The organism is Caballeronia sp. GACF4 (genome assembly GCF_023631025.1).
GTDB lineage: Bacteria > Pseudomonadota > Gammaproteobacteria > Burkholderiales > Burkholderiaceae > Caballeronia.
On record NZ_JALQDW010000005.1, the window covers coordinates 227,569 to 342,911 of the forward strand.

A 115,343-nucleotide genomic window follows, 5' to 3' on the forward strand; every position below is an offset into this window, starting at 1 on the left:
GCGTGCGGGTATCGACGAGCGTGAGCGTCTGGAACGGCGCGGGCAGCTTGAAATGCAGGCCCGGGCCGTCGAGTTTCGGTTCGCCGTCACCGTGGGAAGCCACGACAGCAGCATGCCGTTCGTCGACCGTGAAGATCATCGATGAACCGATGAACAGCACGATCACGACAGCGACCACAAGCGCAATGATTCGATTCATGTTCTCGCGCTCCTTATTGCAGGTCGTCTTGACGATTGCGCGAGCGGAAAGCATCGCGGGAGCGCAACGGGTCGCTTGCACCGCTTGCGGCACTGGCCGCGCTGGCCGCACTGGCTGCAGTCGTCGCGCTGGCCGCGCCGTTGTTGATCGCTCCGTTGGCCGGCGCGCTCACCACGGCCGGCGACGACGCCACGCCCGGCGCACGCGCCTGTGCGCCATCGCCAGCGGGCGCGCTTGCGGCTGCGGCGGCACTGGCGGCATCGGCTTCTTTCACCTGCTGACGATTCGCCTCGACGAGCTTGTCCAGCGGCAGGTACACCACGTTATTGCCTGCCTTGCTGTCCACGAAGACCTTCGTGGTACGCGAATAGATTTGCTGCATCGTGTCCAGGTACATGCGTTGACGAATGACCGCGGGCGCTTTCGAGTATTGCTCGTAGACCTGCTTGAAGCGCTCGGCGTCGCCCTGTGCTTCGGTCACCTGGCGATTGCCGTAGGCCGTGGCTTCGTCGACGAGACGCGCCGCGTCGGCTTTCGCACGCGGCAGCAGCTGATCGGCATAGGCTTGCGCGATGTCGCGAGCGCGCTCGTTGTCCTGACGCACGCGCGATGCTTCCTCGAATGCCGCCTGCACTTGCGTCGGCACCTGCACGCTTTGCACGGTCACGCCCGTCACCTGCAAACCGGTGCGGTAGAGATCGAGCGAGCGCTGGATGGATTCGGTCAGACGCGCGCGCAACGCCTCGCGATCCTTGTAGAGCATGTCGTCCGTGCTGATAGACCCGGCGATCTCGCGGACTGCCGCCTGCGACGCCTGCGTGACGCTCTGGTCGGGATCGAGATTGCGGAACAGGAAGTCGGTCGGCGACTTGATCTGATATTGCACGGCGAAGCGCACGTCGACGATATCGGCGTCGTTCGTCAGAACCGAGGCATCGCGCACGTTGCCTTGCGCGAGCGCGGTGCCGCGACCCACTTCGACCGAGCGGACCTGCGAGATGTCGACTATATCGTGCGACTGAAACGGATACGGCAGGCGCCAGTGAATGCCTTGCGCCACCGTTTGCCGATATTTGCCGAACTGCGATACCACGCCGACGTGACCGTCCTGTACGACAAACACGCCGCTGCCGAGATAGATGGCGATCAGCACGCCAATGACGATGCCAAGCCCGATGCGCGTGCCGCGGCCGTTCTCGCGCGGCGCGCCGCCGTTGGGCTTGCGTCCGAACAGACCGGCTATGCGGCGGTTGAAGTCGCGCCACATCTCGTCGAGATCGGGCGGGCCTTCGTCCTTGCCGTTCGGGCGCTTGCCGTCTTGCGGACGCTTCGAGTCGTTCTTCACGCCGTTGCCTTCGCCCCGCCCCCAGCGCGGATCGTTGATCGAAAAGGCGGCATGCATGCGCTGCCTGTTAGTCCGCTCGTTGTAGTCGTTCACTCGGTGATTCACCATTAGACAGCCGGGGGTAGACATCCAGACAGATAAGCCCGGGCGATGCAATCCGGAGTTCCGCGAGCCGATCAGTGACCGTGCTCGGAAACCTTGTGGTCACGTTGTTCGGTCAGCCGGTGGTCTTCCGGCTGCGCGTTCGTGTCGTGTGTTTCGTTTGACCCGGACAGCGGGGATTGCGTTGCATCGGACTCGAGTTGCGGCGCTTCGATTTCAGCGAGCACGCTTGGTAAAGCCTCTTCGCTTTCGTCCGTTTCCGCAGCAGCGATTTCGGCGATGGCAGCGCGCAGCGCATCGAGCCCCTGGCCCGAGCGTGCACTCAAAAAGACGCGCGAAATATTACCATACTCGTCCCTTTCAACCGCTTCGCCACGGGCCGCCAGCTCAGGCACCGCGTCGATCTTGTTGAAGACGAGAACCTGCCGGATGGAATCCGCGCCGATGCCGCGCAATACCTCGTTCACCTGATCGATTTGATCGAGGCGCACGGCGCTCGATGCATCGACCACATGCAGCAGCAAGTCTGCGTGGATGGTTTCCTCGAGCGTGGCGCGAAAGGCCGCGACGAGCTGGTGAGGCAATTCGCGGATGAACCCGACCGTGTCCGATACCACCACGTGCCCCGCTTCCTCGCCGAGATAGACGCGACGCGAGGTTGTGTCGAGCGTGGCGAAAAGCTGGTCGGCGGCGTAGGCCTGCGCCTTCGTGAGCGCATTGAACAGCGTGGACTTGCCGGCGTTGGTATAGCCGACGAGGGAGACCGACATCGTGCGATTACGCGTGCGCTGACGACGCTGCGTACCATGCTGACGGCGCAACTTCTCGAGCCGGGTCTTGAGCGCCTTGATACGCTCACCGATCAGCCGGCGGTCCGTTTCGAGCTGCGTTTCGCCCGGACCGCGCAGGCCAATACCGCCCTTTTGCCGTTCCAGGTGAGTCCACGCGCGAATGAGCCGTGTCGACAGATACTGCAGCTGTGCGAGTTCGACCTGCAATTTGCCTTCGTGGCTGCGGGCGCGCTGCGCAAAAATGTCGAGGATGAGGCTCGTGCGGTCCACCACGCGGCGGTCGAGCGCGAGTTCGAGATTGCGCTGCTGCGCGGGCGCGAGTGCGTGATTGAAGATGACGAGTTCGACGTCGTTCGCTTCGCAAGAAAGGCGCAGTTCTTCAACCTTGCCGCTGCCAATAAACATCTTAGCGTCCGGAGCCGAACGGCGGCCGGTTAGCGTGACGGCGGGATGGGCGCCTGCACTTTGTGCGAGCAGGCTGAGTTCTTCCAGACTGGCTTCGAAATCGATCTTGCCGAAGTCGATGCCGACGAGCGCTGCATTGATCAAATTGATATTTTTCGGTTTTTGAAGCGACCGGCGAATTGTTTGATGTTCGCTTTTTTTAAAACAGCGCCGGTCGCGACGAGGTTTAGGACGATTCAGCGTCCGGGTGGAAATTCACCGGACGGGCCGGCACGACGGTGGAAATGGCGTGCTTGTAGACCATCTGTGTGACCGTATTTCGGAGCAACACGACATACTGGTCGAACGATTCGATGTTTCCTTGAAGCTTGATGCCGTTGACCAAATAGATCGACACCGGCACGTGCTCTTTACGCAGCGCGTTCAAAAACGGGTCTTGTAACAATTGCCCTTTGTTGCTCATAGCAAACTCCGTGTTTTTTTGCAGGTTGGATTTATTGTCGGCGAAGAAAAAGAGATCCGCCGACAATCGCTACACTATAGCTGATTTTCGTTTCCGCACCAGCCTGGCCAAATGGCCGACCGGCCTGAAACGCTTGACTCACGCGGCTTTCAGCCTTTGTCCGCGTAAGGGTTATGGCTTGACCGGAACTCTATGCGCAGTGGCGTCCCGACCAATCCAAAAGTTTCTCGGAAGCGCCCTTCCAGATAGCGTTTATAAGTCTCGGTAATGGCGTCGAGCGCATTGCCGTGCACCACGATGATCGGCGGATTTTGTCCACCCTGGTGGGCATAACGCAGCTTCGGACGAACCGGACCGCGACGGCGCGGCTGCTGAAACTCCACCGCGTCGATGAGCGCGCGCGTGAGCTTCGGTGTCGGCAACTTGGCCATGGCGGCGGCGTAGGCTTCATCGACAGACTTCATCAATGGGCTGATGCCGCTCTTCTCCAGCGCCGAGACGTAGTGAAATTTAGCAAAGTCCAAAAACTTGAGCTTGCGGGTGAGATCCGCCTTCGTGCGCTCGCGCACATGCGAGTCCAGACCGTCCCACTTGTTCACGCCGACCACGAGCGCGCGGCCCTGTTCGACCACGAAGCCCGCGATGTGCGCGTCCTGATCCGAGATGTCCTGCTGGGCATCGAGCAAAAGAATCACGACGTTGGCATCGGAAATGGACTGCAAGGTCTTCACCACCGAAAACTTCTCGATGGCCTCGAACACCTTGCCGCGACGACGCAAGCCCGCCGTGTCGATAAGCGTGTATTTGCGGCCTTGTCGCTCGAAATCAATATAAATCGAATCGCGCGTGGTGCCGGGCATGTCGAACGCGATCACGCGCTCCTCGCCGAGCAATGCGTTCACGAGCGTCGACTTGCCAACGTTCGGACGTCCGACGATGGCAATCTTCACGCCGTGCTGCGCCTTCTCTTCTTCGCTCTCCTCGGGCTGACCGGCATAAGCGATGTCGAGCGCGTCGTTGATCATCTCGGTGACGCCGTCGCCGTGCGCAGCCGAGATCGCGCGCGGATCGCCGAGACCGAGTTCGTAGAAGTCGGACGCGACGGCCGAATACTTCATGCCCTCGGCCTTGTTCACGACGAGAAAAAGCGGTCGGCCGGTCTTGCGCAGATAGTCGGCAATCGCCTTGTCTTGCGGCGCGAGCCCGTTGCGTCCATCGACGATGAACACGACGATGTCTGCCTCTTCCACCGCCTGACGCGTTTGCCGCGCCATTGCGTGCAGGATGCCGTCTTTCGCGACCGGCTCGAAGCCGCCCGTATCCACGACGAGATACGGCCGCTCGCCGCCCACACGGCCTTCGCCGTAGTGGCGGTCGCGGGTGAGGCCGGGCAGATCGGCGACGAGTGCATCGCGCGAACGCGTCAGCCGGTTGAATAAGGTGGATTTCCCCACATTGGGGCGCCCGACGAGGGCAATCACGGGTTTCATCAGATGTTGTTCAAGGTTGAACGCAAGACGGCACACGAGGCGTGCGAACGAGACCTCTCGTTCCGCTCATGCCGCGCCACGGCTGCGCTTGTCGAAAATTAGCATGGATTCGGCTTGCGGCACGCGCGACGCGTCACGGCGTCAGTGTGTCAAGCCTGCGGCGCTGGGACGCCGCTGCGCCTCGTCAGAGGCAGTTTTGGCGCGCCGCCTTCGCGCGACGCGCTTTGATTCTTGCAGCCCACCGCGCTTTTTGCGTTCCGCTGGCAGGCTCTCGGGAGTGCGCGCGATTGCCGCGCCTCCTGCTTTCTCTTGCGGCCCGGTTCTGGCCGGACCTGCCGCGCGATGGGCTTCGAGCGCGCAATACCGCTCAATACCGCTCGATCTAACGATCACGCGCGTGTTAGTTGCTGGGACGAAAGCCGTAGATGCCGCCGTCGTGCGTCAGGACCACGAGCGTGTTGCCGGCGAGCACGGGCGGCGCGGTGATCGCGCTGCCGTCGGTCTTGGCGCGGCCGACGAGTTCGCCGTTATCCGCGCTCAGGAAGTGGACGTAACCTTCGAAGTCGCCAACAACGACCGCGCGACCGAGAATATACGGCACGCTGACCTGGCGGTTCTTCAGCTTGTCCGTCTTCCAGAGCTGCGAGCCGTCCGAGGTGCGGAATGCATTTACGACCGACCAGTCGTCGCCTGCTGCGACCAAGTCCGAATCCTGTGCAAGACCGCTGTCGGACGAGAAGCTCTTTTCCCAGTCCGGACGGCCGGAATTTGCATTGAAGCAGCCGATGCGGCCCTGGAACGTCACCGCGCAGCTCTGCGCGCCGACGAGTCCCGGCGCGCCGGTTACGTCGTTGATGCGCTCGACTTCGGTCACGCCCTTCGGATATGAAACAGGCGTTTGCCAGAAGGCATCGCCCGTTTGCAGGTTGATTGCCGCGAACGTGCCGCCCGGGAATCCAGCAAGCACGGCCTGATTGCCGGCGAAGGTCATGCCCGCCGCGACGCGCAGATTCAGCGGCACCGCGCGCAATTGGAAGACCCACTTTTGTTCGCCGGTCTGCGCGTTGAAGGCCACGACCTTGCCGTCGATGGTACGCACGATCACGAGATCATTGCCGACGAGCGGCGGAGAGATCAGTTCGCCCGGCGCGACTGCCGTCCACAACTGCTTGCCGTCCGGTCCGAGCACGTAGACCGAACCCTTCAGACCGCCGACCGCAGTCAGATTGCCGTCGCTGCCGACGCCCGCCGACAGATCGTCCTTGAGCTTGATGCGCCAGACATCCTGACCCGTTTTCGCGTCGATCTTCACGACCGAGCCGTTCTCGCCTGCGGCAAAAATTGCGTCGCCCACGGCAACCGGCGCGAACAGATAGCGGCCTGCCTTGCCGACGCTCGCCTTCCACGCCTGGGAGACGTTGAGCACCGGCTTGAACTCGACGAGCGGTGTCGGCACGCGGCGTTCATCCTTGGTGGATGAGCAAGCCGCGAGCAAGGCGGTCATCGCGCAGGCAAACGGCACGGCGTAGCGTTTCAAAAAAGTCATCGGTGGACGCAACATGAATTATCGGATTCGGTTGATCGGCGCCCGGCCGCGCCTTCGCCTTCAAGGCATTGCGCGGCTGGGCGGCCTGATTGTTATATGGCTCGGTCGATTGCGGCGCCGCGCGCTCTTCAGCCGCCGAGCGCGTCGAGCTTGAACTGGACCAGTTGCCGCGCGGAGGTATCGTTCGCGGGCAGCGCGCCGAGCGCCAGCTTGTAGGATGCGCGGGCGTCGTCGCGCTTGCCTTGCGCCGCAAGCAGATCGCCGCGACGGTCCGCGATCACACCCTTGTAGGCGTCGAGCGGCGCATCCGCGAGCAGCTTCAGACCCGCGTCGTAATTTTTCTCGTCGAGGAGCACCAGCGCGAGGCGCAGCTTCGCGACTTGCTTGTACTCGTCGTCCTTCGCGTGATCGATGGCCCATTGCAGTTGCGCTTTCGTGCCGGCGGTATCGCCCGCCGTGTATAGCGACTTGGCCGCGGTGAGCGCGCTCATCTGAGCGTAGGCCGTGCTGCCGAACTTGTCTTCCATGTCCGTCGCAATACGGCTCACCATTTTCTGATCATTGCCGGTGACGGCCTGCTGAAGCTGGTCGTACAGCACGGAAGCTTCGGCCGCCTGATGACGCTGCCAGTAATTCCAGCCGTTGTATCCGGCTGCGATTACAAGCGCCACGAGGATGATCCACGTCGTGGAATTACCCCACTTGGCCCACCAGGCTTTCAAACTTTCCAGTGATTCTTCTTCGTCGTGATAGCTCATCGTCCAGCTATTCCTTCCTGCGTTTCATTGCACTTCGAGTGCCGTGCGCGATGCCGGACAGTTCACTCATCCAGCGCGATGCCCACGGCCATTGCCCGCGTGTCGGGCCGCCTAGTCTTCGGCGGATGCCACCATCGCATTGATTAGGTATTCGGTCAAGTCTTCCGCCGGAACGTTGACCTGCTCGTTCTTTTGCGCGTCCGACGTTTCGGCGCCCGCGCGGCGCAGCGGCTTTACGCCGATCGTGCCCTGCGCGAGTTCGTCTTCGCCCAGCACGACGGCAAAAGCCGCGCCGCTCGCATCGGCTTTCTTCATCTGTGACTTGAAGCTGGCAGGCGCGCCGTCCGGGCTGCAATGCAGGATCACGTCGAGGCCCGTGTCGCGCAGACGCTCCGCCACGATGAACGCCTGCTCGGCGGCAGCTTCTCCCTGATGCACTACGTAGACGTCCGTACCTTCCGCTTCCGGCACGAGATTCTCTTCCTTCAGCAACTCGAGGATACGCTCGACGCCCATCGCCCAGCCACACGCGGCCGTGGGCTTGCCGCCAAGTTGCTCGATGAGCGGGTCGTACCGGCCGCCGCCCGCCACAGTGCCTTGCGCGCCGAGCTTGTCGGTCACCCACTCGAATACGGTGAGGTTGTAATAGTCGAGACCGCGCACGAGACGCGGATTGATCTTGAACGGAATGTTGTTGGCCTTCAGCAGCCTTTGCACGCCCTCGAAATGCTTGCGCGATTCTTCGCCCAGGAAGTCGGTGAGCTTTGGCGCGTTCTGCGCAATTTCCTGCAGCGCGGGATTCTTCGTGTCGAGCACGCGCAGCGGGTTGGTGTAGAGACGTCGTTTGGCTTCTTCGTCGAGCGCGTCGACGTGCTGCTCCAGATACGCGATCAGTTCCTTGCGGTGCGCCGCGCGCTCGTCAGGCTGGCCAAGTGAATTCAGTTCCAGGCGAATGCCGGTCAACCCAAGGTCGTCCCACAGGCGCTGACACATCATGATGATTTCGGCGTCCGTGTCCGGTCCCGCGAAACCGAGTGCTTCCACGCCGACCTGATGGAACTGGCGATACCGCCCGCGCTGCGGACGTTCGTGACGGAACATCGGGCCGATGTACCACAGGCGCTTCGGACCGTCGTAAAGCAGGTTGTGTTCGATGCTCGCGCGCACCACCGCCGCCGTGTTTTCGGGCCGCATGGTGAGATGTTCGCCGTTGAGCGAATCGGTGAAGCTGTACATCTCTTTTTCGACGATATCCGTCACTTCGCCGATCCCGCGCGTGAACAACTGCGTATGCTCGATGATCGGCGTGCGGATGTTCTGATAGCCGTATGCGCGCAGCATCGACTTCACCGTGGATTCGAAGAAGTCCCACAACGCGGCGTCCTGCGGGAGGATGTCGTTCATGCCCTTGACGCCGGTCAGCTTGCCGAGCCGTTTCTTCTGTTCAGTCATCTGTCTTTAAAGTGTTGCCGCGGACGTTTCTTCGCGCTTGCCGGTTTCTTGCCCGTAGGTGCGCTCGACGTAGTCGCTGACGATTTGCTGGAATTCCTCGGCGATACGCTCGCCACGCAAGGTCTTCACCTTCACGCCGTCGATAAACACGGGCGCGGCGGGATTTTCGCCCGAACCCGGCAAACTAATGCCGATGTTCGCGTGTTTCGATTCGCCAGGCCCGTTGACGATGCAGCCCATCACCGCGACGTGCATCTTCTCGACGCCGGGAAACTGGTCGCGCCACACGGGCATGGAGTTGCGCAAATAGCTTTGGATCTGCGACGCGAGTTCCTGGAACAGCGTGCTGGTCGTGCGCCCGCAGCCGGGACATGCAATGACCATGGGCGTAAAGGAACGCAGGCCCATGGTCTGGAGGATTTCCTGGCCGACGACCACTTCGCCCGTGCGCGCGCCGCCTGGCTCGGGCGTCAGCGAAATACGGATGGTGTCGCCGATGCCTTCCTGCAGCAGCAACGACAGCGCCGCCGTCGAAGCGACGATGCCCTTCGAGCCCATGCCCGCCTCGGTCAGGCCGAGATGCAGCGCGAAGCTGCAACGTTTAGCGAGTTCGCGATAAACGGCGACCAGATCCTGCACGCCGCTCACCTTGCACGACAGGATGATCTTGTCGCGACCGAGGCCGAGTTCGACCGCGCGTTCCGCCGAGCCGACCGCCGACTGGATCAGCGCTTCATACATCACACTTTGCAGTTCCCACGGCGCCGAGCGCGCGGCGTTTTCGTCCATCATGCGCGCGAGCAGGTCCTGGTCGAGACTGCCCCAGTTCACGCCGATGCGCACCGGTTTGTCGTACTTGATCGCGGCTTCGATCATCTGCGCGAATTGCGTGTCGCGCTTTGCGCCCTGTCCGACGTTGCCGGGATTGATGCGGTACTTCGACAGCGCTTCGGCGCACGCCGGATGATCGCGCAGCAGCAGATGCCCGTTGTAATGGAAGTCGCCGACGAGCGGCACGGACACGCCCATGCGGTCGAGTTGATCGCGGATGTGCGGCACTTCCGCCGCCGCTTCCGGCGTATTCACCGTGATGCGCACGAGTTCGGAACCCGCCTGCGCCAGTTCCTTGATCTGGATGGCGGTTCCGATGGCGTCGGCGGTGTCGGTGTTGGTCATCGACTGCACGCGCACCGGTGAGTCGCCGCCGATGGTGACGAGCTGACCGCCCCAGCGCACGTCCACCGCATGCGATGCACGACGCTTCGACGAGCCGCCGAACACCGGTTCGGTCGAACAGATCTTGCTGCTAATCAGGGATTGAGCTTCGGATTGCATCGAAAAACCCTTTGGCCACCAGGCGCCGCGTGCAAGCGGCGCGACGGTGCGAATATGGAACCTTGAACGGGCATCACGGAAAAAGCCGGAATGCCCATGACTTGCACGCGCGCTGAACCTCCGACTCCGACACCGCTACGCGCCGCCCGTTCAGGGCAGCGTGAAGCGCGCGACGTTGCCGCGTGCGGAAACGTATTTCTTGGCGTCGACCGGCTGATCGTCAAACGAGATGGAATCGACGCTCTTCGCGTTGCCGACGGTCACCTTGAACGGCGCTTCGCCCTGCACGCGTTGCGTGCTTCCCGCGTGGACGAGACCGGAGAAAACCTCCTTGCCGTCCTTGCCGCGCACGCTGAACCAGCTATCTTCCTTCACTTTCAATTCGACTGCGCTCGCGCCCGTGCCGGCGACGACCGGCGCGGATGCGGCGGCGCCAGCGGCCGGCGCCTGCTTGGCTGCGGCCGACGCGCTTGCGCCCTGCAACGCCGCAATGGTCGACGACGAGGCCGGCAACGCGTTCGTGCCGAGCGGACGTGGCATCGGCTGTTCGCCGGGCGCGGCGGCCACTTCGGGCAGCGAGGCGGCTTCGCCGGTGTTCGCCGCGGCGGCTTCATCAGGCGTGGAGACGACGGAAGCGGACACCGTGTCGCCCGGCGCGGCCGTGCCAGCGCCCGTGCTCGACTTGAGGCGCGCGAGCCACGCCGACGAATCGCCGCCGGTATGCCACATCACGAGCGCGGCCAACACCACGACGACCGCCGCGATGCCCCAGAGCCACGAGCGCTTCTTGCCCGACGAACCACCTAGCGGCACCGACACGCGCTGTCGCGGCAGCCCCGCACCCGCCGAAGCAGGCACTTTCAGATTTTGCCCGACCGCCGCGCCCTCGCGACGAAACGCCTGCGTGAAAGGCGCGGGATCGGTACCAAGAACCTTGGCGTAGCTACGCACGATACCCGCTGCGAACGTGCGATCGGGCAGTTGACTGATGTCGCCCGCTTCGAGCGCGAGCAGCTTGCTCGGCGAGACCTTGAGACGCGCTGAAATGTCGTCGATCGACCATGACTTCGCGTGACGAAGCTGCGCGAGCCGCGCGCCGACGGCGGCAATCGAATCCAGAGGCCCCGTCTGACTCGCGTTCGATGCCGCCCCGCCAGTGCCCGCCTGACTGTCATGCTCATTGACAGGAAGACCCCCGGTATGACTGCCAAAAGGCGTCGGGTGCTGCGGCTCACTCATCCCAATTTCCTCGCATCGATTCTTTTATATAGCGCGGCTAAGCCGGCGGATTGCATCAAAACGTGAACGATACAGCCCCGGCAATGTTGCAGACCGCTTTATAACAAAATGTTCGGCTTTGCGCGCCGGCCTGGCGCGACTTCCGTCTTTTCGGACTTGTTTTTCTTCGCTGTACGGCGGCAATGCGTCAGACCGCGCGCACCTCGATCACCTTGCCTGGCGCGCGACCCATGCGTTCCACGAGGCGCGTGCGATCCTTCACCTCGCCCGCAAGCTGCCCGCAAGCTGCGTCGATGTCGTCGCCGCGCGTCTTGCGCACGGTGGTGACAATGCCCGCGTCCATCAGAACCTGCGCGAAGCGCTTGATCTGCTCGTTCTTCGAGCGAGTCAGACCTGATTCCGGGAACGGATTGAACGGAATGAGGTTGAATTTGCACGGCACGTCGCGCGTGACGGCCAGCAGTTCGCGCGCATGGGCTTCGGTGTCGTTGACGCCGTCGAGCATGCAGTATTCGAACGTGATGAAATCGCGCGGCGCAACCTTCAGATAGCGCTGGCACGCAGCCATCAATTCACGCAGCGGATACTTCTTGTTGAGCGGCACCAGCATGTCGCGCAGCGGATCGTTCGGCGCGTGTAGCGACACGGCAAGCGCCACTGGCAGATCCGCGGCGAGGCGGTCCATCATGGGCACGACGCCGGAAGTGGATAGCGTCACGCGACGGCGCGACAGGCCATAGGCGTTGTCGTCGAGCATTAGACGCATGGCGGGCACGACGGCGTCGTAATTCAGCATGGGCTCGCCCATGCCCATCATCACGACATTGGTGATGACGCGCTCGCCCTTTCCCGGGCCGCCGACTTCGCGCCCGAGCGACTTGCGCAGCGCGAATTCGGCCATGCGCAACTGGCCGATGATCTCGCCAGTGGTCAGATTGCGGGAAAATCCCTGCTTGCCTGTGGAACAGAACCGGCAGTTCACCGCGCAGCCTGCCTGCGAGGACACGCACAACGTGCCGCGCGTTTCCTCGGGAATGAACACGGTTTCGACCGCGTTGCCGTTGCCTACGTCGATCAGCCACTTGCGCGTGCCGTCGGTGGAAACGTGATCGCGAGAGATTTCGGGCATCGCCAAACTGGCGAGACCCTTGAGTTTTTCGCGCAGCGATTTCGCGAGGTCCGTCATGCCGTCGAAGTCGTCGACGCCATATTGGTGGATCCAGCGCTGCAATTGCTTGGCGCGAAACGGCTTTTCGCCCAGGCTGCCGCAATAAGCGACGAGCCCGGCGGCGTCGAGATCGAGAAGATTGACGGTGCTGCTGTTCGTCATGTCGAGTCCTGCCATTTCAGATTGCGAAGCTCGGGAGCTTTTGCCCGAGACCGTTCGCGCCAATTCCTGCATGTTCCAGCTTTTCAAGCGATGCCGGCGCGACAGCCGCATGATCCGGCGCACTGCCTCGAGGCACGGACCGATGCGGCAACCAACGCGCGACTTAGCGCGAGTAGACGTTCACTTGCGGGAAGAAGAACGCGATTTCCTGCGCTGCCGTTTCCGGAGCGTCGGAACCGTGCACGGCGTTTGCATCGATGCTGTCCGCGAAATCAGCGCGGATCGTGCCCTTGTCTGCCTTCTTCGGATCGGTCGCGCCCATCAGGTCGCGGTTCTTGATGATCGCGCCTTCGCCTTCCAGCACTTGAATCTGCACCGGACCGGAGATCATGAATTCCACGAGGTCCTTGAAGAACGGGCGTGCAGCGTGCACTGCGTAGAACTTTTCCGCGTCCGCGCGCGACAGATGCACCATGCGCGAAGCAATGATCTTGAGTCCAGCACTCTCGAAACGGCTGTAGATTTGGCCGATAACATTCTTTGCCACTGCGTCCGGCTTGATAATCGACAGGGTGCGCTCGATTGCCATGAAAAACTCCAAAAAATTAACGGTTTACGGATTAAAAGGAATGGACAATTGTAGCATGAAGCAGGGTATGATTGCGATTGAAACCTTACGGCGCCGTAAGGGTCGAACCGTCATACGCCAGCGTGCCTTGAGCGTGTATCGCGCCGAGAAACGTCGGCGCCATTGATTTCGGACCGTGCGGCAGTCATATTGGAGTCGAGCCGCGCTTTGCAACCGCCTCGCGACATCAGGCACTGCACGAAACCGGAATGGCGCGGGCAACGGCCTCATAATCGCTTAAGTATTCCTACCGTATCATTCGTATATGACGGATGTAGCGCGGGTCGACGACAGACAATTTGAAGCAAGGAGAAACCATGAACGAATCACCCTACAGTTTTGGACGCAACGGCAGCGTCACTTCGGTCGAGGTGCGCAACCGCGTGCTACGCAACACTTACTGGCTGCTGGCGCTTTCCATGGTGCCGACGGTGCTCGGCGCGTGGGTCGGCGTAGCGACGGGCTTTTCCCTCTTCGCGGCCACCAGCCCGGCAATGAGCTTCATCGCGTTCATGGCGATTGCGTTCGGCTTCATGTTCGCCATCGAGAAAACGAAGAACAGCAGCATGGGCGTGGTCGTCCTGCTCGGCTTCACGTTCTTCATGGGCCTGATGCTCTCGCGTCTTTTGAGCTTCATCCTCGGTTTCTCGAATGGGCCGCAGCTCATCATGATGGCCTTTGGCGGCACGGGCGTGATTTTCGCGGCCATGGCGACCATCGCCACGGTCAGCAAGCGTGACTTTTCGGGCCTCGGCAAGTGGCTGTTCATGGGCGTGATGGTCATTCTGCTGGCTGCAGTCGCGAACATTTTCCTGCAACTGCCGGCGCTCATGCTGACGATCTCCGTGCTCGCCATCGTCATCTTCTCGGCTTACATGCTGTTCGACGTGCAGCGCGTTGTGAATGGCGGCGAGACGAACTACATCAGCGCGACGCTCGCCATCTACCTCGATCTGTACAACGTCTTCACGAATTTGCTGGCACTGCTCGGCATCTTCGGCGGCAACCGGAACTGATCGAACCGGTGCTTCAAACGAAAAACCGGCCTTCGGGCCGGTTTTTTTTGCCTTCTTAAATAAAAGCGCTTCAGTCGCGTTCGAACAATGCAATGGATTCGACATGCGACGTATGCGGGAACATGTTGACGACGCCCGCGCCCTTCATCCGATACCCCGCCTCGTGGACGAGCAGGCCGGCGTCGCGCGCGAGCGTCGCCGGGTTGCACGACACATAAACGATGCGCTTCGGCAGCGAACCCTCGCCGCTTTGAGCGATGTCCGCAAGCGCCTTCGCCACTGCGAGCGCGCCCTCGCGCGGCGGATCGATCAGATATTTGTCGAAGTGCCCGAGCGCGCGCAGATCGTCGGCAGTCACTTCGAACAAATTGCGGCAGGCAAACGACGTATGGCCGTCCACGCCATTGGCCTGCGCGTTTTCCAGCGCGCGCGCGGTCAGCCCTTCGCTTCCTTCGATACCCACCACTTCGCGCGACACGCGCGCAAGCGGCAGCGTGAAGTTGCCGATGCCGCAAAACAGATCGAGCACACGATCGTTCGGTTCCGGCGCGAGCAGGCTCAACGCGCGCGCCACGAGCACGCGGTTGATCTGATGGTTCACCTGCGTGAAATCAGTCGGCTTGAATGGCATGCGGATGTGAAACTCCGGCAGCGTATAAGCCAGTTCGCTCTCGAGCGGATAAAACGGATAAACCGTGTCGGGACCTTTCGGCTGCAGCCAGAATTGCACGCCGGCGTGTTCGTCCGCGAAGGCGCGCAAAAGCGCTTCGTCGGCGTCGTTGAGCGGTTCGAGAATGCGCAACACCAGCGCCGTCACGTCCGCGCCAACCGCAAGCTCGATCTGCGGCATGCGGTCACGAATGGACAAACCGGCTACCAGATGCCGCAGTGGCACGAGCATGGCGGAAACGTGCGGCGGCAGCACCTCGCAGCTCGTCATGTCGGCGACGTAGCTGCTCTTGCGTTCATGAAAGCCGACGAGCACGCCGCCCTTTTTCTCGACGTGCCGCACCGTCAGGCGCGCGCGATAGCGATAACCCCACGACGGCCCGTGAATCGGCCGGAACATGGTTTCCGCGCGCAGTTTCGACAAATGCTGGAGATTGTCCTCGAGCACCCGCTGCTTCACGGCAATCTGCGCGCGCACGTCGAGATGCTGCATGGAACAACCGCCGCACGTGCCGAAGAACTGACACTTCGGCTTCGTGCGGATGACCGCCTCGCGCAACACGTTCACCACTTGCGCCTGCTCGAAACTCGGCTTCTTGCGATAGCTCGAATAGCTCACTCGTTCGCCGGGCAGCGCGCCTTCGACGAAGATCACCTTGCCCGGCTCGCCGTTCTCGTTGACCGTGCGGCCGACGCCGCGCGCGTCCATGTCGAGTGACTCGATTTCGATTTCGGGCGCGACGAATGACGGATCGGGCGTAACGGTTTTGGCCGGCGCGGCGCGGCGGCGATGCGAATTTTTTCGAGCGGCTTCAGACACCTGCGTACTTCCTGACTGACGTGTTGGCAAAGGCGAGATTGTAGACGAACGTCACGGCCTCGCACTCACCGGCCGAATGCGGTGAGATATTCGGCCCAATGCGGCGACGCTTCCAGCGCGAGCGCGTTCTTCACGAAGTTGATCTCGTCCGCGTACTCGTCCGGCGTGAGTCCGCCACGCATCATCTGAAAGCGGCAATACATAAGGTAAGTGTTGACGACATCCGTTTCGCAATAGTTGCGGATCTCGTCGATCTGACCATCGCAATAGGCGTCCCACACCTTGCCGCCGTCCATGCCCAGCTTGCCTGGGAAGCCGCACAGTTTGGCGAGTGCATCGAGCGGCGCGTTGGCGCGCGCCTGATACATCGCGAGCACGTCCATCAGGTCGAGATGCCGCATGTGATAGCGGCTGATGTAGTTGTTGAACCTGAACTCGCGATCGTCCTGGCCCAAGTCCCAGTAACGCGGCGCCGCGATGCCATGCACGAGCGCACGGTAATGGAGCACGGGCAGATCGAAACCGCCGCCGTTCCACGAGACGAGTTGCGGCGTGTATTTTTCGATCACGCGATAAAACGACTGGATCAGCGATGCCTCGCCATCCGTCTTCGTGCCGAGCGAGCGCACGCGAAAACCGCTGTCGTCGCGAAAGACGCAGGAGATCGCGGCAATGCGTTGCAAATGATGCGGCAAGAAGTCGTTGCCTACGCGCTCGCGGCGCGCGGCGAACGCGCGTTCGGCGACTTCGCGCGCGGACAGATCGTCGGGTAAGTCTTCGAGACGGCGAATGCCGTCGACATCGGGAATGGTCTCGATGTCGAATACGAGAATCGGTGTCATTGAATTCTGGAAACGCGGCGCTCTTTCGAACGCCGCTTTGGAGCGTTAAAGCACGGCGTCCTTGCGCACGCCGTTCGAGGCGAAGAAGCGTTTGAGCCGCACGAGCGCCTCTTGCTGGATTTGCCGTACGCGTTCGCGCGTGAGGCCCATTTCATCGGCCAGTTCTTCGAGCGTGGCGGGCTCGATATGGTTCAGCCCGAAACGCCGTTCGATCACATGCCGATGTTTATCCGACAGACGCGAAAGCCAGAGCCGCGTGAGCGTTTCCAGTTCGCGGTGCTGAACTTCGGCATCCGGCGACTGGCTTTGATCGTCCGAAAGGAGATCGAGCAGGCTGCTGCCGGGGTCGAGGTCGAGCGGGGCATCGAGCGAAGCCGTGTGTTCGTTGAGCGCGAGGATATCGGTGACTTCCTCCGGCGTCTTGCCGGTGAGATACGCAATATCCTCGATGCTCGCGTCGCGGCGCTCGGGCGCGACGGGATCGGTGGAATTCGCCGAGTTCTTTTCCAGATGACGCTTCGCGCGCAACACTTGATTCAGTTCGCGAATCACATGCACCGGAAGGCGCACCGTGCGCGCCTGATTCATGATTGCGCGCTCGATGCTCTGGCGAATCCACCACGTGGCGTAAGTCGAAAAACGAAAACCGCGCGTGGGATCGAATTTCTCGATTGCGTGCATGAGACCGAGGTTGCCTTCCTCGATCAGATCGAGCAAAGGCACGCCGCGATTGAGATAACCCTTAGCGATACTCACCACCAGCCGCAAATTGCGCTCGATCATGACCTGGCGCGCCTCGAACTCGCCCGCCTTGGCAAGACGCGAATAACGCTGCTCTTCCTCGACGGTGAGCAGCGGTTTCACGCTGATGCGATTGAGGTAATGCTGAATGGTGTCGGCCGTCAGTTCGGCCTGCAAAAGAGAGCGAAAGTCGTCGGGTTCGGGCGCGGAATCGTTTGCGCCTTCTCCCGACTCGTCGCCACCCTTTTTACGGTTTTCGCCTTCTTCGTCGGAATCGATATCGACGTCGATGTTTTCGGCATCGTCGTCTCGGGTCGAAGCACCGTCTTCCACCGACACTTGCAACGGTCGGCTGATGGTCTCAGTCTCGGCTTGCGGCTGGCGGCGCTTCGTTTTTTGCATGATGGCTCGCTTTATTGCGGCGGCAAATACTTCAGTGGGTCAACAGGTTTTCCCTGCCGGCGAACTTCGAAATGCAACATCACACGGTCTGAATCGCTGTTGCCCATTTCGGCGATTTTTTGACCTTTGGTCACCGCGTCTCCTTCTTTTACCATCAAAGCGCGGTTGTGTGCGTACGCAGTGAGAAAAGTCGCGTCGTGCTTGATGATGATGAGATTCCCGTAGCCGCGCAAGCCATTTCCGGAGTAGACGACCCTGCCATCCGCCGATGCATTGACCGCATCTCCCGGTGCACCGCCAATGTTCAAACCTTTGTTCTTCGCGTCGTCGAATGTGCCGAGAATCGGACCACGCGCCGGCCAGATGAAAGCCGGTTGAGCCGTTGCCGCGCTGTCCACGCCCGGCGCCGGCGTGGTGCCCGCGAGCGCACCGGATGCAGCTCCCGGCGCCGCACCCATGCCCGACGACGGACCGTAGTACGGCGGCTGCGTCGTTGCACCCGACTGCGGCGTGCCATAGACGCCCGCGCCGCCGTTAAGCGGTTGCGTAGCCACCGCGCCACCCGCGATCGGTGCGGTCGACACGCCCGGCGTCGCCGCTGCCAGATTCGCACCCGGAGGCGCCACACGCACCAGTTGACCGACTTCGATCTGGTTCGGGTTCGTCAGGTTATTCCACGTTGCGATGTCGTGATAATTCTGACCGTTTTCCAATGCGATCCGATATAGGGTGTCGCCCGGTTTCACGCGAATATAGCCAGGCGGCGGCGGCTGGTTGGCAAGCGCGGCGGCATCCGTGGCGATAGGCGCGCCCGTTCTGTCGACCACCGGCGCTGAATCCATCCGCGACGCACAGGCCGCCAGCATGGACAGCGCAAGGACGCACACACCGCGCTGCGCCGCCGTCAGGCGAACGTCCGCACGCGTTTCTCGCAAAGCACGCAAGATACTCATCGGTTTCAAATCACTCCGGATTTTAAAGGTACAAAAAAAACGCGATCGAGCTGCGACTCCCGCCATTGCGTGGCCGACACGCGCGTGACGAGCGTGAGCACCTGCGACTGCGCGGCCTGCGAGCCCACCGGCGCGACGAGCCTGCCGCCTATCGCCAGTTGTTCGAGCAAGGCCTGCGGCACGTCGAGTCCCGCGCACGCGATCACGATGGCATCGAACGGCGCCGCGGCAGCCAGTCCGAGCCGCCCGTCGCCGTAATGCAGCCGGATATTCGGCACACGCAGCGGCCGAAGATTGAGCTTGGCGCGTTCGGACAACGGCCGCACGCGCTCGATCGAATAAACCTCGGTCGCGACCTGCGACAGCACCGCTGCCTGATAGCCGCAACCGGTGCCGATTTCCAGCACCTTGTCCAACGTGCGCCCTGCCGCGACCAGTTCGATCATGCGCGCGACGACCGACGGCTTGGAGATGGTCTGATGGTGACCGATCGGCAGCGCGGCATCTTCGTAAGCCTGCGCGGCGAGGCCGGGGTCGACGAACATATGGCGCGGCACGACCGACATGGCGTTCAGCACGCGCGGGTCGGTCACGCCGTTCGTGCGCAGGCGTTCGACCATGCGCTCGCGCACCCGTTCCGAGGTGAGCGTCTGCGTGCTGGCGAATGCCACGTTGGGCGCGCCCTTTTTCGTGGCCGTCGATGCCGCGTTCAGATCGCGTCCGGCGGGACGCTGCGCGGTGCGCAATGCACTCGTTCGGGGATGCGGCGCCTGGGCCGGACTGCGATTCGCGCCCGGAACCGGTTTCGCAGTTCCACTTGCCGGTTTGGTAGCGGCCTTGGCGACGGAATTGACGACAGGCTGAGCCACCGAGCGCACCGGAAAAACCGTGGTCGCGGACTTGGCGGATGCCGCCGCGCTCGCCGGATTCTTGAGCGCTGAAGCCGCGCCGCGCACACTGCCCGGCTTCGCGGCAGCGGCTTTCGTGGTCGATACCGCCACTGACTTGGCGCGCGCGTCCTGCGTGCGGCCGGCCGGCTTGCGCGGCTCGCGCACGAGGTCCGCGAGCGCCAGCGGGAAGCGCTTGGCGCGCTCGTCGCTCATGAGCGACGGCTCCCGGCTTGCGCCCATTCGCGGGTCTCGGCCATGAGTTTCGTGTGAGTCAGGTCGAGCTGCAGCGGCGTGATCGAAACGAAGCCGTTCGCGACTGCGTGAAAGTCGGTGCCTTCGCTGGCGTCGAGCGCGTCGCCCGACGGGCCGATCCAGTAGATCGGGTTGCCGCGCGGGTCGGTCTGGCGAATCACCGGCTGCGACGGATGCCGCTTGCCCAGACGCGTGACCTTCCACTCGCGCAGTTGGTCGTACGGCAGGCTCGGAATATTGACGTTCAGAAGCGGATGACCCGGCATGGGGTGATCCAGAAAATGCGCGACGATTTCGGCGGCCACGCGCGCCGCATCTTCTAGATGCAGCCAGTCACGCCCGACGAGCGAAAACGCGATAGCCGGAATGCCGAACATGAAGCCTTCGGTGGCGGCCGCGACCGTGCCGGAATAGAGCGTGTCCTCGCCGACATTCTGGCCGTTGTTGATCCCTGACACGACGAGATCGGGCCGCGCTTCGAGCATGCCGGTGAGCGCGATATGCACCGAGTCGGTTGGCGTGCCGTTCACGAAGTTGAAACCGTTAGCCGACTGATGCACGCTCAATGGCCGCGACAACGTGAGCGAGTTGGACGAGCCGCTGCAGTTCTGCTCCGGCGCCATCACCGTTACTTCGCCGAGCGGCTGCAAGGCGTCGTGCAGCGCGTTGATGCCGCGCGCCAGGTAGCCGTCGTCGTTGCTGAGTAGGATTCGCATCCGGCGATTGTAACCGAGGAAACATGACGCGCCCACGCTTTGCGGGGTCGCGCACAGACAGCCGTCTGCCCTACACTTGGCGCCAGGCCATCAAGGAGGACACATGCGCGCCGTTCGATGCAACCAACACGGATTACCCGATACGCTCACCGTCGAAACGCTGCCGGATTTGCACCCCGAAGCCGGGGAAATCGTCATCGATGTGAAGGCCGCGAGCGTGAATTTTCCCGATGTACTGATCATCCAGAACAAGTACCAGTTCAAACCGCCGCTGCCATTTACGCCGGGTGCGGAACTCGCGGGAATCGTGCGTGAGGTGGGTGCGGGCGTCACGCGCGTGAAACCTGGCATGCGCGTCGCGGCTTACACCGCGCAAGGGGCATTCGCGCAACAGGCGCGTGCTCGGGAAACGGATTGCGTCGTGCTGCCCGACGACGTCGACCTCGCGCTCGCCGCGGCCTTCACGCTTGCCTACGGCACGTCCTATCACGCGCTCGTGGATCGCGGCGCGCTCAAGTCGGGCGAGACGCTCCTCGTGCTTGGTGCGGCGGGCGGCGTGGGCGTCGCGGCAATTCAGATCGGCAAGATTCTCGGCGCGCGCGTGATCGCGGCGGCATCGAGCGCGGAAAAGCTCGCGTTCTGTCGCGAGCAAGGCGCGGATGAAATCATCGACTATCGAAACGAAGACTTGCGCGAGCGCGTCAAGGCGCTCACCCATGGCCAAGGTCCCGATGTCATATTCGATCCGGTGGGCGGCGCCTATGCCGAACCGGCGTTTCGCAGCATCGGCTGGCGCGGGCGTTATCTCGTGGTCGGCTTCGCCAACGGCGAGATCCCGAAGCTGCCGCTCAATCTCGCGTTGTTGAAGGGCGCGAGCATCGTCGGCGTGTTCTGGGGCGATCACATGCGCCGCGAACACGCGATCGCCGATACCGAATTTGCCACCATGGTCGACTGGATCAAGGCCGGCAAGTTGCTGCCGGTGGTGACCAAACGCTATCCGCTCGATGCAACCGCGCAAGCCCTCGACGACATGATGAACCGGCGCGTGACGGGGAAGATCGTGATCGAGCCTTGAGGCGCTTCGAAGGTTGGTCGTGGGCCACGGTGCATGCGCGACGCCCTGCCCCATGCGCAAGCCGGCGCCGGTGTCGCGGCCATCTTCGGGCCGCCGCGAGAGTTCGCGTTTTTTACGCGTAACGACTTCCTCAGATCACGTTCGCCGCACGCAACCGCGCGATGTCGTCCTCGGCATACCCAAGCAACCGAAGCACTTCATCCGTATGTTCGCCGAGTTGCGGCCCGAGCCAGCGCGTCTCGCCAGGCGTCTCGGACAGCTTCGGCGTCACGTTCGGCAGCGTGATCTCGCGGCCGTCCTGCCACGGAAAACGCTGCAGCATTTGACGCGCGATGTACTGCGGATCGGTGAACATGTCGGCCACGCTGTAGATACGGCCGGCGGGCACATCGGCGGCGTTGAGGACGGCGAGTGCCTCGTCGATACTGCGCGTCGACAACCACGCGGCGATGGCATCGTCGATTTCCTGCGTGCGCGGCACGCGGCCATCGTTCGAAGCGAGCGCGGGATCGTCGGCGAGATCGGCGCGGTCGATTGCCGTCATCAACCGCTTGAAAATGGGATCGCTATTGCCGCCAATGACGATGCTGCCGTCGCGGCACGGATAGGTATTCGACGGCACGATGCCCGGCAGCGACGCGCCGGTGCGCTCGCGCACCATGCCATAGACGCCGTACTCGGGCACCACGCTTTCCATCATGTTGAAGACGGCTTCGTAGAGCGCGACATCGACCACCTGCCCTTTGCCGCCATTCACCTGCCGATGATGCAGCGCCATCAACGCGCCGATCACGCCGTGCAGCGCGGCAATGGAGTCGCCAATGGAAATGCCGATGCGCGGCGGCGGTAACTCGGGATAGCCCGTGATATGACGCAAGCCGCCCATCGATTCGGCGATCGCGCCAAAGCCCGGTCTGTCGCGATACGGCCCGGTCTGGCCGTATCCCGAGAGCCGCACCATCACGAGACCGGGGTTTTCGGCAGAAAGCACCTCATAGCCGAGCCCAAGTTTTTCGAGCAAGCCCGGCCGAAAATTTTCGACGACGATATCCGCTTCTTTCGCCAGCCGCCGCACGATCTCCTTGCCCTCTTCGGCCTTCAGATTGATCGTCACGGACTTCTTGTTGCGCGCCTGTACCGCCCACCAGAGCGACGTTCCGCCCACTTCAGGGTAAAGCTTGCGCCACTTGCGCAGCGGATCGCCGCCCTTCGGATCTTCGATCTTGATGACATCCGCGCCGAATTCGCCCATGAAGCGCGCCGCGAACGGTCCCGCGATGAGCGTGCCGAGTTCCAGCACCTTGACGCCGGCAAGCGGGCCCGTCGATGCGGTCATGTCGTTCGTCTCCGCCAATTTTTAAAGTGGGATGTCGAGTGGCTTGAAGCGCGGCGCGCCGTCGGCGAGCGTCTCGTTGAACATCGCGGCGGGCCGGACCCATAAACCGCGATCATGCGGCCAGAGATGCTCGTAGACGATCATGGCTTCCTCGGTTTCCGAGTGCCGCGCGACGCCGATCACGCGATACAGCCCGCCCTTGTAATGTCGATGCGTCGCGAGCGCGAGTGCTTCGGTTTCTGTCATCGATGCAGTCCTTGATCTTTTCTCACACCGAGCGGCGGTCGAGCATCGCGCGGGCGATGGTGCCGGCATCGACGTATTCGAGTTCGCCGCCCACCGGTACGCCGCGCGCGAGCCGCGTGACCTTCAGCCCTTTCGACTTGAGCGTCTGTGCCAGATAGTGCGCGGTCGCCTCGCCTTCATTCGTGAAGTTGGTGGCAAGCACCACTTCATTCACGGTGCCGTCGAGCGCGCGGTTGATGAGCCGCTCGAAGTGGATTTCCTTCGGCCCGATGCCGTCGAGCGGACTCAGCCGGCCCATCAACACGAAGTAGAGCCCGCGATACGTGAGCGTCTGCTCCAGCATGATCTGATCGGCCGGCGTCTCGACGACGCATAGAAGCGCGGAATCGCGTTCTTCGTCGCTGCATACTTCGCAGATGTCGGCTTCGGTGAAGGTATTGCACTTCTCGCAGTGCTTCAGATGCCCGGTCGCGAACAGCAGCGCGTTGCCGAGTTTGTCGGCGCCCGCGCGGTCGTGCTGCATCAGGTGATACGCCATGCGCTGCGCCGACTTCGGGCCGACGCCGGGCAACGCACGCAGCGCTTCGACGAGCGCCGACAAGGCGGATGGTTGTTTCATGTGTCCTCAGGGGCGGGCCGAAAGCGCGGCAAACGCCGCGTGCGCCTTCGGCCACGCGCTTAAAACGGCAGCTTGAAGCCGGGCGGCATGGGCATGCCGGCCGTCATGCCGCCCATCTTTTCCTGCGTGGTGGCTTCGGCCTTGCGCACGGCGTCGTTGAACGCGGCGGCAACCAGGTCTTCGAGCATGTCCTTGTCGTCGGCGAGCAGGCTCGGGTCGATCTGCACGCGGCGCACGTCGTTCTTGCAGGTCATCGTCACCTTGACGAGACCGGCGCCGGACTGGCCCTCGACCTCAATCAGCGCGAGCTGATCCTGCATCTTCTTCATGTTTTCCTGCATTTGCTGAGCTTGCTTCATCAGCCCGGCGAGTTGGTTCTTCATCATGATTCGGCTCCTTGAAACGGATAGTGCGTATGACGGGCAGACGCTCAGGCGAAAATGCCCGTGCGCCCGGTTGATTCGTTCGCGGCGCGGCTTCTGACGGCGCGCCTCGCGGGATGGCTTATCTTACAGAAGACGCGCCCGAAGGATTCGCGCCCGTTGCGGCAACCGGCTTGATCGATCCCTGCACGATGCTCGCGCCGAAATCGCGAATGAGCGATTGCACGAACGGGTCTTGCCTGATTTCCTGCTCGGCTTGCTGCTGGCGTTTAGCGCGTTCGGCGGCGTCGAGCGCGGCGGCGGTGCGGCGTGCGGGCGCAACCGACACATTGACCTCGAGCGCGCGGCCGAGTTTCTCCGTGAGCGCGGTCTTGAGCTTGGCGACTTGCGCGGCGTCCGCGTATTGCGGCACGGGAACGACGAGTGTGAGCGAACTGGCGTCGCAGGCGGTCAGTTCGCTGTTGAACGCGAGCTGGTATGCGATGCCCTTGAGCGGCAGATCGACCGCGAGCGTCGCCCATTCTCCCGCGATGCCGATAGGGTCGAGCGGCACGGCGGGCGGCAGCGGCGTGGCGTCGATCTTCGGCGCGGGCTTCGCCGCGGGCGCGGGTTCGCTGCCGAAGCGCATGTCGTCCGGTGCGCTATCGAACGCGGGCATATAGCCGTCGTCGGGAGCGGCGGAGAAGTATTCATCCTCCGATCCGGGCGGCGGGTAGTCGTCGGGCGGCATGTCTTCCCAAGGAGGGATGACCTTGGGGCTTGCTTTCGCGTTGGCGTCATTGCCGGCGCGAGCGGTATTGTCGACGCTGGCGTTCGTGTTGGTGTTGGCGCTACCGTTGCCCTTGCTGTCGACGCGAACGTTGCCGCCCACGCCGGCGCTGCGCCCGCGAACGCCATTGTCGAAGCCGACGTTGCTCCCGCCAATGGCATCAGCACCCGCGTTGTCTGCCGCAGGCGTCGCCTGTACGTCAGAGCCCGCGCTGGCGCGCGGCGCGACGCGGCGCGGCGTCGGCACGGGAACCGAGGGCTTCGGCACGGCAGGTTTCGTTGCAGCAGGAGCGCCCGCTGGCGCTGCCGCCGCGCCTCTTCCACCGCGATCCGATGAAAGTCGCATGCCCGCACTACGCAATACTTCGAGCGCGTCCCTCGCGCCACCTGCGGCGCTGCGCGGCGCGACTGATCCGGCAGACGGCGACGCGGTTTCGGGCGCGCCATTATTAGAAGCCTCGTCTACAGCTTGCCGAGCCGCGGCAGAAAGCGGCGCCGATGCGACTGGCACTTCGTCAAACACAACGTCTCGTGCATTCCCGACAGCAGACGGCGTATTGGCCTGAACGATCTCTGCTGTGCCTTGCGCGAGCGGCGATTCGGCGGCCTCGGCTATAGAAGGCGAATCGGCAGAGTCGGCCTTCCGCACATCTGAAGATGCGGCGCTCGGCGTGGCCGAATCGAAGTCTTTCCGCGCCACCGGTGCATCGCTTGAAGATGCGATGGTGTTCAGAGGCGCGGCCGAATCGGCAGCGGCCGCGGCAATATCCCGCGCGCCTGGAGGCGTGGCGCTATCTGCAACAGGAGCGGGATTGGCAGTGGCCGTCTGCGCGTCTGAAGATGTGGCGCTGTTCGACACTAAAGCTGAATGACCGACGTCCGCTCTCGATGCGCTTGACAAGCCAGCCGTGTTTGCAAGCGCAGTCGAATCGCCAGAGGTCGCGTTCTTCGCGCCCGAAGGAGCGGCACTTCCTCCGGCGTCCCGCAAGTCCGCGGAACCGGCGTAAGCCGCACGCGATGCCGCATCCGCCATCGCCGATTCTCGTGCATCGGACGCGCCGACTGGCTTCGCGACTGATTCAGCCGATTCGACACTGCGCTTCGCTTCAGCGCCCGCAAGCTCGTCGGATGCGTCACGTGGCCCGACTTTCGCCGAGGTCGCAGACCGTGCGCCATGCATGTCCAAATCGGAAGCAGCCGCTTCACCTGACTCAGCCAACTTCTCAAAAGAACGGTCGCTAATCTGGTGCCGCGCGCCCGCTCGATCCGCCAGAACGCCATCCCGAGCCACCGGTGCCGGCGCCACGGCCCGCTCCGCCATAGCTCCCGCGAGCGCCGCATTGCGCGCGCCCTTCACGCTTTGCGGCGCGCTCACCACGAGCCCGCCACCGCCACCTCCGCCCGGACCGCCAGCGGGTTCGAACGCGAGCATGCGCAGAAGCGTCATGGTGAAGCCCGCGTATTCATCAGGCGCGAGCCCCAGTTCGCTGCGTCCGACGGTCGCGATCTGGTAGAACAACTGAACCTGTTCGGCCGACAAGCCCTCGGCGAATCGACGAATATCTCCCGCCTCCGGCCACTCGTCCAGCACCGATGCCGGCGCGAACTGCGCCCACGCAATCCGATGCAGCAAGCTCGCCAGATCCTGCAACGCGGTCGAGAACGATAGACTGCGCAAAGCCATTTCATCGGCGATGGCGAGCACGCCCGCGCCATCGCTTGCGGCGAGGGCATCGAGCAAACGGATCAGATAGCTTTGATCCAGCGCGCCGAGCATGCCGCGCACGGCTTCCTCGGTCACCTGATTGGCCGAATAGGCGATAGCCTGATCGGTCAGCGAAAGCGCGTCGCGCATGCTGCCGTCCGCCGCGCGCGACAACAACCGCAGCGCCTGCACTTCGAAAGCAATGCTCTCTTGCTGGAGGATGTTCTCCAGATGCGACACGATATGCCCCGCAGGCATCTGCTTCAGATTGAACTGGAGGCAGCGCGACAGCACGGTGACCGGAATCTTCTGCGGATCGGTCGTGGCGAGAATGAACTTCACATGCGGAGGCGGCTCTTCCAACGTCTTCAACATGGCGTTGAACGCGTGGTTCGTGAGCATGTGCACTTCGTCGATCATGTAGACCTTGAAGCGCGCGTCGACCGGTGCATAGACCGCGCGCTCGAGCAGCGCCGCCATTTCGTCGACACCGCGATTGCTCGCCGCATCCATTTCGACGTAATCGACGAAACGGCCTTCGTCGATTTCCCGGCAAGCGCGGCACACGCCGCACGGCCTCGAGGTCACGCCGGTTTCACAGTTGAGCGCTTTTGCGAAGATGCGCGAAAGCGTGGTCTTGCCGACGCCGCGCGTACCCGTGAAAAGATACGCGTGATGCAGGCGGCCACCGTCGAGCGCGTGCGTGAGCGCACGAACGACGTGCTCCTGGCCGACGAGCGACTCGAACGATTTCGGCCGCCATTTGCGTGCGAGAACTTGATAGGTCATGCGCGAAATTGTATCAGCAACGACTAGCGGCAAACGCCGCCGAAAGCGGCTGTCCGGCGCATCCGGAGCATGCGTGAAGAAGCGGATTCAAGTCGCGTAGATGCGAGCGAATCGACTAAAAACCAGAGGAGAGTGAAGCAGGAAACCGCGGAGATTGAAGCCGGAAAAACGCAAATAAAGCGGAAGGTGACGAGCCCGACCCTCGGCACTGGTGGAAAGCGGCTGTGGCTGCTTCGTTCCCGACCTGACCAGGTTGACCGCGCCACCATGCGAGGAGGCCCGTCACGTCGAATCATATCACGCCGATAGCCGCGCCCGATAGACCTCGCGAGCACGCCGCCGACGCCATGCGGCTCCGCTCTTGCATTGCCCGAATGCGCCTCCAGTTGAGTAATGAAGGGCTGCGCGACGGCGCCTATCGGCATCGGCGACAGATAGCAAATTAAGCTAAGATGAGCGTTGAATCACGTGCGGCGCATGCTTCATCGTCCATGCGGCCAGTCCGCAAGGCTCGTCAGACGTGGTAAGCCGGCTTCGTCTCGCCCAAGCGGCGACGAAAATCTTTTACTGTTTTGGTGTATCGTGGCGAGCATTCAAACGCGGGCCTCGAATCAATAGAGGTATTCAGACAATGAGCGAATCAATCAAGCACATCAGCGACGCATCTTTCGAACAAGACGTCGTCAAGTCGGACAAACCTGTTCTGCTCGATTTCTGGGCCGAGTGGTGCGGTCCGTGCAAGATGATTGCCCCGATCCTCGATGAAGTCGCAAAGGATTACGGCGATCGCCTGCAAATCGCGAAGATCAACGTCGACGAGCATCAATCGACGCCGGTAAAGTTCGGCGTGCGCGGTATTCCCACGCTGATCCTGTTCAAGAACGGCGCAGTGGCCGCGCAGAAGGTCGGCGCGCTGTCGAAGTCGCAGTTGACCGCGTTCCTGGACAGCAACCTGTAATAGCTCGACCGGTTCGGAGCCAGCGTCGTCGGCCTTTGAACCGCGCTTGAACCACGGCGCCGATGTTGTCCACCGACAACATCGGCGCCAAAGCCCCGCCCCCGGCCAAGCTAAGGCTCGCGTCGCGTGTGCTATGCTAGAATTACAAGAGTTCAAGAAGTACTAAGTCCTAGAGCGGTTCCGCTCACCTCTTCTCCCAAATCTTTCTGTCGTACCTCTTCTCCCTGGCGGGAAATCCGTATGCATTTATCCGAGCTCAAGTCTCAGCACGTGTCTGCACTGATCGAGATGGCCAATGGCCTCGAGATCGAAAATGCGAACCGCCTGCGCAAGCAGGAACTCATGTTCGCCATACTTAAAAAGCGCGCCAAGGGTGGCGACACGATTTTCGGCGACGGCACGCTCGAAGTGCTGCCCGACGGCTTCGGCTTCTTGCGTTCACCCGAGACTTCGTATCTCGCGAGTACGGACGACATCTATATCAGCCCGTCGCAGATTCGCCGCTTCAATCTGCACACCGGCGACACCATCGAAGGCGAAGTGCGCACGCCGAAAGACGGCGAGCGCTATTTCGCGCTGGTGAAGGTCGACAAAGTCAACGGGCAGCCGCCCGAGGCCTCGAAACATAAGATCATGTTCGAGAACCTCACGCCGCTGCATCCGAATAAGCCGTTGCCGCTCGAGCGCGAAATGCGCGGCGAGGAAAACGTCACCGGCCGGATCATCGACATGATCTCGCCTATCGGCAAGGGCCAGCGCGGTCTGCTCGTGGCGTCGCCGAAGTCGGGCAAGACGGTGATGCTTCAGCACATCGCGCATGCCATCAAGTCGAACCACCCGGATATCGTGCTGTTCGTGCTGCTCATCGACGAGCGTCCGGAAGAAGTCACGGAAATGCAGCGTTCGGTCAAGGGCGAAGTAATCGCTTCCACCTTCGACGAACCTGCCGCGCGCCACGTCCAAGTCGCGGAAATGGTGATCGAAAAGGCCAAGCGCCTGGTCGAAATGAAGCACGATGTCGTGATTCTGCTCGACTCCATCACGCGTCTCGCGCGCGCCTACAACACGGTCGTGCCGGCCTCTGGCAAGGTGCTGACGGGCGGTGTCGACGCCAACGCGCTGCAGCGTCCGAAGCGCTTCTTCGGCGCCGCGCGCAATATCGAGGAAGGCGGGTCGCTCACGATCATCGGCACCGCGCTGATCGAAACCGGCAGCCGCATGGACGACGTGATCTACGAAGAGTTCAAGGGCACCGGCAACATGGAAGTGCACCTGGAACGGCGTCTCGCGGAAAAGCGCGTGTATCCGTCGATCAATCTGAACAAGTCGGGCACGCGCCGCGAGGAACTGCTGATCAAGCCGGACCTGCTGCAAAAGGTTTGGGTGCTGCGCAAGTTCATTCACGACATGGACGAAGTCGAAGCCATGGAATTCCTGCTCGACAAGATCCGTCAGACGAAGAGCAATTCCGAGTTCTTCGACTTGATGCGGCGTGGTGGCAGCTGATTTGCCATTCGCTTATGCGTCGAGAAAAAACCGCCTGCCTTTGGTCAGGCGGTTTTTTTATGTCGTCGCTGTCGGCTGATATCGATTCGCGTTTGCCGGCCACTCTATCCGCGTGGCGACAGCTCCAGCCGATCCCGCAAGCAGCGCATTCTGCCCACGATCGTCCCCCATCCGTACAATCCGGTCTATCGCGCTTCCAACGCCTCGATCGATGACCAATCCCTTCACCCGCTGGTTCGGCGCGCAACGCCGCGAGCGCACGCTGCGCAAATACGCGATCGACGAAAGCCTGTGGCGGCGCACCCTCGATGCCTATCCGTGCTTTGGCCACCTGAATCCGGCCGACCTCGAACGTCTGCGCGAGACCGCGAGTCTCTTCATCGCGCAAAAAGAATTCTCGACCGCGCACGATCTCGAACTGACCGACGCCATGATCGTCTCCATCGCCGCGCAAGCCTGTCTGCCCGTCCTCAACCTCAGTCTCGACCTTTATCGCGGCTGGGTCGGCGTGATTGTCTATCCGGGCGAGTTCGTCATCAAAAAGACGGTGGAAGATCAGGACGGCGTCGTGCACGAAGTGGAACACGATGCCAGCGGCGAAGCATGGGAAGGCGGCCCGGTCGTGCTCTCGTGGGAAGATGCCCAGATGGCCGATGGCGCCGACGCCTACAACGTGGTGATCCACGAATTCGCCCACAAGATCGACATGGTGAACGGCGAGGCCGATGGTCATCCGCCGCTCTATCGACGCTGGCACGCGCCGCTCGACTCGACCGCATGGGCCGATGTCTTCGATAACGCCTATGACCAATTCTGCGCCCGCGTCGACGCGGTGCCGCAGCGCCGTTTCGGCCGCTTCGAGCGCGAATCGCTGATCGATCCCTACGCGACGGATCATCCATCCGAGTTTTTCGCGGTCTGCAGCGAGGCGCTGTTCGTTACGCCGAAACCCTTCGAAGCGGAGTATCCCGAGTTGTATCGCCTGCTTGCGCGCTATTACCGGCAGGACCCGGCGGGCGTCGGCGCCCTCTTCTAAAGCTTCCCAAAAAGATGTCAAGGGTCTGATTTTCTGGCATAATCGCCGTTTTTCGACCCTAGGCAAGTGACTCGCACGAGCGCCTTGAACTCAAGACGCAACGGGTTGGCTACCGCCAGATACCAGGAAAGACCATGAAAGAAGGCATTCACCCGAATTATCGCGAAGTTCTGTTCGTCGACATGTCGAACGACTTCCGTTTCGTGACCCGCTCGACCATCCAGACGCGCGAAACCGCCGAATTCAACGGCAAGTCGTACCCGCTCGCGAAGATCGAAGTGTCGTCGGAATCGCATCCGTTCTACACCGGTCAGCAAAAGATCATGGACACGGCAGGCCGCGTCGAGAAGTTCAACAACAAGTTCGCTCGCTTCTCCACCAAGAAGTAAGACGGACCACCGCTTCAGCAAGAAGGGCAGCTCTGGCTGCCCTTTTTTGTCTCTGCCGTTTCCATGATGCTGCACGGCAAAACGGTAAGGGTTGTTGCACGGCGTTACCGCGAGCCCGTCGACACTGACGCACTCCGAGGCGCGCGTCTACAATGCCGGATGCTCTGGCCCCCGCCGCGCTTGCACGCACCTGGCAACCTACCCGCACGCACCAACGCACGGCGCACTGCCCGTTTCTCTCGATAAGCCCTCACGCATGCGATCTGTCGTTCGTCTGACCGCCTCCGCCACCAGCGCCCTGCCGCGCTGGCTACTGCTCGCCATCTGTATCGTCTACGCGTCGTTCGGGCTGTTCGGCCGCGACCCGTGGAAGAACGAGGACGCGGCGGGCTTCGGCGTGATGTGGACGATGGCCAACGGCGACGCGCGCGACTGGCTGCTGCCCAATCTCGTCGGCAAGGCGCTCACGGGCGACGGCCCGCTGATGTACTGGCTCGGGGCATCGTCGATCCGGATCCTGAGTCCGTGGGTCGATGCCAGCAACGCCTCGCGCGTGGTCACGGGCCTGCTCTTCACCATCGCGTGCGCGTTCGTCTGGTACACGGCCTATCTGCTTGGCCGGCGCGACGAAGCCCAGCCATTCAAATACGCGTTCGGCGGCGAACCCGAGCCGCGCGACTACGGCCGCACGCTCGCCGACGGCGCCCTGCTGATTCTCCTCGCCTGCTTCGGGCTCGCCGAGCGCGGTCACGAAACCACGCCGCAGCTCGCGCAGTTCGCCGGCACCGCGATGCTCATTTACGGCCTCGTTCGCAGCATCGACAAGCCGATTCACGGTGCGCTCGTGTGGGGCGCGGCAATCGGCGTGGTCGGCTTATCGAGCTCGCCCGTGCTGGTGTTCGCGCTTTTGCTATGCACGCTTGCAATGACCATCATCGTGCGTCAGGTGCGCGCCGCGCCGCTGCTGATCTACGGCCTGCCCGTCGCCGTTGTGCTGATCGCCGCGTGGGTGCTGCCGACGCTGCATTTCTTCCCCGACGATGGCGAATGGTGGCTGCGTCAATGGTGGCGCAACAGCTTCGATACCTTCTCCGGGCCGCCGTCGCTCGTGTTCGGCTACGCGATGAAGAACCTGCCGCTCTTCACCTGGCCCGCCTGGCCGCTTGCAATCTGGGCCTTCGTGAGCTGGGGCGGCATGCGCCGCTCGCCGCACGTCGCCGTGCCCTTGTCCGTGATCGGACCGCTGCTCGTGCTCGTTGTGCTGCAGGCGCGCGAAACCAATCGCCTCTTCTTGCTGCTGCTGCCGCCGCTGTCCGTGCTCGCGACTTTCGCGCTGCCGACCTTGAAACGCGGCGCGATCAACGCGATCGACTGGTTCGCCATGCTCAGTTTCACGATCATCGGCACGCTCGTCTGGCTCGTGTGGACGGCCGGCATGTTCGGCTTTCCCGCGCCCATGGCCCGCAATCTCGCGCGCCTCGCGCCCGGTTTTCATCCCGAATTCAAGCTCATTTCGTTCGTCTGCGCGGTCGCGGTGACGGCGTGCTGGTTCCTGCTCGCGCGTTGGCGGCTTGCACGCCATCCGAAGGTGCTGTGGCGCAGCGTCGTGCTATCGAGCGCGGGCACCACGCTGATGTGGGTTTTGCTCATGACGTTATGGCTGCCGGTCGTCAACTACAGCCGGACGTATCGCGATGTCGCGGAGCAGATCGCCGATCATCTTCCGCCCGACTACAACTGCATCTCGCCCGCGCGTCTCGGCGACGCGCAGATCGCCACCTTCGCGTACTTCGGCGGTATGCACTTCGCGTTCGACGAAGATTGCGACGTGGTGCTGCGTCAGGATCGCGCGGATTACGGCGATCCGCCGTCCATCTCGGCGTTCGAATGGAAGCTCGTCTGGGAAGGCCGGCGCGTGGCCGACCGCGACGAGCGCTTCCGCCTCTACGTGCGCATTGCGCGCCCCACGCCGCCGGTCAAGAAGCCGCTGCGTCCGAAAAGCCTGCGCCGGGTGCAATAACGCATGGGCGCCGCCGTGTCTTCCAAAGCCGCCACGGGCATGCTGAGCGATGTCCGCAAGATCGGCGCGCTTGCCTGGCCCGTGCTGATCGGCCAGCTTGCGGTGATCGCGTTCGGCGTGATCGATACCGCGATGGTCGGCCGCTTCTCCGCCACCGATCTCGCGGCGCTCGGGCTCGGTTCGTCCGTCTATATCTCGGTGTATATCGGCTTGACGGGCATTCTCGTCGCGCTCCAGCCGATTGCCGGACAACTCTTCGGCGCGGGCCGCGAGGCGGAAATCGGCGAGGAAACGCGGCAGGCGCTGTGGCTCGCTTCGGTACTCATGGTGATCGGCTTCGTGCTGCTCTACTTTCCCGAACCGCTGCTGAGTCTCGCGAAAGCGCCGCCCGCGCTACATGACCGCACGGTGGACTACTTGCGCATTCTCTCGTTCGGGCTGCCCGCGAGTCTCGTGTTTCGCGTGTATAGCTCGCTGGCGAACGCGGTCGGCAAACCGCGGCTCGTGATGTTTCTGCAAGTCGGCGGGCTCGTGCTCAAGTTTCCGCTCAATACCTGGTTCATCTTCGGCGGTTTCGGCGTGCCCGCGCTCGGCGGTCCCGGCTGCGCGCTTGCGAGCACGCTCATCAATTGGGCGCTCGCCATCGTCGGAATCACGGTGCTGCTGCGCGTGGAATTCTTCCGGCCGTTCGGCATCTTCGCGCGCTTTTGCTGGCCCGTGTGGAAGCGGCAGATGGCGCTGCTGCGTCTCGGCATTCCGATGGGGCTTTCGTATCTCATCGAAGTGACGTCGTACACGTTCATGGCGCTCTTCATCTCGCGCTTCGGCACGACCACGCTCGCGGGACATCAGATCGCGGGCAACCTCGGCGCGGTGCTCTACATGACGCCGCTTGCCATCGGGATCGCGTCGTCGACGCTGGTGTCGCAGGCGCTCGGCGCAAAGCGTCTGGACGACGCGGCCTCGATCTCGCGGCACGGCATCGGCATGGCGTGCGTGCTGGCGCTGGTGTACGGCGTGATCCTGCTTGCCGCGCGGCCGCAGATCATCGCCGCCTACACGCCCGACGCCCACGTAATCGCCGCCGCGATGCCGCTCGTCTTCATCATCTTCTTCTATCACCTCTGCGACGCGCTGCAGATCACCACGGCGTTCATCCTGCGGGCGTACAAGGTCACGCTCGTGCCGACCGTCATCTACGCAATCGCGCTGTGGGGCATCGGCCTCGGCGGCGGCTATCTGCTCGGCTTCGATGTCGGCGGCATGGTGCCCGAGTGGCTGCAAGGCGCGCGCGGCTTCTGGATAGCCAATACGGTGAGTCTCGGCGTGGCGGGCATCGGCCTCTTTCTGTACTGGCGGCGCGTGAGTACGCGGCATCGCAACGTGGCGACGAGCTGAGAATCGCCGAAATGCGTCAACGCAACCGATTCGTCGCAAGAATCGCGTAGGGCTCCAGTAAAATCGCGCGGACAAGAATTACTCGGAACGAGTGGATGAGCCGCGTCATGAAAAAACAAAAATGGATTCTGGCCGCAACCACCCTCATTGCCGCTTTCGGCATGAGCGTCGCGATGTATCGGGCCGATGCCGCGCGCGTCGTGACCGTGTCGCCACAAGGCAAGGTCGCGCAAGTGCGTCAGGTCGTCGTGAAGTTCGACGAAGCCATGATCGCGTTCGGCAGTCCGAGCGCCGCCGCGCCCGGCAAGCTCGCCTGTAGCGGCGCGCCCGCCGCGGCCACCGCCGGCGGCGCGCGCTGGATCGACGAAAAAACCTGGGCCTACGATTTCAACGCGGACTTGCCGCCAGGAGTGCGCTGCGGCATCGACCTCAACAGCAGCCTTAAATCCAGCGCGGGCAACGCGCTGTCCGGTCCCAGCCACTTCGCGTTTCAGACGGGCGGGCCATTCGTTACGCGCGTCGAGCCGAGTTACGGCGATATCGAGGAAGACCAGACCTTCGTGCTGCGCTTGAACGGCCCGGCCACGCAAGCGTCGGTGCTCGATCACGTCTGGTGCGAATCGAGCGCACTCGGCAACCGCATTCCCGTAAGGACGGCCGACGACGCCACGCGCGGCGCGCTTCTCAAACACTTCGGACTCGCTAAGGAAAGCGACCGCGTGCTCACGCTCGCATGCGGGCAAACGTTGCCGTCCGGCTCGAAAATGCAGTTCGTCTACGGCGCGGGCGTCACCGGGCCGAGCGGCATGCCCAACGATGTCGAGAAGCGCTTCGACTACAAGGTGCGCGATCCGTTTTCCGCGAGCTTCACGTGCGAACGGGAGAACGCGAACGCGCCCTGCACGCCGCTGCGCCCGCTCAGGCTCATGTTCACCGCGCCGATCAGCCGCGCCGACGCCCAGAAGTTCGCGTTGCGTGGTCCCAAAGGCACGGTCGCGCCGCACTTCGATGACGACAGCAAGGACGCGGAAGTCGAAGCAGTCGAATTCGCCGCGCCGCTGCCGGAGCGCACCGATCTCACCATCGAGGCGCCCGCCAATCTCAAGGACGTGAGCGGCCGCACGCTCGCCAACGCCGACTTCTTCCCGCTCAAGACCGCGACCGCGCCCATGCCGCCGCTCGCGAAGTTCTCGTCGGGCACGTTCGGCATCATCGAGCGCTTTGCAGAGCCGGACATGCCCGCCATGTTGCCGGTCACGCTGCGCCATGTGGAAGCCGACCTGCACGTGCAAGGGCTCGACTCGGGCACCTCGCAGATCACCAAGCTCAGACTCGACGCCGACACCGACATCCGCCAATGGATGCGCAACGTCGATTTGTTCGACGGCATCGGCATGTCGCGCTCGTCGATCGAAGCGCGCATGCCCTCGCTTTTGAAGAACGGTATCGCGCCCGTCATCGTGCCGGAATCGGACGGCACCGTGAGCCGCGATCCGACCATCGACATTCGCTCGCTTTCGCTCTTGAGAAAGCGCGCGGGCGTCGAAACGCTCACGCTGCCCGCCGCCGATCCCAAGGCGCTGCGTCCCTTCGAAGTCGTCGGCATTCCGCTCGCGAAGCCGGGCTTCTATGTCGTCGAACTGGCGTCGCCGGCGCTCGGCGCGTCGTTGATGGGTCAGAACAAGTCGATGTTCGTGCGCACGTCGGTGCTCGTCACGAACCTCGGCGTGCACTTCAAGCAAGGGCGCGAGAACAGTCTCGTCTGGGTGACGACGCTCGACAAGGGCAAGCCCGTCGCCAATGCGGACGTACGCGTGACCGACTGCAACGGCGATCAAGTCGCCACCGGCAAGACCGATGCGCAAGGCCTCGCGACCATCGACAAACCGCTCGCGGCCATCCGCGAATGCAACGAGAACAGCTTGTCGTACGGCGGCTTCTTCGTCTCGGCGCGCGTTACCGATCCGGTCACCGGACCCGACATGGCCTTCGTGACCTCGGACTGGAATCGCGGCATCGAATCGTGGCGCTTCAACGTGCCGACCGACATGAGCACGAGCCGCACGGTACGCGCGCACACCATTTTCGATCGCACCTTGCTGCGCGCGGGCGAAACGGTGTCGATGAAGCACCTGATGCGCGTCGAAACGCTCAAGGGTTTCGGCTTCCCGCCGAAGTATCCGACGCGCGTGACGATTCGTCATATCGGCAGCGGACAGACGTGGCACATGCCGCTCGCGTGGAGCGCCGATCACAGCGCCGACTCGAGCTTTGCCATTCCCGCCGCGGCCAAACTCGGCGAATACAGCGTGACGCTCGATAACGGCGCGGCCAGCGACACCAACGACGCGAGCGACGACGACGGCGAAGGCAGCAATGTCACGCAGTCGTACGAGACAGGCAGCTTCCGTGTCGAGGAATTCCGTCTGCCGGTGTTCAAGGGCACGGTCTCGGCGGGCGACAGCAAATCGGCCGGTCTGATCGCCGCGCAAGAAGCGCCGGTCGATGTCCACCTCGAATATGTGCAAGGCGGCCCGGCATCGAACCAGCGGGTGCAAGTGTCGGCGCTCGTGCGCGACACGTCGCCGCCCTTCGCTTCAGACTACGATGCATTCAGCTTCTCGCCGTATCGCAAACCCGTGGACGATGGCGCGAGCGCGCCCGCCGAGGACGAGGACAGCGAGCAGCAAACGGAGACCACGACGAAACTCGTCGCCGACAAGCTGCGCGTCACGCTCGATCGCAATGGCGACGGCAAGCTGATCGTGAAGCCGCTGCCCGCCGTCGATTCGCCCAAGCGTCTCGCGCTCGAAGCGAGCTTCGCCGACCCGAACGGCGAGATCCAGACCATCAGCGGCAGCGCCACGCTCTGGCCCGCCGCGGTCGCCGTGGGCGTGAAGGCCGCGCATTGGGCGTCGGTCGGCGGTTCGGTGCCGGTGCAAGCGCTTGCGCTCGATCTGCAGGGCAAGCCGCGCGCGGGCGTATCGGTCGAAATCAAGGGCATGGCGCGCGTGACGTCGAGTTCGCGCAAGCGCATGGTCGGCGGCTTCTACGCCTACGACAACCATTCCGAAACGAACGACCTGGGCACGCTTTGCAGCGGCAAGAGCGACGATCACGGCATCGTCTCGTGCGATGCCAAGCTCAAGACCGCCGGCAATATCGATCTGATCGCCGTCGCGAAAGACGGCGATGGCCGCACGGCCAACGCGAGCACGTCGGTCTGGGTCACGCGCGAAGACGAACTCTGGTTCGGCGGCGAGAACACGGACCGTATCGACGTGCTTCCGGAAAAGAACAGCTACGAGCCCGGCGAGACCGCGCGCTTCCAGGTGCGCATGCCCTTCCGCTCGGCCACTGCGCTCGTCGCGGTGGAGCGTGAAGGCATCATCGAAACCCATGTGGTCGAACTGAACGGCAAGGACCCGACCGTCGAACTGAAGGTCGAGCAAGCGTGGGGGCCGAACGTCTACGTGTCGGTGCTCGCGTTGCGCGGACGTATCCATGAAGTGCCGTGGTATTCGTTCTTCACGTGGGGCTGGAAAGCGCCGGTCGAATGGGCGCACGCGTTCTGGTATGAAGGCCGTCAATATCAGGCGCCGACGCCGCTCGTCGATCTCTCGAAGCCCGCGTTTCGTTACGGGCTGGCATCGATCAAGGTGGGCACGGCATCGCACAAACTGGCGGTGAGCGTCACGCCGGACGCGAAGTCGTACACGGTGCGCGCCAAGGCGCATGTAAAGGTCAAGGTCGCGCTGCCTGACGGCAAGCCCGCGCCCGCAGGCACGCAGATCGCGGTCGCGGCCGTCGATGAAGCCCTGCTCGAACTCATGCCCAACCAAAGCTGGAACGTGCTCGACGCGATGTTGCAGCAGCGCGCCTACGGCGTGGAAACATCGACCGCGCAGATGGAGATCATCGGGCGGCGGCACTTCGGGCGCAAGGCGGTGCCAGCGGGCGGCGGCGGCGGACATAGCGCCACGCGCGAACTCTTCGATACGCTCCTGCTATGGAATCCGCGCGTTACGCTCGATGCGAACGGAGAAGCATCCGTCGATGTGCCCTTGAACGACGCGCTCACGCGCTTTCGCATCGTCGCCATCGCGGCGGTGGGCGCGGGACGCTTCGGCACGGGCAGCGCATCGATTCAAAGCACGCAGGACTTGCAACTCCTCTCCGGGTTGCCGCCGCTCGTTCGTGTGGGCGACGCATTCCATGCGCAGTTCACGCTGCGCAACACGACGCGGCGCACCATGCGCGTCGTCGTCACGCCGCACGCCGGTTCGCTCGCGCTCGATGCACGCACGGTGGAACTCGCGCCGGAATCGTCGCGGGAAGTTGCTTGGGACGTGACCACGCCCGACGTGCTCGGCATGAACGCATCGGCGAGTCTCGCCTGGGACGTGAGCGCGGTAGAGCAAGGCAGCGCTTCGGCCACGAAGCCCGCGAGCGATGCCGTCAAGCTGCAGCAGCGCGTCGTCGCGGTCATTCCGGTCACGACGCAGCAAGCGACCATCGCGCAGGTGGACGGCACGTTCAGCGTGCCCGTCGCGCCGCCCGCCGATGCCAGCACGTCGAGCAACGGCGCCGTGCGCGGCGGTATCGCGGTGTCCTTGCAGCCGAAGCTCGCGGACGGCTTGCCCGGCGTGCGACGCTGGTTCGAACGCTATCCGTATAACTGCCTCGAACAGCAGACTTCGCGCGCGCTCGGCCTCATGGACGCAGCGCAATGGCAAGCCGTGCAGACGCGCATGCCGTCGTATCTGGATCGCGACGGTCTCGCGAACTACTTCCCGCCCTACGACGACGAACGTCCGACCGGCAGCCCGACGCTCAGCGCGTACTTGCTCGCGGTATCGGACGAAGCGTCGAAGCTCGACCGCCGTTTTGCAATGCCCGCGGAATTGCGCGATCAGCTCGCCGCCGGTCTCGCGAATTTCGTCGACGGCAAGCTCGAACGCAAGTTCTGGGCGCCGCGCAACGACCTCGACTTCGAAAAGCTCGCCGCCATCGAAGCGCTTTCGCGCTACGGTCTCGCCCAGCCGCGCATGCTCGGTTCGATCACCGTCGCGCCGGATCAATGGCCGACCTCGGCCGTGCTCGACTACTACGCGATACTTTCGCGCGTGGACGGTATAGCCGATCGCGAAGCGAAGCGCGCGCAGGCCGAGCAGATCATCCGTGCGCGGCTCACGTATCAGGGCACGCGTCTCACGTTCTCGACCGAACGCGACGACGATCTCTGGTGGCTCATGACTGGCAGCGAAACCAACGCCGCGCGCACCGCACTCATCTTCGCAAACGCGCCCGCGTGGAAGGACGAGATGCCGCGCCTCGTGGCCGGCCTCCTCGCGCTGCAGAAAAACGGCGCATGGCAGACCACGACCGCCAATCTGTGGGGCTCGCTCGCAGTGGGACGCTTCTCGCAAATTTTCGAAAGCACGCCGGTCACGGGACGCACGAACATTGCGCTGGGCGCGGCGACGCAGAGCGTGGACTGGAGCGCTGCCGCGCCTGCATCGGCGTCGTCGTCGGCGACCCCGATCACCAAGAGTGTCAACACGCGCAGCAGCTTGCTGCCGTGGTCAACCGGCTCGCTCACGTTGACGCAAAACGGCACGGGCAAACCTTGGGCAACCATCGAAAGCCTTGCGGCCGTCGCGTTGAAGGCGCCGTTCGCGGCGGGCTATCGCATCGTGAAGACGGTGACGCCGGTCGATCCCGCCGTGAAGGGCGTGCTCTCGCGCGGCGACATCGTGCGCGTGCATCTCGACATCGACGCGCAAAGCGACATGACCTGGGTCGTCGTCAACGATCCGATTCCCGCTGGCGCGACCATTCTCGGCTCCGGTCTCGGACGCGACTCGGAAGCGGCGACTTCCGGCGAGAAGCCGGATCGCGGTTCGTGGCCTGCCTTCGTGGAACGCGGTTTCGAAGGGTATCGCGCGTATTACGACTATCTGCCGAAGGGCAAGCTGCAAGTCGAATACACGATGCGGCTGAATAACGCCGGTTCGTTCGGCCTGCCGCCGACGCGTGTGGAAGCGCTCTACGCACCGTCATCGTTCGGCGCATTGCCAAACGCGACGGTCGTCGTGAAGCCGCTTGCCGCCAGCGCGAAGTGACGCCGTGAAGCGCGCCCTGTGCTTTCTGATCGGCTGCGTCGTGGCAACGGCGGCGTGCGCGTCGCCGAGCTTCGACGAGGTGCGCGCGAACTGGCGCAGTTCCGACTGGGTGCTGTTGTCGCGCGATGGCGAACCGCTGCAACGCACGCGTGTCGATACGCACGCGCGGCGCGGCGACTGGGTTGCGCTTGCGGATGTCTCGCCCGCGTTGCGTGAGGCCATCGTGGTTTCGGAAGACAAGCGCTTCTACGACCACGCGGGCGTCGACTGGCGCGGCGCGGCGGCGGCGGCATGGGCGAATCTTTGGAACACGCGCACGCGTGGCGCATCGACGGTGACGATGCAGCTCACCGGACTCATCGACGACGATAACGGCAAGCCGAACGGCCGCCGCAATATCGGCGAAAAGGCGCAGCAGACAGTAGGCGCGCTATGGCTCGAACGGAGCTGGCGCAAGGACCAGATTCTCGAGGCGTATCTGAATCTCGTGCCGTTTCGCGGTGAGATCGTGGGTTTATCGGCGTTGTTGCAGACGCTTTTCAACAAGGCGCCGTCCGGGCTCGATGAACGCGAGGCCGCACTCGCCGCCGCGCTCGTGCGCGCGCCGAATGCGCGTTATGACAAGGTCGCGTCGCGCGCCTGCGTCATCTTGCGCGACATGCAGGCTTTGCATACGAGCGACAAGACGCACGCGAACGACCCGTGCGTCAACCTGGACAGCTATGTGCAACTGACGCTCACACGCACCGCGTCGGCGCCGGGCTTCGCACAAGGCGACGACGCGCTCGCGCCGCATTTCGCGCGGCGCGTTGCAAGCGAAACGCATCCCAAGGCGGGCGATCGCGTGCGCTCGACGCTCGATGCGCATGTGCAGCGCTTCGCGCGCGACACGCTCGCGCGCACGCTTGCCGAACTCAACGCGCGGGCTCATCCGCGCAATGTGCACGACGCGGCGGCGGTGGTGATCGACAACGCATCCGGCGATGTGCTCGCTTGGGTCGGTTCGGCGGGCGGCTTGTCGAACGCGCCCGAAGTCGATGCGGTGCTCGCCGCGCGGCAGGCCGGCTCGACGCTCAAGCCGTTTCTGTATGCGCAGGCCATCGACGAAAAACGCCTGACCGCGGCCACGCTGCTCGACGACGCGCCGCTCGATCTCGCCACCGGCGGCGGCCTCTATATTCCACAAAACTACGATCACGACTTCAAGGGCTGGGTGAGCGTGCGTACGGCGCTCGGGTCGTCGCTCAACGTACCGGCAGTGCGCGCGCTCGTGCTCGTCACGCCGCATCGCTTTGCAAAGACGCTGGTCGCGCTCGGTCTGCCGCTTACGCAAGCGGGCGATTATTACGGCTTCAGCCTCGCGCTCGGCAGCGCGGATGTCACGCTGGCCACGCTTACCAATGCGTATCGCGCGCTGGCCAACGGCGGTGTCGCACGGCCGTCGTTCGATCTCGCGGGCCACGCTGCCGCGCCTGCGGGAAAGCGCGTGTTCAGCCCGGAGGCGAGTTTCATCGTCACGGACATGCTCGCCGACAACAACGCGCGCACGCGCACCTTCGGTTTCGACAGCGTGCTCGCCACGCGCACTTTCAGCGCGGTCAAGACCGGCACCAGCAAGGACATGCGCGATAACTGGGCCGTCGGTTTCACTTCGCGATACACCGTCGGCGTGTGGGTCGGCAATGCCGATGGCGCGCCTATGTGGGACGTCTCCGGCGTCACCGGCGCGGCGCCCGCGTGGAATGCGCTCGTCGGCTATCTGCATCGGCGAGCCGCCAGCCACGCGCCGACTGCGCCGTCGGGCGTGATCGAAACGCAGGTCGCGTATCAGAACGATATCGAACCGAAGCGCGGGGAATGGTTCGTGCGCGGCACGCAGATGAGCGCTATCGGCATCACGGCGAACGCGGCGGGCTCAAGCGGAGCGAGCGGCAAAGGGGACAGCCAGGCGGCGCGCATTGGAGCGCCGACCAATGGCACCATCTTCGCGCTCGATCCCGACATTCCGCCCGCGCGCCAGCGCGTGTGGTTCGAACGCTCGGGCAATGGCGCGCTCGCGTGGCGCCTCGACGGCAAGCCGTTCGGCCGCGATGCGCGCGTCGCCTGGCTGCCATGGCCGGGACATCACGTCCTCGAACTCGTCGATGCGCGCGGCAACGCGGTCGATTCAATCGCCTTCGAAGTGCGCGGCGCGTTTCTCAAGACTGCTCAAAGGCCGTCGCGGTGAGGCCGAAGCATGCCTTGCAGCATGCAAAATATTGATGCGTCATCCAATCTGCATTGCGCGACGTTAAAGATTGTGCGCTCGTGTGGTGCGTGCGGCGGGGTCGTGCACAATGCGAGCCGTCATCGTTCGGGACTTGTTTTTGCCCTATGCTTAACGGCAAAGTCGTTATTCTGTCGTAAGCCCGGACGCATCGATTCATCATTCTTTTCCATTGCCTGGAGTGCCGTCATGCTGAAAAAGCTGCTGATGCTGTGCTTTGCGTTGATGCTGTCCGTCGGAACCGCGTTTGCCGCGGTCGATGTCAATACGGCCGATCAAGCCGCGCTCGATTCCGTGAAGGGCTTGGGCCCGGTGAAGTCGAAAGCGATCGTCGACGAGCGCGCGAAGAACGGCCCGTTCAAGGACGCCGACGATCTAGCGACGCGCGTGAAGGGTCTTGGAACAAAGTCCGTGGCCAAGCTCGAGGAGAACGGCCTGACCATCGGCGGATCGTCGCAGCCGCCCACGGGCAAGACCACGAAGCCCGCCGTGAGCAGCACGCAAGGCGCCGCGCCGTCCAACTCGACGGTCAAATCGTCGACAGCCGCCACGGCGGCGACCTCGCCCGCGGCCACCACCGCGCAAACGCCAGCCGCCACGCCGCAAGCGCCGGCTACCGCCACATCTGCTTCGGCTACGAAAAAGAGTTCGCGCAAGTCCAAGGCCGCAAGCGCGGCGGCGGCTGCAAGCGCGGCGCCGGCAGCGACGACGGCACCCGCCGCCGCAAGCGATGCGAAGCCTTCGAAGCGCAAGAGCAAGAGCAAGAAAGACAAGGCCGCGAGCGCCGCGGCTGCCAGTCAATAAAAGTTAGAAAAGATCGAGGCGAGCAGGCGACGGCCAACCGCATCATGCCGTCGCCCTTCAACCTCAAGTACTTCGTCTCAAAGCTCGCGTTTCGCTCTTTTCGCACGATGCAAGCGCGTCACGCGAGCCACCCCACCCCGCAACTTCTCGTAGTGAGACTGCCATGAGCCTAATCGATATCCTCGCCTCCACCCTCGGCAACTCGTCGCAACAAGGCGGCCAACCCGGTCAATCCGGCCAGGCTGCGCTGATCACGGCGGCGCTCGAATTCGTCAACAACCAGCCGGGCGGTATCGCGGGGCTGATCCAGCGCTTTCATCAGGCGGGCGCGGGCGACATCGTGTCGTCATGGATCGGCACGGGCGAAAACAAGCCCATCAGCCCGGACACGCTGAACAACGCGCTCGGCTCGGACAACGTCGGTGCGCTCGCGCAGAAAGCCGGCGTGTCGAGCGATCAGTTGTCGGGCATGCTCGCGGCGGTGCTTCCGCATATCGTCGACCGCGCGACGCCGAACGGCGAAGTGCCCGCCAATGGCCAGATGGATCTGTCGAGTGTGCTCGGATCGCTAGGCGGCCTGGCGGGTCTCTTCGGCAAGAACGAAGCGCCGAAACAAGGCTGAGTCTGATTCATCGCGTTTGTGTTGGACCCCGCGGGCGGTCGCCTTGCGGGGTTTTTGTTTTGCGGGCCGCGGCGTTGGCGTCATCGATCGTTTCCGCTGCCGCCAAACAAAAAGGGCGATGGATCACCCATCGCCCTTTAGAAATCGCCGCCGAAGAACAAGCAGCGATCAACCGCCTTTAATGCACTACGCGGTCGAACACGAACTTCCCGTCCTTGATATCGACCGGAATGACGTCCTTCGGTCCGAACCTGCCAGCCAGAATCAGCTTGGCGACCGGATTCTCGATCTCCTGCTGAATCGCGCGCTTCAACGGCCGCGCGCCGAACACCGGGTCGTAGCCGACCTTGCCGATCTGTTCGAGCGCCGCATCCGACACGTCGAACTGCATGTCGAGCTTGGCCAGGCGGTCGTGCAGACGCTGCAACTGAATCTTCGCGATCGATTCGATATTCGCGCGATCCAGCGAGTGGAACACCACCACGTCGTCGATCCGGTTCAGGAATTCCGGCCGGAAATGCAGCTTCACCTCTTCCCAGACGGCGTCCTTCACCGCTTCGTGCGGTTCGCCGACCATGCTCTGGATGACATGCGAACCGAGGTTCGACGTCATCACGATCACCGTGTTCTTGAAGTCGACGGTGCGGCCTTGTCCATCGGTCATGCGGCCATCGTCGAGCACTTGCAGGAGCACGTTGAAGACGTCCGGATGCGCCTTCTCGATTTCATCGAGCAGGATCACGCTGTACGGCTTTCTACGCACGGCTTCGGTGAGATAACCGCCTTCTTCATAGCCGACGTATCCCGGCGGCGCACCGATCAGACGCGCGACGCTGTGTTTCTCCATGAACTCGCTCATGTCGATACGAATGAGATGATCTTCCGAATCGAACAGGAACGCGGCCAGCGCCTTGCACAGTTCCGTCTTGCCGACGCCCGTCGGCCCCAGGAACAGGAACGAGCCATACGGACGGTTCGGATCGGACAGACCCGCGCGCGAACGGCGAATCGCGTCGGCCACCGCGCCGATGGCTTCGTCCTGACCGACCACACGCTCGTGCAGCTTGCCCTCGATCTGCAACAACTTCTCGCGCTCGCCCTGCATCATGCGCGAGACCGGAATGCCCGTGGAACGCGACACCACTTCCGCGATTTCCTCGGCGCCCACTTGCGTGCGCAAAAGACGCGGACGCGTCGGGTTGTTCTGCTCCTGCGACTCGGCCTGCGTCACTTGCTTGAGACGCGCTTCGAGTTCGGGCAGCTTGCCGTATTGCAGTTCGGCCACTTTCTCGAGCTTGCCTTCGCGCTGCAAACGCGCGATGTCCGCACGCGCCTTTTCGATCTCTTCCTTGAGCTGCGCGCTGCCCTGCACGGCGGCCTTTTCGGCGGTCCAGATTTCTTCGAGATCCGAATATTCGCGATTGAGCCGGTCGATTTCTTCCTCGATGAGTTGCAGACGCTTCTGCGATGCCTCGTCCTTCTCCTTCTTCACGGCCTCGCGTTCGATCTTCAACTGGATGAGACGGCGGTCGAGCTTGTCCATCTCTTCGGGCTTCGAATCGATTTCCATCTTGATGCGCGACGCCGCTTCGTCGATCAGATCGATCGCCTTGTCCGGCAGAAAGCGGTCCGTGATATAGCGATGCGACAACTCCGCCGCCGCGACGATAGCCGGGTCCGTGATCTCCACGCCGTGATGCAACTCGTACTTTTCCTGCAAGCCGCGCAGGATCGCGATGGTCGCTTCCACCGAAGGTTCGTCGACCAGCACTTTCTGGAAACGCCGCTCGAGCGCCGCGTCCTTCTCGATGTATTTGCGATATTCGTCGAGCGTGGTCGCGCCGATGCAATGCAATTCGCCGCGCGAAAGCGCCGGCTTCAGCATGTTGCCCGCGTCCATTGCGCCTTCGGCCTTGCCCGCGCCGACCATCGTATGAATCTCGTCGATGAAGACGATGGTCATGCCTTCGTCCTTGGCGATATCGCTCAGCACGGCCTTCAGCCGCTCCTCGAACTCGCCGCGATACTTCGCGCCCGCGAGCAGCGCCGCCATGTCGAGCGACAGCACGCGCTTGCCCTTGAGCGTTTCGGGCACTTCGCCGTTGACGATACGCTGCGCCAGTCCTTCGACGATAGCCGTCTTGCCGACGCCCGGTTCGCCGATCAGCACCGGATTATTCTTGGTGCGGCGTTGCAGAATCTGGATCGAGCGGCGGATTTCGTCATCGCGGCCGATCACCGGATCGAGCTTGCCTGCGCGGGCGCGCTCGGTCAGGTCGACGGTGTACTTCTTGAGCGCCTCGCGCTGACTTTCGGCGTCCTGGCTATCGACCTGCGCGCCGCCGCGAACCGCGTTGATCGCGGCTTCGAGCGCCTTGCGCGTAAGACCATGCTGGCGGGCTACGCGGCCCACTTCGCCTTTGTCGTCCGCGACCGCGAGCAGGTACATTTCGCTCGCGATGTAGGTGTCGTTGAGTTTCTGCGCTTCCTTATCGGCGTTGTTGAGCAGGCCCGCGAGATCGCGGCTGACCTGGACGTTGCCGTCCGTGCCTTGCACTTGCGGCACACGATTCATTGCGTCGTTGAGCGCGTTTTGCAGTGCCTGAACCTGCACGCCCGCGTGCGACATGAGCGAGCGCGCGGAACCGTCCTGCTGCGCGATCAGCGCGGCAAGCAAGTGAACTGGCTCGATGTACTGGTTGTCGTGACCGACCGCCAGACTTTGCGCGTCTGACAGCGCTTCCTGAAATTTGGTGGTGAGTTTGTCGATTCTCATTATTGAAAGCTCCAATTCGAATACGACCAAAATGAGGCGCTTTTGGCCGGTTTCAAGCCTCGCTTAGCCGTTTGCGCGCACCTTTTCGCTTGATTTCGAGAAAGCCCGCGCGAGCGTCGGCGCATGAGAATGACCTGTCCGTCCGGTTTTCGTTCACCGTCCGGCCGCGTGCAAAGACTGAACCGCGCGTCAGGCAGACGAGCTTTGCATGCGCTCGACCGATACCGGAATCACGCTCACGATGCCAAGCAACTGCGAGAGCTCATCCGCCGGACGCGCGAGTTCGCCGACCGTATGCTTGTCGAGTTCCGCAAGGAAGGCATCGCGCGCCGTCGCGAAGACGCCGCGCAACAAGCAGGCCGACTGAATCACGCATTGCCGGTGTGCCTTGTCACGCGAAAAACAACCGACGATGTCGAAGTCGCTTTCCATTGTGCGCACGATCTCGCCGATCGTCAGATAAGGCGTGCGCTCGCCAAGCCGCAGTCCGCCATGACGCCCTCGCACCGTTTCCACCCAGCCGAGTTCGCCCAATTGCTGGACTATTTTCATCAGATGATTTCGCGAGATGCCATACGCCTTGGATATCTCGCCGATGGTCGAAAGGCGGGACGGGCGCACGGCAAGGTAAAGCAGGACGCGCAGGGTGTAGTCGGTGTAGTCGGTCAGTCGCATGATGTCACGATGATTTTGTGCGCGGAACACGCGCATCGAGAACAACGGAGCCAGAGGCACGCGGGCAAACGAAGAGCAGACGGCGAAAGCGGCGCGACGCGGGATGCGCGGAAAAACACCGCGCGTGCGCCAGCGACAATGACCTCAACGCGCACATAAGGTCTAACATCCTGACGCGGCCCGCCACGAAAAATTGAACGACCGGTCGGATTATCGCTGTTCAAGACGCGACATTTTGCGACAAAACAGCGCCTATCGTCAGCATAATGTGCTGACGCTTGCGTGTAAGCATCCGCATAACATTTATTTGCCATGACCCTTCACGAATCATCTGCCCGCCCGGCTCGCTTTGCGGAACCGGACGAAGCCAACATCCGCACGCTCGTGGAGACGTTTTATCGCCGTGTCGATGACGATTCCCTGCTCGGCCCGATCTTTTCGCGCGAACTGACGGGCCGCTGGGACGAGCATCTCGCCAAAATGACGACCTTCTGGTCGAGCCTCGTGTTGGGAACGAAGCAGTATCGCGGGAATGTGCAAGAGGCGCATCGGCCGCTCGAAGGTATCGCGCCCGAGCATTTCGCACGCTGGCTTACGTTTTTTCTCGACACCGTGGACGCGCGTTACGAGCCGGCCGCCGCCGTGCAGTTCATGGAACCGGCGCTGCGGATCGCGCACAGTTTGCAATTGAGCAAGTTCGGCTGGGATTACAAGATTCCCGACGCGCAGCAGGAACTTCTCGCGGCGCTCAAACGGCAGCGCACCGGCGGCCGGGAAGAGCCGCGTTTCGCAAAGCGGCCATCGGCGGAAGCGTTTCCAGCGAGATTCGTGGGACGTTCGGCGGATACGAAGTGACGCTCGCGGCGTTCTTCCTCGCCGATCACGCTTGTCTTGCCGCCCAAGGTTTTTGGCTTTTACCCGTTTGCGAGCGCTCTTAGCGCGATTTCGCGTGCCGCTTTTGTCTCGCCAGTCACGCGGTAAGCGGTTTGACTTATCCGCGGATCGTCGCCTTTTCCTATGACCATCGCCGCGCTTTAGCTTTTCGGCTTTTGCCAGCGAGCCAGCGCCGTATCATCCGATTCGCGCGCATCGACCCAGCGCTCGCCCGCGTCGGTTTTTTCCTTCTTCCAGAACGGCGCCCGCGTTTTCAAGTAGTCCATGACGAAGGCGCACGATTCGAACGCCTCGCCGCGATGCATCGCCGTGGTTGCGACCAGCACGATCTGATCGAGCGGCTTCAGTTTTCCCACGCGATGCACGATCAGCACGTCCGACCCAGGCCAGCGCGCACGCGCCGACTCGGCAATCTCGTGCAGCGATTTCTCCGTCATGCCGGGATAGTGCTCGAGCTCCATCGTCTCGACCGCGCTGCCTTCGTTCAAGTCGCGCACCGTGCCGACGAAGCACGCCACCGCGCCCACTTTCGGATTGCCCGCTCGCAGCGCGGCGACTTCCGCGCCGAGATCGAAATCCGCCTCCTGTACGCGCACGATCGTCATGTCAACCGCCCGTGACCGGCGGGAAAAACGCCACTTCGCAGCCATCCGTGATGCGCTGCGACGGGTCCGTCATGACGTGATTGCAGGCCATGCGCAACGCACGGCCTTCGGCGAGCGTTTCGGCCCACGCGCCGCCGCGCATGCGCAGCCAGGCGCGTACATCGCCGACATTCACGACGGTGTCCGGCACGCTGACCGTCTCGTTCGCGACACCCAGCGCTTCGCGCACGCTGGCAAAAAATCTCAGTTCGATATGCATTTGATGGCCTTCTACCGCATCAACTCTGAAAAGGGAATGAAGCGCACCGTCTCCCCCGCGCGGATGGCGTGATCCGGCGGATTGTCGATGAGGCCGTCGCCCCACACGGTCGAAGTCAGCACGGCGCTGCTTTGATTGGGAAAGAGATCGAGGCCGCCTGCGTCGTTCACGCGCGCGCGCAGGAACTCGTTGCGGCGGTCGCCCTTCTTCTGGCTGAAGTCGGCACGCATCGAGTAGACGCGCGGCGCGACGTCGCTCGCGCCTGCCAGCCGCAGCAGGAACGGCCGCACGAACAGCAAGAAGGTGCAAAAGCTTGACACCGGATTTCCCGGTAGGCCAATAAAATACGCTTCGCCGAGCGCGGCATCCGAACGTCGCACGTTGCCGAACGCGAGCGGCTTGCCGGGCTTCATCGCGATCTGCCACATGGCGATGCGTCCTTCGGCTTCCACCGCCGGTTTCACGTGATCTTCCTCGCCGACCGATACCCCGCCGCACGTCAGAATCAGATCGTGTTCCCCGGCCGCGTGGCGCAGGGTTTCGCGCGTTGCGTCGAGACGATCCGGCACGATCCCGAGGTCGGTCACGTCGCAACCGAGTTTCGCAAGCAGCGAGCGCAGCACGAAGCGATTCGAGTTGTAGATGGCGCCGGGCGCGAGCGGCTCGCCGGGCATGCGCAGTTCGTCGCCGGTAAAGAAGATGGCGACGCGCACGCGCCGCACGACATCGAGCGCGCCGCAACCGACCGATGCCGCGAGACCCAACGCTTGCGGCGTGAGGCGCGTGCCCGCAGGCAGGATCGCCGAACCGCCGCGGATGTCCGCGCCTTGTTGCGTGATCCATTCGCCAGCTGCGGGCGCGTGCGCGAACGCGACGCTGCCGTCGTCCGCCGCACGCGCCATTTCCTGCATGACGACGGTATCGGCGCCCGGAGGCACCGTCGCGCCGGTGAAGATGCGCGCGGCCGTGCCTGCCGTGAGCGGCGTGGCGGCGTGGCCAGCCGGAATGCGTTGCGACACCGGCAGCGCGCGCGGCGCGGCCTCGCTTGCGCCGGCGAGATCGGCGGCGCGGACGGCGTAACCGTCCATCGAGCTGGTGTGCATTGGCGGAACGTCTAGCGGCGACGTGACATCGGCGGCAAGGACGCGGCCGAGCGACGCCGCGGCATCGAGCGTATCGATGCGCTCGGTGCCATCGACCCGATGCGCGGCGTCGAGGAGAAGACCGAGCGCTTGCGCGGTCGCGAGCATCGGGGGACGAGGAGAAGTGGACATGGAGTTCGTACGGAGCGATGCGCCCGTCAATCGTGAATGGGGAGTAGCTGGCAACGTCAGCCAACCATTGTAGCGAGATGGGCGGTGAGGCGAAGCGCTCTGGCGTTCGCGGTCGTTCGCGTCGTTCGCGTCGTTCGCGTCGTTCGTGTCGTTCGCTTCGTTCGCTTCGTTCGCTTCGTTCGCTTCGTTCGCGTCGTTCGCGTCGTTCGCGTCGTTCGCGTCGTTCGCGTCGTTCGCGTCGTTCGCGTCGTTCGCGTCGTTCGTGTCGTTCGCGTCGTTCGCGTCGTTCGCGTCGTTCGCTTCGTTCGCTTCGTTCGCTTCGTTCGCTTCGTTCACTTCGTTCGCGTCGCCTGCGCGAGTTCCGCCCGACCAACCGATCACGCCCCCGCTTTCCGCCTCACCCGCCCTTCATGACGACCCCCAAGCCGGTGATACACTCGCACCACACTTCCCACGTCCATTTCCATGAAATTCTGTTCCGTCTGCGGCCACGAGGTCGCCCTTTCGGTCCCGCCTGGCGACAACCGCGAGCGCTTCGTCTGCGGCAGTTGCGGCACCGTTCACTACCAGAATCCGCGCAACGTCGTCGGCACGGTGCCGGTGTGGGACGACAAGGTGCTCTTGTGCCGCCGGGCAATCGAGCCGCGCTACGGCTACTGGACCTTGCCGGCAGGCTTCATGGAAATGGACGAGACCACGAGCGAAGGCGCATCGCGCGAAACGCTCGAGGAAGCAGGCGCGCGCGTCGAGATTCAAAGTCTTTTCACGCTGCTCAACGTGCCGCACGTGCATCAGGTGCATCTGTTCTATCTCGCGCGTCTGCTCGATATCGAAATCGACGCCGGCGAGGAAAGTCTCGAAGTGCGTCTCTTCGAGGAAAGCGAGATTCCGTGGGACGAAATCGCCTTTCCGACCGTCGGCCAGACGCTGCGTTTCTTCTTCGCCGACCGCGCCGCGGGCAACTTCACGCTGCACACGGGCGACATCTTCCGCACGCTGCGCGAAGGCTGAGCGCCTCGCGCATCGACTGCTTCGACCATGGTTCCCTGGCTCGCCGACGACGATCCGTTCCCGCCCGTCGAGCGCGCGCTCGGCGCATCGAGCGGCGCGCCGGGTTTGCTCGCCGCGAGCGCGGAGCTCTTGCCCGCGCGTCTCGTCGATGCCTACCGGCGCGGCATCTTTCCGTGGTATTCGGACGGTCAGCCCGTGCTGTGGTGGAGTCCCGATCCACGCATGGTGCTGGTTCCGGACGAGTTCAAGGTTTCCGATTCGCTGCGCAAGACGCTCAAACGCGTGTCGCGCGAGCCGCTCTGGGAAGTGCGCGTGGACGACGACTTCGCCGCCGTGATGCACGCGTGCGCCGACACGCCGCGCGACGGTCAGCGCGGCACGTGGATCACTTCCGAAATCGTTGAGGCGTACTCGACGCTGCATCGCGCGGGCAAGGCGCACAGCGTCGAAACGTGGTTCGACGGGCGGCGCGTCGGCGGGCTTTATGGCGTGTCGTTCGGCAAGATGTTCTTCGGCGAATCGATGTTCGCGCACAAGACCGATGCCTCGAAAATCGCCCTCGCCGCGCTCGTCGCGCACTTGCGCCGCCATAAAATTGGGATGATAGACTGTCAGCAGAATACGGCGCATCTGGCGTCGCTGGGCGGCCGCGAGATCGGCCGCCGCGCGTTTGTCATGCATCTGCGTCACGCGGTCGAAGATGCGCCGATTCCCTGGCGCTTCGATAAATCGGTTCTCGCGGAACTGATCGAGCGCTAGACGACGACGCAAGGACACCGGAACGGAACCAGGCACCGGACAGGCATCAACCAGGCAACCAGAAACCAGCAACGACGAGACGCCCGCGAGACGAGAGCCGCCAACGTGACACATCCGAACGAGCTGCCGCTGTCACCGCTTTCCGCGCTGCAATTCTATGCAACAGCGCCCTATCCTTGCAGTTATCTGGAAGGACGCGTGGCACGCTCGCAAGTCGCGACGCCCAGCCATCTCATCAATTCCGACGTCTACACCGAACTTGTCAAAGCCGGCTTCCGGCGTTCCGGCGTGTTCACGTATCGCCCGTATTGCGACGGTTGCCGTGCCTGCGTGCCGGTGCGCGTGCCGGTGGCGCGCTTCGCCCCGAACCGCACGCAACGGCGCGTCTGGAAGCAGCACGGCAATCTCGTCGCGAGCGTCGCGCCGCTGCATTACGACGAAGAGCACTACGCGCTTTATATGCGCTATCAATCGGCGCGGCACGCGGGTGGCGGCATGGATCGCGACAGCCGCGACCAGTACGAACAGTTTTTGCTACAAAGCAGGATCAATTCGAGGCTCGTCGAATTCCGCGAGCCGGGCAACGCGGACACGCCCGGCGCATTGCGCATGATCAGCATGATCGACATTCTCGGCGACGGGCTTTCGTCCGTGTACACGTTCTTCGAGCCGGGCCTGCCGCACACGAGCTTCGGCACGTTCAACATCCTCTGGCAGATCGAGCAGGCGAAGAGCCTCGACTTGCCGCACGTGTATCTCGGCTACTGGATTCGCGAAAGCGAAAAGATGGCATACAAGGCCAACTTTCGGCCGCTGGAAGGGCTGATCGATGGCCGCTGGTCACCGCTCGATCCCGCAACGACGCTTTCCGCCGGAACCCTGCCGATGCCGGGCCGCATCCACAACGTGAGTCAGCCGAAGTAGCCAGCGCCTCGCGCGCGGCAACCTTGCGCTTGACGTTCGGAAAGCCCCATCGGCAGGAAACAACCGCTTCCCCGGATCGCCGCACCTCGCCGACAAAAACTCGCGCCGCAACCATCCACTCCGGCGCCCTCTTCAAAGCCGCTAAAATAGCGGGTCTCAAAAAACTCGCCGTCGGAGGCGTTCACTTCGTGTTCAGCTCCCTTTACCCGCTCGCGCGCTCGCATCTGTTCAAGATGGACGCGGAAGACGCTCATCACCTCACCCTGCGCATGCTGGGCGCGGCCGGCCGCACCGGACTCGCCGGCATGCTTGCCAAACGCGGCCCCGACTCGCCGCGCAACGTGATGGGCCTCGCGTTCCGCAATCCCGTCGGTCTCGCGGCGGGACTGGACAAGGACGGCGCGTGCATCGACGGACTGGCGGCGCTCGGCTTCGGCTTCATCGAAGTGGGCACGGTCACGCCGCGCGCGCAGCCGGGCAACCCGCGGCCGCGCATTTTCCGGCTGCCGGAAGCGGGCGCGCTGATCAACCGCATGGGCTTCAACAACGGCGGCGTCGAACAGTTCGTCGCCAACGTGCAGGCGGCGCGCTATCGCGGCATCCTGGGGCTCAATATCGGCAAGAACGCCGATACCCCGATCGAACGCGCCGCCGATGACTATCTGTACTGCCTCGAACGCGTCTATCCGTTCGCGAGCTACGTGACGATCAATATCTCGTCGCCGAACACGAAGAATCTGCGGCAGCTACAGGGCGCGGGCGAACTAGATTCGCTGCTCGGCGCGCTCAAGGACAAGCAGCAGCGTCTGTCCGATCTTCACGGCAAGCTCGTGCCGCTCGCGCTCAAGATCGCGCCCGATCTCGACGACGAGCAGATCAAGTCGATCGCCGGAACCGTCCTCACGCACGGTATCGACGGCGTGATCGCCACCAACACCACGCTCTCGCGCACCGCCGTCAGCGGCATGCGGCACGGCGAGGAAACCGGAGGCCTGTCGGGCCGCCCCGTCTTCGATGCGTCCAACGAGGTGATCCGCAAGCTGCGCGCCGAACTGGGCGCGGATGTACCGATCATCGGCGTGGGCGGAATTTTCTCGGGCGAGGACGCGCGCGCGAAGCTCGCGGCGGGAGCATCGCTCGTGCAGATTTATACGGGGCTGATCTACAAGGGACCGGCGCTCGTGCGCGAGTGCGTCGAAGCCCTTGCGTAGGAATATGGAAATAAGCAAACGATCTTACGCATCGCTTGCCTTTTATCTATGATGCCGCACCTGCAAAGCACGGCTCGCCGTCGCGATGCCATTCAAGAGGAATAAAACACGATGAAACTGTCCACGCTCAAGAAAGTGCTCGTCGCCGGTCTGATCGGCGCGTCCCTGTCGGCTGCGGCGCATGCCGAAGACCTGCTCGATTCCGTCAAGCAACGCGGCACGCTGCGCGTCGGTCTGGAGGGCACCTTCCCCCCGTTCAACTCGAAGTCGCCGCAAGGCGAGCTGGTCGGTTACGACGTGGATATCGCCAAGGCGGTTGCCGCCAAGCTCGGCGTAAAGCCCGAGTTCGTGACGACAGAGTGGAGCGGCATCATCGCGGGTCTGCAGGCTGGCAAGTTCGACGTGATCGTGAATCAAGTCGGTATCACCGATGCGCGCAAGGCCACGCTCGACTTCTCGCCCGCCTACACGTACTCGAACGCGCAGCTGATCCAGCGCGCGGATGACAAGCGCGAATTCAAGTCGCTCGACGAACTGAAGGGCAAGAAGCTCGGCGTCGGTCTCGGCACGAACTACATGGACATGGCGAAGTCGGTGCCGGGTATCGATGTGAAGACGTATCCAGGCGCGCCCGAATATTTGCGCGATCTGGCAGCCGGCCGTCTGGACGCCGCGCTCAACGACCGTCTGATGCTCGCCTATCTGCTGAAGAACTCGCAACTGCCGCTGCGCACGGGCGCGAATCTCGACAAGGGCAGCCCGTCCGGCATTCCGTTCAAGAAGGGCAACCCGAAGTTCGCCAAGGCGATCGACGACGCCATGACCCAGCTCGAACAGGACGGCACGTTCACGAAGATCTCGCAGAAGTGGTTCGGTATCGACGTGACCAAGCCCGCAAAGTAAGCCTCGTTCCTGCGCGCCGAAAGGCGTTGCGGACGTTACGAGCGTAACGCGCGGCTCGAGGGCGGCATCGTCTGACGGTGTCGCCCTTGTCTTTTTCGCGCGCGGTTTATGATGTGCGCTTTGCGCGGCAACCTGCCCGCTCTCCTTCCTGCTTCCCCGTTCATGTCCACGACCTCCCTGCTCGTTCAATCGGCCCCGGTGCTGGCGCAAGGCGCGCTACTGACGATCAAGTTCGCGCTTTATTCGATGTTCTTCGGACTCATCGCGGGCGTCGTCCTGGCGTTGATGGGCATCAGCCGCAGCCGCGCGCTCGTCGCCATCGGCCGCTGCTATGTGAGCGTGATGCGCGGCACGCCGCTGCTCGTGCAGATCTTCGTGATCTACTACGGCCTGCCGAGCCTCGGCATCTCGCTCGACCCGACGCCCGCAGGCGTGATCGCGCTGTCGGCGAACGTGGCGGCGTATCTTTCGGAAAGCATGCGCGGCGCGATTCTCGGCATATCCAACGGGCAATGGCTCGCCGCCTACAGTCTCGGTTTGTCGCGCGCCCAGACGCTGCGCTACGTGGTCGGGCCGCAAGCCTTGCGCATTGCGGTGCCGAGTCTGTCGAACAGTCTCATCAGCCTGATCAAGGATACGTCGCTCGTCTCGGTCATCACCGTGACGGAGTTGCTGCGCAGCGCGCAGGAAGTGATTGCGGCGACGTATCAGCCGTTGCCGCTTTATCTCGCGGCGGCGTTCGTCTATTGGGTGCTCTGCAGCGTGCTGGAATTCGTGCAGCGCAGGTTCGAAAGACGCCTCGCGCTGCCGGGCCGGCATTGAGCTGCATGGGCGGCGAACGCTAATCTGCCTCGAACGGGAAGCGCACGTTCAGATCGCGCCGCGCGGCATCGATGATGGCGATCATGCGCATCGACATGGCGTGCGGCATGATCGGGCTTTCGGTGGCGCCCGCGCGCAGCAGCTCGCAGAAGTGCGCGGTCTCGTAGTTCAGGCCGCCGCCGCTGAAAGGCTCGTCGAGTTCGACGCGGCGTCCGTCCGTATAAACGATGCTTGCGCGCGCCGGGTTCCACCAGTTCTCGTGGATCGTCACCGTGCCTTGAGTGCCGCCGATGAGCGCATCGCCACGACCTTGCAGATCGAGCCCGCAGAATATCTGCGCGATGCCGCGCTCGTGGCGCACGTTGAGGCTCGCGAAGACATCCACGCCCGTTTCGCCCACGCGGCCGATCGTCTGCACGTCGAGCGCCTCGCCGAGCCAGTCGACCGCCAGAAACGCTTCGTAGACGCCGATATCGAGCAACGCGCCGCCGCCCGCTTCGAGTGAGAACGACGGATGATCGAGCGGCACGCCGGCTATCGAACAGCCCGCGCGCACGAGTCCGATCTCGCCGATGGGATCGCGCGCAAGATGCTCGCGCAAACGGCGATAAAGCGGATAGAACGGCGGCTTCATCGCTTCCATGAAAAGCAGCTTGGACGCGCGCGCGGCGTCGATCATGGTCTGCAAGGTGCGCGCGTTCACGGCGGCCGGTTTCTCGCAGAGCACGGGCTTGCCCGCCGCCAAGGCACGCAGCGCGTATTCGGGATGACTGTCCTGCATGGTTGCGACATAGACCGCGTCGATCTCGCCGAACATGGCGTCGAGGTCGTCGAAGGCGCGCGCGCCATGCGGTGCCGCCAGCGCGCGAGCGGGTTCGGCGCGTCGTGACCAGACGCCCGCGAGTGCCGCGCCATCGACATGCCCCAGGCTTTCGGCAAAGCGCCGTGCAATGCGTCCCGCACCCACGATGCCCCAGCGGATCGCGTTCGTCTTTCCCGTGTTCGTCGTCGTGTTCGTTTCGGTATTGCTCAAAGCCGGTCTCCCGCGAGATGTTCATCGTGGGAGGCATTGTGCCTCAAGGAACCGCGCGGCCAAATGCAAAAAGCCGGGACAGGTCCCGGCTTTTCACGCGATACGGACGCCGTTACGCGCCTGCCGGAGCATTCACGCTCGGCGGCTGCGCCGGATACTGCGGGCTCGAGCGCTCGAGCGAGAACGCGCGGCCCACTTCTTCCGCCGCGAGATCGACGAGTGCGCGCGTCGCGCGTTCGGCTGCATCGGTATCTTTCGATTCGATGGCTTCGACCACGAGCCGCTGCGCCGCAAGCGTCGCTTCACGCACCGACTCGATGCCGTCGACGATCGGATTCACCGTGACGAGCGCACCGCGCACGATCGCCGTCATCTGGCGAAAGAACTGATTGCCGCTCGCCGCCACGATACGCGTATGCAGCACTTCGTCGGCGGCCTGATATTCCGGCTCGCCAACCTGCAATTGCGAAAGCGCGTCGAAGGCATCGCGAATGCCGGCGATCTCATCGGGGGTCGCGCGGGCTGCTGCCAGCGCGGCGGCACGGGGTTCGATCAGCATGCGGAATTCGATTACATCGCGCAGAAACGTCTGATCGGGCTTCGCGCGAAAACGCCAGCTCACGACATCTTCGTCGATCAGGCGCCAGTCGCTCATCGGCCGGATGCGCGTGCCGGTTTTCGGCCGCACGTCCAGCATATGCCGCGCGAGCAGCATGGAGAGCGCTTCACGCATGACGGTCCGACTTACGTCGAACTCCTTCGAGAGGATGTCCTGCGGCGGCAATATCGCCCCATATTTCTGCTCGACGATCCCTGAGACGAGTCCGTCCATGACCTTCGCCACCAGCGATCGCTCTTTGTTTTCATCCATCTCGCTTCTCCCCTTTGTCGCCTGTCCGTAGCCATGTGTGTTCGTCGTGAACACGCTGTTTGCTCAGAGGCGCCGAGGCACGGCGACAACCGACTGGTCCGGTCGTCGTGCCTGATACGTTGCGTCTTCGTTGCACCGAAAACCAGTTGGGAATTTCCTGACAGGGTATTCCCTCTGACGGGGTGCAATCGCCACGTCGCCGCCCTTCTTGCTGCATGCCCTGAGTGCTGCACTCGCGCCGCGCGCGCGCCGGCATTCGTCAGGGAAACTGAAGAATGGCGACGTCGCAGCGCGGCGCGAGCGTTTTTTTGCGGTCCGTCCGAAATGCGAACCGGTCATGCAAGCATTTGAGCAAGCATCTCGTATGCGTTCTGTGCGACCGCGAACGCTCGCCCGATTCGATACCCCTTTTGTATGACACTCGCGCGCTTTATGCGGTACGTATGCGCGTTTTCGTCGTGCACCACTTAGTTCATTCGTCGGTCTATTCGCTCATACGGCGCCATCGGGCGCGCGCGTGCGACGCGGGCCGACCGGCATCGCGCGCGGCCGTTGCGAAGCGCGTTCCGCGAGCGTTTCCTGATAGATCGTCAGGTATTCGTTGCTTACGCGCTCGACTGAAAGCTGATGCAGATTCTGTCGCGCGCGCGCCGACAGTTGGCCGCGCGCCTGCGAGTCGAGCAGCAGCCAGCGCAGTTTCGCCGCCGCCTCGGCCGGATTGCCATCGGGCACGAGCACGCCCGCCGCGCCGCCATCGAGTAATTCGGGGATACCGCCGATACGCGTGGCAACGATTGCGCATCCTGCCTCGCGCGCCTCGGCGATCACGAGCGGACTCGGGTCCTGAAGCGACAGCAACGCGAAGACATCGGCTTCGGCGAGATACGGACGCGGGTCCGCGACGAAGCCGGTGAAATGCACCGTCGCGCCCAGATCTAGCTCGGCGGCGAGCGTTTCCATCGCGCTGCGATCGGGCCCGTCGCCTACTAGGTACAGATGCGGCTCCGGTATGAATTCCCGGTCGTGCATCGATTGCTCGCGCAACAGCGCGAATGCATGCAGCAAATCGGTAATACCCTTTCTTCGATACATCCCCGCCACGCAAACCACGTTCGGATGCTTCAAACGCAGGGGTTTCGGCGCGGGACGGCACACGAGCCGCGGCGCGCCTATCGCACCATTGCGCACGACCGAAAGCCGCTCGGCCCCGATACCGCGGGCGACGAGATCCTTCGCGACCGCATCGCTCACGGCGACCATGCGATCGCCCGAGCGCACCAGCGACGCGCTCTTCTGCAATTCATGGTGCACGGTCGTGACGAGCGCGAAGCGGCGGCGCATGCTGCCAAACCGCGAGATCAATGCGCCCGTCATCATGTGCGCGTGCACGATATCGGGATCGAATCGGTCGATAAGGCGATTGAAGCCCGCGATCATCGAAGGGACGCGCCAAGGCTGGCGCGACTGTTGCAACGGAATATGCGTGATGCCGTGACGTCGCAAGAGCGGCTCGAATCCGCCGCCGGATGACGCCACGATTACCTCCTGCCCCATGCGCGCCTGCATGCAGGCGAGATCCACCATCATGTTGACGGTGCCGTTGCCAATCGTCTGTGCGTGGTTGGCTAGATGGACTATTCGCATGTGGGTTCGGCACGCGCGACCTTGGTCGGCCCGCGTGTCCTGGATTGCCTTTCGTTTTTACAGCGTGGAATTCGTTGGATCGCGCGCGCCGCCTTAACGGCCAAGCAGCGCGCGCAAAGCTGCTTACAGCAACTCGTAGGTGTTGGCGTGCAGTTGCGCCTTGCTGGCGCTCGCCGTTTCGCGCGCCGTCTGACGGCTCTTTCGCGTCAGGCCGATGTACGGCATGCCGTGTTCGAGGAACGGACCTTCGGTCTTGCGAAAGCCGAACGCTTCGTAAAAGCCGCGCAGACTCACAGGCGCCGTGAGACGCACGCCGCGTCCGGGCCAACGTTCCGCGGTCACTTCGAGCACGCGTTCGATGAGCGCATGCGCGGTGCCATCGCCGCGACGCAGCGGGCTCGTCAAGATCTTGTCGACGACGACTTCCGGGTCTTCGGCATCGCCTTCGTGAATGCGCGCATAGGCGAGCACGGGCATCGAACGAGTCATGTCTTCGGCTGCGAAGACATGCACGCCGCTTTCATCGCGGCCATCGGGATCGAGGTGCACATGCGACTGTTCGACGACGAACACCGCACTGCGTGCGCGCAGAATCAGATAAAGCTCTCGCGCAGTGAGCTGTTCGAAATCAAGGGCTTTCCAGTTCATCGTTTTATTCTCCATGCTCGGGCCGGATAAAACCGGCGTGGCGACCATCACACGTTACGTCCCGGTGAGCCAACATTCCGTGCGGCGGCGCACCGACGATAGCCCTTGCAGCCCCGTCAAATAAGGCCAACCGCACGCAAGGCGTCTCGGGGAAAAAGACGCCTTCGAACCTAAAACCGCATACACGGGCCGCGATGCACCGTTCGCCGCCCATAAGTGCATGCAACCGTGCACCCGGCGCGATTTCGTGCATTCGCATGCACCGATAGCGCTCGCTTCATGCGGCACCTTCATGGGAAAATCGAGATGCTTACCGCCGTCGACCGCGACTCGGGCGCGCAAAAAAACGAAAGCAAAAATGACTGCATGCCCGGCCGCACGGGCGGTATCGGACGCCGTCCTTACTGCTCAGAGGTCAACGCATGAGCGCGTTCCACACCGGCGGTGTGACGGGTTCCGACGCAGGCCGTTCGCGCGTCGTGCAACTCGACCCCTTGCGCCTGCGCGCGCGGCGGCATCACGCGCATGCGTTGCATCGTGGCGAGCGCATCTGGCGCGACGGCGCGGGACCCGTCGATCTCTGGATCGAGCTTCTGCATGGCAATGGTCTCGAACCGCGCGCGGCACTCGCGTATAGCGTCGCGCAAGACTTCGAGGACGACCAGTTCACGCTCGGCCGCATTACACCGGAAGACATCGAAAAGCTTTACGGCCTGCAAGTACAGGAGCTTTCAATCTTCCATTCGCTCGAAGAACGCGCGCTCGTGCAGACGCGCCGCGCAAACACCGTGCTGATCGAAACGGATGCGTTCTTCTTGCCCGACACGCGGTCGGCTTCCTACCATCGCGAGCATGCGAAGACGACTATCGGCATCGATGTGATCGATCCCAATGCGCGGCGTCTCGGCTACTTTCATCACACGGGCTACCATCTGCTCGATGGCGATGACTACAACGGCGTGCTGGGCTTGCCCGCCAGCGACGCAAGCACCTTGGCCGCGACACTTTTCCCGCATGTCGAGTTCGTCAAGCGTGTACGTGAACCGCTTACCGGAACGGCCTTGGCGGAAGCATCGGCCGATCTGTTGTGCGCGCATTTGCTGCGACGTCCTTTGCACAATCCGATCACGCGCTGGCGTGCTGCCTTTCCCGAACATGTCGATGCCATGCTCGCGCGCGGTGACGCTTACACGCAGCTCTACTTCGCAAACGTAATGCGACAGCTCGGCGCGAACTTCGAACTGCTTGCGCACTACCTGCAATGGATGCGCGAGCAAGGCTTCGACATACCCGTGCAAACGCATACCAGCGCCCGCAAGATCGCAAGCGAGACCATGGTCATGCAATGCCGTCTCGCTCGCTCGCTTTCACGACAACATCGCGAGCTTTGCGAAGCCTCTTTCGATGTTCTCGAAGATGCGTATTCGCGCGTAGTGCCGCCTCTCGCCGCTATCGTCTGTTGAACATTTCATAGCATGATTCATGAGATGCGCCCTTTGCGGCGCCCTCATTTCGAGCCTTATTTCAAGGGGTTTTCTGCTTGCTCCAATCTCTCGGCGACATGGCACGCCAAGTGTGTTAGTCAAATCTCACGCTGCTTTGCGCTGTGTTCAACGCTTCACGCGACACACAAGCGCTCGAAGTTGTCCTCGATGAAACATTTCTGAATTCTTCCCTCCGCGTAATCCGGCGTTGTCGCAAAGCACCAAACCATCAATTGTCACGCAAACGTTTTACGCTGAATCATCGTGATGATGTTCGTTGAAGCATGCTGTGCAAGCCTCGTATGGGCCGATGTAAGCCATCACGGCCGACATGAAGATCGTTCACCGTGATGCTTATCGCGTGAGGTTTCCACATCGCGCAAGAGCCGCAACGTTTTGCCCTTGAACGCGAATCACGACCATGCACGGCTTGCATGTCGCAAAGACATACGCAGCAAGGCTTTGCGGATAAGCAAGCGAATCATCCACGAATGCACGTTCGCTTGCCCACGAAGCCGATGGAACACGGATGAATCAATTTTCAAACTCCCTACGAAAGAGGGAAGGTTTGCAACCTGATGTCTCCTCAAGAGCCCTGTCGCGCGGTAATGCGATATGACCAATCCTTCATTCGGGGGGATCGCAACAATGCTACGTATTGGGTCGCATACGTATTCCTAAGACCAGCAATGTTCAAAACTGAAACAAAAACGCTTCGCTGCACTGCATCACAAACGGCGGATTTGCACTGAGGCCCCGCCCACATTGACGCTCGCCGCATTGGCACAGTCCTCGCTAAAAGAGTGTCGCCACCCGATCGACGCAATCAACCAAATCAACTCATGCGCGACACAGGAGCTACGGGGCTGATGTGAAGGACGGAATGTGTTGGATAACGTTCACATCAGTAAATAAAAGAGTGAAGCGCACTGCGCGAGCTACGAGAGAACAACCATGCTGACCCTCCAGTCCGACCTGCACGGCAACCATTTGCTTGGCGCGCTTCCGGCGCACGAATGGCAAGCACTGACTCCGCATCTCGAGCTCGTTCAATTGCGCACCGAACAGCTGCTGTGCGATTCCGGCCAGCGCATTCATCACGTCTATTTCCCGACGACGGCCATCATCTCGTTGCTGCATACCATGGAAGATGGCGGTTCTGTCGAAATCGCGGCGGTCGGCCGCGAAGGCATGACGGGCGTGCCGGTGCTCACGGGCGGCGAAACCATGCCGACGCGCGTGCAAGTGCAGTGCCCCGGCTTCGCGTATCGCATGAGCGCGCAAGCCCTGCGCGACCAGTTCGCGCGTTCCGACTTCCTGCGCCGCCTGATGCTTCTCTATATGCAAGCGCTGCTCACGCAAGTCGCGCAGACGGCCGCATGCAACCGCCATCATTCGCTCAATAAGCAACTTTGTCGCTGGCTTCTGATCGAAATCGATCGTACGGCGTCCAACGAACTACAAGTGACGCAACAATTAATTGCCGATATGCTGGGCGTACGCCGTGAAGGCGTGACCGAAGCAGCCGGCAAGCTGCACGATGCGGGCCTCATCCATCACAGCCGCGGCTGTATCAAGGTGGTGGACCGCGAAGGGCTCGAAGCCCGCGCCTGCGAGTGCTACGGCCTCGTGAAGCGTGAATTCGACCGCCTGCTGCCGCGCATGCGCGTGCAGGAAAACGTCTCCGTTCCCAGCGCCTGATAATGCAGATGCAAACTAAAAATCGCGATATGTTCGCCCGCTCGGCACGTTGTCTCGACGTGTTCCTGATCATCGCAGGCGGGGTGATTGCGCACTTCATGCGCTTCTCCTCGCTCGATTTCAGCGATGTCGAAAAGTTGCTGATCGCGTTCAATTGCGTGCTCGCCCTCTTGCTGTTTCCGGCGTTCGGCGTGTACGAAGCCTGGCGCGGCAAGCCGTTGCCGGTGATGCTCGCACGCGTGACGCTCGCCTGGGTCGCGGTGGCGGCGGCGGCGCTTTTGCTGGCGTTCACGCTGCATCGGATGGATCTGGTCTCGCGTCTGTGGTTCGCTTATTCCACGCTGATTTCCGGCGCGCTGATCGTCGTCGCGAAGTGCGCGGTCTATCTGAGCCTTAGAGCCATGCGTGGCCGCGGCTTCAACCAGCGCACGGTGGCGATCGTCGGCGCGCAGGGTTTCGCGCGCACCTTGCTCGCGCACCTCAGCAGCACGCCCGAACAGGGTTTTACGCCGGTTTGCCTGCTCGATACGACCGGCGACGAGGAATTGCACGCGAGCGGCGTAGGCAGCACGCTGGGCGCTTCCATGCGCATGCCGGTGCTCAACGACTTCGACGAACTCGTCGAGAAAGTGCGCCGTGAAGAGATCAACGAAGTGTGGCTCGCGCTGCCGCTTTCGCAAGAGCACACCATCTACCGCTTCGTTCACGCGCTGCGCCATGACTTCGTGAATCTGCGTTTGATTCCAGACACCCGCAGCATCTCGCTCTTCAATCATTCGATGACGGATGTCGCCGGGCTCGCCACCATCAACCTGACGACCTCGCCGGTCAGCACGCTGCAAATGTGGCCGAAGATGCTGTTCGACCGCCTGTTCGCGGCCGCCGCGCTCTTGGCGCTGTCGCCGCTCATGATCGGCATATCGATCGCGGTGAAGGCTACCTCGAAGGGACCGGTTTTCTTCACGCAGAACCGCAAGGGCGCTGACGGACGGCCGTTCCGCATCTACAAGTTCCGTTCGATGGCCGTGCACAAGGAAACGAGCGGCCACGTGACCCAGGCAACGCGCAACGACCCGCGTGTGACGAAGATCGGTGCATTCCTGCGCCGCACGAGTCTGGACGAGCTGCCGCAGTTCCTGAACGTACTGTTCGGACATATGTCGGTGGTGGGCCCGCGCCCGCACGCGCTCGAACACGACGACTTGTACAAGGATCTCGTCTACGGTTATATGTTCCGTTACCGCATCAAGCCGGGCATTACGGGTTGGGCGCAGGTGAACGGCTATCGTGGCGCGACAGAAAAAGTCGAGAAGATGCAGAGCCGCGTGAAGTTCGACCTGTTCTATATCCACAACTGGTCGTTCTGGTTCGACATCAAGATTGTCGCGATGACCATGTTCAAGGGCTTTATCGGACGTAACGCGTTCTAATTTTGCCTTTGGATAAAAAATGGCCCGGACATTCCGGGCCATTTTTGTTTGAGCGTGCTGCCTTCGAGCGGTTTTTTATGCCGCGTAGTCGATACGTTCGACGCCCTTCTCCGTGCCCAGCAAACACACATTCGCGCCGCGCGCCGCGAACAGTCCGACGGTCACGACGCCCGGCCACGCGTTGATCTGCGCTTCGAGCGCGCGCGGGTCGGTGATGGAAAGCCCCTTCACGTCGATGATCTCGTTGCCGTTGTCCGTGATGAAGGGTGAACCGTCCAGCGTCACGCGCACGATCGGCACGCCCCCGAGCGTCACGAGCTTGCGGCCGATAGCCGTGCGCGCCATCGGCACGACTTCGACGGGCAGCGCGAACTTGCCCATTACGTCGACGCGCTTGCTTGCATCGGCGATGCACACGAACACGTCCGACACCGACGCGACGATTTTCTCGCGCGTGAGCGCGCCGCCGCCGCCCTTGATCATCGCGCCGCTGCCGTCGATTTCATCGGCGCCGTCCACGTACACGGGCAAGTTTTCGATTTCGTTGAGATCGAACACCTTGAAACCATGCGCTTCGAGGCGCGCCGTGGTCGCGAGCGAACTCGATACCGCGCCGCGATAACGCGCTTTCGACTTTGCGAGCGCATCGATGAAGCAATTAGCGGTGGACCCCGTGCCAACGCCGATGATGCAGCCTTCGGGCGCCTGCGCGTCGACATAGTCGGCGGCGGCCTGGCCGACCAGTTGCTTGAGTTCGTCCTGAGTCATGATGGTGTTGCTGCTTTCGAGGTGAGAATTCGAGTCCAAGGGAGCATCTTGCTCCGCTAAGCGAACGCGTGCAGGAAACCGAGCGGATCGTGCGTGCGCGCCACCGAAGCGATGAACGCGAAGACGACGATGGCGAGCACGCCGAAGATTGCCCGCGAGGTTTTGGTGCGGCCGCGTTTGAGCGCAAACGTCCCGAGCACGATATAGACGACGAGGCCCGCGATCTTCGCTGCGAGCCACGCGGCATTCGCGTCGAAGCCGATGATGACGACGAGCGCGATGGCCGAGATGAGCAGCACGGTATCGACGATGTGCGGGACGATTTTTACCGCGCGCTTTTGCAAGAGACGCGAATCCGCGAGCATCCAGATCCAGCGCAGCAAGAAACCGGCGATGCTCAGTCCCGCGCAGGTCATATGGAGCGCGCGAAGCGGCAGAAAGTAGTCGCTCATGTCAGGGCAGATATTTGTCGATGAGCGCGGACGCGATGGCGTCGCTTTCGGCATCCGCGTCGCCCGCATAGTCCGACGGGCGAAAGTGCATCTGGAACGCGCCGAGGACGCGGCGCGTTTTTTCGTCGAGGACACCGTCGGTGGCGACATCGTAGCCGTAACGTTTGAGCTTTTCCTGAAGCGCGCGGACATCCGTGGGCGCCTTCGGCGCACGGCCGGCGAGATGCGCGGCGACCGTGGCATCGTCGGGCCATGCGCCGATGCCCACCTGGTAAAGCGTGTGCCACGGAAAAAGCGGACCGGGATCGATCTTGCGTTGCGGTGCGATATCGCTATGGCCGACGACGCGCGTCGGCGGAATGCGATAGCGCGTGACGATATCGCGCGACAGCTCGATGAGCGCGTCGATCTGCGCGGGCGGATAAGGTTGCCATCCGCGGCCGGACGGCGTGTCGATGGGCCCGAGATTCACGTTCTCGATCCCGATGGACGAAGCGTTGAGTTCCGTCGCGCCTTGCCAGTAACTCAGCCCGGCGTGCCACGCGCGCTGGTCTTCCGGCACGAGTTGATAGACGACCGGCTCGCCTCGTTCGATACGCGGGGCATCGGGGACGACGTAATGCACGCTCACCTGATCGCCGGTCAGGACCGAGAGAGACTTCGCTTCGTCGATCTCGGTGTAGTGCATGACGAGAAAGCGCACGCGAGAGTCGGCGCCTTTTGCGCGGTGCTGAGTGTCGGCGAGGTAGGTGCCGCGGTCGATCATGGTGGTGGTGCAGGCGGTGAGCGCACAGGCGCAGATCAGGGCGGTCAGGCGGGACAACATTGGCACGTTACTTCTTCACACTTCTCTGCCGCACGGCCTCGAATAAACAAACCCCGCTCGCCACGGACACATTGAGACTTTCCACCGCGCCGGCCATCGGGATATTCATGATCTCGTCGCACGTCTCGCGCGTGAGACGGCGCATGCCTTCGCCTTCCGCGCCCACCACAATAGCCACCGGGCCGTCCAGCTTCGTTTCAAAGAGACTCGCTGACGCTTCGCCCGCCGTGCCGATCACCCACACGCCCGCATCCTTCAATTCGCGCAGCGCGCGCGCCAGATTCGTCACGGTGATGTAGGGCACGCTGTCCGCCGCGCCGCTCGCCACCTTCGCCGCCGTTGCGTTCAGCCCGGCGGAACGGTCGCGCGGCGCGATCACGGCATGCGCGCCCGCCGCATCGGCGACACGCAGACACGCGCCGAGATTATGCGGATCGGTGACGCCATCGAGCACCAGCAGAAGCGGCGTGCCGGTCACGCCATCGAGCAATTCGGCCAGATTCTGCGCGAGCGGCAAGTCTTGCCCGCGCGCCACCACGCCCTGATGCTGAATGGTGCCCGCGAGCCCGAACAAGCGCGATTCCTCGGCTGCGATCAGGCGAACGCCCGCTTCCTTCGCGGTCCGCAGAAAATCCTGCATGCGCCGGTCCTTGCGCGAAGGGTCGTACAAGACCTCTTCGATCGACGATGCATCCGCACGCAAACGCGCGGTCACTGCGTGAAAACCGTATAGAACCTTGAGACGTGACATGACTGATCCAAACCTTCGTGAAATCCATAAAAGCATGACGCGGTCCGAAGCTCGTGGCGTCGGACCGCGCGATTGCCAGCTAGCGCCCTGAAGCGCGTCTTATCGTTTCTTGCGCGCCGGCCTGCCCTGCGCCGATGACTTCGACGCCACGCCACGCTTTCTGGCCGCGCCACCGCGCGTGGCCGACGCCACCGCCGCGCCCTTCTTCGTGCCGCCACGCGCACGCGTGCCGGTGACGTCGTCGTCGAAAGCGCGGATGCGCGGACCGCCCGCATCGCCGCCCGATGCATGCTCGGCGCCCGCATTCGCGGACGGACGCGGCGCCGGCGGTTTCACCGGCGTGTCGCGCACGAGACGGAAGTCGATCTTGCGCGCATCGAGATCGACGCGGCCCACCTGCACGCGCACACGATCCGACATGCGATACCGGATACCCGTGCGTTCGCCGCGCAGTTCGTTCTTGATCTCGTCGTACTGGAAGTAATCCGAGCCCAGTTCGGTGATATGCACGAGCCCTTCGATAAACAGCGAATCGAGTTGCACGAAGATGCCGAACGACGTCACGCCGTTCACCATGCCGCCGTATTCCTCGCCGAGCTTGTCGCGCATGAAATAGCACTTGAGCCAGGCTTCGACATCGCGAGAGGCTTCATCGGCGCGACGTTCGTTCGACGAACAATGCAGCCCGAGTTCTTCCCAAATCGCGACGTTGTTGCGCGAACGGCCGCGGGACTGATCGTCGTTCTTCTGCATCTCGCGCGCGGCTTTCGTGAGGCCGGTGCTGAGCGATGTGTCGTGACCCACTTCGGGCAGATACTTCTTGCCCTGCAAAATGGCGTAAATGGCGCGATGCGTGAGCAAGTCGGGATAGCGGCGAATCGGGCTCGTGAAGTGCGCGTACGCCTCGTAAGCCAACCCGAAGTGACCGATGTTGTCCGGGCTATACACCGCTTGCTGCATGGAGCGCAGCACCATCGACTGGAGCATCTGCGCGTCGGGCCGGTCGCGGATCTGCGCGATCAGCGCGGCGTAATCGCTCGCGTGAGGCTTCGCGCCGCCCGTCAGCGTGAGACCGACGCCACGCAGGAACGTGCGCAGGTTTTCGAGCTTCTCCTCGGTCGGTCCCGCATGCACGCGGTAGAGGCCCGGATGCTTGTTGCGCTTCAAAAAGTCCGCCGCGCAGACGTTGGCCGCCAGCATGCATTCCTCGATCAGCCGATGCGCGTCGTTACGATGACGCGGCACGATCTGCTCGATCTTGCCCTGCGAGTTGACGACGATATACGTCTCGGTGGTGTCAAAATCGATTGCGCCGCGCTTCTGACGCGCGGCGTGCAGCGCCTTGTAGACGCCGTAGAGATCCTGCAATTGCGGCAGGATCTCGGCGCGGCGCGCGGCTTCCGGTCCCTTGGTGTTCGTGAGCACCGCGGCGACTTCGGTGTAGGTGAGACGCGCGGCCGAATGCATCACGCCAGGATAAAACTGATATGCCTTGATTTCGCCGCGCGCGGTGATGACCATGTCGCACACGAGCACGCAACGGTCGACGTCCGGGTTCAGCGAACACAAGCCGTTCGAGAGCTTTTCCGGCAGCATCGGGATCACGCGACGCGGAAAGTACACCGACGTGCTGCGGTCGAGCGCGTCGACATCGAGTGCTTCGTTCGGGCGCACGTAATGCGACACGTCCGCAATCGCCACGAGCAGCCGGAAGCCCGAACCGCGGCCCACGGAGATGGGCTCGCAATACACGGCATCGTCGAAGTCGCGGGCGTCTTCGCCGTCGATCGTGACGAGCGGCACATCGCGCAAGTCCACGCGATGGCGTATGTCCACCGGACGCACTTCGTCGGGCAGCTTCGCGGCGGCGGCAAGCGCGGCGTCGCTGAATTCGTGCGGCACACCGTACTTGCGCACGGCGATCTCGATCTCCATGCCGGGATCGTCGATATCGCCGATCACTTCGGCCACGCGGCCGAGCGGCTGCGAATGACGGCTCGGGAAATCGGTGAGATCGACGGACACCACTTGCCCGACCTTCGCCTTCTTCGGGTTCTGCGTGATGAGAATGTCGTGACCGATGCGCTTGTCTTCCGGCACGAGAATCAACGCGCCATTCTCGTTGATGAGCCTACCGATGATGCGCTTGTTCGCGCGGTCCGTGACCTCGACGATATGCCCTTCCGGCCGGCCGCGCCGGTCGAAGCCGACGATGCGCGCAAGCACGCGGTCATTGTGCATGACCTTCTGCATTTCGCCGTTGGGAAGGAAGAGATCGTCCTGGCCGTCGTCGCGGATCAGGAAGCCGAAGCCATCGCGATGACCTTGCACGCGGCCTGCAACGAAGTTCGAAGGATGCGTGAGCTGGTAGTGACCGCGCTTGTCGAGGCGGATTTGCCCGTCGCGTTCCATGGCCGCCAGTCGCTTGAAAAATCCTTCGCGCTCCTGGCGCTTGATCGACAATGCCTCGGCGATGTCGTTCGCGGCATGCGGAGTCTCGCTCGTGCGCAGCACGCCGAGAATCTCTTCGCGGCTGGGAATCGGATACGGATATTTGCTCAAGGGCTTGATCGTCTTTCTTCTCGTTTAGATGGACTTTCGCGGAACTTTGCAGCCTTCAGTGGCGGGCATCGTTGCGGATCATTCTAACACCCGTATTCGGGCCCTCATGAGGCTCGCAGGCGCTTGAGCATGCCGCGGCGAGGATCACGCTCGCGCTGCGAATCGTCGAATGGAAATGCTTGACAGACGCAATCCGGTCGATATAATGGCGTTCTTTGCTGCTCACGAAGCACAAAACGCAGTACACGCACCCTTGCCCAGGTGGCGGAATTGGTAGACGCACTAGGTTCAGGTCCTAGCGGTGGCAACACCGTGGAGGTTCGAGTCCTCTCCTGGGCACCAAGGTCTCTTTCAGCGTTTTGCAAACAACCCCACGAATCAACGCGTGGGGTTTTTTGTTTCCGCGCCTTTTCTTTTCAAATCCTATTCAATTTTCTTACGTCGTCTATTCGATCTTCTGTTGAATCGAATCGATTCGAATCATTCGCGCTTACGATCACGATTTAATCGCGCTTATTCGTGCCACGCGCTTTCTTGACCTCCTGCAGCTAATTAAACACGGGCGTACACTCAGCTTGCCTGCGGCCGTGCCTGTCCGGCCTCGCCGCTCGCCAGGCAAGCCAATCAATTAATCGAACGGAGACCACGGCAATGAGTTGGACGCGCGAACAACGAAACGTAACGATTGCGGCTTACCTGGGCTGGACACTCGACGCATTCGACTTCTTTCTGATGGTCTTCATATTGAAGGACATCGCCGCCGAATTTAATACCGGCATTCCCAAGGTGGCCTTTGCCATTACGCTTACGCTGGCGGCGCGTCCGCTTGGCGCGTTGATCTTCGGGCGGCTTGCGGACAAATTCGGCCGCCGTCCGACATTGATGATCAACATCGCGATTTATTCGCTGCTCGAATTGCTCTCGGGTTTATCGCCGAATCTCACGACTTTGCTGATCTTGCGCTTTCTCTTCGGCGTCGCGATGGGTGGCGAATGGGGCGTCGGCTCCGCGCTGACGATGGAAACCGTGCCGCCTTCCTCGCGCGGCTTCGTCTCGGGCTTGCTGCAGGCGGGATATCCGAGCGGCTACTTGCTCGCGTCGATCGTATTCGGCGTGCTTTATCAGTTCGTCGGCTGGCGCGGGATGTTCTTTGTCGGCGTCGCGCCCGCGCTGCTCGTGCTCTATGTGCGCGCGCACGTGCCGGAATCGCCCGCGTGGCGCGCGCTCGAAAAGCGCAAGCGGCCGGGTCTGCTCGCCACGCTCAAGCAGAACTGGAAGCTCTCGCTTTACGCGATCGTCCTGATGACCGCGTTCAACTTTTTCTCGCATGGCACGCAGGATCTGTATCCGACCTTCCTGCGCGAACAGCATCATTTCGACCCGCACACGGTTTCGCTGATTACCATCGTGCTCAATATCGGCGCGATTGTCGGCGGACTCTTTTTCGGGTCGCTTTCCGAGAAGATCGGACGGCGCGTGGCGATTTTCATCGCCGCGCTGATCGCGTTGCCGGTTCTGTATTTATGGGCGTTCTCGACAGGCCCGGTGATGCTCGCTATCGGCGCGTTCCTCATGCAGATTTCCGTGCAGGGCGCGTGGGGCGTGATTCCAGTGCATCTGAACGAGATTTCGCCGGATGAGATTCGCGCGACGTTTCCGGGGCTCGTTTATCAGCTCGGCAACCTGCTGGCGGCCGTCAATGCGACGATGCAGGCATCGATCGCCGAGGCACACGGCAAGGACTACGGCACGGCAATGGCGATCGTTGCGGGAACCGTCGCTGTCGTGATCGCCGCGTTGATCTTCTTCAGCCGCGAGCGTAGGGGTATCGATATGACGCGCTCGGCGGAGGAAGTGGCGGCGCAGACGTAAGCGAACCATCGGGCGCCACAAGCTATTTTAGAGGGCGATGCCGACGCATTCGGCACGCCCCGTGCTGCTCCTCCGAACCACCGCCGCTTCGGAGACCCGTGATGCTCGCCCTCTTCGTCATCGCTTTCCTCCTTGTCGCTGGCGCGTTGACCTTCGTGCAAGCGTCTGCCGTCGCCTGGCTCGCGGCGCTCGCGATCTGGGTTGCGGCGGGCGCGTTCACCGGCATCGTCGGGCCGATAGTCACCGCGCTGCTGGCCATCGTCTTCGTGCTTCCGGCGCTTCTCCTCTCCATCAAGCCGTTGCGCCGCGTGCTCATCAGCCGGCGGGTGCTGGGCGTATTTCAAAAGATCCTGCCGCAGATGTCGGCCACCGAACGCGACGCCATCGAAGCGGGCACGGTCTGGTGGGACGCCGAACTCTTTTCCGGCCGCCCGCACTGGGACTCGCTCCTCGCTCACGGCGCGCCAAGACTCACGCCGGAAGAACAAAGCTTCATCGACAACGAATGCGCCCATCTCTGTGACATCGCCAACGACTGGGACACCACGACGATCTGGCAGGATCTGTCGCCGCAAGCCTGGGCCTTTATCAAGGAGAAGGGCTTTCTCGGCATGATCATTCCGAAGCAGTACGGCGGAAAGGCGTTCTCCGCTTACGCGCACTCGCAAGTCATCATGAAGCTGTCGACGCATTCGTCGGCGGCGGCGGTCTCGGTGATGGTGCCCAACTCGCTCGGACCCGCCGAATTGCTGCTGCATTACGGCACCGAAGAACAGAAGAACTACTACTTGCCACGCCTCGCGCGCGGCGATGAAATCCCCTGCTTCGCGCTGACGAGTCCGTATGCCGGCTCCGACGCCGCTGCGATTCCCGATGTCGGCGTCGTCTGCCGCGCGATGCACGAAGGCCGCGAGACGCTCGGCTTTCGCGTCACCTGGAACAAGCGCTACATCACGCTCGGACCGATCGCCACCGTGCTCGGCCTTGCCTTTCGCGCGCTCGATCCCGAACGTCTGCTCGGCGGCAACGAAGCGCCCGGCATCACCTGCGCGCTCATTCCGACGACGCATCCCGGCGTGCATATCGGCAGACGTCACTGGCCGCTCAACGCCGTGTTCCAGAACGGCCCGAACTGGGGAACAGACGTTTTCATCCCGATGGAATGGGTTATCGGCGGACGCGAACAGGTCGGACGCGGCTGGCGCATGCTGATGGAATGTCTCGCGGCGGGCCGCGCGATCTCGCTGCCGTCGTCGAATGTCGGCATGGCCAAACTCGCCGTGCGCGGCACCGGCGCCTATGCCGCCGCGCGCCGCCAGTTCCGGACGTCAATCGGACGCTTCGAGGGCATTCAGGAAGCGCTCGGCCGCATGGGCGGCAATCTGTACGTGATGGATGCGGCGCGCCGCCTGTCGGCACAGGCCGTCGATCTCGGCGAAAAGCCCTCGGTGATTTCGGCGATCGCGAAATATCACATCACCGAGCGCGCGCGCAAAGTGATCAACGACGGCATGGACGTGGTCGCGGGCAAGGGCATCTGCATGGGGCCGTCGAATTTTCTCGCGCGCGCGTATCAGCAGATGCCGATCTCGATCACCGTCGAAGGCGCGAACATTTTGACGCGCTGCCTGATCATCTTCGGACAGGGCGCGATTCGCTGTCATCCGTATGTGCTCAAGGAGATGGCGGCCACGCGCGAGCCCGACGCAAAACGCGCACTCACCGACTTCGACGCGGCCTTCTTCGGTCATGCGAGCTTTCTCGCGTCCAACGCGATCCGCAGCCTCGTCTACGCGCTCGGCGGCGGCGTGTCGATCCGCAAACCCGCACAGGCCGACGCGCGCCTCGTCCCGTACTATCGCGCCGCGACACGACTGTCGAGCGCGTTCGCCCTCTTCGCCGATATCTCGATGCTCGCGCTCGGCGGCGAGCTCAAGCGTCGCGAGCGCCTGTCCGCGCGCCTGGGCGACATCCTCGCGCAGCTTTATCTGATCTCCGCGACGCTCAAGCGCTTCGAGGACGACGGCCGCCCGGAAAGCGACCTGCCGCTCGTGCGCTGGGGCGTGGAGGACGCGCTGTATCAGGCGCGGCTCGCCTTCGACGGCTTGCTCGCCAACTATCCGAACCGTGCCGCCGCAGCCTTCTTGCGCGTCTTCGCGTTCCCGTTCGGCCTGCCGCACGCACCCAGCACGGACGCGCTCGGCAACGACGTCGCGCTCCTGATGCAGACGCCCGGCGATGCCCGCAGCCGCCTCGTCGAAGGCTCGCACGTGTCCGCGCTCGAGGACGATCCGATCGCGGTCGGCGAGAAATTGCTCGCGCTCACGCCCGCCGTCGTCGCACTCGAAGCGCGCCTGCGCGACGCCGTGAAATCCGGCAAGACCGCTCCTCTGCCGCAAAGCCCGGACGAGATCGAAGCGTGGGCGCGGCAGGCGACCGCGCTCGGATTGATCGATACGAGCGAGGCGGCTCTGCTCAAAGAATGGGCATCGCTTGCGCGCGAAGCCGTGAAAGTCGATGATTTTTCCGCAGACTTCGGTATCCTCGAAGCATTGCAAAAGCGCAGCGCCGAGATCGAGCAACAAATGCCCGAAACGGTCGCCTGATTTCGAAGCACACCACGCTGCCGACGACCGCTCGCCAATCGATGAAAGACCGCTACCTCGACTTCGTCAATTCGCCCTTCGGCACGAGCATCGCCCGCTCGCTCGGGCTGCCGCGCCCCGAAGCATTGCGCCGCCTGCGCGCAGGCGAAGCCGAGTTCGGCGGTATGGCGGCCATCGGCGCGGGACCGTCGCCGGCACTGTTCGACGACCTCCTCGCGGTGTTGTCCGGCATCGGCATGACGGGCATCGCGCATGACAGCGCGTCCGGATGGCTCGCCGTGGCAAGCCGTCAAGGCGCGATGAGCGGGCGTTTCGAGGCGCGCGCCACCGATTCCAGCCCCGCCAACCGCGTTCAGGCGCTGATCTTCGATGCCACCGGCATTGTCGAAAGCAGCGAACTGCATGCGCTCTACGCCTTCTTCCACGACGCGCTGCGCTCGCTTGCCAGAAGCGGCCGAATCGTCGTGCTCGGCCGCCCGCCCGGCGCTTTGAGCGATCCGCGTGCGGCGACCGCGCAGCGCGCGCTCGAAGGTCTCACGCGCTCGCTCGGCAAGGAAGCGCGCAACGGCAGCACGGCAAATCTGCTGCACGTGAGTCCGCAGGCTTCCATCGAAGGCGCGCTGCGCTTCTTTTTGTCGCCGCGTTCGGCATATGTGTCGGGGCAAGCCGTGCATCTCGAAGGCGCGGCGCCCTCGCCCGCGAACTGGGCCGCGCCGCTCGCCGGAAAGCGCGCGCTCGTGACGGGCGCGGCGCGCGGCATCGGCGCATCGATTGCGGCGGTGCTCGCGGCGCACGGCGCCATCGTTACCGGGCTCGACGTGGCCGCCGCGCGCGACGCGCTCGATCAGACCATGCTCGGCATAGAAGACGCGTCGCCTTCTAACGGCGCGCATACCGCGCTCTATGCCGATATCGCATCGCCCGAAGCGCCCGCCGAACTCGCGGCCGCGCTTGCGGCGTCGGGCGGCATCGATATCGTCGTGCATAACGCGGGCATCACGCGCGACAAGACCATCGCGCGCATGAGCGCAGAGATGTGGGACAGCGTGATCGACATCAATCTGCTCGCGCAGGAACGCATGGACGAAGCCCTGCTCGCGCAGAGCGTGATCGGCGCGGGCGGGCGCATCGTCGCGGTGTCGTCGATCAGCGGCATTGCGGGCAATCGCGGCCAGACCAATTACGCCACCTCGAAAGCCGGCGTGATCGGGCGCGTGCAGAGCATGGCGCCGATACTGCATGCACGCGGCATTACCATCAACGCGGTGGCGCCGGGCTTCATCGAAACGCAAATGACCGCGCGCATGCCATTCGGCGTGCGCGAGGCCGGACGAAGGCTCAACTCGATGGGCCAGGGCGGCTTGCCGGTCGATGTCGCCGAAACCGTGGCATGGCTCGCGAGTCCCGGCAGCGCGGGCGTGACCGGCCAGGTGGTGCGCGTCTGCGGCCAGAGCCTCGTCGGAGCCTGACGGATGCACGTCTCCACGATGCCCCGCCCGCGCACCGTCGTCGTCGATACGCTGCCGTCGCCTGCAAAGCTCTATGGCCGCTTGCTGCCGGGCCTATTCCGGCGCGGCCACGCAACCGATCTGCCCGCGCTACGCCTGATTCGCCCCGACGTGCGGCTCGACCCCGAACATATCGGCCGGTATGCGCGCGTATGCGGCTTCATCCCCGAGCACGGCGTGCCGCTCACGTTCCCGCATGTGCTCGCGTTTCCGCTGCATCTGATGATGCTTACCGATCCGTCATTTCCCTGGTCGGCGCTCGGCGTCGTGCATCTGTCGAACAGCGTGCATCTTCGCCGGCCGCTGCTCGCGGGTCAGGGCTTGCGGATCGAAGTGGAATGCGGACCGCTCGTGCCGCATCCGAAAGGCCAGGCGTTCACGCTGCATACGCGCATCTACCGGCGCGGCGAGGCCGTGTGGGATGGCGACAGCGTCTATCTGAAACGCGGCGTGAAGACCGAAGCCACCGCGCCCGCTGCCGATGCCATCGAGACCAGTACGCCGCTCCTCGTACGCGAAGCGCGCTGGCAGCTTCCCGCGCAACTGGGCCGCGACTACGCGAAGGCTTCCGGCGACTTCAATCCCATTCACCTGCATGCGTTGAGCGCGAAGGCGTTCGGCTTTCAGCGCGCCATCGCGCACGGCATGTGGACGCTTGCGCGCACGCTCGCGGCGCTGCATCCGGTGAAGACGCTCGCATCCGGTCACGCGCACAGCGACTTCAAGCTGCCGCTCTTTCTTCCGGGCGACGCGACGCTGTGGAGCGCGGCGCCCTCGTCCACCGCGCGCGCCTTCGAAGTGCGCGATCTCGCCGGCGACCGGCCGCATTTGCGCGGCGAGTTCGAATGGGAGCTGCCATGAGCACGTCTTCGAACCTCGGGCGCAGAGTCGCGATCATTGGCAGCAACCGGATTCCGTTCGCGCGTTCGAATACGGCTTACGCGACGGCATCGAATCAGGACATGCTGGCCTTCGCGCTGCAAGGTCTCGTCGATCGTTATGATCTACACGGCCTGCGTCTCGGCGAGATCGCGGCGGGCGCGGTCGTCAAGCATTCGCGCGATTTCAATCTCACGCGCGAAGCCGCGCTCTCGACCACGCTGGCGAAGGAAACGCCCGCCTACGATGTTCAGCAGGCCTGCGCCACCGGCCTCGAAACGGTGATTCTGGTCGCCAACAAGATCGCGCTCGGACAGATCGACGTGGGGATCGCAGGGGGCGTGGATACGGCGTCGGACGCGCCCATCGGCATGAACGAGCGCATGCGCAAGATTTTGCTCGAAGCCAATCGCAGCCGGACGGCGGGCCAGCGCGTGGGCGCGCTCGCGAAGCTGCGGCCCGGCATGTTCTTCAGGCCGACGCTGCCGCGTAACGCCGAGCCGCGCACCGGTCTTTCGATGGGCGAGCATTGCGAACTGATGGCCAAGCGCTGGAAGGTTTCGCGCGAAGCGCAGGACGCGCTCGCGCGGGAAAGTCATCTCAAGCTCGCGGCGGCGTATGAACGCGGCTTCTTCAACGACCTGATGACGCCGTACAAAGGCCAGACGCGCGACAACACGCTGCGGCCCGAGCTTTCGCTCGATCAGCTCGCGCAACTGAAGCCTGTCTTCGATCGCGATGCGGGCACGCTCACCGCCGGCAACTCGACGCCGCTCACCGATGGCGCGTCGGCCGTGCTGCTCGCATCGGAACAATGGGCCGCCGAACGCGGCTTGCCGGTGCAGGCGTACTTGAGTTTGTCGGCATCGGCGGCAGTCGATTTCTTCGACAAGCGCGAAGGTCTCTTGATGGCGCCCGTCCACGCCGTCCCGCCGCTGCTTTCGCGCGCCGGCCTCGCCTTGCAGGACTTCGACTTTTACGAGATTCACGAAGCCTTCGCCGCACAGGTGCTATGCACGCTCGCCGCATGGGAAGACCAAGAGTATTGCGAAACCGTGCTCGGACTCGGGCAGGCGCCAGGCGGCATCGACCGCGCGCGTCTGAACGTGAACGGCAGTTCGCTCGCGACCGGGCATCCGTTCGCGGCGACAGGCGGACGCATCGTCGGCACGCTCGCGAAGATGTTGAGCCATGCGCCCGCTCGCGGCGATGGCCGTCCCACGCGCGGGCTGATCTCGATTTGCGCGGCGGGCGGACAAGGCATCGTCGCGATACTGGAACGCTGAAGCCGCGAGACGCTCGCGGCCCTCAACGCACGTAGCCGACGCAACGCGAGCACGAAGCACACAGCACGAAGCACAGCAGAACACAAAGCAGCATGACAAACATAAGGCGCATACAACCCGCGCCAACGGAGACAAACCATGAGTCCGGCACCGGCATCGCCGCGCGGGGCTGTCGAGCCGCATTGCACAGATGGCATTTGGCATGCCTCGTATCCGGCGGGCGTGCCGCGCGATATCGATCCGTCGCGTTACCGTTCGCTCACGCATTTCTTCGATCAAGCCGTCGAGCGTTTTCGCGATCGCGTCGCTTACGTGAGCCTCGGCTCCGAACTCACGTTCGGCGCGCTGCGCGATAAGGCGCTGGCGTTCGCTTCGTATTTGCAAGAGCTCGGCGTCAAACCCGGCGATCGCGTCGCGCTCATGATGCCCAACTCGCTGCCCTATCCCGTGACGCTCTTCGGCGCGCTTGCGGCGGGCGCGATCGTCGTCAACGTGAATCCGCTCTATACGGCGCGCGAACTCGCGTATCAGTTGAAGGATTGCGGCGCGCAGACCATTGTCGTCGCGGAGCCTTTCGCGAAAACATTGCAGGACGCGCAGCGCGGCACGCGCATCCGCCATGTGATCGTGAGCACGCTCGGCGACTTGCTCGGCGACGGCCTCAACCTCAAGGGTCAGGCAATCGACTTTTTTCTGCGTCACGTCAAGAAGACCGTGCCCGCGTACTCGCTACCCGAGGCGGTCGGCTTGCGGCAGGCACTCGCGCGCGGCGCCAGGCGCAAGTTCGAACCGGTGCGCATCGGGCACGGCGATATCGCCTTCATCCAATATACCGGCGGGACCACGGGCGTGGCGAAGGGCGCGATGCTCACGCACCGCAATGTCGTCGCCAACGTGATGCAGGCGCTTGCGTGGGCGCGCGCGAGGCTCGTCGATGGCGCCGAAACGGTGGTCACGCCGCTGCCGCTCTATCACATCTATTCGCTGACGATGAATGCGCTCGTGTTCCTCGGCATCGGCGCGCGCAATGTGCTGATCGCCAATCCACGCGATCTCAGCACGTTCATGCGCGCGCTGCGCCGTGAGAACTTCACCGCGATCAGCGCGCTCAACACGCTCTACAACGCGCTGCTCGACAACGACGAATTTTGCGCGCGCGACTTCTCCGCGCTCAAGCTTGCGATGTCGGGCGGCATGGCCACGCAACGCGGCGTCGCCGAACGCTTCGCGAAGCTCACGGGCCTGTCGATCACCGAGGGTTACGGGCTCACCGAATGCTCGCCGCTCGTGTGCGCGAGTCCCATCGGTGTCGAAGACAACATGGCTTTCGATGGCAGCATCGGTCTGCCCGTGCCTTCCACGCTCGTGCGCATGCGCCGCGAAGACGGCGTATGGGCCGACATCGGCGAACGCGGCGAGCTTTGCGTGTGGGGCCCGCAAGTGATGAAAGGCTACTGGAATCGGCCTCTCGAGACCGCGCGGATTATCGGCGCGGACGGCTGGCTCGCCACCGGCGACATCGGCGTGATGGACGCGCGCGGGTTCGTTCGTATCGTCGATCGCAAGAAGGACATGATGATCGTGTCCGGGTTCAACGTGTATCCGAACGAGATCGAGGACGTGCTCGCGGCGCATCCGAAAGTACATTCGGCGGCGGCTATCGGCGTGCCCGACGCGGTGACGGGCGAACGCGTGAAGGTGTTCGTCGTGCGGCGCGACGCCACGCTCACCGTGGAAGAAGTCCTCGCCTTCGCCCGTTTACATCTGACGGGCTACAAGATGCCGGCGTTCGTGGAGTTTCGGGATTCGCTGCCGCTTTCGACCATCGGCAAGGTTTTGCGACGCGAATTACGCGACGCTGAACGCGCGAAACTTAAGGAGTAGCATCACTGGTCCAATCGGAGAACTCATGCCGCCAGTGCCGTCAGTGCAATTGCGCCGCATCACGAACTGGCGGCTCGCCTGTGCGAGCCTGTGTTTTCTGCTGCTCGCGATGTTCGCGCTGTTCGAATCGCACGCGTACGCACAGGTTGCCGCGGACCGCGTCGCCACGCTCGATGCCGATCAGCAGGTTGCGTGGCTGACCGGCGCAGCGGCGAGCGGCGAGCTTGCGGCGCTCGACGACGAGCAACTCGTCACCCTCTTCCAGTCGCTCGATCCTCACACGCTGCCGCGTTACTTGAGCGCGGGCACGCACCGCTTTGCATCGTGCGAATTCACCATGTGGCGGCGCGAACGCGTGAAGGGAAAATGGCCGAAGCGCGCCGACCACATGCTCGTGCGCGTGACGCGCGAACCGCTGCGCATCTACGCGAAATGGCTGCCCGACGGCGCGCATGCGGGCCAGGAGATCATCTACGACGATTCGACGCGTCCCCGTGAGCTATACGGGCATCTGGGCGGGCTGTTCGGCGTGGTGCCCATGTGGACGAAGATCGACGGCGCCTTTGCGCGCGCGCAGTCGAATCATTCGATCCGCGAACTCAGCATCGACGCCATCACGCAGCGTTTCATCGACGAAGGCCGCCGCTTCATCGAAGCGGGCATCACGCGGCCGGCCAGCGTCGATGTGCGGACCGTCGACGGTGTGCGCGTCGTCGCCCTCACCTACGATACGCCGAGCGGCCAGCCCGACTTCTACGCCAAGCGCGAGGTGCTCGGTCTCGATCTGACGCGTCCGCTTTTGCGCAGCATCGAATCGTTCGACAACGACGGCGAGCAGTTCGAAAGCATCGTGCTCGAACGCATCGATCCCAAGCCCTTCGACGACCTGACGTTCGACCCGAAAAATCCCGACTATCGCTTCTGATGGCGGCGCTCTGAAGTGCTCGCTGACTTGACGACACACGCTGTAACGAGCGCGATTTTCCGGCATCGGTTAATTTTAAGTTTCGCCTAAGAATCGGCTTCTAACCTTGCCGGACTTCATCGACATCAACGTCGGCTGCCGGATGTCACCGACGCCCAGAATCGTCATGTAACAACCAAGGAGTTCGGTCCATGAACCTCCGTTTAGCTTCCGCTTCGGCGCCCGTGCGGGCCATCAAACGGCTGCTCAGCCATCACGAAATCGCCACGCTGCTTTTGCTTTTGCACGCGCCGATCGACGCCATGGCCGCGACGCCGGATGTCGCTTCATTGCAGGAATATGGCTACGTCGAAATCGTGTCTCCCGAAGCGGGCGCACCGAAAGTCCGGCTGACCGAAGACGGCAATGCCGTATTGCGTGGGTTGGGCGTTCGCTAAAGACGCGCGCTTGGCACGCGCTTGGCACGCGCTCGACACTCATTCGGCGTCGCGATCTCTGTAATAATCGGTTGATCCCATTCACAACCGACCAAGGAGTGATTCGCGATGTCCGCTACTGAACCCATCGTTCAACGTGTGCTGCTCACCAACGACGACGGCATCGACGCCCCCGGCCTTGCCGTGCTCGAAGCCGTCGCCCGCGAAATCGCGCACGAAGTCTGGGTGATCGCACCCGAGCACGATCAGAGCGGCACGTCGCACTCCATCAGTCTTCATTCGCCGTTGCGCGTGTCGCGTCAGGGCGAACGGCGCTTCGGCGTGCAAGGCACACCCGGCGACTGCGTCGTGATGGCCGCGCGCCATCTCATGAAAGATGCGCCGCCCGATCTCGTGCTTTCTGGCATCAATCGCGGTGCGAATCTTGGCGTCGAGACCATGTTTTCCGGCACGGTCGGCGCAGCCATGACAGGCTTGCTGCTCGGCTTGCCGTCCATCGCGTTGAGCCAGACATTTTCGGATCGCGACAACGTGCGCTGGGACACGGCGAGCGCGCTCGCGCCCGGCGTGATCCGTCGGTTGCTCGCCATCTCGCACGACGCGCCGACGTGTCTCAACGTCAACTTCCCCGATTGCGATGCAGAAGCCGCCGGTCCGCTTACCGTGACGCGGCAAGGCGTCGGGCTCGTGGAAGGTATCGACGTCATCGCGGAAGTCGACCCGCGCGGTCTCGATTACTACTGGCTACGCTTTCAACGCGGCGCACGTGAGAATGCGCCCGACAGCGAGACGGCGAACGTGGCGGCCCGACGCATTGCGGTGACGCCGCTCAATTTCGATCGCACCGACGCCCGCACCTTCGCCACGCTCGAAGCCGGCTTGCGCGGCGCACGGTAGCGCGATGTTGGCTAGAACGTTTCCTCTCAGACGCAGATACGGCTTTCTCGTATGCTGACGCGACCCGCCGTACCAGCGCGCGGGATGACGATTAAGAAAGGAGACACCCTATGAAGCGTGCGATCAGCCGCGCATGCGCCGCTGCGCTCTTCGCGTTGTCGGCGGCAAGCGCGTTTGCGCAAGCGCCTACGCCCGTTGGCACATGGCAGACTATCGACGATGCCACGGGCAAGCCGAAGGCGATCATTCAGATCGTCGACGACGGCAGCGGCCAGTTGTCGGGACGCGTGGTGCGCGGCATCGGCGAATTCGATCATCCGGAGCGGCGCTGCACGGCCTGCACCGACGAGCGGCGCGATCAACTGGTGAAAGGCATGACCATCATCACCGGTCTCAGGCAGAACGGCGACACCTGGGAAGACGGGCAGATTCTCGACCCTGAAAACGGCAAGCTCTACAAGTGCAAGATGAAGCTCGAGGACGGCGGACAGAAACTCGTGGTGCGCGGGTATATCGGCGTGTCGCTCCTGGGGCGCTCGCAGACATGGTTGCGTCAGTGATCTCGCTCAAATGAAAAAACCGGCCAAGGCCGGTTTTCGTTTTGCATCCTCTTTGCAGACGCTTTGCAGACGCTTCGCACGTGGCCGATGTCACGCAGCGCGGCGTTCCGCTTCGACGCTCTCTTCCATGAGCGATGGAAGCTCCGCCGGAACGCGCATGCGAGAAGTCATCAACGCGTAAAGGGACTCGCCTGCCGGGCCGAACAACTGCGTCATCACGCGCAGCAGCACGCCCGATTCGTGCCACGCCTTGAAGCGCCGGTGACAGGTCTGATACGACGGGTATTTGCGCGGCATGGTGGACCACGACGCGCCGCTATACATGACCCAGAGCACGCCATTTAGCACGGCGCGGGTGTTGGCGAGCGGCCGACCGCGCAGTTCGGAACGCGGCCTCAGCTCGGGGAGCAACGGCGCCACCATTTGCCATTCTTCGTCGGACATGTCGCGGTAGGGCTTCACGTTAATTTCTCCAATTTACTGTACCCGGCAACGATACCGAGCGCACCAAAGCGGGGAAATAAGAGTCCTCCTAATCTTGAAAAAGCCCGACAAGCCTTACGCCAATTGGCTGAACGGCTATTTTTGGTTTCTCGGTATTAGGTCAGTGAGATATCCGATAGACGGCGCGGCGACTCCAGATATTCCTTCGACTGCATTTCCACGATGCGCGATACCGTGCGCGCGAATTCATTGGCCATCGGTCCTTCCACGTACAGGTCTTCGGCGGGCACCGCCGCCGACATCAGCAGCTTGACCTTGTGGTCGTAGAACACGTCGATGAGCCACGTAAAGCGACGCGCTTCCGATGCCATGCGCGGCGACATCTGCGGCACGTCCGACAGAATCACGGCGTGAAAGCGGCTCGCGAGTTCGAGGTAATCGTTTTGCGAACGCGGTCCGCCGCACAAGGTCGCGAAATCGAACCAGACGACGCCGTCCGCGCGACGCAGTGCCTTGAGCTCGCGCTTCTCGATATGCAGCAGCGGGCTTTCGTCCGGCACGGCGGCGAGCTTTGCGAAGTCGTCGCGCAAGGCTTTATCCGCGGCCGCGCCGAGCGGCGTGTGATAGGCCTGCACGGTCGAAAGCGTCAGTCTGCGATAGTCGGTGCCGGCATCGACATTCAGGACGTCGAGATGCTTCTTGATGAGCTCGATAGCCGGCAGCAGCCTGTCGCGATGCAGGCCTTCCGGGTACAACGTGTCCGGCTCGTAATTGGACGTCATCACGAACTGCACGCCGTTGGTGAAGAGGCGATCGAGCAGGCGATAAAGAATCATCGCGTCGGCGATATCGGAGACGTGGAACTCGTCGAAGCAGATCAGCCGGTAACGCTTCGCGATGCGCCGCGCGAGTTCGTCGAGCGGATCGGCCTGGCCCTTGAGGTCTTCCAGTTCGCGATGCACCTCGCGCATGAACTCGTGAAAATGCAAACGCGTCTTGCGCTGCACCGGCACGACCGCATAGAAGCTGTCCATCAGAAAGCTCTTGCCGCGCCCTACGCCGCCCCATAGATACACGCCGCGCGGCAGCTCCGGATGCACGAGAAACTTCATGATCGCGTTCGAGCGGCGCGACTTGTAGGAGATCCATTCGTCGTAACAGCGCTGCAGCCGCGCGACCGCCGCGAGCTGCGCCTCGTCCGATCGATAGCCCCGCGTGCGCAGCTCGTTTTCGTAGTATTCGGTGACGTTCATGATGCGGCTTGTAGCGCTGATGCCGTTGAATGTGACGAAGGCGAACGGTTTGATCCGCTCGCCTTCGTTGCGATGCCGGCCGAGCCGGGCCGAGTCCGGCCGGGTCCGACCGGGTCCTTCCAGACCCGGCGAACTTACATGTTCAGCGCGCGTTTATCGACTGCGAGCGCCGCTTCGCGCATGACTTCGGAAAGCGACGGATGCGGATGGCAAATGCGGCCGATGTCTTCGGCGGCCGCCTTGAACTCCATCGCCACCACGGCTTCCGCGATCAGGTCCGACGCGTCGGCCGCGATGATATGCACGCCGAGAATCTCGTCGGTCTTCGCGTCCGCGATCATCTTGACGAAGCCATCCGCACGGCCGATACCCAATGCGCGGCCATTGGCCATCATCGGGAACTGGCCGGACTTGAACTCGCGCCCTTCCGCCTTGAGCTGCTGCTCGGTCTTGCCGACCCACGCGATTTCCGGTTCCGTGTAGATGACCCACGGAATGCAGTTGTAGTCGATATGCGGCTTCTGACCGTCGATGATCTCGGCCACCGCCACGCCTTCGTCTTCCGCCTTGTGCGCGAGCATCGGGCCGCGCACCACGTCGCCGATTGCGTACACGTTCGGCACGGCGGTCGCGCAGTGTTCGTCCACGTCGATGAAACCGCGCTCGTTGGCCTTCAGGCCGATTGCTTCCAGACCGAGATTGTCCGTGTTCGGCACGCGGCCGATGGACACGATCAGGCGGTCCGCTTCCAGCGTCTTTGCATTACCCGTGCTGTCCGTGTACGCGATGGAAACGCCGCTCTCCGTGGTCTTCACTTCGCCGATCTTCACACCGAGGTGAATGTCGAGGCCCTGCTTCTTGAATTGCTTCGCGGCTTCACGCGCGAGCACTTCGTCCGCTGCGCCGAGGAACTGCGGCAGCGCTTCGAGCACGGTCACGTCCGCGCCGAGACGGCGCCACACCGAACCCAGTTCCAGACCGATCACGCCCGCGCCGATCACGGCGAGCTTCTTCGGCACGGCGTCGAAGGACAACGCGCCTTCGTTGTCGGCGACGATCTTGTTGTCGACCGGGATATTCGGCAGATGACGCGCCTTCGAACCCGTGGCGATGATCACGTTCTTCGCCGTGACCGTTTCCGTTTCGCCTTCGCCCGACACTTCGATCTGCACGCCGGCGTCGGTCTTGCCGGCGAACTTGCCGTGACCCTTGAGCCACGTGATCTTGTTCTTGCGGAACAGGAACTCGATGCCCTTCGTCATCTTCTCGACGATGCCGTCCTTGCGCGCGAGCATCTTCGAGACATCGAGCTTCACGTCCGACACGCTGATGCCGTGATCGCCCAGATGCTTCGCCGTGTTCTCGAACTCTTCCGACGACGCGAGCAGCGCCTTCGACGGAATGCAGCCCACGTTCAGGCACGTACCGCCGAGCTTGAGCGTGCCCGCCGGATTTTTCCACTTCTCGATACACGCAACCGACTTGCCGAGCTGCGCTGCGCGAATGGCCGCGATATAGCCACCGGGGCCCGCGCCGATCACGACGACATCAAATTCCTTGGACATGACTTTCCCTTGATATGACTCCGCTCATGCGGAGACGCCCTTCACGGTGCGCGCGAGCCTATCGCGCGCACCAGGGCAACATGCGTTCTACGCTTACAGGTCGAGCAGCAGACGAGCCGGATCTTCCAGCGCGTCCTTCATGGCGACGAGCGACAGCACGGCCTCGCGGCCGTCGATGATGCGGTGATCGTAAGACAGCGCCAGATAGTTCATCGGGCGGATCACGATCTGGCCGTTTTCCACCACGGCGCGTTCCTTGGTGGCGTGCACGCCAAGAATCGCGGACTGCGGCGGGTTGATGATAGGCGTCGACAGCATGGAGCCGAACACGCCGCCATTCGAGATGGAGAACGTGCCGCCCGTCATTTCGTCGATGGACAGCTTGCCGTCCTTCGCCTTCTGACCGAATTCGGCGATCTTCTTCTCGATGTCGGCGAGACTCATCTGATCTGCATTACGCAGAATGGGCACGACGAGACCACGCGGCGAACCGACCGCGATACCGATGTCGAAGTAACCGTGATAGACGATATCGTTACCGTCGATCGACGCGTTCACGAGCGGGAACTTCTTCAGCGCGTGCACGGCGGCCTTCACGAAGAACGACATGAAGCCGAGCTTCACGCCATGTTCCTTCTCGAAGCGGTCCTTGTACTTGTTGCGCAGATCCATGACCGGCGCCATGTTGACTTCGTTGAACGTCGTCAGGATGGCGTTGGTCTGCTGCGATTCGAGCAGACGCTCGGCGATACGCGCACGCAGACGCGACATCGGCACGCGTTGTTCCGGGCGATCCTTGAGCCACTGATCCGCCGATGCGGGCGCCTTCACGTCCGGCAGCGACGGCTTCGCGGCGCGTGCGGCAGCCGGAGCCGGTGCGGCGGCGGGCGCCGGAGCAGCAGCCTTGGCGGGCGCGCCAGCGGAGGATGCCGAAGCGCTGAGTGCATCGCCCTTCGTGATGCGTCCGTCGCGGCCGGAGCCTGCAACCTGGTCCGCGGATACGCCCTTCTCGGCCAGAATCTTCGTGGCCGAAGGCGATGCGGCACCGCCCGTGGCTTGCGCCGAACCTTGCGCGGCCGCCGGAGCAGCAGCCGATGCGGCGGCAGGCTCGGCTTCGGGCGCCGGTTTCACTTCCGCGTCGCCAGCGGCGGCGGCGGCCGGTGCTTCACCGGCCTTGGCTTCGGTGTCGATCTTCGCGATGATTTCATCGGCGGCGACGATATCGCCGTCATGCTTGATGACTTGCGCCAGCACGCCGGCGGACGGTGCGGGCACTTCGAGCACGACTTTGTCGGTCTCGATTTCGATGAGGATTTCGTCCTGGGCGACAGCCTCGCCCGGCTTCTTCTTCCACTGCAGCATGGTCGCTTCTGAAACCGACTCCGAAAGCTGGGGAACCTTGACTTCTACGATAGCCATTTCTGTTTTGTCCTGATACGTGTCTGTATGAATGCGAGCGACGCGATGCACGGCGACCTGACGCCGCATTCGATGCGCGTTTCGCGTACGGGACCGGCGAGCCTTGCCCGCGCGGTCCCGTCAAGCCGTGTTACTTCGCGATCACCTGCGCGCCCTTGAGGCGGCCGAACGCGCCTTCCACGAGCGCCTTCTGTTGCTCGTAGTGCTTCGCGTAGTAACCGACCGCGGGCGAAGCCGAAGCCGGACGGCCGCTATATGCGAGCTTCATGCCGTCCTTCATGCCTTCACGCAGATGGTGCTCGATGTAGAACCAGGCACCCTGGTTCTGCGGCTCGTCCTGCACCCAGACCACTTCGGTCGCGTTCTCGTATTTCTTGAGCTCCGCGTCGAACTGCTTGTGCGCGAACGGATAGAGCTGCTCGATACGCACGATGGCGACGTCGTTGCTCTTCGCTTCGCGGCGATGCGCGACGATGTCGTAATACACGCGGCCCGAGCAGACGACCACGCGCTTGACCTTCTTCGCGTCGATGGCCTCGTCCACTTCGCCAATGACCGGCTGGAACGAACCCTTCGCCAGTTCCGACAGGTCCGACACGGCTTCCTTGTGACGCAGAAGCGACTTCGGCGTGGCGATGATCAGCGGCTTTCTGAACAAGCGGATCATCTGGCGGCGCAACAGATGGAAGATTTGCGCCGGCGTGGTGGGCTGCACCACCTGCATGTTGTGATCCGCGCACAACTGCAGGAAACGTTCGATACGCGCCGACGAGTGCTCCGGACCTTGGCCTTCGTAGCCGTGCGGCAGCAGCATGGTGAGACCCGAGACGCGGCCCCATTTCACTTCGCCCGACGAGATGAACTGGTCGATCACGACCTGCGCGCCGTTCACGAAGTCGCCGAACTGCGCTTCCCACGCGACGAACGTGTTCGGCTCGGCGGTCGAATAACCGTATTCGAAACCGAGCACGGCTTCTTCGGACAACACGGAGTCGATCACCGAGAACTTGGCCTGACCTTCGGCAATGTTCTGCAGCGGAATGTACGTGCCGTCGTTCCAGCGTTCGCGGTTCTGATCGTGCAGCACCGCGTGACGGTGCGTGAACGTGCCGCGGCCCGAGTCCTGACCCGTCAGACGCACCGCATAACCCGAAGCGACCAGCGACGCGAACGCGAGATGCTCGCCCATGCCCCAGTCGAGCTTGGCTTCGCCACGGCCCATGGCGCGGCGATCGTTGATCACGCGCTCGACGAGCGGATGCACCTTGAAGTTTTCCGGGATCGTGGTGATGCGCTCGGCCAGCCGCTTGAGTTCGGCGAGCGGCACGGCGGTGTCGGCCGCGTCGGTCCACTTGCGATTCAGGAACGGCACCCAGTCCACCGCGTACTTGCTTTTATAGTTCGAGAGCACCGGGTCGATGGTGTGGTGACCTTCGTCCATTGCCGTGCGGTACGCCTTGACGTATTCGTCCGCGACTTCGGGCGTGATGACGCCTTGCTGCACGAGCTTTTCGGCATACAGCGCGCGCGTGCCCGGATGCTTGGCAATGGTCTTGTACATCAGCGGCTGCGTGACCGCCGGCGTGTCCTGCTCGTTGTGACCGAGCTTGCGGAAGCAGACGATATCGACGACCACGTCCTTATGGAACTTCGTGCGGAAGTCGATCGCGAGCTGCGTGGCGAGCACCACGGCTTCGGGATCGTCGCCGTTCACGTGCAGCACCGGCGCTTCGATCATCTTGACGACGTCCGAGCAGTACAGCGTCGAGCGAGAGTCGCGCGGGTCCGAGGTCGTGAAGCCGATCTGATTGTTGATGACGATATGCAGCGTGCCGTGCGTGCCGTAGCCGCGCGTCTGCGCGAGGTTCAGCGTTTCCATCACGACGCCCTGGCCCGCGAAAGCGGCGTCGCCGTGAATCTGCACCGGCAGCACTTGCAGGCCTTCTTCGTCGCCACGGCGATCCATCCGCGCCTTGGCCGACCCTTCGACCACCGGGTTCACGATTTCCAGATGCGACGGGTTGAACGCGAGCGACAGGTGAACCGGGCCGCCATCGGTCGAGACGTCCGACGAGAAACCCTTGTGATACTTGACGTCGCCAGCCGGCAGGTCATCGACGTGCTTGCCTTCGAATTCGGCGAAGAGGTCGGCGGGCATCTTGCCGAGCGTATTGACCAGCACGTTCAGACGCCCGCGGTGCGCCATGCCGATGACGATTTCCTGCACGCCGTTCGCGCCTGCGTGACGGACGACTTCGTCCATCGACGCGATGAAGCTCTCGCCGCCTTCCAGCGAGAAGCGCTTCTGACCGACGTACTTGGTGTGCAGGAAACGCTCGAGGCCTTCGGCGGCCGTCAGGCGATTCAGGATGTGCTTCTTCTTGTCGTTCGAGAAGTTGGGCGTCGAGCGCGTCGACTCGAGCTTCTCTTTCCACCAGCGCTTTTGTTCGGGGTCGCTGATGTACATGTATTCGGCGCCGATCTTGCCGCAATACGTGTCACGCAATGCCTTGACGATCTCGCGCAGGCTCGCGCGCTCGAAACCGAAATACAGGTTCGTGGCGCTGAACGTCTGGTCCATGTCGGCTTCGGTGAAGTCGTAGAACGCAGGTTCGAGTTCAGGAATATGCGGACGCTCGCGGCGCTTGAGCGGATCGAGGTCGGCCAGTTGCGAGCCGAGGAAGCGATATGCGCCGATCAGTGACTGGACGTAGACCTGCTTGCGCGCGGTGGCGAGATCTTCGCCGCCGCCTTCACGAGGAACGAAGGCGTTGGACTTCGCGCGCTGCGCAAAGGATTCGACGATAGGGCCGTGAGCCACGTCGCTCTGAGCCGTGCCGTCGGATGCTGGCACGTTCTGAAGCGCGTCGAAATAGGTACGCCAAGTCTCGGGGACCGACGCCGGGTTGTCTAGATATTGCTCGTACAGTTCTTCTACGTACGGAGCGTTACCGCCGAACAAATAGGAGTTCGACTGGAATTGCTTCATCATTTTACGCTCACCTTTCTTCGAGTTTCTCGAGGAAGTGCGGGTTAAGAAACCTTCCGCGCCACGGCCTGACCGTTTAGCGGATTGCGCGAATCAAGTCTGCTTGGAAGGACCTAAAAAGCGACAGCTAATCCGATTAGCATAGCACAGAACCAATCGTCATATGACAGGTGGTCGCACCTTGGAGCCTCGGCTTCGCCCTTCTGCAACGCAGATGTGCGGGCATTCGCGCGATAAGCAAGCGATGTTATTGCGCGCGCGTCGGCAGCACTTTCGGAAGCTTTAGCGATGAGATAAAAAAAGCCGCCCGAAGGCGGCTTTGTCACTTGCATGCGAACGAACGCATTAGTCGGTTGCGCCTTCACGGCTCGCGCGACGACGCTCGTGTTCCTTCAGATGACGCTTGCGCAGGCGGATGGACTGCGGCGTCACCTCGACGAGTTCGTCGTCGTCGATGAACTCGACCGCGTATTCCAGCGACAGCTGAACCGGCGGCACGAGACGCACGGCTTCGTCCGTACCCGATGCGCGCACGTTGGTAAGCTGCTTACCCTTGATCGGGTTCACGACCAGGTCGTTGTCGCGGCTATGGATACCGATGATCATGCCTTCGTACAGCGCGTCGCCCGGCGTCACGAACATGCGGCCGCGATCCTGCAGCTTCCACAGTGCGTAGGCGACAGCGGCGCCATCGTCTTGCGAGATCAGCACGCCATTGCGACGTTCGCCGACCGAACCTTCCTTCACCGGCGAGTACGAGTCGAACGTATGGCTCATCAGACCCGTCCCGCGCGTAAGCGTCAGGAATTCGCTCTGGAAACCGATCAGACCGCGCGCCGAAATCTTGTATTCGAGACGCGTACGGCCACGGCCGTCGGACGTCATGTCGAGCATTTCGCCCTTGCGACGGCCGAGTTCTTCCATCACGCCGCCCTGATGCTGGTCTTCGATATCCACCGTCAGGTTTTCATACGGCTCGTGCTTCACGCCGTCGATTTCTTGCAGCACCACGCGCGGGCGCGACACGGCGAGTTCGTAACCTTCACGGCGCATGTTCTCGACCAGAATGGTCAGATGCAGTTCGCCGCGACCCGACACTTCGAACGTGGTTTCGTCGCCCGTGTCTTTCACGCGCAGCGCCACGTTGTGGTTCAGTTCCTTCGTGAGACGGTCGCGAATCTGGCGGCTCGTCACGAACTTGCCTTCCTTTCCCGCGAGCGGCGACGAGTTCACGAGGAAGTTCATCGTGAGCGTGGGTTCGTCGACGGTGATCATGGGCAGCGCTTCGGGATTTTCCGGCGCGCAGATGGTCACGCCGATACCGATTTCCTCGATACCGTTGATCAGCACGATGTCGCCCGCCTGCGCTTCCTCGACCTGCACGCGCTCGAGGCCGTGGAACGACAGCACCTGATTGATCTTGCGATTGATGATCGCGCCGTCCGGACCCGAACGCACGGCCACTTGCATGCCCGGGCGGATACGACCGCGCGCCACGCGACCCACGCCGATACGGCCGACATACGAGTTGTAGTCGAGCGAAGTGATCTGCAGTTGCAGGGGACCATCTGGGTCCGACGGGCGTACCGGCACGTGTTCCAGAATGGCTTCGAAGAGCGGACGCATGGTGCCTTCGCGCACTTCGGGGTCGAGACCGGCATAGCCGTTCAGGCCCGACGCGTAGACGATCGGGAAGTCGAGTTGCTCTTCGGTCGCGCCCAGCTTGTCGAACAGATCGAACGTCTGGTTGATCACCCAGTCGATACGCGCGCCCGGACGGTCCACCTTGTTGATGACGACGATGGGCTTGAGACCGAGCGCGAGCGCCTTCTTGGTCACGAAGCGCGTTTGCGGCATCGGGCCTTCGACGGCGTCGACGAGCAACAGCACGGAATCGACCATGGAGAGCACACGCTCCACTTCACCGCCGAAGTCGGCGTGTCCCGGCGTGTCGACGATATTGATGTGCGTGCCTTCGTATTCGACCGCGCAATTCTTCGCCAGGATCGTGATGCCGCGTTCTTTTTCGATGTCGTTCGAGTCCATGACCCGTTCGGCGACCTGTTGGTTTTCCCGGAACGTGCCCGATTGACGGAGCAACTGGTCGACGAGCGTGGTCTTGCCGTGGTCGACGTGGGCGATGATTGCGATATTGCGTAGGGCGCGAGTCATAGAAGGTATCTTGGTTATGCGCCGTCGAAGCAGGCCTGAGTCCATCCAGAACATTCTGGATAAGGAGGCGTCGTGGCTCGGCAGGCCGTCTTTGACGCAATGCTGTTCCGACTGAGCTTGTCCGGCAGCGCGCAAGTTCCTTGTGCGCTGCATTCCGTCCGGCTTATGTCTTTCGGACGTAGTTCTTGTACTTCGCGGGTACTTCGTCTTGTACTTCGCGGGTACTTGGCTCGTTACTTCGCTTGTTACTTCGGACGGCTCGTCAGTCGGCGCAGTTGCATGTGAATCACGGTCCCGGCGCGGTGAGAACCGTAAATTATAGCACGCACGGAAGTCACTTTCTGACAATAGGCCGCGACCCGTAATTGCAATGTTGCGCCGCCGCCGCGTCATCTATGTGAAAAACGCGCTTGGCTTAGTGCGGCGGGCCGCCCCGGCCGATTATTAAGCGTTCTTGGAAAAGATTCTTGCAGCGACATCTTGCCCTACCTATAATACTGCCTAGTCAATTATTGCGACCGCACAAGAATTTACAATGAGTGAGGCTCCAAAACCCGCTGGCATCGGCGATTACGTCCTGAGCGAAAGCGTGGGCTACCTCATCAGCCGGGTGCGCTCCACCATGTGGAACATGGTGACGCAGCACACCTCCTCCGAGCTCGGCATTACCGGAACGCAGGCGAGCATTATGTTCATGCTGGCGGTGGGCAAATGCGCGACGGCGGCGGATATTGCACGTGAGTACGGTATCGACGCAAGCGCGGTCACGCGTCTGATCGACCGGCTGGAGAAGCGCGGCCTGCTGTCGCGCGTGCGCAGCGAGGCGGACCGGCGCGTGGTTCGACTGGCGCTCACCGAAGACGGCCGCGTGATGGCCGAACAAGTGCCCGCCATCTTTACAAGCGTCCTGGACAATCTTCTTGCAGGCTTCACGCCCGAGGAAGTCGGATTTCTCAAGAGCATGCTGCGACGCGTACTGGCAAACTCGTGCGACTCCGCCGCGGCCCTCGCGCTGAACGCGAACGACAAGCCCGCGACGTCATTGCGATGACAAGCAAATCCGCCGCTACGGCGCAAAAAAATGATTGCAACGTCCATCTTTAATTCTCATCTCAAGAGACGAGCGATGAAACACCTATCCTTGCCGGCGCTCCGAGGCATCGGGCTGCCGGGAAGCGCGAAGACCGCGTTGGCGGCCGCCGCTGCCGCGCTGGCAATCGCCGGATGCGCGAACTATTCGGGCATTTCGAGCGACAAGACGATCGCCACGCCCGACAACTACAGCGCCACGCAAAGCGTGCCGGGACAAGGCGGCCAGTGGCCGTCGCTCGACTGGGCTAAGCAGTTCGGCGACCCGCAATTGCCGCAACTCATCGACGAAGCGCTTGCGGACAATCCGAGCATTGCGCAGGCGCAATCGCGAATCGCAAAGGCATCGTCGTATATCGAAACCTCGCGTTCGGCGCTGTCGCCTAAGGTCAACGGTTCGTATTCGTGGACTCGCGAGCTCTACTCCGCCAACGCGCTGTTCCCGCCGCCCTACGGTGGAACGTGGTTCAGCGAGAACAACGTGCTTGCCAGCGCGTCTTGGGATCTCGACCTCTGGGGCAAGAATCGCGCGCGTCTGAATCAAGCGGTCTCGCTGGAAAAGGCGGCCGAGGCTGACATGCAGCAGGCGCGCGTGACGCTCGCGGCGTCGGTGGCACGCACATATAACCAGCTTGCGTTGCTTTACGCACTGCGCGATGTCACCCAGCGCGAGATTTCGAATCGCGAGAACGTCGGCCGCATCACCAACGGACGCGTAACCGCCGGTCTCGATACCAATGTGGAACGCCGCACCGCCGAAGGCAACACCGCGACGAGCCAGACCAACCTCAGCGAACTCGACGGTCAAATCGAGTCGGTGCGCTATCAGCTCGCGGCGCTGCTGGGCAAGGGTCCGGATCGCGGCCTGCAGATCGCCAATCCGGTGATCAATTCGAACGTCACCGTCGCGCTGCCCGACAACGTGCCCGCCGACCTCGTCGCGCGCCGTCCGGACATCGTCGCGGCACGCTGGCAGGTCGAGTCGGCAACGCACAACATCAAGGAAGCGAAGGCCGAGTTCTTCCCGGACATCAACCTCGCCGCGGGCTTCGGTTTCGACGCGTTCGGCTGGGGCCGCTTCCTCACTTCGAGCAGCCGTCAGGTCCAGGCCGGTCCGGCCATCCATCTGCCGATCTTCGATGCCGGCGCACTGCGCGCCCAATTGAAGGGCCGTTATGCCGACTTCGAAGGCGACGTCGCCAACTACAATCAGACGCTCATCAACGCGATGAACGACGTGGCGACAAATATCTCGGCCATCCGCTCGCTCGACCGTCAGATGGGCGACGCCCAACGCGCGCTCGCGGCGGCGTCGAACGCCTACGAGCTCGCGGTGATCCGCTACAAGGCCGGGCTGTCGCCGCAACTGCAAGTGCTGACGGCCGACCAGAACCGCCTCGCCAACGAGCAGACCGTGACCAACCTGCGCTTGAGGCGCAGCGATCTGCAGATCGCGCTGATCAAATCGCTCGGCGGCGGATTCGACGCGACCGATTCGAATCTCGCGATCGACGGCAGCGGACAGCCCAAGGGCACGCAACAGACGGCAAGCCAACCGGCGCAGTCGAACTGAGCCGCGCCCAAGTACAAGAACACGCATCAATATAAATACGAAACATTCGGAGCCTTCAATGAGCGACCTTCAACAAAACGCCGCCGCAGCCGCCGCCGCTCCCGCGCCCAAGCAGCGCAACGGCAAACGCCGCGTGCTCATGACGCTGATCGTGCTCGTCGTCATCATCGCCGCCGTGGCGTACGGCCTTTACTACTTCCTCGTCGCGCGCTTTCACGAGTCCACCGACGACGCCTACGTGAACGGCAACGTCGTGCAAATCACGCCGCAAGTGGTTGGCACGGTCATTTCGGTGAACGCGGACGATACCCAGACGGTGAAGGTCGGCGACCCGCTCGTCGCGCTCGATCCCGCCGACTCGAAGGTCGCGCTCGATCAGGCGGAAGCGAATCTCGCGCAGACCGTGCGTCAGGTACGCACCTTCTTCGTCAACAACAACCAGTACGAAGCGCAGATCGCGCTGCGTCGCTCCGACCTCTCGCGTGCCCAGGACGATTTGCGCCGCCGCATGACGGTCGCGCAAACGGGCGCGGTATCGCTGGAAGAAATCTCGCACGCTCGCGACGCCGTGCGCGGCGCGCAGGCGGCGCTCGACTCGGCCCAGCAGGAACTCGCGTCGAACCGTTCGCTGACCTCGAACACGACGATCGCGGATCACCCGAACGTGCTCGCCGCCGCCGCCAAGGTGCGCGACGCGTACATCAACTACGCGCGCAACACGCTGCCCGCGCCGGTGACGGGTTATGTCGCGAAGCGTTCGGTGCAGGTCGGCCAGCGCGTGGCGCCGGGCAATCCGCTGATGGCCATCGTGCCGCTCAACGGCGTGTGGGTCGATGCCAACTTCAAGGAAGTGCAGCTCAAGCACATGCGCATTGGCCAGCCGGTCGATCTGACGGCCGACCTGTACGGTTCGAGCGTGGTCTATCACGGCAAGGTCGTCGGCTTCTCGGCCGGCACGGGTTCGGCCTTCTCGCTTTTGCCCGCCCAGAACGCGACCGGTAACTGGATCAAGGTGGTGCAACGGCTGCCGGTGCGTATCGCGCTCGATCCGAAGGAACTGGAGCAGCATCCGTTGCGTATCGGCCTGTCGATGGATGTCGACGTGACCATCAAGGATGAACAAGGCGGCCAGCTCGGCCAGGCGCCGAACACGGTTTATCAGACCAACGTGTTCGACAAGTACGGCGATCAAGCCGATCAGGAAATCGCGCGCATCATCCAGCAGAACGCGGGCAATGGTCCGCAGGCTTCGTCGGGCGCTTCGTCCTCGCGCGGCAACGGCGCGGCGGCGAAGTCCGCCTCGGCCGCCAAGCTGATGTAAGCGGACACGGACCTCATCGATGTCTCAAGCCAACGTCGTTCATCCGCCGCTGACGGGCGGGAAGCTCGTCATCGGGACGATCGCCGTGTCGCTCGCCGTGTTCATGAACGTGCTCGACACGTCGATCGCGAACGTCTCGATTCCGTCGATCTCGGGCGATCTCGGCGTCTCGTCCGATCAGGGCACGTGGGTCATCACGTCGTTCGCGGTCGCCAACGCCATCTCGGTGCCGCTCACCGGCTGGCTTACGCAGCGCATCGGGCAAGTGAAGCTGTTTCTCGGCTCGATCATTCTCTTCGTGATCGCTTCATGGCTGTGCGGACTCGCGCCGACGCTGCCCTTCCTGCTCGCCGCGCGCGTGCTGCAAGGCGCGGTCGCCGGCCCGATGATCCCGCTGTCGCAAACGCTCCTGCTCGCGAGCTACCCGCGCGAGAAAGCGCCCATCGCGTTATCCATGTGGTCGATGACCACGCTCATTGCGCCTGTCGCCGGGCCGATTCTCGGCGGCTGGATCTCGGACAACATCTCATGGCCGTGGATCTTCTACGTGAACATTCCGGTCGGCTTCATTGCGGCCATCGCGACGTTCATGATTTTCCGCGACCGCGATTCCGCCATCCGTAAAGCGCCCATCGATTCGGTCGGGCTCGGCTTGCTCGTAGTCTGGGTCGGCTCGCTGCAGATCATGCTCGACAAGGGCAAGGATCTCGACTGGTTCAATTCGACGACCATCGTCGTGCTCGCGCTGGTCGCGGTGATCGCGTTCGCGTTCTTCATCGTGTGGGAGCTGACGGCGGAGCATCCGGTCGTCGATCTGTCGTTGTTCGCGCTGCGCAACTTCTCGGGCGGGACCATTGCGCTCTCGGTCGGCTATGGGCTCTACTTCGGCAATCTCGTGTTGTTGCCGCTGTGGCTGCAAACGGTGATCGGCTACACGGCCACCGACGCCGGGCTCGTGATGGCGCCCGTCGGATTGTTCGCGGTACTGCTCTCGCCGATCACGGGCAAATTCCTGCCACGCACCGACCCGCGCCGGATTGCAACTGCCGCGTTTCTCGTGTTCGCGCTGTGCTTCTGGATGCGTTCGCGCTACACCACGGGCGTCGATACCTGGTCGCTCACGCTGCCCACGCTGATTCAGGGTATCGCGATGGCGGGCTTCTTCATTCCGCTGGTGTCGATCACGCTGTCGGGTTTGCCGGGGCATCGCATTCCGGCGGCGTCGGGCTTGTCGAACTTCGTGCGGATCATGTGCGGCGGTATCGGCACGTCGATTTTTTCGACGGCCTGGGAGCATCGGTCGATCGTTCATCACGTGCAACTGGTGGAGCAGGCGAATTCGTTCAATCCGAACTTCACTAATTCGATGCAGCAGATGGGCGCAATCGGCTATTCGCACGATCAGACTTACGGTCTCTTCAACAGCATGGCGACGCAGCAGGCCGCGCAGCTCGGCGTGAACGACATGTTCTATATCTCGGCGGGGATTTTCGTCGCGCTGATCGCATTGATCTGGATCACGAAGCCCGAACGCTCGGGCGGCGGAGATTCAGCGGCGGCGGCATCAGCGGCGCATTGATCGTTGCGGTTCGTTCAGCGTGGACGTAAAAAAGCCCAGACTTCTCGTCTGGGCTTTTTTTTCGTTGCGCAGGTTGTAACTCTGGCGTCGCTGGCTCGCTCAGCCCGCCGTGACGATCAACCGTTCCGGCGCAAGCACGCCCTCGCCCGCTTTCGCCACGCCAAGCAGCCGTCCGCCTTCTTGCGTGTACACGCGCACGCGGCCCGCTTCGAGCATGTCCGTCGATACATCCGACAGCTTGAGCCGCTGGCCATGCAAAAAACGCCGGGTGGCATCGTCGTCCAGACGCACTTCCGGGAACGTCGACAGCAGCGCATCCACCGGCTGAAGCCACGCATCGCGCGCGGTTTCATCAATGTTCGCCAATGCATCGAGCGTCACCGCATGGTCGAGCGTCAACGCGCCCACGCCCGTCCGCCGCAACGCCGTCAGATGCGCGCCGCATCCCAACGTCTCGCCGATATCCTCAGCCAGGGTGCGTACATACGTGCCCTTGCTGCAGGTCACGCGAAACGTGACGAGCGGCAACGCACACGCGATCATCTCCAACGCGTGGATGGTGACGTTGCGCCCTTCGCGCTCCACGGTCTGTCCCGCGCGCGCGTATTCGTAGAGCGGCTTGCCGTCACGTTTGAGCGCGGAATACATCGGTGGAATTTGCACGATCTCGCCGAGAAAGCGCGTCATGGCATCTCGCACAGAAGCTTCGTCGCACGTCACCGCGCGCTCGTCGATGGCTTCGCCTTCCGCGTCGCCCGTCGTCGTGCGCATACCGAGGCGCATCGTCGCTTCGTAGGTCTTGTCGGCTTCGAGCAAATCCTGCGAAAACTTGGTTGCTTCACCGAAACAAAGCGGCAGCAAACCTGTCGCGAGGGGATCGAGCGTACCCGTGTGTCCCGCCTTCTTCGCAAGAAAAAGCCGCTTCGCCTTGATGAGCGCGTCGTTGCTGGACAAACCGAGCGGCTTGTCCAGCAGCAACACGCCATCTAGCGCGCGCCGGGCAATCTTCGGGCGCGGCGAGTCCTTCGTTGCACCGCTCATCGCTCAGGCGCCTTCTTCGTCGTCTTTGGCGCGCGAGGCGTTCGCTTCGTCGATCAGACGCGACATCTCCACGGCTTTCTCGATCGTCTGGTCGTAGTGAAAGTGCAGCGTCGGCACCGTATGAATGTGCAGGCGCTTGAACAATTGGTTATGCAGATGCCCGGCCGCGTGGTTCAACGCTTCCTCGGTTTCCTTCGGGTCGCCGGTGAGCGTCGTGAAATAGACCTTCGCGTGCGCGTAATCGGGCGTGAGTTCGACGCTCTGCATCGTCACCATGCCGATGCGCGGATCTTTCACCTCGCGCATCAGCTCGGAGAGAACGCGCTGAATCTGATCGGCGATCTGCACGTTGCGATTCGGGGAAGTACGTTTTTTAGCCATGATGTTTTCCGTATATTCGTCGCGCGCCGCACAAAAGAAAAAGGGCGGAGCGAGCCGCGCGGCCCGCTCCGCCCTCTCGCCTTGGCGGCTCGCTGCAAGTTACCGCTTTACAGCGTACGAGCCACTTCGGTCACTTCGAAGACTTCCAGTTGGTCGCCTTCGACGATGTCGTTGAAGTTCTTCATCGAGATACCGCACTCGAAGCCCTGACGCACTTCCTTGACGTCGTCCTTGAAACGCTTGAGCGAGTCGAGTTCGCCGGTGTGGATCACGACGTTGTTGCGAATCACGCGCACCGAAGAGGAACGCTTGACCACGCCGTCCGTGACCATACAACCTGCGATAAGGCCGATCTTCGGCACGCGGATGACCTGGCGCACCTCGACCATACCCGTAACCGTTTCGCGCTTCTCCGGCGAGAGCATGCCGGACATTGCCGCCTTCACTTCATCCACAGCGTCATAGATGATGTTGTAGTAGCGAATGTCGATGCCGTTGGATTCCGCCAGCTTGCGGGCTTGCGCATCCGCACGCGTGTTGAAGCCGATGATGACCGCCTTCGAAGCCGTCGCCAAATTGACGTCCGACTCGCTGATCGCGCCGACCGCGCTGTGCACGATTTGCACGCGCACTTCGTTGGTCGAAAGCTTTTGCAGCGATTGCACCAGCGCTTCCTGCGAACCCTGCACGTCGGCCTTGACGATGAGCGGCAGATTCTGCACTTCGCCTTCGCCCATTTGCTCCAGCATGTTCTCGAGCTTCGCGGCCTGTTGCTTGGCGAGCTTGACGTCGCGGAACTTGCCTTGACGGAACAGCGCGATTTCGCGCGCCTTGCGCTCGTCCGGCAGCACGATGACTTCTTCACCCGCAGCCGGCACTTCCGACAGACCCTGGATTTCCACCGGGATCGACGGACCCGCCGTCTTGGTCGGCTTGCCGGTTTCGTCCAGCATGGCGCGAACGCGACCGTACGCGCTGCCCGCCAGAACCACGTCGCCGCGATTCAGCGTGCCCGACTGCACCAGGATGGTTGCGACCGGACCCTTGCCCTTGTCGAGCTTGGCTTCGATCACGAGACCCTTGGCCGGTGCGTCGATCGGTGCCTTCAGTTCCAGCACTTCAGCCTGCAGCGACACGTTTTCCAGTAGGTCGTCGATACCCTTGCCGGTTTTCGCCGACACTTCGATGAACGGGGAATCGCCGCCGTACTCTTCCGGCACCACGCCTTCCGCGACGAGTTCCTGCTTCACGCGGTCGGAATTGGCTTCCGGCTTGTCGATCTTGTTGATCGCCACGACGATAGGCACGCCACCCGCCTTCGCGTGGGCGATGGCTTCCTTCGTTTGCGGCATCACCCCGTCGTCGGCCGCGACCACCAGAATGACGATGTCGGTTGCCTTCGCACCGCGCGCACGCATGGCCGTGAAGGCCTCGTGACCCGGCGTGTCGAGGAAGGTGATGACGCCACGCGGCGTTTCGACGTGATATGCGCCGATATGCTGCGTGATGCCGCCCGCTTCGCCCGCCGCCACCTTGGCGCGACGGATGTAGTCCAGGAGCGAGGTCTTGCCGTGGTCGACGTGACCCATGACGGTGACGACCGGCGGACGCGGCAGACGCTCTGCCGTTTCTTCCGTGGTTTCGCCTTCGACCAGCAGCGCTTCCGGATCGTCCAGCTTCGCCGCGACCGCGCGATGGCCCAGTTCCTCGACGATGATCATCGCCGTTTCCTGATCCAGCACTTGGTTGATCGTGACCATCTGGCCGAGCTTCATCATGATCTTGATGACTTCGGACGCCTTCACCGCCATCTTGTGCGCGAGATCGGCCACCGAGATGGTTTCCGGCACGTGCACTTCACGGATGATCGGCTCGGTCGGCGCCTGGAACGTGGTCTGTTCCTGATGCTTGCCGCGACCCTTCGGGCCACCGCGCCAGCCGCGATCGACGCCGCCGCTCGTGTCGCCGCGCGTCTTGATGCCACGGCGCTTGGACGCGTCGTCCTGCCAGCCGCCCTTGCCGCCGGCCTTCTTCTTGTCGCCCGCGGGTGCGGTCGTGGCGGGTGCCGCCGTGCCGCCCGCTGCCGGCTTCTTCGCCACGGCAGGACGTGCCGCCGTCGCGCCTTCCGGACGCGCCGGCTTGTGCAGCGTGCCCTTCGCTTCCGCAGCCTTGGCTGCTTCGGCCGGCTTGGCGACCACGGGCGCCGGCTCCGGCGCCTTTACCTGCGCCTTGCGCGGCGTGTTCATCATCTCGCGGATGGCGCGTGCCTCGGCTTCCGCTGCCGCGCGACGTTTCGCGATCTGTTCCTGTTCGACACGCGTTTTTTCAGCAGCGGCGCGCGCGGCGTCCTCCGCCTTCTTGGCGGCTTCGCGTTGCGCGGCGCGCTCGCTGGCAGCCCTCTCTTCCGCAGCCTTTTCGGCGGCTTCGCGTTGCGCGGTGTCGTCCACCTTCGGCTCGGGCTTCACTTCAGCCTTTGCATCGACCGTCGGCGGCGTGCGCGCTTCCTGACGCGCAGCCGATGCCGCGCGCGAGATTTCCGCTGCCTGCGCGGCAGCAGCCGCACGACGCGCCGCTTCGTCTTCCTGACGACGACGCTCGGCTTCAGCCGCTTCCTCACGCTGACGACGTTCGCTTTCCTCGCGTTCGAGCTGAGCCTGACGCTCCTTCAGCTCGCGCTCTTCGCGCTCGAGCTGCTCGGCGGCGCGACGCGCTTCTTCCTCGCGGCGCTGCAATTCGGCTTCGTCGACTTCTTCCTCGACCGGAGCGGGCGCCTCGGCGGCTTGTTCCACGCCGGCCTCGTCGCGCTTCATGAATACACGCTTCTTGCGCACCTCGACCTGAATGGTGCGAGCTTTACCCGTTGCGTCAGATTGCTTGATCTCCGACGTATGCCGGCGGGTCAAAGTGATCTTGCGCTTGTCGGCGTCGGCGGAACCGTGCGACTTGCGCAAATGATCGAGCAGACGCGCCTTGTCCGTCTCGGACAGGTCGTCGTTCGCGCTTGCTTTCTGGACGCCAGCCGCCTGCAACTGCTCGAGCAGGACGCCCGCAGGCATTTTGAGTTCCGCGGCAAATTGGGCTACGTTGTTACTCGCCATTCATTCCTCTTGATGCAAGGACAAATCCTTGCGGTTAGATCGGGGTCACGCGGCCAAACCGGCCGCCAAATATCAGTGCGCCATGGTCATTTCTCACTGGAACCAGTGTTCACGTGCTTTCATGATCAACGCCTTAGCGGCATCCTCTTCCACACCGGTCATTTCGACCAGTTCATCCACAGCCAGCTCCGCGAGTTCGTCGCGGGTCTGGATCTGGTGTTCAGCGAGCTTCGCGAGAAGCTCGTTGTCCATTCCTTCGAGACTCTTCAGATCGAGCGCGACGCCTTCGACCTTCTCTTCATTGGCGATCGCCATGGTCAGCAACGCGTCGCGCGAACGGTTACGCAGTTCGTGCACCGTGTCTTCGTCGAAGGCTTCGATCTCGAGCATTTCGTTGAGCGGCACGTACGCGATTTCTTCGAGGCTCGTGAAGCCTTCGTCGATCAGGATGTCGGCGACTTCCTCGTCCACATCCAGACGCGCCATGAACAGATCGCGCAACTTGCCACGTTCTTCGTTCTGCTTCAGCGCCGATTCGTCCGGCGTCATGATGTTGATCTGCCAGCCGGTGAGCTCGCTGGCGAGTCGAACGTTCTGGCCGCTTCGGCCGATGGCAACCGCGAGTTCGTTTTCGTCTACGACGACGTCCATCGAATGCTTTTCTTCATCCACGACAATCGACTGGACGGCTGCCGGCGCGAGAGCGCCGATCACGAACTGGGCGGGGTCTTCCGACCATAGCACGATGTCCACGTTCTCGCCACCAAGCTCGTTGCGTACGGCCTGCACGCGCGAACCGCGGATGCCGACGCAAGTGCCGATCGGGTCGATACGCTTGTCATAGGCGATCACCCCGATTTTCGCACGCACGCCAGGATCGCGCGCGGCCGCCTTGATCTCCAGCAGGCCTTGCTCGATTTCCGGCACTTCCAGCTCGAACAGTTTCATCAGAAACTCGGGCGCGGTGCGCGAAAGCTCGATTTGCGGGCCGCGCGCCGTGCGGTCGACCTTGGCGATGTACGCGCGCACACGGTCGCCCACCCGCAAGTTTTCCTTCGGAATCAATTGGTCACGGCGCAGCAGCGCTTCCACGCGACCGGATTCGACGATGAAATTTCCCTTGTCCAAACGCTTGACCGAGCCGGTCATGATCTTTTCGCCGCGCTCGAGGAAGTCGTTCAAGATTTGCTCGCGCTCGGCGTCGCGCACTTTCTGCAGGATGACCTGCTTCGCTGCCTGCGCGCCGATACGGCCGAATTCGATGGACGGAATCGGTTCTTCGATGAAGTCGTCCACCTGCGCGTCGGGCTGTTGCTCCTTCGCTTCGAACAGCAGGATTTCCTGATCCGGCTCTTGCAGGCCGGCCTCGTCCGGCACCACGCGCCAGCGGCGGAAGGTTTCGTGCTCGCCGCTTTCACGGTCGATCGCCACGCGAATGTCGACGTCTTCCTCGAACAGCTTTTTCGTTGCCGATGCAAGCGCAGCCTCCAGGGCTGCATACACCACGTCCTTGTTGACGTTCTTTTCGCGCGCCAGCGCATCCGCCAGCATCAAAACTTCGCGACTCATTGTTTGCGGCTCCTAAAGTCAACTTTGGGGACGAGACGTGCTTTGTCGAGGTCCGCGAGCGTGAAATCGAGCATCGCGGCGCCGTCCTTCCCTTCAAATTCCAAACCGATCGTGTCGCCGTCGGGGGCATGCAAAATGCCACGGTACGACTTGCGCCCGTCCAACGGCTTTTTCAATGTGATGACGACTTCGCTCCCCGCGAAGCGTTCGAAATCCGCCAGCTTCTTGAGCGGACGGTCGAGACCCGGCGACGAGACTTCGAGCCGGTCGTAATCGATATTCTCGACTTCGAGCACATACTGGAGCTGGCGTGTGACTTTCTCGCAGTCCTCGATGGCGATACCGCCCGGATGGTCGATATATATACGCAGCATGCCGCCTCCCGAACGCTCGAGATCGACAAGCTCGTAGCCTAAGCCCGAGACCGTGGTTTCAATCAGTTCCGTCAGTTGCACAGTCACTCCAAGGTGTTCGCGCGCTCCACGCCGACAACACCTGCGGGCATGCGCCATAAGCGGGCGCGCACCCTTCTTCCCCGAGATGCCGAACCGAAAAGCCAAAAAAAAATGGGCGCAACGCCCATCTTCTTCAACCGAGATCGCACTCAGGGCAGAGAGAAAAACTACGTGCCCAGCGACTTTGTGATTTTAGCCATTTTTCGGGATAAACGCAAACGTAGACGGCCCGTTCAGGCTCGTTTCGTGCCGGAAGACAGACTTTTTGGCTTGCATTTGCAAAAAACGGTCGACGCCATGAAGAAGCCTGTCGACCGTTACTTGCGAATCCCGCAATGACACGGATTCGACGACGACTAGCGCCCGCGTGTCCGATTTCGCGGACCGCCGCGCGCCGGACCGCCCGGCTTGCCTTGTCCCGCGTTTTGCTGGCCGCCCGGACGATTGCCGCGCGGACCGTTGCCATTCGCGGCTCGCTTGGCCGGACCCGCCGCGCCCGGCGCACCACTTTGAGGACGCGCGCCGCGAGGACCGCCACGGCCGCCCGGTGCGCGATTTCCGTTAGCCTCGCCGCCGCCCGCGCGGTTGCCGTTAGCCTCGGCGCCGTTGCGTCGGCCTGTGCCATTGCCGCTCCGGTTGCCCGGGCCGCCGCCAAAACCAGCACCCGCGCCGCCCATGCCGAAGCCGCCCGACATGCCGCCCGCCGCGCCGCGCCGACCGCCGCCGTTGCGTCCCGGCGTTTGCGACTGCGCGATGCGCGCATGCGACATCAGCACCGGCTCACGCGTGATGATGCCCATCGACGTCTGCATCGGATCGGGCTGCACGCGCGGTGCGGAACTACGGCCACCCTTTTCTTCGGTCGGCAGCTTGAGACCCACCGCCGCGAGCAGGCTGCGCACCTGGTTATCTTCGAGCTCTTCCCAGCGGCCACGCTTGAGACCGCGCGGCAACGCGATCGGACCGTGACGCGTGCGGATCAGGCGGCTGACCATCAAGCCCGCGGCTTCGAACATGCGGCGCACTTCGCGATTGCGGCCTTCGGCCAGCGCGACGTGATACCAGTGATTCGTGCCTTCGCCGCCACCATCTTGAATGCGCAGGAAGTTCGCGGGACCGTCGTCGAGTTCGACGCCCTTTAAAAGCTTCTGCTTCATCCCTTCCGACAACTGGCCGACCACGCGCACCGCGTATTCGCGCTCGACGCTATAGCGCGGATGCATGAAGCGGTTCGCCAGATCGCCCGAGGTGGTAAGCAGCAGCAAGCCTTCGGTATTGAAGTCGAGACGGCCGACCGCGAGCCACTTGGCGGTTTTCATCGACGGCAGCTTGTCGAACACGGACGCGCGGCCTTCCGGGTCGGCGTGACTGACGATTTCGCCTGTCGGCTTGTGATAGAGCAAGACGCGCGGCGGTTTGCTCGCCAGCTTGCGCTTGAGCGGCTTGCCGTTGATACGCACCTGATCGGTCGGCATGATGCGCTGGCCGATATGCGCCGGCTCGCCGTTCACCGATACACGGCCCGCGATGATCAATTCTTCCATGTCGCGCCGCGAACCCATGCCGGCATCTGCAAGAACCTTGTGCAGCTTGGGCGCGTCGTCGTCCGGTTCGAGCACGCGCTTTTGCTGGGGCGCGTTGCGGCCACGGCGGAGCATCGGCGCGCGCACGCCGCTCACGCCGTTGTCGGCGTCGAAGGCGGGGGACGTGACGTAGGCGAAAACGTCGTCGACATTGGCGGCTGCGGCGCGTTCGCCCGTTGCCGGTGCGGCTTCGGCACGCTTGCCGCGCGCTTGCTGCGGATTCTTGCGCCGGCTGCCTTCGCGCGGCGCGGCTTGAGGCGCGGCATCGGCGGCGGCGGGCGCCTCGGTTGCATCGACCGGTTCGCTTGCACCGGCTTCCGCCAATTCACGGCGCGGATTCCTGCGGCCGCCCTTTGCCGCGTTGGCGCGCGGCGCGCGGTTGCCCGCTTCCTTGCGCGGCTTTGCGACCGGTTCCGCTACGACGCCATCCGGCGTTGCCTCGGTCGCGGTGTCGGGTGAACCCGGCGCGCCTTCGGCGCCCTTGGTCTTGGCGACAGCACGGCGCCGCGCGATCAGACTGCGTGGCCCGCGGCGCAGGCCGCGGCGCGGACGATCGTCGCCTTCGCCATTCTCGTCGCTGCGCGTGCGTTCGCCGGCGTCGGCCGGTTCATGGGCGTCCGCGGCGTGCACGGGGCGCGCGGAATCAGGCGAATCGCTGTCGTGGGAATGTGTCAAAACAACCTCAAATGTCGAATCGCGCGTCTCGTGAGGCGCGTCAAAAATTTCCGCTGATCGGTTCGGCCGGTCGTCTCGAAATGATCATTTTGGCGAGCCGAAGCGGATCAGGGGCCATGCAAAATTGCGTCAGGCGCGGCGCGCCGTAGGTTCTTCGGAGTCGTCGTCATCCGAAGCGAAGTCGTTCAATGCGCGCGTGTCCCGTTCATGGCCGTCTTGCGCGCCATCGGGCGGAGCGGGAACGGCTGAATCGTCGACTTCGTGCGCTTGCGTGCCGTCGGGATGCGCGTGCAGTTCAGGCGCGGCTCTCAGTGGCTGCGCGTGAATTGCGGCGTCCGGACCGGCATCGCGGGAGTCACTCGCGTCGGCGCTTTCGGGTGTTGCTTCAGGCTGTGCCGCGGTTACGTCCGCGGGCTGCACCGACTCGGTGAGCGCGATGACGGACTCGGACACTTCATTCGGGTTGACTGGCGCACTTGCGGGATGTTCCCCGGCGGCAGTCGATTCATCCGCAATGCTGGCTGTGGGCGGTGTATCGCCGGCAACGCGATCCGGAAACTCGATCGAATGCTGCGACAACAACGACGCTTCCAGTTGCGCCGACGGATTATCCAGCGCGGGCAATTCATCGAGCGCGGTCAGCCCGAGGTCATCCAGAAACTGCTTCGTCGTGGCGTAGAGCGCCGGACGTCCGGGCACGTCGCGATGGCCGATCACTTCGATCCAGCTCCGATCCTCTAGCTGCTTTACCACTTGCGTGTTGACGGTCACGCCGCGAATCTCTTCGATATCGCCACGCGTTACTGGCTGCCGGTAAGCAATGATCGCAAGCGTTTCAAGCACGGCGCGCGAATACTTCGGCGGCTTTTCCGGATGCAAGCGGTCGAGATAAGTCCGCATCGCCGGCTTGCTTTGAAAGCGCCAGCCCGTTGCGAGCGCGACCAATTCGACGCCGCGGCCCGACCAATCGGCCTGAAGGCCTTCGAGCAGCGTGCGAAGGGTATCCGCCGATACGTCGTCGGCGAACAGCTTGCGCAATTCACTCAGTCGCAGCGGTTCCTGCGCGCAAATCAATGCAGTCTCGAGGACGATCTTCGCCTCTTGAGTATTCATGCAGCTTGGGTCAACCCTAAATGGTCAATGAGTGGTCAATGAACGGCCAATGATTCGATTCAAACCGGACTTGCGCAGGTTCGAACGCCACCGAAACGGTGCGGACGATAAAGCTGGTCGCTGAGTTTCAAGACGCGCTCGCCCGATTTTGGTCGGTCATATTGACTGGGAGCACGCACCGGGGAGAGGCGATATCGGGCGTTCGATCGAGCGAAGCGCCGGGCCATCCAGCCGGACGAGGTGGCGCTTTCCTGGATGAAAGCGCGTGACTGAGCGCCATATTACGCAAAAAGAACCGGTGCGTAAAGATGAATACGGGCGAACACGCAATCGGCGCGCTCCTTACTTCGCGCGCCGCCGATATCCTCGACCTCAGACGCGCGTCGAAAGAAAGGCGCGCAAACGCTCGACGCCCTTGTCGAGCCGCGCGGGATCGCACGCGTAGCACCAGCGCACGAAGCCTTCGCCCTCTTCACCAAACGCGCTGCCGGGCGCAAGCCCGAGACCGGCGTCGCGCACCAGCGACTTGCAAAGCTCGAGACTGCGCGACGCGCCGGGCAGCGAGAAAAACAGGTACATCGCACCGTCCGGCGCGCGCACGTCGACGCCGTCGATGGTCTGCAGCGCCTTGACCAGATGATCGCGGCTCGCGTGCAGGTCCGCGACGAGCGATTGCGTGAAACGCTCGCCCTCCTCGACTGCGACGATGCCCGCCTGCTGCACGAACGACGGCGCACACGACGTGTTGTATTCCACGAGCTTGCCGAGGTCGTCCATGAGACGCTCGGGCGCGACGATCCAGCCGAGCCGCCAGCCCGTCATGAGCCAGGCCTTCGAAAACGAATTCACGGCGATCACGCGTTCATCGCGCGATGCGAGGTCGAGGAACGACGGCGCAACCTTGCCGTTTCCGCCGTAATACAGGCGCTCGTAGACTTCATCCGCGACGATCCAGATGCCGTGGCGGCGGCAATGCTCGAGAACGGTGCGCTGCTGATCGCGCGTCATCGTCCAGCCGGTCGGGTTGTTCGGCGAGTTGATCATCAGCATGCGCGTCGACGGCGTGAGCGCGGCGAGCAGCCGGTCGAGATCGAGCGTCCAGCCGTTTTCGCCGTAACCGAGCGAAACCGTTTCGACGCTCGCGCCGAGAATCTTCGGAATCTCGACGAGATTTGGCCACAACGGCGTCACCGCGACCACGCGATCGCCCGCGCCGACGACGAGTTGCGCCGCCAGCATCAGCGCGTTCACGCCAGCGCTCGTCACCGCGACGTGCGCGGCCGACGTATCGCCATGCAAGGCCGTGACGTAGCGCGCGAGCGCCTCGCGCAAAGACGCGACGCCCAGGTTATGGGTGTAGAACGTTGCGCCATCGGCGAGTGCGCGACTCGCGGCATCGCGAATGAACGGCGGCGTCACGCGATCCGATTCACCGAACCAGAACGGCAGCACGTCCGGCACGCCGAAACCGGCATTCGCCACTTCGCGAATTTGCGACGGACGCAACGCCCGCACGGCATCGCGTGCGTTGGGCGCATGAGGCGCACCGCTTTCGCGCGCGCCCGTCAATTCGCTCAGTTCTGCGCTCACCGCGCCTTCCGATTCACTCATTGCACGCCTCGTCGAATAAAGAACGCAGTCTAACGCTCCCGGCACATTTTCGAGACAAACGGCCCGTCAGGTCAGTTGCTCGGCGCGCGGAGGCAGCGCGGCGATCAGCGACCAGACCGACTCCGCCGCCGGAGACAGCGAGCGGTCGCGCCTTCGTACGAGTTCCACGGTGCGCTCGGCGCGCGGTTCCAGCGGCAGCGCGATCAGCAAGGAATTCGCAGGCAAAGGCAGCGCGAGCCAGGGCAACACGCTCACGCCGACACCCGCCTCGACCAGTCCGAACACCGTCGCCGGATGGCCGAGCTCTTGCACTACCTGCGCCTGAACGCCGTGCCGCTGCATGACGGCATCGATGATTGGCCGGCTTCCCGAAGCCTGATCGAGCATCACGAGCCGCTCTCCCGCGAGCGCTTCCCATGGCGCCGCAGACTCGTGCGCGAGCGGGTGATCGCGGCGTGCGACGAGACAAAACGAATCGGTCATCACGGGCTGGCCGTGAAGGGCGTCGTCGGCCAAAGGCCCGATCACAACGCCGAAATCCGCTTCGCCCGACTTGACCTGGCGGAGCACGTCGGATTGGACATCGTCTCGCAGAATCAATGTGACGTGCGGAAATTCTCGCAGACACGACGCAATCACGCGCGGCATCAGCCGGCACGCGACTGTGGGGCTCGCCGCGACGATCACCCGGCCGCGCTTTTGTTGCCCCAATTCGCGCACTTCGTGGAGCGCGGAGTCGAGGTCGGCAATCAGCCGGGACACCGTGCCGACGAGATTGACGCCGACATCCGTCAACTGCACTTCGCGCGTCGTCCGGTCGATGAGCTTCAGCCCGATTTCCCCTTCCAGCTCGCGCACGCATCGGCTGACCGCCGACTGCGTCAGGCCGATTTCATCGCCCGCGCGGCTGAAACTACGCAACCGCGACACCTCGATAAAGACGCGCAACTGGCGCAGCGTCACGTTCAGCGATCCGTTCATTCCCGACATTCATCAAGAAGCCCGTTTCATACGGATTATAGCGGCGGCAACCACGCCGAATCCTCCGAACGTACGTTTCGCTGCGGTGCAGCATAATTGCGAAAACGCACGCTGGATGGGCTCTCTGCACAGGATTGGTGATTGTCCCGATTTCTTATCCGGCTCGTTTCGGGTCTGATACGGGCCATGCTGGCGTTGCGTCAGCCTACTGCCATGCGGGTTTCCCGGATTTTGCGACGCGCATGGCACGGTTCTCGCATTTCATTGCGCACAGAGGTCGGGCGACGAGGCATTCAGAAACAATCGTCTGCCGCACCGTTCCGACTCTCTCCTGGTAATTCGTTCATCGGATTCCGACCAGAGTGCGCGGCGCGGGGCAGCGCACCGGGGTTAGCTTCGCTGAGGTGAGATATGGTGCTGTTCGACGATTTGAGAGATAACGAGTGGGCGCTGGTTGAGGCTTTGTTCTGTTCCGAGCCAGCGCGCAGTGAGCGGCGCGGCCGTCCGCGCGTCGAAGCGCGTTCGGTGGTCAACGCCGTGCTGTGGGTGCTCTCGACGGGTGAAGGCTGGTCGAAGCTGCCCGGGCGTTATCCTTCGCCCCCTACTTGCCGCCGCCGTTTCGACGAATGGCAGGCGGACGGCACGCTTGCCGAAATCGTGAAGCGTTTGTCGAGCAATGGCCGCGAAGTCTCGCTGCGCGGACGCATTGGTTCGAGCGCAGCCAAGCCGCCCGCGCCGCCGAGCCGCGATCGTCTGCGCGGTGCATTCTGGACCAACCCGGAATCGTGGCGCGCCCCGGCCAAGATGGCCTGATCTATCTGCTCCGCTCGAAGCAGGCTGATTTCCATACATTCCCTGTTTCGGCTCAGTTTCGCTTCATTCCCTGCACGCGGGCGTTCGGCCCGCGAGGCATCACCTTCCGCCGATATTCGCCGCGCACGCCCTTCTTTGCGTGCCGGCCTTTCTCGCCGGTCATAGTATGGCTCGCCAAAAAAACTGGCGAGGCTCAGCTCAAACGGCGGAGAAACAACTCTTTACCATTGCTTACAGCGTGTTGGCTGCGCAAAGCATAGTTTGGTGAGTGGAATAACAGGCCCTGTTCGGGTTTGAGGGGACTCGCCATGAAGGTATCGATACTGCTCGCTTGCGGTGCGCTCGGCGCGCTGACGAGCGCGGCGGCATCTGGGCAAGCCCGGCCGCCGCCGGGGTCGGATTTGCATCTAAATACGAGAGCGGCCATGAGCGCGCCGCAGGATATCGCCCGGACGCGCGATGTGACGCCGCCCGCTCCGCGTGGCGATCTGCGCGGCGATATCGCGAGCAATGTGCGCGCGCGTCCCGATTCCGAAAGGGAGAGCCAGGGACGGCATCATTGACGGACGCGCGTTTGCGTAACAAAGTGCTGGACCATTCCCGTGCGAAACGGGATTTTTTTCGTCCGCGCCGGTGTGAAGCCACGGAAAGACCGGACGCCCGAGAAGATGCCCGGCGGACAAGACTGACGACGACGCTCCCTCGGCCCGTCAGCCGATCAGTCTCAGCTCCAAGCACTCGCCGTTTAGGCTCTCGCCTCGACTACGACTTCCTGGCCGCCGAACGAATAAGGTTCGCTGCGTCTCAAGTCCCAGTCGATCGATCGTTCGTCGCGGCAAAGCCGGTTGAATTCGTTTTTCCCGCGCTCGGTTACAACAGCGATATCCACGGGTGCATGAAAACCCGGCGCTGGCGCAACGGTGCGCTGTCTCGTGAGTTCGAGCAGCCCGAGTGCGCGCAGAAGGTCGAAACCTTTGGGACGTTTTGCCCAGGGAACCTGACGATACTGCGCTCGGCGAAGTGCTTCGAGTACGGCTTCGTTAGAATACGTGGTCATCTCGTTCTGTCTTCCTGTGCAGCCATGACGACGCTCGTGACGGTCGCAAGACGGTCCGCGACGTCGACTAAACGCGGCGCGCCGAATTTCGCGTTGCCAAGCATGATCAGCTTGCTGGCGAATGTTTGGCCGCCGCTTGCGTTAGGTGCTGCTTTCTATTACAAGCCCCCGTTGAGAGCGCGCTAATCACGCGCTTTACTGCGACACCCGCCGATGCGTTCCCGAAGTCCGCGATGACGGAACGAATTGTCCTCAAACCAATACGTTACCCCAATCAAATTGGTTCTATTTACTTTATTGCTGCTTTTTTTTGCATTATTTGCGCTTTGGCGACGCCGCCGCGTCCAGATTGCCGTTCTCACCGTCATTTTGGCGTGGGCGTGCGGTAGCGGATGGTTCGCCGGGCCTTTGCTCAATCTGGCGCAACAGGGCTTTGATCAGACGATCACGCCGGACTTCGCACCCAAGACCGACATCGTTCTGATGGGCGGCGGAACGGACAGGGAAGGCACGGGGCTCATCCCGAAAGCGGATTCGATCCCGCGCATTGCGGCGGCGGCGAAGTTGTACCGGGAGTGCCGTGCGTCCGGTGCGTCGTGTCGATTGATCCTGAGCGGCGGCGACCCGCAAAACCACGGTCAGGCCGAAGCGGACAATTACGCGCCTTACGTGCTTGCGCAGGGCGTCGCGCCCGGCGATCTCATCCGCGAAAATCAAAGCCTCAACACTTATCAGAACGCGCGTAATGTCGCCGCCATTCTGGGTGATGCACATGACAGCGATTTGATCGTCATTACGTCGGCGTACCACATGCGACGCTCGCTGGCCGCGTTCGACGCATTCGGTTATCGTCCGCAGGCCTACGTTTCAGATGTGCGACATAACTCCGTCACACTTCTGCCCCGCTTCCGCAGCTTCGAGAACAGCGAGCTTGCGGCGCACGAACTCGTGGGCATGGCGCGCTTCGAGGTGTATCGCTGGCTGCGTCTTTATTAAAGGCGCTGGCCGAATGCGTGAATCGATTGCGCGAGGTTTAGTCAGGACTAGCTAGCAACGAGCCGCACCTGTAAGATCGCGCACCGGCTTTTCGAGGGCCGGCCAGGAATCGTGATTCGACACGTCGTTGCCCGGATCGGGGTCTACGATGGGTACGGTCCGAAGCGCATTGCCGAAGACGTTCGGGTAGCGAAGCACCTCCGTGCGATGCGGGACTGGATTTTGCTCCGAACTATGCGGCAATACCCGGATCGGACAGGCGATTCCCGGATTCAACTGTCACCAGGAGGTTAAAATGAAGAAAGTGTCCGTGGCTGTTCTGTTGTCGTTGAGCGCGCTTGCATCGGTGGCCTATGCTCAAAGCGAGCAAGGCGTGACGATGAGCACCGATCCCGCGAAGATCGCGGACGTCGAATCGCGCGCACAAGCTCTGCAATCGTCGCAGCAAGACAGTATGCAAGGCATGCATTCGCAGTCTATGCATAAGTCGGGTAGTCATCACAAGAAGTCGCACGGCAAGTCGACGACCGGTTCGAGCCAGTAAGTTCGCTTCCGGCCGCACGGCTAGTTCTGTCGCGCTGCGCTCTGGTGCGTGAGCACTTCGGGCGCAGCGTAATCAACGAACGAGCCAATCGCCGCTTGATATCTTCGGTAGTCCTGCAACTGATTGCGCCGAGACGGGGTACATCAGGCAATCGATGCGCGTTCTCGTGCCATCCAGTTCCACTTCGACATGCATCCGGTGCGAGCGAAACAGTCCTTCCACACCGGGATACACCTCTTCGATTTCATCGAGCACAGGCACAAGCGATTCTTCGATTCGATAGATATCGCCACGAATCGGCGCACCGGTATCGTCATCGAGCACTAGTCCGGGATAAGCGCCGAAATCGAAAAGATGACCGCGCACGTGCGCCGCGCCCAGATACTCCGGTGTCGCCAGATCATGGCGCTCTGCCGCGCGATTGATATCATTGGCTTCGCCCGCGCGCAGGGT

At 62.9% G+C, this 115,343-nt stretch carries 94 protein-coding genes, 1 tRNA gene, 1 other RNA gene and 1 pseudogene (2 of these 97 only partly in view); 42 read left to right on the forward strand and 55 right to left on the reverse strand.

The genetic code is table 11. From position 1 onward, the window contains the following. The 12 genes from hflC to ndk form a co-directional block, all read right to left on the reverse strand. Window positions 1–199 carry the 5' end (the start) of a protease modulator HflC gene (gene hflC / locus NCR40_RS07230; RefSeq protein WP_244825330.1) on the reverse strand. 707 nt of this gene lie to the left of the window's left edge, so the window shows 199 of its 906 coding nt (coding positions 1–199); it begins with the start codon at window positions 197–199; its stop codon lies off the left edge, out of view. A gap of 13 nt (window positions 200–212) precedes the next feature. Then, entirely contained in the window at window positions 213–1,637 is a 1,425-nt protein-coding gene (gene hflK / locus NCR40_RS07235; protein ID WP_250509091.1) for an FtsH protease activity modulator HflK, read from the reverse strand. Window positions 1,638–1,720: 83 nt separating this feature from the next. Further along, window positions 1,721–2,986, reverse strand: coding sequence for a GTPase HflX (gene hflX, locus NCR40_RS07240; protein WP_244825332.1), 1,266 nt, complete (start codon window positions 2,984–2,986; stop codon window positions 1,721–1,723). An 82-nt stretch (window positions 2,987–3,068) separates the two neighbouring features. Beyond that, on the reverse strand, window positions 3,069–3,305 hold the full coding sequence (hfq, locus tag NCR40_RS07245; RefSeq protein WP_006999489.1) for an RNA chaperone Hfq: 237 nt from the start codon (window positions 3,303–3,305) through the stop codon (window positions 3,069–3,071). 149 nt (window positions 3,306–3,454) lie between these two features. After that, window positions 3,455–4,795 (reverse strand): ribosome biogenesis GTPase Der, encoded by a 1,341-nt coding sequence (gene der, locus NCR40_RS07250; RefSeq protein WP_244825333.1) that lies wholly within the window; start codon window positions 4,793–4,795, stop codon window positions 3,455–3,457. A gap of 400 nt (window positions 4,796–5,195) precedes the next feature. After that, window positions 5,196–6,341: an outer membrane protein assembly factor BamB gene (gene bamB / locus NCR40_RS07255; RefSeq protein WP_244825334.1), complete on the reverse strand. Its 1,146-nt coding sequence runs from the start codon at window positions 6,339–6,341 to the stop codon at window positions 5,196–5,198. Between the two features lie 128 nt (window positions 6,342–6,469). After that, a complete protein-coding gene (locus tag NCR40_RS07260) occupies window positions 6,470–7,099 on the reverse strand; it encodes a tetratricopeptide repeat protein (protein WP_250492301.1) in 630 nt (209 codons plus the stop codon). Between the two features lie 111 nt (window positions 7,100–7,210). Continuing rightward, entirely contained in the window at window positions 7,211–8,551 is a 1,341-nt protein-coding gene (hisS, locus tag NCR40_RS07265) for a histidine--tRNA ligase (RefSeq protein WP_250464961.1), read from the reverse strand. A gap of 6 nt (window positions 8,552–8,557) precedes the next feature. Beyond that, a complete protein-coding gene (gene ispG, locus NCR40_RS07270) occupies window positions 8,558–9,886 on the reverse strand; it encodes a flavodoxin-dependent (E)-4-hydroxy-3-methylbut-2-enyl-diphosphate synthase (protein WP_244825337.1) in 1,329 nt (442 codons plus the stop codon). A gap of 150 nt (window positions 9,887–10,036) precedes the next feature. After that, window positions 10,037–11,125: a helix-turn-helix domain-containing protein gene (locus NCR40_RS07275; RefSeq protein WP_250509092.1), complete on the reverse strand. Its 1,089-nt coding sequence runs from the start codon at window positions 11,123–11,125 to the stop codon at window positions 10,037–10,039. A 187-nt stretch (window positions 11,126–11,312) separates the two neighbouring features. Next, complete coding sequence (gene rlmN, locus NCR40_RS07280) at window positions 11,313–12,455, reverse strand: dual-specificity RNA methyltransferase RlmN (protein ID WP_250509093.1); 1,143 nt, start codon at window positions 12,453–12,455, stop codon at window positions 11,313–11,315. A gap of 163 nt (window positions 12,456–12,618) precedes the next feature. After that, a complete protein-coding gene (gene ndk / locus NCR40_RS07285) occupies window positions 12,619–13,044 on the reverse strand; it encodes a nucleoside-diphosphate kinase (RefSeq protein ID WP_244825340.1) in 426 nt (141 codons plus the stop codon). Window positions 13,045–13,400: 356 nt separating this feature from the next. Here ndk and NCR40_RS07290 point away from each other — a divergent pair, with 356 nt between their 5' ends. Continuing rightward, window positions 13,401–14,099, forward strand: coding sequence for a Bax inhibitor-1/YccA family protein (locus NCR40_RS07290; protein ID WP_250492297.1), 699 nt, complete (start codon window positions 13,401–13,403; stop codon window positions 14,097–14,099). A 70-nt stretch (window positions 14,100–14,169) separates the two neighbouring features. Here the strand turns inward: NCR40_RS07290 and rlmD are convergent, their stop codons facing one another. The 6 genes from rlmD to surE (NCR40_RS07320) all read right to left on the reverse strand — a co-directional run bounded on the left by rlmD (window position 14,170) and on the right by surE (NCR40_RS07320) (window position 20,384). Continuing rightward, complete coding sequence (gene rlmD, locus NCR40_RS07295) at window positions 14,170–15,588, reverse strand: 23S rRNA (uracil(1939)-C(5))-methyltransferase RlmD (protein ID WP_250509094.1); 1,419 nt, start codon at window positions 15,586–15,588, stop codon at window positions 14,170–14,172. A gap of 65 nt (window positions 15,589–15,653) precedes the next feature. Beyond that, window positions 15,654–16,430, reverse strand: a complete 777-nt coding sequence (locus NCR40_RS07300) for a 3'-5' exonuclease (protein ID WP_250509095.1) — start codon at window positions 16,428–16,430, stop codon at window positions 15,654–15,656. A gap of 45 nt (window positions 16,431–16,475) precedes the next feature. Further along, on the reverse strand, window positions 16,476–17,573 hold the full coding sequence (gene rpoS, locus NCR40_RS07305; RefSeq protein WP_250464972.1) for an RNA polymerase sigma factor RpoS: 1,098 nt from the start codon (window positions 17,571–17,573) through the stop codon (window positions 16,476–16,478). Between the two features lie 11 nt (window positions 17,574–17,584). Beyond that, window positions 17,585–18,526, reverse strand: a complete 942-nt coding sequence (locus tag NCR40_RS07310; RefSeq protein ID WP_244825345.1) for a peptidoglycan DD-metalloendopeptidase family protein — start codon at window positions 18,524–18,526, stop codon at window positions 17,585–17,587. 5 nt (window positions 18,527–18,531) lie between these two features. Then, window positions 18,532–19,629, reverse strand: a complete 1,098-nt coding sequence (locus NCR40_RS07315; protein ID WP_250464973.1) for a protein-L-isoaspartate(D-aspartate) O-methyltransferase — start codon at window positions 19,627–19,629, stop codon at window positions 18,532–18,534. Beyond that, window positions 19,626–20,384 carry a 5'/3'-nucleotidase SurE gene (surE, locus tag NCR40_RS07320; protein ID WP_250464975.1) on the reverse strand — a complete coding sequence of 253 codons (759 nt, stop codon included), beginning with the start codon at window positions 20,382–20,384 and terminating at the stop codon, window positions 19,626–19,628. The genes NCR40_RS07315 and surE (NCR40_RS07320) overlap by 4 nt, the downstream gene beginning before the upstream one ends. A gap of 103 nt (window positions 20,385–20,487) precedes the next feature. On the opposite strand from surE (NCR40_RS07320), the gene NCR40_RS07325 reads away from it, so the two are divergent. Further along, window positions 20,488–21,462 (forward strand): NADPH:quinone oxidoreductase family protein, encoded by a 975-nt coding sequence (locus tag NCR40_RS07325; RefSeq protein WP_244825348.1) that lies wholly within the window; start codon window positions 20,488–20,490, stop codon window positions 21,460–21,462. Between the two features lie 130 nt (window positions 21,463–21,592). Here the strand turns inward: NCR40_RS07325 and NCR40_RS07330 are convergent, their stop codons facing one another. The 6 genes from NCR40_RS07330 to ffs all read right to left on the reverse strand — a co-directional run bounded on the left by NCR40_RS07330 (window position 21,593) and on the right by ffs (window position 27,592). Further along, window positions 21,593–22,798, reverse strand: coding sequence for a CaiB/BaiF CoA transferase family protein (locus tag NCR40_RS07330; protein ID WP_250509096.1), 1,206 nt, complete (start codon window positions 22,796–22,798; stop codon window positions 21,593–21,595). 21 nt (window positions 22,799–22,819) lie between these two features. After that, on the reverse strand, window positions 22,820–23,044 hold the full coding sequence (locus tag NCR40_RS07335) for a DUF1653 domain-containing protein (RefSeq protein ID WP_014191626.1): 225 nt from the start codon (window positions 23,042–23,044) through the stop codon (window positions 22,820–22,822). 22 nt (window positions 23,045–23,066) lie between these two features. Further along, window positions 23,067–23,663: a recombination mediator RecR gene (recR, locus tag NCR40_RS07340; protein ID WP_244825350.1), complete on the reverse strand. Its 597-nt coding sequence runs from the start codon at window positions 23,661–23,663 to the stop codon at window positions 23,067–23,069. Between the two features lie 59 nt (window positions 23,664–23,722). Then, the gene (locus NCR40_RS07345; RefSeq protein ID WP_244825351.1) at window positions 23,723–24,049 is read right to left on the reverse strand and encodes a YbaB/EbfC family nucleoid-associated protein; all 327 of its coding nucleotides are present in this window, start codon (window positions 24,047–24,049) and stop codon (window positions 23,723–23,725) included. A 118-nt stretch (window positions 24,050–24,167) separates the two neighbouring features. Continuing rightward, a complete protein-coding gene (dnaX, locus tag NCR40_RS07350) occupies window positions 24,168–27,308 on the reverse strand; it encodes a DNA polymerase III subunit gamma/tau (protein WP_250509097.1) in 3,141 nt (1,046 codons plus the stop codon). 185 nt (window positions 27,309–27,493) lie between these two features. Beyond that, an RNA gene (ffs, locus tag NCR40_RS07355) (signal recognition particle sRNA small type) lies at window positions 27,494–27,592 on the reverse strand. A 347-nt stretch (window positions 27,593–27,939) separates the two neighbouring features. Here ffs and trxA point away from each other — a divergent pair. The 10 genes and pseudogenes from trxA to NCR40_RS07405 form a co-directional block, all read left to right on the forward strand. Next, window positions 27,940–28,266, forward strand: coding sequence for a thioredoxin TrxA (trxA, locus tag NCR40_RS07360; RefSeq protein WP_008349330.1), 327 nt, complete (start codon window positions 27,940–27,942; stop codon window positions 28,264–28,266). Window positions 28,267–28,506: 240 nt separating this feature from the next. Next, a complete protein-coding gene (rho, locus tag NCR40_RS07365) occupies window positions 28,507–29,772 on the forward strand; it encodes a transcription termination factor Rho (RefSeq protein ID WP_244825353.1) in 1,266 nt (421 codons plus the stop codon). A 211-nt stretch (window positions 29,773–29,983) separates the two neighbouring features. After that, window positions 29,984–30,808, forward strand: coding sequence for a M90 family metallopeptidase (locus NCR40_RS07370; protein WP_250464981.1), 825 nt, complete (start codon window positions 29,984–29,986; stop codon window positions 30,806–30,808). Window positions 30,809–30,942: 134 nt separating this feature from the next. Continuing rightward, entirely contained in the window at window positions 30,943–31,197 is a 255-nt protein-coding gene (locus tag NCR40_RS07375; RefSeq protein ID WP_016345518.1) for a type B 50S ribosomal protein L31, read from the forward strand. Window positions 31,198–31,453: 256 nt separating this feature from the next. Further along, window positions 31,454–33,217, forward strand: coding sequence for an ArnT family glycosyltransferase (locus tag NCR40_RS07380; RefSeq protein ID WP_250464983.1), 1,764 nt, complete (start codon window positions 31,454–31,456; stop codon window positions 33,215–33,217). 39 nt (window positions 33,218–33,256) lie between these two features. Further along, the gene (locus tag NCR40_RS07385; protein ID WP_250509143.1) at window positions 33,257–34,615 is read left to right on the forward strand and encodes an MATE family efflux transporter; all 1,359 of its coding nucleotides are present in this window, start codon (window positions 33,257–33,259) and stop codon (window positions 34,613–34,615) included. Between the two features lie 95 nt (window positions 34,616–34,710). Next, entirely contained in the window at window positions 34,711–40,740 is a 6,030-nt protein-coding gene (locus NCR40_RS07390) for an alpha-2-macroglobulin family protein (RefSeq protein WP_250509098.1), read from the forward strand. A 4-nt stretch (window positions 40,741–40,744) separates the two neighbouring features. Further along, window positions 40,745–42,967, forward strand: coding sequence for a penicillin-binding protein 1C (pbpC, locus tag NCR40_RS07395; protein ID WP_250509099.1), 2,223 nt, complete (start codon window positions 40,745–40,747; stop codon window positions 42,965–42,967). Between the two features lie 228 nt (window positions 42,968–43,195). Further along, complete coding sequence (locus NCR40_RS07400) at window positions 43,196–43,810, forward strand: ComEA family DNA-binding protein (protein ID WP_250509100.1); 615 nt, start codon at window positions 43,196–43,198, stop codon at window positions 43,808–43,810. Window positions 43,811–43,946: 136 nt separating this feature from the next. After that, window positions 43,947–44,432 (forward strand): annotated as a pseudogene (locus NCR40_RS07405) (YidB family protein); the annotation flags it as partial. Between the two features lie 178 nt (window positions 44,433–44,610). On the opposite strand, the gene clpB reads toward NCR40_RS07405, so the two are convergent. Beyond that, window positions 44,611–47,208 carry an ATP-dependent chaperone ClpB gene (gene clpB, locus NCR40_RS07410; protein WP_250509101.1) on the reverse strand — a complete coding sequence of 866 codons (2,598 nt, stop codon included), beginning with the start codon at window positions 47,206–47,208 and terminating at the stop codon, window positions 44,611–44,613. 189 nt (window positions 47,209–47,397) lie between these two features. Beyond that, window positions 47,398–47,883: an Rrf2 family transcriptional regulator gene (locus NCR40_RS07415; RefSeq protein ID WP_250464992.1), complete on the reverse strand. Its 486-nt coding sequence runs from the start codon at window positions 47,881–47,883 to the stop codon at window positions 47,398–47,400. Window positions 47,884–48,195: 312 nt separating this feature from the next. Between NCR40_RS07415 and NCR40_RS07420 the strand changes: the two genes are divergently transcribed. After that, on the forward strand, window positions 48,196–48,738 hold the full coding sequence (locus tag NCR40_RS07420) for a group III truncated hemoglobin (protein ID WP_250464994.1): 543 nt from the start codon (window positions 48,196–48,198) through the stop codon (window positions 48,736–48,738). A gap of 179 nt (window positions 48,739–48,917) precedes the next feature. Here NCR40_RS07420 and moaE read toward each other — a convergent pair whose 3' ends face one another. From moaE to NCR40_RS07435, 3 genes are read right to left on the reverse strand one after another with little or no spacing between them, the layout of a single operon-like run. Further along, a complete protein-coding gene (gene moaE / locus NCR40_RS07425; RefSeq protein ID WP_250464996.1) occupies window positions 48,918–49,382 on the reverse strand; it encodes a molybdopterin synthase catalytic subunit MoaE in 465 nt (154 codons plus the stop codon). Window position 49,383: 1 nt separating this feature from the next. Further along, on the reverse strand, window positions 49,384–49,641 hold the full coding sequence (moaD, locus tag NCR40_RS07430; RefSeq protein ID WP_244825364.1) for a molybdopterin converting factor subunit 1: 258 nt from the start codon (window positions 49,639–49,641) through the stop codon (window positions 49,384–49,386). Between the two features lie 11 nt (window positions 49,642–49,652). Next, window positions 49,653–50,891 (reverse strand): molybdopterin molybdotransferase MoeA, encoded by a 1,239-nt coding sequence (locus NCR40_RS07435; protein ID WP_350029292.1) that lies wholly within the window; start codon window positions 50,889–50,891, stop codon window positions 49,653–49,655. Between the two features lie 489 nt (window positions 50,892–51,380). Between NCR40_RS07435 and NCR40_RS07440 the strand changes: the two genes are divergently transcribed. From NCR40_RS07440 to NCR40_RS07465, 6 genes are all read left to right on the forward strand, one after another. Continuing rightward, window positions 51,381–51,926 (forward strand): NUDIX hydrolase, encoded by a 546-nt coding sequence (locus NCR40_RS07440; RefSeq protein ID WP_244825366.1) that lies wholly within the window; start codon window positions 51,381–51,383, stop codon window positions 51,924–51,926. A 27-nt stretch (window positions 51,927–51,953) separates the two neighbouring features. Next, window positions 51,954–52,685 carry a leucyl/phenylalanyl-tRNA--protein transferase gene (aat, locus tag NCR40_RS07445; protein WP_250464998.1) on the forward strand — a complete coding sequence of 244 codons (732 nt, stop codon included), beginning with the start codon at window positions 51,954–51,956 and terminating at the stop codon, window positions 52,683–52,685. 105 nt (window positions 52,686–52,790) lie between these two features. Next, on the forward strand, window positions 52,791–53,609 hold the full coding sequence (locus tag NCR40_RS07450; RefSeq protein ID WP_244825368.1) for an arginyltransferase: 819 nt from the start codon (window positions 52,791–52,793) through the stop codon (window positions 53,607–53,609). A 188-nt stretch (window positions 53,610–53,797) separates the two neighbouring features. Then, window positions 53,798–54,820, forward strand: a complete 1,023-nt coding sequence (locus tag NCR40_RS07455) for a quinone-dependent dihydroorotate dehydrogenase (RefSeq protein WP_250465000.1) — start codon at window positions 53,798–53,800, stop codon at window positions 54,818–54,820. Window positions 54,821–54,931: 111 nt separating this feature from the next. Beyond that, on the forward strand, window positions 54,932–55,723 hold the full coding sequence (locus tag NCR40_RS07460; protein ID WP_250465002.1) for a transporter substrate-binding domain-containing protein: 792 nt from the start codon (window positions 54,932–54,934) through the stop codon (window positions 55,721–55,723). Between the two features lie 162 nt (window positions 55,724–55,885). Next, complete coding sequence (locus NCR40_RS07465) at window positions 55,886–56,545, forward strand: amino acid ABC transporter permease (protein WP_250465004.1); 660 nt, start codon at window positions 55,886–55,888, stop codon at window positions 56,543–56,545. 19 nt (window positions 56,546–56,564) lie between these two features. Here NCR40_RS07465 and NCR40_RS07470 read toward each other — a convergent pair whose 3' ends face one another. The 4 genes from NCR40_RS07470 to NCR40_RS07485 all read right to left on the reverse strand — a co-directional run bounded on the left by NCR40_RS07470 (window position 56,565) and on the right by NCR40_RS07485 (window position 60,741). Further along, complete coding sequence (locus NCR40_RS07470) at window positions 56,565–57,578, reverse strand: Gfo/Idh/MocA family protein (protein WP_250465006.1); 1,014 nt, start codon at window positions 57,576–57,578, stop codon at window positions 56,565–56,567. Window positions 57,579–57,690: 112 nt separating this feature from the next. Then, entirely contained in the window at window positions 57,691–58,449 is a 759-nt protein-coding gene (locus tag NCR40_RS07475; protein ID WP_244825373.1) for a FadR/GntR family transcriptional regulator, read from the reverse strand. Window positions 58,450–58,941: 492 nt separating this feature from the next. Further along, window positions 58,942–60,093: a glycosyltransferase family 4 protein gene (locus tag NCR40_RS07480; protein WP_250465008.1), complete on the reverse strand. Its 1,152-nt coding sequence runs from the start codon at window positions 60,091–60,093 to the stop codon at window positions 58,942–58,944. Between the two features lie 123 nt (window positions 60,094–60,216). Further along, a complete protein-coding gene (locus tag NCR40_RS07485; RefSeq protein WP_244825375.1) occupies window positions 60,217–60,741 on the reverse strand; it encodes a GNAT family N-acetyltransferase in 525 nt (174 codons plus the stop codon). A 422-nt stretch (window positions 60,742–61,163) separates the two neighbouring features. On the opposite strand from NCR40_RS07485, the gene NCR40_RS07490 reads away from it, so the two are divergent. The 3 genes from NCR40_RS07490 to NCR40_RS07500 all read left to right on the forward strand — a co-directional run bounded on the left by NCR40_RS07490 (window position 61,164) and on the right by NCR40_RS07500 (window position 65,356). Continuing rightward, window positions 61,164–62,204: a DUF1839 family protein gene (locus tag NCR40_RS07490; protein ID WP_250492471.1), complete on the forward strand. Its 1,041-nt coding sequence runs from the start codon at window positions 61,164–61,166 to the stop codon at window positions 62,202–62,204. A gap of 975 nt (window positions 62,205–63,179) precedes the next feature. Beyond that, window positions 63,180–63,926 (forward strand): Crp/Fnr family transcriptional regulator, encoded by a 747-nt coding sequence (locus NCR40_RS07495; protein ID WP_244825377.1) that lies wholly within the window; start codon window positions 63,180–63,182, stop codon window positions 63,924–63,926. Between the two features lie 29 nt (window positions 63,927–63,955). Beyond that, entirely contained in the window at window positions 63,956–65,356 is a 1,401-nt protein-coding gene (locus NCR40_RS07500; RefSeq protein WP_244828053.1) for an undecaprenyl-phosphate glucose phosphotransferase, read from the forward strand. Between the two features lie 75 nt (window positions 65,357–65,431). Here the strand turns inward: NCR40_RS07500 and rpiA are convergent, their stop codons facing one another. The 5 genes from rpiA to rnr all read right to left on the reverse strand — a co-directional run bounded on the left by rpiA (window position 65,432) and on the right by rnr (window position 70,715). Next, window positions 65,432–66,124, reverse strand: a complete 693-nt coding sequence (gene rpiA / locus NCR40_RS07505) for a ribose-5-phosphate isomerase RpiA (RefSeq protein WP_250465012.1) — start codon at window positions 66,122–66,124, stop codon at window positions 65,432–65,434. Between the two features lie 56 nt (window positions 66,125–66,180). Further along, window positions 66,181–66,576: a SirB2 family protein gene (locus NCR40_RS07510; protein ID WP_250465014.1), complete on the reverse strand. Its 396-nt coding sequence runs from the start codon at window positions 66,574–66,576 to the stop codon at window positions 66,181–66,183. A 1-nt stretch (window position 66,577) separates the two neighbouring features. Then, entirely contained in the window at window positions 66,578–67,402 is an 825-nt protein-coding gene (locus tag NCR40_RS07515) for an N-acetylmuramoyl-L-alanine amidase (RefSeq protein ID WP_250509144.1), read from the reverse strand. Window positions 67,403–67,409: 7 nt separating this feature from the next. Continuing rightward, complete coding sequence (rlmB, locus tag NCR40_RS07520; RefSeq protein WP_244825380.1) at window positions 67,410–68,153, reverse strand: 23S rRNA (guanosine(2251)-2'-O)-methyltransferase RlmB; 744 nt, start codon at window positions 68,151–68,153, stop codon at window positions 67,410–67,412. A 99-nt stretch (window positions 68,154–68,252) separates the two neighbouring features. Next, window positions 68,253–70,715: a ribonuclease R gene (gene rnr, locus NCR40_RS07525; protein ID WP_250465015.1), complete on the reverse strand. Its 2,463-nt coding sequence runs from the start codon at window positions 70,713–70,715 to the stop codon at window positions 68,253–68,255. Window positions 70,716–70,970: 255 nt separating this feature from the next. On the opposite strand from rnr, the gene NCR40_RS07530 reads away from it, so the two are divergent. The 11 genes from NCR40_RS07530 (at window position 70,971) to NCR40_RS07580 (ending at window position 83,569) form a co-directional block, all read left to right on the forward strand. Next, window positions 70,971–71,057 (forward strand) — tRNA-Leu (locus NCR40_RS07530). 309 nt (window positions 71,058–71,366) lie between these two features. Further along, complete coding sequence (locus NCR40_RS07535) at window positions 71,367–72,587, forward strand: MFS transporter (RefSeq protein ID WP_244825382.1); 1,221 nt, start codon at window positions 71,367–71,369, stop codon at window positions 72,585–72,587. Between the two features lie 101 nt (window positions 72,588–72,688). After that, complete coding sequence (locus tag NCR40_RS07540; protein ID WP_250465017.1) at window positions 72,689–75,193, forward strand: acyl-CoA dehydrogenase; 2,505 nt, start codon at window positions 72,689–72,691, stop codon at window positions 75,191–75,193. A gap of 41 nt (window positions 75,194–75,234) precedes the next feature. Beyond that, on the forward strand, window positions 75,235–76,662 hold the full coding sequence (locus NCR40_RS07545; RefSeq protein ID WP_250465019.1) for a 3-oxoacyl-ACP reductase: 1,428 nt from the start codon (window positions 75,235–75,237) through the stop codon (window positions 76,660–76,662). 3 nt (window positions 76,663–76,665) lie between these two features. Then, complete coding sequence (locus NCR40_RS07550) at window positions 76,666–77,562, forward strand: MaoC/PaaZ C-terminal domain-containing protein (RefSeq protein WP_250465021.1); 897 nt, start codon at window positions 76,666–76,668, stop codon at window positions 77,560–77,562. After that, complete coding sequence (locus NCR40_RS07555; RefSeq protein ID WP_250509102.1) at window positions 77,559–78,866, forward strand: acetyl-CoA C-acetyltransferase; 1,308 nt, start codon at window positions 77,559–77,561, stop codon at window positions 78,864–78,866. Before NCR40_RS07550 ends, NCR40_RS07555 begins: the two co-directional genes overlap by 4 nt. A gap of 138 nt (window positions 78,867–79,004) precedes the next feature. Then, window positions 79,005–80,750 (forward strand): AMP-binding protein, encoded by a 1,746-nt coding sequence (locus NCR40_RS07560; RefSeq protein WP_250509103.1) that lies wholly within the window; start codon window positions 79,005–79,007, stop codon window positions 80,748–80,750. Between the two features lie 25 nt (window positions 80,751–80,775). Beyond that, complete coding sequence (locus NCR40_RS07565) at window positions 80,776–81,675, forward strand: DUF1571 domain-containing protein (protein WP_250465027.1); 900 nt, start codon at window positions 80,776–80,778, stop codon at window positions 81,673–81,675. A gap of 191 nt (window positions 81,676–81,866) precedes the next feature. Next, the gene (locus tag NCR40_RS07570) at window positions 81,867–82,112 is read left to right on the forward strand and encodes a hypothetical protein (RefSeq protein WP_244825389.1); all 246 of its coding nucleotides are present in this window, start codon (window positions 81,867–81,869) and stop codon (window positions 82,110–82,112) included. Between the two features lie 108 nt (window positions 82,113–82,220). Further along, entirely contained in the window at window positions 82,221–83,009 is a 789-nt protein-coding gene (gene surE, locus NCR40_RS07575) for a 5'/3'-nucleotidase SurE (RefSeq protein WP_250509104.1), read from the forward strand. A gap of 110 nt (window positions 83,010–83,119) precedes the next feature. Then, a complete protein-coding gene (locus tag NCR40_RS07580) occupies window positions 83,120–83,569 on the forward strand; it encodes a DUF2147 domain-containing protein (RefSeq protein ID WP_244825391.1) in 450 nt (149 codons plus the stop codon). 90 nt (window positions 83,570–83,659) lie between these two features. On the opposite strand, the gene NCR40_RS07585 is transcribed toward NCR40_RS07580, so the two are convergent. The 6 genes from NCR40_RS07585 to typA all read right to left on the reverse strand — a co-directional run bounded on the left by NCR40_RS07585 (window position 83,660) and on the right by typA (window position 93,411). After that, on the reverse strand, window positions 83,660–84,031 hold the full coding sequence (locus tag NCR40_RS07585) for a transposase (protein ID WP_244825392.1): 372 nt from the start codon (window positions 84,029–84,031) through the stop codon (window positions 83,660–83,662). Between the two features lie 137 nt (window positions 84,032–84,168). Beyond that, window positions 84,169–85,266 carry a cell division protein ZapE gene (gene zapE, locus NCR40_RS07590; RefSeq protein ID WP_244825393.1) on the reverse strand — a complete coding sequence of 366 codons (1,098 nt, stop codon included), beginning with the start codon at window positions 85,264–85,266 and terminating at the stop codon, window positions 84,169–84,171. A gap of 134 nt (window positions 85,267–85,400) precedes the next feature. Further along, window positions 85,401–86,831: a dihydrolipoyl dehydrogenase gene (gene lpdA / locus NCR40_RS07595; protein ID WP_250509105.1), complete on the reverse strand. Its 1,431-nt coding sequence runs from the start codon at window positions 86,829–86,831 to the stop codon at window positions 85,401–85,403. A 93-nt stretch (window positions 86,832–86,924) separates the two neighbouring features. Beyond that, window positions 86,925–88,250: a 2-oxoglutarate dehydrogenase complex dihydrolipoyllysine-residue succinyltransferase gene (gene odhB, locus NCR40_RS07600; RefSeq protein WP_250465031.1), complete on the reverse strand. Its 1,326-nt coding sequence runs from the start codon at window positions 88,248–88,250 to the stop codon at window positions 86,925–86,927. Window positions 88,251–88,380: 130 nt separating this feature from the next. Beyond that, window positions 88,381–91,242, reverse strand: coding sequence for a 2-oxoglutarate dehydrogenase E1 component (locus NCR40_RS07605; RefSeq protein WP_244825396.1), 2,862 nt, complete (start codon window positions 91,240–91,242; stop codon window positions 88,381–88,383). Window positions 91,243–91,584: 342 nt separating this feature from the next. Continuing rightward, window positions 91,585–93,411, reverse strand: a complete 1,827-nt coding sequence (typA, locus tag NCR40_RS07610; protein WP_244825397.1) for a translational GTPase TypA — start codon at window positions 93,409–93,411, stop codon at window positions 91,585–91,587. A 535-nt stretch (window positions 93,412–93,946) separates the two neighbouring features. On the opposite strand from typA, the gene NCR40_RS07615 reads away from it, so the two are divergent. From NCR40_RS07615 to NCR40_RS07630, 4 genes are all read left to right on the forward strand, one after another. After that, window positions 93,947–94,462 (forward strand): MarR family winged helix-turn-helix transcriptional regulator, encoded by a 516-nt coding sequence (locus NCR40_RS07615; protein WP_250509106.1) that lies wholly within the window; start codon window positions 93,947–93,949, stop codon window positions 94,460–94,462. A 75-nt stretch (window positions 94,463–94,537) separates the two neighbouring features. Next, complete coding sequence (locus NCR40_RS07620; RefSeq protein ID WP_250465034.1) at window positions 94,538–96,073, forward strand: efflux transporter outer membrane subunit; 1,536 nt, start codon at window positions 94,538–94,540, stop codon at window positions 96,071–96,073. 58 nt (window positions 96,074–96,131) lie between these two features. Continuing rightward, on the forward strand, window positions 96,132–97,394 hold the full coding sequence (locus NCR40_RS07625) for an HlyD family secretion protein (RefSeq protein ID WP_250509107.1): 1,263 nt from the start codon (window positions 96,132–96,134) through the stop codon (window positions 97,392–97,394). Between the two features lie 19 nt (window positions 97,395–97,413). Then, window positions 97,414–98,973, forward strand: a complete 1,560-nt coding sequence (locus NCR40_RS07630) for a DHA2 family efflux MFS transporter permease subunit (RefSeq protein ID WP_244825401.1) — start codon at window positions 97,414–97,416, stop codon at window positions 98,971–98,973. A 99-nt stretch (window positions 98,974–99,072) separates the two neighbouring features. Here NCR40_RS07630 and truB read toward each other — a convergent pair whose 3' ends face one another. The 5 genes from truB to rimP form a co-directional block, all read right to left on the reverse strand. After that, window positions 99,073–100,014: a tRNA pseudouridine(55) synthase TruB gene (truB, locus tag NCR40_RS07635; RefSeq protein WP_250509108.1), complete on the reverse strand. Its 942-nt coding sequence runs from the start codon at window positions 100,012–100,014 to the stop codon at window positions 99,073–99,075. Between the two features lie 3 nt (window positions 100,015–100,017). Next, on the reverse strand, window positions 100,018–100,395 hold the full coding sequence (gene rbfA / locus NCR40_RS07640; protein ID WP_250509109.1) for a 30S ribosome-binding factor RbfA: 378 nt from the start codon (window positions 100,393–100,395) through the stop codon (window positions 100,018–100,020). 107 nt (window positions 100,396–100,502) lie between these two features. Next, entirely contained in the window at window positions 100,503–103,493 is a 2,991-nt protein-coding gene (gene infB / locus NCR40_RS07645; RefSeq protein WP_250509110.1) for a translation initiation factor IF-2, read from the reverse strand. A 93-nt stretch (window positions 103,494–103,586) separates the two neighbouring features. After that, complete coding sequence (gene nusA, locus NCR40_RS07650; protein ID WP_244825405.1) at window positions 103,587–105,062, reverse strand: transcription termination factor NusA; 1,476 nt, start codon at window positions 105,060–105,062, stop codon at window positions 103,587–103,589. Continuing rightward, on the reverse strand, window positions 105,059–105,517 hold the full coding sequence (gene rimP, locus NCR40_RS07655; RefSeq protein ID WP_250465040.1) for a ribosome maturation factor RimP: 459 nt from the start codon (window positions 105,515–105,517) through the stop codon (window positions 105,059–105,061). Before rimP ends, nusA begins: the two co-directional genes overlap by 4 nt. Here rimP and NCR40_RS07660 point away from each other — a divergent pair. Then, window positions 105,512–105,856: a hypothetical protein gene (locus NCR40_RS07660; RefSeq protein ID WP_250509111.1), complete on the forward strand. Its 345-nt coding sequence runs from the start codon at window positions 105,512–105,514 to the stop codon at window positions 105,854–105,856. The genes rimP and NCR40_RS07660 overlap by 6 nt on opposite strands. Window positions 105,857–105,873: 17 nt before the next feature. Here NCR40_RS07660 and rluB read toward each other — a convergent pair whose 3' ends face one another. From rluB to NCR40_RS07680, 4 genes are all read right to left on the reverse strand, one after another. Continuing rightward, complete coding sequence (rluB, locus tag NCR40_RS07665; RefSeq protein ID WP_250509112.1) at window positions 105,874–107,775, reverse strand: 23S rRNA pseudouridine(2605) synthase RluB; 1,902 nt, start codon at window positions 107,773–107,775, stop codon at window positions 105,874–105,876. Window positions 107,776–107,904: 129 nt separating this feature from the next. Next, window positions 107,905–108,888 carry an SMC-Scp complex subunit ScpB gene (gene scpB / locus NCR40_RS07670; RefSeq protein ID WP_250509113.1) on the reverse strand — a complete coding sequence of 328 codons (984 nt, stop codon included), beginning with the start codon at window positions 108,886–108,888 and terminating at the stop codon, window positions 107,905–107,907. Between the two features lie 372 nt (window positions 108,889–109,260). Further along, window positions 109,261–110,499 carry a pyridoxal phosphate-dependent aminotransferase gene (locus NCR40_RS07675; RefSeq protein ID WP_250492489.1) on the reverse strand — a complete coding sequence of 413 codons (1,239 nt, stop codon included), beginning with the start codon at window positions 110,497–110,499 and terminating at the stop codon, window positions 109,261–109,263. A 66-nt stretch (window positions 110,500–110,565) separates the two neighbouring features. After that, the gene (locus tag NCR40_RS07680) at window positions 110,566–111,468 is read right to left on the reverse strand and encodes a LysR family transcriptional regulator (RefSeq protein WP_250509145.1); all 903 of its coding nucleotides are present in this window, start codon (window positions 111,466–111,468) and stop codon (window positions 110,566–110,568) included. 423 nt (window positions 111,469–111,891) lie between these two features. Between NCR40_RS07680 and NCR40_RS07685 the strand changes: the two genes are divergently transcribed. Together NCR40_RS07685 and NCR40_RS07690 are read left to right on the forward strand one after the other, a co-directional pair. Beyond that, window positions 111,892–112,293: a transposase gene (locus NCR40_RS07685; RefSeq protein WP_050454634.1), complete on the forward strand. Its 402-nt coding sequence runs from the start codon at window positions 111,892–111,894 to the stop codon at window positions 112,291–112,293. Window positions 112,294–112,601: 308 nt separating this feature from the next. Beyond that, a complete protein-coding gene (locus NCR40_RS07690; RefSeq protein ID WP_250465050.1) occupies window positions 112,602–112,856 on the forward strand; it encodes a hypothetical protein in 255 nt (84 codons plus the stop codon). A 182-nt stretch (window positions 112,857–113,038) separates the two neighbouring features. On the opposite strand, the gene NCR40_RS07695 is transcribed toward NCR40_RS07690, so the two are convergent. Continuing rightward, a complete protein-coding gene (locus tag NCR40_RS07695; RefSeq protein WP_244825411.1) occupies window positions 113,039–113,350 on the reverse strand; it encodes a hypothetical protein in 312 nt (103 codons plus the stop codon). Between the two features lie 408 nt (window positions 113,351–113,758). On the opposite strand from NCR40_RS07695, the gene NCR40_RS07700 reads away from it, so the two are divergent. Next, the gene (locus NCR40_RS07700; RefSeq protein WP_250492491.1) at window positions 113,759–114,346 is read left to right on the forward strand and encodes a YdcF family protein; all 588 of its coding nucleotides are present in this window, start codon (window positions 113,759–113,761) and stop codon (window positions 114,344–114,346) included. 295 nt (window positions 114,347–114,641) lie between these two features. Further along, a complete protein-coding gene (locus NCR40_RS07705; protein WP_250509114.1) occupies window positions 114,642–114,890 on the forward strand; it encodes a hypothetical protein in 249 nt (82 codons plus the stop codon). 72 nt (window positions 114,891–114,962) lie between these two features. Here NCR40_RS07705 and NCR40_RS07710 read toward each other — a convergent pair whose 3' ends face one another. Beyond that, on the reverse strand, window positions 114,963–115,343 hold the 3' portion of the coding sequence (locus NCR40_RS07710; protein WP_250509115.1) for a gamma-glutamylcyclotransferase family protein. It continues 24 nt past the right edge of the window; only the last 381 of its 405 coding nucleotides appear in the window; its start codon lies beyond the right edge, outside the window; its stop codon occupies window positions 114,963–114,965.

Coding starts and splice junctions, on each gene's coding strand:
- hfq (WP_006999489.1), bottom strand. CDS start 3,305: ATGAGCAACAAAGGGCAATTGTTACAAGACCCGTTTTTGAACGCGCTG.
- der (WP_244825333.1), bottom strand. CDS start 4,795: ATGAAACCCGTGATTGCCCTCGTCGGGCGCCCCAATGTGGGGAAATCC.
- bamB (WP_244825334.1), bottom strand. CDS start 6,341: ATGACTTTTTTGAAACGCTACGCCGTGCCGTTTGCCTGCGCGATGACC.
- NCR40_RS07260 (WP_250492301.1), bottom strand. CDS start 7,099: ATGAGCTATCACGACGAAGAAGAATCACTGGAAAGTTTGAAAGCCTGG.
- hisS (WP_250464961.1), bottom strand. CDS start 8,551: ATGACTGAACAGAAGAAACGGCTCGGCAAGCTGACCGGCGTCAAGGGC.
- ispG (WP_244825337.1), bottom strand. CDS start 9,886: ATGCAATCCGAAGCTCAATCCCTGATTAGCAGCAAGATCTGTTCGACC.
- NCR40_RS07275 (WP_250509092.1), bottom strand. CDS start 11,125: ATGAGTGAGCCGCAGCACCCGACGCCTTTTGGCAGTCATACCGGGGGT.
- rlmN (WP_250509093.1), bottom strand. CDS start 12,455: ATGACGAACAGCAGCACCGTCAATCTTCTCGATCTCGACGCCGCCGGG.
- ndk (WP_244825340.1), bottom strand. CDS start 13,044: ATGGCAATCGAGCGCACCCTGTCGATTATCAAGCCGGACGCAGTGGCA.
- NCR40_RS07290 (WP_250492297.1), top strand. CDS start 13,401: ATGAACGAATCACCCTACAGTTTTGGACGCAACGGCAGCGTCACTTCG.
- NCR40_RS07300 (WP_250509095.1), bottom strand. CDS start 16,430: ATGACACCGATTCTCGTATTCGACATCGAGACCATTCCCGATGTCGAC.
- rpoS (WP_250464972.1), bottom strand. CDS start 17,573: ATGCAAAAAACGAAGCGCCGCCAGCCGCAAGCCGAGACTGAGACCATC.
- NCR40_RS07310 (WP_244825345.1), bottom strand. CDS start 18,526: ATGAGTATCTTGCGTGCTTTGCGAGAAACGCGTGCGGACGTTCGCCTG.
- NCR40_RS07315 (WP_250464973.1), bottom strand. CDS start 19,629: ATGAGCGACGAGCGCGCCAAGCGCTTCCCGCTGGCGCTCGCGGACCTC.
- surE (WP_250464975.1), bottom strand. CDS start 20,384: ATGCGAATCCTACTCAGCAACGACGACGGCTACCTGGCGCGCGGCATC.
- NCR40_RS07325 (WP_244825348.1), top strand. CDS start 20,488: ATGCGCGCCGTTCGATGCAACCAACACGGATTACCCGATACGCTCACC.
- NCR40_RS07330 (WP_250509096.1), bottom strand. CDS start 22,798: ATGACCGCATCGACGGGCCCGCTTGCCGGCGTCAAGGTGCTGGAACTC.
- NCR40_RS07335 (WP_014191626.1), bottom strand. CDS start 23,044: ATGACAGAAACCGAAGCACTCGCGCTCGCGACGCATCGACATTACAAG.
- recR (WP_244825350.1), bottom strand. CDS start 23,663: ATGAAACAACCATCCGCCTTGTCGGCGCTCGTCGAAGCGCTGCGTGCG.
- NCR40_RS07345 (WP_244825351.1), bottom strand. CDS start 24,049: ATGATGAAGAACCAACTCGCCGGGCTGATGAAGCAAGCTCAGCAAATG.
- dnaX (WP_250509097.1), bottom strand. CDS start 27,308: ATGACCTATCAAGTTCTCGCACGCAAATGGCGGCCGAAATCGTTCGAG.
- trxA (WP_008349330.1), top strand. CDS start 27,940: ATGAGCGAATCAATCAAGCACATCAGCGACGCATCTTTCGAACAAGAC.
- rho (WP_244825353.1), top strand. CDS start 28,507: ATGCATTTATCCGAGCTCAAGTCTCAGCACGTGTCTGCACTGATCGAG.
- NCR40_RS07370 (WP_250464981.1), top strand. CDS start 29,984: ATGACCAATCCCTTCACCCGCTGGTTCGGCGCGCAACGCCGCGAGCGC.
- NCR40_RS07375 (WP_016345518.1), top strand. CDS start 30,943: ATGAAAGAAGGCATTCACCCGAATTATCGCGAAGTTCTGTTCGTCGAC.
- NCR40_RS07380 (WP_250464983.1), top strand. CDS start 31,454: ATGCGATCTGTCGTTCGTCTGACCGCCTCCGCCACCAGCGCCCTGCCG.
- NCR40_RS07385 (WP_250509143.1), top strand. CDS start 33,257: ATGCTGAGCGATGTCCGCAAGATCGGCGCGCTTGCCTGGCCCGTGCTG.
- NCR40_RS07390 (WP_250509098.1), top strand. CDS start 34,711: ATGAGCCGCGTCATGAAAAAACAAAAATGGATTCTGGCCGCAACCACC.
- NCR40_RS07400 (WP_250509100.1), top strand. CDS start 43,196: ATGCTGAAAAAGCTGCTGATGCTGTGCTTTGCGTTGATGCTGTCCGTC.
- clpB (WP_250509101.1), bottom strand. CDS start 47,208: ATGAGAATCGACAAACTCACCACCAAATTTCAGGAAGCGCTGTCAGAC.
- NCR40_RS07415 (WP_250464992.1), bottom strand. CDS start 47,883: ATGCGACTGACCGACTACACCGACTACACCCTGCGCGTCCTGCTTTAC.
- NCR40_RS07420 (WP_250464994.1), top strand. CDS start 48,196: ATGACCCTTCACGAATCATCTGCCCGCCCGGCTCGCTTTGCGGAACCG.
- moaE (WP_250464996.1), bottom strand. CDS start 49,382: ATGACGATCGTGCGCGTACAGGAGGCGGATTTCGATCTCGGCGCGGAA.
- moaD (WP_244825364.1), bottom strand. CDS start 49,641: ATGCATATCGAACTGAGATTTTTTGCCAGCGTGCGCGAAGCGCTGGGT.
- NCR40_RS07435 (WP_350029292.1), bottom strand. CDS start 50,891: ATGCTCGCGACCGCGCAAGCGCTCGGTCTTCTCCTCGACGCCGCGCAT.
- NCR40_RS07440 (WP_244825366.1), top strand. CDS start 51,381: ATGAAATTCTGTTCCGTCTGCGGCCACGAGGTCGCCCTTTCGGTCCCG.
- aat (WP_250464998.1), top strand. CDS start 51,954: ATGGTTCCCTGGCTCGCCGACGACGATCCGTTCCCGCCCGTCGAGCGC.
- NCR40_RS07460 (WP_250465002.1), top strand. CDS start 54,932: ATGAAACTGTCCACGCTCAAGAAAGTGCTCGTCGCCGGTCTGATCGGC.
- NCR40_RS07465 (WP_250465004.1), top strand. CDS start 55,886: ATGTCCACGACCTCCCTGCTCGTTCAATCGGCCCCGGTGCTGGCGCAA.
- NCR40_RS07475 (WP_244825373.1), bottom strand. CDS start 58,449: ATGGATGAAAACAAAGAGCGATCGCTGGTGGCGAAGGTCATGGACGGA.
- NCR40_RS07480 (WP_250465008.1), bottom strand. CDS start 60,093: ATGCGAATAGTCCATCTAGCCAACCACGCACAGACGATTGGCAACGGC.
- NCR40_RS07485 (WP_244825375.1), bottom strand. CDS start 60,741: ATGAACTGGAAAGCCCTTGATTTCGAACAGCTCACTGCGCGAGAGCTT.
- NCR40_RS07490 (WP_250492471.1), top strand. CDS start 61,164: ATGAGCGCGTTCCACACCGGCGGTGTGACGGGTTCCGACGCAGGCCGT.
- NCR40_RS07495 (WP_244825377.1), top strand. CDS start 63,180: ATGCTGACCCTCCAGTCCGACCTGCACGGCAACCATTTGCTTGGCGCG.
- NCR40_RS07500 (WP_244828053.1), top strand. CDS start 63,956: ATGTTCGCCCGCTCGGCACGTTGTCTCGACGTGTTCCTGATCATCGCA.
- rpiA (WP_250465012.1), bottom strand. CDS start 66,124: ATGACTCAGGACGAACTCAAGCAACTGGTCGGCCAGGCCGCCGCCGAC.
- NCR40_RS07510 (WP_250465014.1), bottom strand. CDS start 66,576: ATGAGCGACTACTTTCTGCCGCTTCGCGCGCTCCATATGACCTGCGCG.
- NCR40_RS07515 (WP_250509144.1), bottom strand. CDS start 67,402: ATGTTGTCCCGCCTGACCGCCCTGATCTGCGCCTGTGCGCTCACCGCC.
- rlmB (WP_244825380.1), bottom strand. CDS start 68,153: ATGTCACGTCTCAAGGTTCTATACGGTTTTCACGCAGTGACCGCGCGT.
- NCR40_RS07535 (WP_244825382.1), top strand. CDS start 71,367: ATGAGTTGGACGCGCGAACAACGAAACGTAACGATTGCGGCTTACCTG.
- NCR40_RS07540 (WP_250465017.1), top strand. CDS start 72,689: ATGCTCGCCCTCTTCGTCATCGCTTTCCTCCTTGTCGCTGGCGCGTTG.
- NCR40_RS07545 (WP_250465019.1), top strand. CDS start 75,235: ATGAAAGACCGCTACCTCGACTTCGTCAATTCGCCCTTCGGCACGAGC.
- NCR40_RS07550 (WP_250465021.1), top strand. CDS start 76,666: ATGCACGTCTCCACGATGCCCCGCCCGCGCACCGTCGTCGTCGATACG.
- NCR40_RS07555 (WP_250509102.1), top strand. CDS start 77,559: ATGAGCACGTCTTCGAACCTCGGGCGCAGAGTCGCGATCATTGGCAGC.
- NCR40_RS07560 (WP_250509103.1), top strand. CDS start 79,005: ATGAGTCCGGCACCGGCATCGCCGCGCGGGGCTGTCGAGCCGCATTGC.
- NCR40_RS07565 (WP_250465027.1), top strand. CDS start 80,776: ATGCCGCCAGTGCCGTCAGTGCAATTGCGCCGCATCACGAACTGGCGG.
- NCR40_RS07570 (WP_244825389.1), top strand. CDS start 81,867: ATGAACCTCCGTTTAGCTTCCGCTTCGGCGCCCGTGCGGGCCATCAAA.
- surE (WP_250509104.1), top strand. CDS start 82,221: ATGTCCGCTACTGAACCCATCGTTCAACGTGTGCTGCTCACCAACGAC.
- NCR40_RS07580 (WP_244825391.1), top strand. CDS start 83,120: ATGAAGCGTGCGATCAGCCGCGCATGCGCCGCTGCGCTCTTCGCGTTG.
- zapE (WP_244825393.1), bottom strand. CDS start 85,266: ATGAACGTCACCGAATACTACGAAAACGAGCTGCGCACGCGGGGCTAT.
- lpdA (WP_250509105.1), bottom strand. CDS start 86,831: ATGTCCAAGGAATTTGATGTCGTCGTGATCGGCGCGGGCCCCGGTGGC.
- odhB (WP_250465031.1), bottom strand. CDS start 88,250: ATGGCTATCGTAGAAGTCAAGGTTCCCCAGCTTTCGGAGTCGGTTTCA.
- NCR40_RS07605 (WP_244825396.1), bottom strand. CDS start 91,242: ATGATGAAGCAATTCCAGTCGAACTCCTATTTGTTCGGCGGTAACGCT.
- typA (WP_244825397.1), bottom strand. CDS start 93,411: ATGACTCGCGCCCTACGCAATATCGCAATCATCGCCCACGTCGACCAC.
- NCR40_RS07615 (WP_250509106.1), top strand. CDS start 93,947: ATGAGTGAGGCTCCAAAACCCGCTGGCATCGGCGATTACGTCCTGAGC.
- NCR40_RS07620 (WP_250465034.1), top strand. CDS start 94,538: ATGAAACACCTATCCTTGCCGGCGCTCCGAGGCATCGGGCTGCCGGGA.
- NCR40_RS07625 (WP_250509107.1), top strand. CDS start 96,132: ATGAGCGACCTTCAACAAAACGCCGCCGCAGCCGCCGCCGCTCCCGCG.
- NCR40_RS07630 (WP_244825401.1), top strand. CDS start 97,414: ATGTCTCAAGCCAACGTCGTTCATCCGCCGCTGACGGGCGGGAAGCTC.
- truB (WP_250509108.1), bottom strand. CDS start 100,014: ATGAGCGGTGCAACGAAGGACTCGCCGCGCCCGAAGATTGCCCGGCGC.
- rbfA (WP_250509109.1), bottom strand. CDS start 100,395: ATGGCTAAAAAACGTACTTCCCCGAATCGCAACGTGCAGATCGCCGAT.
- infB (WP_250509110.1), bottom strand. CDS start 103,493: ATGGCGAGTAACAACGTAGCCCAATTTGCCGCGGAACTCAAAATGCCT.
- nusA (WP_244825405.1), bottom strand. CDS start 105,062: ATGAGTCGCGAAGTTTTGATGCTGGCGGATGCGCTGGCGCGCGAAAAG.
- scpB (WP_250509113.1), bottom strand. CDS start 108,888: ATGAATACTCAAGAGGCGAAGATCGTCCTCGAGACTGCATTGATTTGC.
- NCR40_RS07675 (WP_250492489.1), bottom strand. CDS start 110,499: ATGAGTGAATCGGAAGGCGCGGTGAGCGCAGAACTGAGCGAATTGACG.
- NCR40_RS07685 (WP_050454634.1), top strand. CDS start 111,892: ATGGTGCTGTTCGACGATTTGAGAGATAACGAGTGGGCGCTGGTTGAG.
- NCR40_RS07690 (WP_250465050.1), top strand. CDS start 112,602: ATGAAGGTATCGATACTGCTCGCTTGCGGTGCGCTCGGCGCGCTGACG.
- NCR40_RS07695 (WP_244825411.1), bottom strand. CDS start 113,350: ATGACCACGTATTCTAACGAAGCCGTACTCGAAGCACTTCGCCGAGCG.
- NCR40_RS07705 (WP_250509114.1), top strand. CDS start 114,642: ATGAAGAAAGTGTCCGTGGCTGTTCTGTTGTCGTTGAGCGCGCTTGCA.